The sequence below is a fragment of the Levilactobacillus sp. FUA 3915 genome (genome assembly GCF_044053135.1).
Lineage (GTDB): Bacteria > Bacillota > Bacilli > Lactobacillales > Lactobacillaceae > Levilactobacillus > Levilactobacillus lanxiensis.
Window position 1 is genome coordinate 634,387 of sequence record NZ_CP168704.1, and the last position, 115,343, is coordinate 749,729.

A 115,343-nucleotide genomic window follows, 5' to 3' on the forward strand; every position below is an offset into this window, starting at 1 on the left:
CTTCAGCATTCTTCCCCATCAGTGGGGACAACAACGTCGTCAACGCTGAGGGCTTAGGCGTTTCCGCTTTAGTCGCGGTGGCTTGCTTATTGCCAGCCTTGCCGGCAACCTTGGTTGACTGATTATCCTTGTGACCGGTCCTAGAGTTGGCTTGCTGGCCACAACCAGTACCTACGACGGCAAGTGCCACCAGCAAACTTAGCCATAAAATTCTTCTTTTCATACTATTCATTAGCTCCCTATGTCCGCTTCAACTGAGTATGCTAAAAGATAATGACCCATTTCATGCATCCCGCTACCACCAAGTCTGACTATTCTTAGGTGCGTGCTTAAATCTCGTCATCGTAGTTAGCTTGCCAGTCTTACCACTTGCCATTTTTATTTTTTTACTAGTGAGTTTTTGAACCCGATAATAGTAAGTGTGCAGGCCTTTTCCAATGCGGGGGTCGTGATACTTACCTTTGATTAAATAGACCTTTCCCATTTTCTTATACTTAGTATGGCTGATGGCTGGCAATTGTTCACCCTGCGTCTGCTTCATGAACACCGTAGTCTTAGTTGCTTTAGACCACACGCCAATCTCATTTTTGATTTTACTCTTGAATTTTTTGTTCTGAATAAATGTCGGTAAGCCTTTATGCCAGGTCGCAGCCTCACCGGTTATCGCTGAACCACCAACACTGATAGCGACAACTAGGGCAGATACCCCCGCCTTGATAAATTTGTTCATCTTGTTATTTCTCCTCTTCCGTACGCGTACGCGCGACTTATTTTCAAAAATCACCTATGTACGAAAACGAGGCAAATCGACTTGTCACCTGTGCCATAACAATTCTGATTGGCCGGCGTCAGATCACAACCATTCACCTCGTTAAGTATCTCATTTACGCTAAAGCGGCACAAATTGACTTACATTTATAACCTACTTTTTGACCTGCCCATTTATCCGGGGGAAGTGGTAAAAGCGCTGCATTGTGACATACTTCCCCTCATACTTAGTAGTTTTCTTACCATCAGCAATCTTGATTTTCTTATTGCTTAATTTACGGACTCGAACGTAACCATAGACCTTGCCAAACTTTTTATTTCCAACAGTCATTTTGTTTCTAGCAGTACTGAGCTTGTCATAACCATGAATGATGTAAGTTTTGCCAACCTTTTTATACTTTGTCTTAGAAAGTTTATATGGCGCACCACTTTGCGTAGCGCGCTCCATTAACGTCGTTTTAGTCCCTTTGTACCAAGTGTATTGCGGATCATTTGGATAAGTCATATCAAATTTAGTCCGGTACATCTTGTTCCGAATAATCTTGGGTAACCCTTTGTGCCAGGTCGCTGCGTCCGCCGTCGTAACTGTTAATCCGCCAAAGCTCACAGCAACTAACGCTGCAACGCCTAATTTCACTAATTTTTTCATTTAAAAATTCTCCTTTTGTCAAAAAATATAGCATCCACACAAAAGCTGCACAGTTTGTTGTCTAGAAACTCCCGAAGAATGCCTTCCGACTAGCCATCGTCGGCAATTTCGTATACTCATCAGCCCTTTTCCCATTCGGATAGTTGCTCCACTTCAACGTCTTACCTTTGACTTTAAAGTAATACTTATTGGTAAAACTATCACCCTTACTTTTTGAGTGAACATACACATAACCATGTTTATTCTTCTTACTGATTGTAAATGTCTTGTTCACCTTAACCTTCTTATCTAGCTTCAAGTGTTGGTAAACACCAGGTGTTTTCTGCATCACCCAATTTTTATTCTTGGTTCGTGTGACGTTGGAGAACAAAAAACTATTCTTAGTAAAAGTCACCATATAAAAATTTTCACCTAACGTGCCCCAGGTTCCCCGTAAATTTTTAGGAACGGCTGACAACTTAGCGGCATGGGCCGTCGTTGTCGAAACACCGGTTGCACCAACAATCCCCAGTCCTAACAATGACAGGGTAAGGGCCATTCTTGATACTGACTTTTTCATCTTAGAATTACTCCCTTAATCAATTTTACTAATAGCTAAGCGTTATAACCGGCGAGCGGTCCCAGCTTTATACACTTCATTCAAATATTTTTCCGGGTGAGCTAGCTTGCTATACTTAAATACCCCACTCAAATAAACGTTTTTAGCGTCACTATCATCCTTGCTCCATTGTTGATAGAGATGCCCCTTCTTCATCGAATAGGTATACGTGACCAGTCCCCAATCTGCCATCTTAGTCTTCAGTATTAGTTTCTTACCCTGCTTACTGGTCGTAAATGTCTTATTAACGGTCAATTGGTTAGCCAGCTTCAAAGGTTGCTTGTTATTCCACTTCTTAACAAACTTTCCATGACTGAACGTCCCAAAAGCTATATCGTAAGTCTTGGCCTTCAGAACAACCCGCGTGAGTCCTGGATCTTCATCGCCATTAGAGAAAAACCAAGTCCCCCGCATATTCTGTGGAATTGTCGTTGCGGCATCCGCAGATGTTGGCAGACTCATGCCTAACCCGAGAGCCCCCAATAACAGGCTCACACTAATTAATACGCCACGTTTCATTTCTTTCACCTCTCCTACTTCAGACTACCAATGCCAAATTCATCGTAAAAGTGCTTGGCCGGATTGGTATATTGCGCCAACTCAGATGGATACGTATCACTCATTGTAGGGGTATGTTTATTGGTGTAGGTCATTGCTCTATGGCCCAAAACGACCTGCTTGAAATACTTAGAGGTCGTCCGTTTATACTGGGACTTCACGTAGGAATAACTGTTATGTCGTGCCGTAATCGTTCGGTAACCCTTCTTATTGTTCTTGGCCGTAATCGTGAATGTCTTACGCAACTTGACCTTTTTCCCTAGCCGATACGTCTTGCCACCATTCCAGTTAGGCGTCCATTTGCCTTTAATAAAGAACCCCTTGGAAATACTGTAGGTCTTAGCTGTCAGCTTGACCCGCATGATTCCCGACTGGCTGTTCAACTCATACCAGGTTCCCCACAAGGACTTCGGCACAGAATTGCCCAGCTTTGTCGCCGCGTTAGCCGTTGTCCCAGCTAATCCCACGCTAGTCAGTGTCACCAACGCTAAGCTAGCGCGCAACATCTGCTTATGTAATCTTGTCATTTTCAATCCTCCATGATGCATCTACACTCAGCGGACACATCTTTATTTGGTGTTTACGTCATATTCTGTCATTGAAGCGCTTCACAAACACCGTATAAAGCCTAGCAAACTAGAACGGTCGATAATACTATTTCCGACCTGTAAGAATACATGAAACTCTACATTTCGTGTCTCGCACAAAAGTGCCTGCAACTATCTCAAGGCAACTTATCCTAATTCATATCCGTGTTAATGATTTTCTTAGTAACTGGGAAGAACATATTCGTTGCCTTAGAGTTGCCAGAAAATTTGATGACCATTTTTAACTTGGTTTTGTTGTGAACTTTGACGCGCTTAACCTTCATCACAGTCTTCCCCATCTGATCTGAAAGGTTGGTCGTCAACGTCCGGTAACCATTCTTGTCCGCCTTTTTGCTCAATGTAAAGGTCTTATTCTTCTTTACCTTCTTGCCTAGTTTCAGCGTATACTTCGTGCCATTCACAATCCATTTGCCATGCCTATACCACCCAAACGTGTTGGTATACGTCTTGGCCGTAATCTTAATTTTATGAGCACCGGCCTCGCCACCCCAGGCAAACCAGGTATTTCTCAAGGACTGAGGCACTGTCCGCGTTGCGGCATTAGCCGTCGTTCCAGGGATTGCGGCCCCAACCGTTGCTACCGTCATCAAGGCCAGGCCAGCATGTAGTAACTGCTTATGTAATCTTGTCATCTATGATATCCTCCACGATGTGTCAGCTCAATCACTGAACATCTCTTTATTAGACGCCTGAGAATCTCGTCCAAGGTTCAAGCGATTCACAAGCACCGCAACAATCGTAGCAAAACCCAACGGCCGATAACACTATTTCCGACCAGTAGAGTTGCCTGCAACTCTGCATGCTGTTATTGCAAAAAAAGGCCCAACCCGCAATTAAGCAGGTTGGACCTCATAAACACTTTATAAATAATCACACAGACGATGCAAACCATGTGTTGGCAACGATCAACGTCAGCCGTGAGTGGCGCCAGCATTGGGAGCCTAGCCGTGTCGTTATGCTTAGCGGTTTACCGCTTAGCATAAGGGTGCTTCTGGAGACCGACTTTCAGGCTTCAGAACGCCCCATGGCTTGTGCTCCCTGGGCTGGCAGAACGGTAAGGCGATTGATCTTGCCAGCAGCAAATGGTTTATGAATCGAGATCGAAGGCCAAGGCACGCGTCCACAACCCATTACTCATTTGGTAATAAGTCGTGACCTTGCCGTCAGAATCGGTCCGCTTAACTCGGTGGGTAATCGTCACGCGCCGCTCGGAGATGTCTGCCGTGGTGCCTTTTTGCTTGGCTAACATCGGATCGTTAAATGGCAGCGTGTAAACTGGGTAAATCTTCATCAGCGTTAAGTCTCGACTGTATTCTTCGTTTGAGAAGGTATCGAATTGCAAGGCGCCCTTGCGAATCCAGTACTTGGTCGTAGACTTCTTGCTGAAGCGGATCCGGTACCAGTCGCCGGTGTCGGCCGTGGCCCGCATATCCACGTAAACGCGCATCTTCTTTTGCTTCTTCCAGTTGTACTTCATGATATTCCAGTTCTTGTGACCGCGAATATGGTTGTACAGGGAGTAAGTATCGAAGTTGGCCTTGAGTTCAGCGTGTTGGGTGTCTAACCCGCCCACGTACTTTTCACTCTTGTTGGTTTGCTTACGCTTCTTCAGCTTTTGCTTGTCTTTGTTGGGCTTGCTGGTTGAGTTGGAACCAGATGGCTTGTTGACCGTCGTGTCGGTGATGGTCTGTTGCGAGGTCACATTGGTGTCGACCACGCTGCCCTTGGTAATCTTGTTGTCATTGATGTCAATGCCGGCGCTAGTCAATGGGAAGTTTCCCTTCACAAACGTGGCACCCAATTTCTGGGTGATGGCATTGTTCCCGGTAATGGTGACGTCCGTCATCGGGTTATCATCGGACGTGCTATCCAAGTAAACGTACTGCTTGGTAGGGTTAACGTTGGTGAACGTGTTGTCCGTGATATTCAGATTGGTCATCGTGTAATCGGGTTCGGAGTTCAACAGGTAAATGTAGTTCCCAGAACCTAACACGTGTTGATTGATAAATTTGTTACCGGTGATCCACAGGTTAGAAATGCCCTTAAAGTGAATCGTGGCAACGCCATCGTCCATCAGTGGCTTAGGATCAACGACCGTGTTGTTGGTGAAGTGGACGTCATGAATGATGCCCGCCTTCCCATGGCCATAGATGGCGTGTTCACCGATCGGGTTAGGCGCGTATGAAGAGACTTGCCCGGACTTCTTGGAAACTGGCAAGAACTGGTTGTTGTCGACCGTCACGTCATAACTAGGTAAGTTATCGTATTGGTCGCCCTTGTTCTTGTAGGACATGGCCTTCTTGTTGGAGTAGTCCACTTGAATGGCTTCCTTGAAATCTTGTGAGCCATTGAATCCGGTGAAAACTGAATTCGTAATATTTACGTTGTGGCTCCCATCGATATCGATGTAGTGGCCAGTCGGTGATTCGGCGTTGTCAAAGACACACTTGTCAAAGTTAACGTTCGTGGCGTGATGGATACTTTGGGTGAAGACACTTTGCCCGTCAGACGTGTTGTCGCCTTGGAACGTAGCGCCTTGCCAAGTCACGTTGCTGATACCGCCGTCGTAACCGGCTTCCGGACTAGGATAAACAAAGTTCACCCGGTTGCCTTCAGTAATCCGGAAAACGGCACCCTTATCAAACTTAAACGTGATGTTCGAATGTAACTTAATGTTCCCGGCGTCAAAGAGGTAAGTCCCCTTTGGCACATGGATGGTGACACTCCCGCTCCACTTGTCGATCATGTTCTGCAAAGCGTCATTGTTCGCCGTCTTGGCGTCCGCAACCATCCCCTGGTGCTTTGCATTAATCGTTGTCGCTGCGTAGGCAACTGACTCGTTCGCGCTCAGACTCGGTAATACATTGACCGAGCTTAGACCTACTAATGTTGCTCCCGCGGCAACCGTAACCAATAGGCCGAGCTTTTTCCTCAAATTCAAAAAATCCCCTCCAGTTCCAAATTCTTTCTACATGTTCCATTATAGCTAAGACAAGAAAGCGTTGGGCCATCTTAACCAAATTGTCACACGATTGAAAGATTCCGGTCGTAAAGGGGACTTATTTTTTACATGAAAATTAACGTACTTTGTTTACATTTCGCCAACGAACCCCGCCTGGTCAATCCAGAAACGGTCTCGTTTTCACGGCTGCCTACATTAATTGTGAAATGTCATCGTGCAAGCCGTTGAGGCGTTCGACAACTTGACCGCGAACTTGGGTGTAAACTTTTACACCGTCTGGCGTCAACTTTAAGTTGTGTTGACGACGGTCAACTTGTGAGGCGATGCTTTCGATTAAACCAGCGCGCAGTAACCGAGAGATTTGACCGGAGATCATTGACTTGGAAACGCCAATTTGCCCAGCAAATTTGGTTGGCGTGAATTCTTCCTTTTGGTCAGTGATGGCGTGCAACAAGTTAAATTGTTCCAACGAAATCGTGATATCCTCCGTTTTAATCGTGGTTACTGGCCGCATGATCTTTTGGAGTTGTGAGAACCATTCCAAGGATTGGTTTAAATCGTTCGTTTGCGTCATTAATCTTTCTTCCTTTCTACATTGCGTTAGCGTGGCTTCTACTATCTGACCCGCTAACCATTTATTATAACCCTTATTTTCAGTCTTTATGTTACCGATTTATTAATAGTTTATAGCATATTGATTAAAAACACTAGTAATTAGAACCGTTATTTTCATTCTCTCGTTAACCTACACCATTGAATTCCTAACCGGAAGTCTTTATCATTAACATTAGAAATTCTTAAACACATGAAGGAGACCAACATGACACGTATTAAACTGATTGCCACCGACGTTGACGGGACTTTCCTGAATTCACAACGGCAATACAATCACACCCGCTTTGACCAACAACTCACGCGCCTGACAGCCGCTGGCATCCACTTTGTCGTGGCCAGTGGGAACCACTTAGGCCATTTAGAGAAAGTGTTTGCCCCCACGCCCCGCGTCCAAACATTCGTCGCGGAGAATGGTAGCCTGATCGTTGACCAGGGCCAGACCTTGTTAGAAACACCGGTCGATGACACGGTCGTCAAACAAGTCGTAACCGCCATTCTCGCCGACGAAACGCTCCGGCCGCAAGTACTCCGCCTGTCCGGTGCCCATGGCACCTACATCAACCAGACGGACCAGCCCACCGATGCAAAATCGCAGGCCTACTTCTTCAATAACGTGGTTCGCGTGCCCGACCTGACGCAGGTCCACGACACCATCTACAAAATCAACGGTGAGTGGCCCAACGAATCCATCCAGCAACTGGCCGCTAAGCTCAACGCCCGCTTCCCTGGACAGATCAACGCCATGGCCAGTGGCTTCGGCAGTATCGACATCGTTGCCGCCCACATGAACAAGGCCATTGGCCTGACCGAACTCGCCAAGACGTGGCACATCGACCCCAGTGAAATTGCTGCCTTTGGGGACAACGACAACGACCGCGAGATGCTGTCCCACGTGGGTCTTGGCGTCGCGATGCAGAACGGAACCGATTCCGTGAAACAGGTCGCCAACCTAATTACCCCGGCCGACAATGATCACGATGGCGTACTAGACGTCATTGAGGCCATTTTAGCCGACGAAGTTTAAAAGTAACTAAACCATTCAAACGGTTAGTTGCTGGTAGCCTGTCTCATTCATCTGCCCACAATAACCGGGCAATCAGTCGCCACATCCGTGGTGAGCTGTGTAGCCGGCCGTGCCCAACGCCGGGAACATGGTGTTCTTGATACCCAAGCGCACTGTCCGCTAGTAGCGGGCGCAGTGGGGTAATCTGAGACACCGGTACGGACCCGTCCGTGAGTCGGCCAGAAAGCGTGCCGTAGACATTGTGAATCATTCCCGTCCCCAGAGCCGACCAGTCGACTGGCGTGGCCCGTAGCCGCTGAAAAGTGGCATCAACGGGGTGATCCGCATCATGTTCGTCAACGGGGGCTCCCAAGAGGACTAACCGGTTCAGCCGGGGAACATCCCCCGCCGCACCGTACAATAACAAACTATTAACTGCAGCACTGCCACCCCACGAGTGAGCCACGAGATTATAGGCTTGCACGTGGTAGTGGCTTTTTAAATGCCGCAAAATCGCGGTGATCCAGCCAATCTGCTGTTGATAGTCGGCCGTAAACGTGTGGTCAAATATCACTTGAATCAGTGGATTATCGGCTTGGCCGGTCCATTTTCCAGTGACATGTAACTCCCCGTGACGGTCGACGCGCACCGTTAACACTTTGTGACCAAATCCGGCTCGGGCCAGCCACCGCAATAACCCATTATAGGTCCACGCGTTGCCACCCCAACCAGGAATAAAGAGTGTCGGCGTTGTCGTGTAAGTGAACCGTGGTCGCCGTCGTCGCAAGGGCTCTGCCGGGGTCGTCTGCCGACTTGCCCAGTGAAACCCCAACCAACTTGCACCCAAAACCATTGGCAACCAACGTAATTTACGCCACATACCGCAACCCTCCTTAAACTAATCCATTATGCCAGTTCTCTCAATTGTACACAAGTGAAATTTCGTTCACAAAACATTTGTCACCGTTAACATTTTTACGCGAAAATTCATCCGCATAAGTTATGGCCTATCTTGGTCAAACAAACGTTGCTTCACGACTGTCTTGTGATTAACCGCACCAATTATTGGTTTTTGTTAGAAATTCATTTGACAATTGTCCGGACAAAAATATATGATAGACTTAAATGAAACCGCTTTAGACAAATAGAAAACGAGGACTTGCTATGCAAACTGCTACGAACCACTGGGATACTTACCAAAATGAAGCCGTCACTGAATACACCATTGAAAATGACAATGGTGTGAAGCTTGCCATCCTGAGCTGGGGAGCCACGTTGCACCAGTTAATGGTGCCGACTGCCAAGGGTGATAAGAATCTGGTGCTATCTTACCACAAGATGGCCGATTACCTAGACAATCCGTTCTACGTTTGCATGGGCATTGGCCGAACTGCTGGCCGGATTACCCGGGGCACTTTCGACTTAGACGGTCAAACCGTTCACGTTGATCCTAATGAAGGAAAGAATACCCTGCATGGTGGTCCCCACGGCTTCAACACGGTCAACTGGGCCGGTAACCTGGACACCACGGACCCCGACAAGGCACGGATCATTTTGACTCACACCTTCAAGAGCACCGACGACTCCTTCCCTGGTGACCTGACCGCTAAAATGATCTACAGTCTGGACAACCATGACCGTGTGACCCTGGCCTTCGAGGCGACTAGTACGGCGCTCACCCTCTTCAACCCCACGCTGCACGTCTACTTTAACGTCGGCGATGACCAGTTGATTTCTGGGCAGACGTTGCAGATCAACAGTCAAGAACACCTCGACCTGGATGGCGAAAAATTACCAACCGGGAAGATGGTCGCTAACGCTGGCACCCCTTACGACTTCGCCGACGGTCAAAACTTAGGCAAGGCCATCCGTGGACTCCAAGACATCCCCGAAAAGGGCTTCGATGACGTGTACCACGTGGTTCCCGGTGCCGACGACATGGTTGCTAAATTATCCGATCCACAATCCAACCGGGCCGTCACCATCAAGTCTAAGCGTAACGGTCTTGTGGTCTTCACCGCGAACTCCTTCACGTCCGACATGAAGTTGACGACCGGCGCTGGCCAGCCTTACATGGGCGTTGCGTTGGAAGCACAAGGACTTCCCGACTCCCAGAACTTCCCTGAATTTGGGGACGTTAAGCTGGCGCCAGGCGAGACCAAGCGCGACGAAATCATCTACGACATCACTTACTAAGCCTTTGATTTTGGTGGGCTAAACGGTCGTTGCCCTCGCTACAGACCTGGTGAAAAGTACGCTTGTCTGCGGTAACTTTCCGTTCCCGACGGTGGGTTCAAAACGCCCTGCTATGGGGTCGGTTCCAGCCTGAGAAGCGGGCTTCCACCTCGACTTTGAGCCGAAGTGCGGTCTCAAAGGTCGTCCCGTGGGCTAGGCTGAGAAAAAACCTCAGCCAAGACCACCGACACAGCTGGGCATTTTGACCCACCTCTGGTCACTGATACTTACCGCGCTGGCGCATTTTCATCAGGTCTGTGACTGACACTTGTTTAGCCCACCATCACGGGCTTACTTGCGGTGGTCGTCTTATCTTATTGCGAACATTAGCAGAAAGTTTTTCTGCATGCGTTTTTCTAAATATCGTTGAAAAAAATCTGACTTTCCACTTGATGTGGGCGGTCAGATTTTTTTCGCAACGTTAAGTGATTACGCCTACTAGGAATTCTCGAGTCGCTTTGTTTGACAGTTAAATGGCCACTATGATAAGTTAGTAAAACGTAATTATTACTATTTATAAAGGAGCGACATCTATTCATGGCAAAGAAGTCAAAGATTGCAAAAGCAAAACGGATTGAAAAAACCGTTGAAAAGTACGCGGAACGCCGCGCTGAATTAAAGGCAGCGGGCGATTACGAAGCACTCGCCCTGTTACCGCGGGATGCCTCCCCAACCCGGATGCACCACCGAGACCACCTCGATGGCCGGCCACACGCCTACATGCGCAAGTTCGGGTTGTCCCGGTTAAACTTCCGCCAATTAGCCCATCAGGGACAGATTCCCGGGGTCCGGAAGGCTAGCTGGTAGACAGAGTGCGGAGCGAGCCGCTTAGACTCTGAGCATTAACGTGGCTAAGGGAATATCCCCGAACTTGGGATATTTTCTTAGCCGGGTTAAGCGCAGGAGTCTGGCTCGCGGAGCACGTTTCAGAAGCTGCCAGATACGGGATAGAGCCGTGTAGAACCAGTCAAACGACCTAAAGCCGTTTCCTGGTCAACGCACAAGTCTCTCACTAAACCAGTAGTTAAGATTACAGGGACCTGCCCCGCGTAGCACGTTTCAAAGGGATTCAGCACCAAAAAATAAAATGGAATTAGCCAATCAAACGTTTCAAACTGACTCAACTTTTTCCATCGACTACCCCCGCACCACCCAAATCCCATGCAAAAAATTTCAAAATCCAACCCACGTCAAACCCTGCCCGCGGCTCCGTTTGACGTGGGTTTTTCCATGCCGTAAACTTGAGTTAACATTGTTCCTAAAAAGGAGAAAATCACATGACAGAAATCTTAACGGTCATTCGCGACTTTACCGTTTATGGCAACCGGGATGAGGATCAGGTTCCCTACGGCCTCGACTTACCTAAAATCAGCGCCCAATTCGTTGGCGTGAGTCCCGCCATGGCGTTTGACGTCCACAACCAACCGAAGTTAGCCCGCGACAAGGAACGGCAGCTTCGTAAAATTGAAACCGCTATCCGCACGGAATTTGAAACGGATATTGCCAACCTGGGTAGCGACGACTTGAATGCCAACCTCGCGACCATGCAACACCTCCTCACGACTTTCAAAGAGCGGCTCGAACAAGACTTTTTGGTTAAGGACCAACTCGACCTGGAAAGCCTGACCACGCATGGTGAATGGCTGGCCTACTGGCAAGAAGATGCGCCCATGGTCAAGGCCAAGGAACAGCAACAGGAAAATATGCCGAACGACTTTTAATGTAAATGATATAGCAAAGGAGCTGTGACCCAATCGTCACGGCTCCTTTTCAATTTCTATGCAGGAATTCCTGCGCTGATTCGGTCAACAATTGTTTGTACGGCATCAATCGTGTGAATGTTTGAAATCCCTAAACCAAATGAGGCGTACCCCTTACTGAGGTCCCCGACCAGCATCCCCTGGCGCATACCATCATACGCATTAGAGGCCTTGAAGATTTCCTGACCGGTTGCGCCAGCTTGGTTCATCTCCATTAAGTGGTTCGGCAGTTCGCCCGGCAAGGACCGGTAGTAGGCTGGCTCTGACCGGTACATCAACATGTCATCGGCATTAGTCGTAACACCTTGTTGTTTGATGTTCTCGGCCATCCGCGATTCTTGACTCATCAGAAAGGCCGTACCACAGTACACGCCTTCCGCACCAAGGGCAAAAGCGGCCTTCGCCGTCCGCGCATCCGTAATGCCGCCGGCGGCCATGATTGGGGTATGATCAACCGCATCGACCAGTAATGGCACGATGGACAGGGTCCCCACCGTTCTTTCGGGCACGGTACCCCCCTCGTCAAAACCGGTGGCCACAATGACGTCGGCACCATTGGCTTCGGCTTCTTGGGCGTTCTCAACGGACGGTGTGATGTACCGGTAGACGATTTTGACCCCGTGTTCGTGTAATTCCTTGAACAGCGCTGGAACGATTGGCCCCACGTAGGCCACGACCGGAATCTTTTCGGCGTAGATCAGATCTAGTGTTGGCCGCGTAAAGGTATCGGTCTTAGGATCGCCGGTCGGTCCGAAATTCAATCCAAACGGCTTGTCCGTCAATGCCTTGGTCTTGTGGATTTCTGCGCGCATCCGGTCAATCGTCTCATCTAAGGACTTGGTGCCCGTGGTTTGGCCCGCGTTGAACCCCAACATCCCTAAACCACCGGCATTACTAACGGCGGCCACTAATTTAGCATCCGTCAACCACAGTAGTGGCCCCTGAATAATGGGCTTCTCAATTCCTAAAATATCACAAATTCGATTGGTCATGACTATTACCTCCTGGGTTATTTTTGATTATTTTTAATTTGTAAATCTATTCACAAGTGCTATTATATTAGCAAAGAACGTGTTTGACCAATACGGATTCATTTCCAAAATATAACCAAAGTGTAATAACCTATGTTCAAAGGAGTCTAATCTCATGAATCGTCAACGAACCTTGTTAAGTATTCTGCAATCAGTCGAATTTTCCGCCACCATCTCAGAAATTGCCGACCGTCTTTACCTGAGTCAGCCCTACGTGAGCCGCATTTTAAAGGACGAGGAAACCAAATTCGGCGTCGTCCTGATCAACCGCCGTGACAAGCCAATCGAACTCACCAAATTTGGCGTTTTTATCCTTAACAGCCTGAAAAAAATTGCCAGTGCCGAGGACAGCTTGAATGCCGGCATTGAAAACCTCAAGGCCCAACAGTCTCGCCCCATCCGCATCAGCAACGGGAATCCCTTTCTGACCGAAGATATTATCGACGCCATTACGCGCTACCTGGACGCCCATCCTCAGGCCAACATCGAGCTCGCCCAATCGCAGACCCGCCACGTGGCCAGCGACTTGGCCGAGGGCGCCATCGATATTACCATTGGTCAGCGCTGGAACGCCGCGGACATTGAGATCACCGACCTCCCCTCGCCCGTTTTTTATCTGCCAATTGCCGACTCCTGTCAGCCGTTCGATCCCAGCACGCTTTATCTGCCATTGGAGGACGACACGCTGACCAGAATGGCGGAGTGCCGCTACGTCGGGCTTTCTGGCCATTCTGAATTTCAAGCCTACGTCGATAATCTCTTCAAGCGGGTCGGCATTCACCCCCGCAACCAACTCTTCTTGCCAACGCCGGCCAGTGCTCTGGAGACTGTTTTTCAAATGGCAAACGCCACGACCATCACGACCCGTAAATTAGCCGAACGCCACTTGCCTGCAGGCCGCTACAACCTAATGCCCCTGCCGACTAACTTTATCCGCACCGACACGTCCATCATGCACTTGACCACAGCAGATCCGATCATTCAGCAGCTAACGTGTTTCTTAGCGGACGAGTTAACGCGGGCAATTCGCTAAACCTAACTGAACAATAGCGCCCACCTTTTGCGGTGAGCGCTATTGTTCTACCTACCTATCTGTCAGCTTTTGCCAGCCAAGTATCCCCAACACCCCGACTAAAACTAGTGGCGCCAACACGACACCCAAGAAATCAATCAACCGGCGAGTCACATAATCAAAATCACCAGTGTGACTGTTCGTTCGTTTAACACGCATGGACCCACCTATCAAGAACGGCCCACCCATGTGCACATAGATATGTTGATTCTGAAGTGCGGTCGAGGCGTCACCAACCTGTGGCACCCTGCTTCGGTAATGGCGGACAATCACTTTTTCACCGACAATGCAGACCACCGGAAAGAGTACCACTAGGTTAAACGTCAGGTACCAGGAAACACCGTCCCACACCGGCACAAATTGGCCGAAAACCAAGCGACAATTAACCAAAAGTCCCAGCAGGTAAGTAACCAGGCCCAGTGCGTAAGCCAGCCAATAGTTCCGCAGTCGTTTGAAGTTGGCATCAATGATGAAGTCTTGCTTTTTCACCGCCATCATCCCCTTAAATCGGATTGAAATTTGCGTAAATTATACCTGGCGATGTCTTCAAGGCGTTAGCGCAACACACGGAGATACGCGCTGAACTTCCTAACCTAGCGCAACAGCAAAAGCAGCGCCCACAACTAACGTGAGCGCTGCCTTTTTAACTATTTTTGTGTGATTAACAATCAACCAAGCTTGATGAATCCGACCACCTACGGGCTAAACCCGTGTCAGCCGCAGGTATGGTGAAAATGAGCTCAGCCGTGGGAGTTTTCTTAGCGGTTTACCGCTTAGAAAACTGCTATCTTTGAGACTCGGTTTAGGAGGCTCAAAGTAAGCCTGGAGACCGCCTTTTGGCTCCAGACGGGCGCCCACAGCGAACCAGTCTCATTTTCACCATGCCGGAGGCGCTGGCCAGAACCGTTTAGCCCACGACCCCACAGCAGGGCCGCTTGAGCCCGCCGCCGGGAACGAACGCATGGACACTCCCAACCATTTTTACTCAGTGACTGCGGCGCTTAAGTTGACCTTTTCACCAGCCACGTCAATCGTCAATGGTTCCCCACTGATCAACTTGAAGTGTGGGCCATCAGCGTGAACGCTGACTTCGATCAGGCGACCACGGAAGACTTGACGGAAGCTGTAGCTCTTCCATTGCTTAGGCAGGAATGGCGCAAAGTGTAATTGGCCATCGCGAACCCGCATGCCAGCGAATCCTTGAACCACAGCAATCCAACCACCGGTCATGGCCGTGATGTGTAAGCCATCAACCGTATCGTTGTTGTAGTTGTCCAAGTCCAAACGTGCCGTCCGGTTGTACAATTCAACGGCCTTGTCTTCGTAGTGCAAGTCAGCGGCTAAGACTGAGTGAATTGCGGGAGACAGACTTGATTCGTGAACCGTCAGTGGCTCGTAGAAATCAAAGTTTGACTTCTTTTGTTCCGGCGTAAAGTCGTCGATGAAGTCCCAGATACCTTGGAGCACGTCCCCTTGCTTGATGTAAGGTGAACGCAAGATCTTGTCCCACGACCAGTTTTGGTTGATTGGGCGTTGTCCGTCTGGAATGGCACTGACGGGTTCGATGTCCTTGTCCAGGAAGCCATCGTGTTGGACGAAGATGTTCAAGTCCTTGTCGTAAGGCAGGTACATCCGGTCAACAATATCTTGCCACTTGGCCTTTTGGTCGGCAGAAATGTTCAGCTTCTTAGCCGTTTCCTTGTCAACCTTGCCCAAGATTTCCAACGTGTACTTCAACGTCCACTGGGCCAAAATGTTGGTGTACCAGTTGTTGTCAACGTTGTTTTCGTATTCGTCAGGACCCGTGACCCCATGGATCATGTACTTGTTGTTACGCTTGCTAAAGTGTACCCGGTCGGCCCAGAACTTAGAAATTTCGGTCAAGACCTTGGCCCCTTCATGCAGGACGTAGCTGGTATCGCCCGTGTAACGGGTGTAGTTGTAAATGGCGAAGGCAATGTCACCGTTCCGGTGAATTTCTTCGAAGGTGATTTCCCATTCGTTATGGCATTCGATCCCGTCGAACGTCACCATTGGGAAGAGGGCACCGTCTAAGCCTTGTTCCTTGGCGTTGATGTAGGCACCGTCCAACTGCTTGTAACGGTACATCAACAGGTTGCGGGTCACTTCAGGGTTCGTGATTCCCAGGTAAACGGGAACGGCGAAGGCTTCAGTATCCCAGTAAGTAGCACCACCATATTTCTCACCAGTGAACCCTTTAGGCCCAATGTTCAAGCGAGAATCTTCACCGTAGTAAGTGGAGAACAGCTGGAACAGGTTGAAACGAATCCCTTGTTGCGATTCGTCGTCGCCGTTGATGACCACGTCGGACTTTTCCCAACGCTTGCCCCAGATACTGGTGTGGGCGTCGAACAACTCTTCATAGGAAGACTTGGCAACCTTGTCGCTGAGTTCATGCATCGCGGCCGTTAATTTTTCTTGGCTGTCGTAGTCACGAGAAGTTACCACGATAACCCGCTTTTCCAATTCAGTCGTTGCTTGTGGGGCTAAACTCCCGGTATAGGCGTTGACTACTTCTTTGTCGTTCGGTTGGGTAACGGCGACGTTCTTAAGATCAGTCACGGTCCGCATTTCCATCCCGGAAGTGAATTGTGGCGTACCAAATGGGTTAGGCGTCGTCTTGGCAACCACGCTACCGCTGTCTTGGCCTTGTTCTGCGGCTAAGACGTCCCAGAATCGTTCGTCATAGTTGGCTTCTTCGTTCTTCACATCGGCATCGATGCTTGGCTTGATGGTGACGTCAACGCTGGCGTCGCTCAAGTTCTTGACCGTGACCTTTTGAACGGAGAGTTCTTGTTGGGCCACACTCAGGAAGCGTTGGAAGGTCAAGGCAACCTTGACGTCCCCGCGTTCAACCGTGAATGACCGGTTCAAGACCCCCTGTTGTAGGTTAAGGTCCAAGGTGAAGTCGCTAAACTTATCCTTGGCTAAATCAACGGCTTGACCATTGATTTCGATAGGTAATTTGATGAAGTTAACGGCATTGACCACTTTACCGAAGTACTTGGGATAACCGTTCTTCCACCAGCCGACCCGGGTCTTATCTGGATACCAGACACCACCTAAGTAAATGCCTTGCAAAGAGTCGCCAGAATAACCTTCTTCAAAGTCACCCCGCATCCCCATGTAGCCGTTACCTAAGCTAGTCATGGATTCTTGAAGACGCTTGTCTTGGGGGTCAAAAGTATGGGTAATGACGTTCCAAGGTTGTACCTCAAAAATACGTTTCATGGTAAACATGTCTCCTTTTTAAGTGTGTTATTTTCGTTTAATGAAAAACGACCCAAGCGCTCAGCCAAAATGGTTAAACCCTCAGGCCGCCCCAGCCAAAGTTTATTTGACCAGTCTATTACAATGTTATAAATGGTTCCGCCTCCGGGAGCCTGTAAATGGGACCGAAGGCTAAGCTACATCATACCGGAAAGCTTCAATTAAATCGAAGCAATCTATAAGGAAAAGAACTGACCGGTTTAAACCGATGTTAGCCGTGAGGGTGAGAAAAATGAGCTCAGCCGGGGGATTTACTGAGCGCACTGCTCAGTAAATGGCGACTTTGAGACTCGGTCTAAGAGGCTCAAAGCGAGCCCGAAGACCGCCCTTCGGCTTCGGGCGTCCTGTCCCCAGCGTTCCAGTCTCATTTTTCTCACCCGGTAAGGCGAATTGAACATCCGTTTAAGCCTTGTAAGTTTCCTTGATGGCGCCGACGGAGAAGGCACCGATAGCCATGATGACACCAGCTAACAAGAACATGTTGGCTTGGGCACCACCGAGCAGTGGGAACAAGGCGAAACTAGCTAAGGAAGCAACGATTTGTGGCAAGCAAATTGAACCGTTGAACAACCCCAGGTAAGTCCCCATGTGGGCACCAGACAAAGCGTTGGTAACCATAGTCAATGGGTAAGTGTTCATCGCAGCCCAAGCAATCCCAACTAAGATAAATGACACGATCAAAGCGTATTGGTTGTGCAGGAAGAAGACGGAGATAAACCCAAGGGCACCTAAACCTAAGCTCCCGGCGTAACCCAATTTGTGCACGTTGTTTGGTAACTTAGCCAAAACATATGACCAAACCACAGCGGCGATAGATTGAACGGCGGCTAAGACCCCGTACCAGTTACCAGCAGCCTGGTAGCCAGCGGATGCAGCGTTCGTCGTGTGCCAAACGTTGGCAGCGATAGCACCGGCGGAGTAAGTCCACAGGTATTGGAAGGCAACCCAGCAGAAGAATTGAACTAAGGTAACGGTCCAGAAGACCTTAGGCGCAGACTTCAGTAACGTCCACCAGTTCCCACCTTCAGCGTTATCTTCCTTGGTAATGCCATGGTATTTTGCATAAGTATCTGGATCATATTCGTGAACCCGGAAAATCGTGAATAAACTCGTGATGACCAACAGGATAGCCCCAACATAGAAGGCAACCTTAACCGTTGCGGGCACAACCCCTTTAGAAGCGGTGTTGGCAATCCCAATTGCGGCGAACAGGAATGGCAGGATGGCGGCTAAAACGGCACCCGTGTTGGATAAGAAACTTTGAATCCCGTAAGCGTAACTCTTCTGGTCATCGTTGACCATGTCCCCAACCATCATTTTGAACGGTTGCATGGCAACGTTAGAAGACAAGTCCAGGAAGGCCACGGTAATGGCACCGAACAGTAAGGCAGCTAGTGACGCGTACCCGAAGCCCATACTCCCTGAGTTAGGCAACAGGCACATGACAATGACCGCGACAATCGTCCCAAGTAACAGGTAAGGTAACCGGCGGCCACCCCACTTTGGTGCCCAAGTTCTGTCGGAATAGTACCCGACAATCGGTTGCACAATCAAGCCGGCCAATGGTGGCAAAATGAAGAACCACCCTAAGCTGTTAGGATCGGCCCCAATGGTTTGGAAGATCCGACTCATTTGAGAACTTTGTAACGTGAAGGCCGTTTGAACCCCCAAGAAACCAAAGTTGATCATCCAAATTGTGCTGGCAGGCAGTTTAGGCAGGCCACTTTTGGGCTTGGCTTCAGCTGTTGGTGCCTTTTCAGAAGCAACATCTGACATGTGAAAAACCTCCTCAAATCTCATTTAAATAATTGCTGAAAACGATTACATGAATCATTATTGCACCGGATTGAAATTAATGCAACCGTTTGCGCAACTTTTTTTGGAACTTTTTTAAAGCGCTTTTATACCGCTGACAATTAAAAAAGGCCTGCCGACTGGATTTATCGCCAGTCGTGCAGGCCCTCACAATCTATTTAATTTCGTACGGAATTCTGATCTGTCCAGGGGTCGGTGTGTCTAACGGTTCCCGGTCACTAAACAGCAAAGCCACCGTTGCCGAACCCATTTTTTCCGGGAACAAGTTCACCGAATGCAAATCTGCATCCGTCAAACCCGTTGGTAGCGAGTGGTTGAAGCTGACCACCGGAAAGTTACGGATGCTGGACTGTTCGCGAACCAAACGATAAAATTCAATCGCGTTAAAGTCATCGGTCGCCATGATCCCATCAATTTCTGGATGTTGCTTAATGAACAAGCGGGCCCGATTGACCTCACCTAACTTGCAGGTCAACGGCTCCACGTTGAAACTGGCGGCGACACGTTCGTACCCCTGACGCCGTTGTTGTTCGTAGGCCCAGTCATGTGCCGACTCCACGAAGACGGGATGCTTGACCGCCAGCTGGTTCAACAGGTACGTGGCCCCGCCGATTCCGGCCTGCAGGTTATCGTTGTCCACGAAGTAATCGTTGGCGTTGTCATCCGGCTGACCAATCGTCACGAACCGTAAATGGTGCTGACGCAGGAAAGCCGCAATCGGGTCATCGTGGTGGGCATACATCAGGACAAACCGTTTGATTTTCCCCTGGACGACCATTGATTTAACATTCTCCAACAAGTCCTCGGACGTCTTACTGATGGCCACGGACAACACGTAATGTCGTTGCGTGAGCTGCCCGTTGATTCCCCGTAACAGGTCAATGTAGAACGGGTTCTCGGGATGGCTGTGATCCGCGGTCGGAAAGACCACCCCCACGGCATTGGCTTCCCCCGCCGTTAAATTTTTCGCATTATAATTTGGTAAATACCCCTCCGCCTCGGCCAGCGCCTGGATGCGTTCCCGGGTCGCCTGGCTAATACGCGGATTATTATTTAAAGCCCGTGAGGCGGTCGACACTGAGACCCCGGCCTTCGCGGCAATATCGCGGATAGTTAACATCTTTTTGACATACTCCTTATTCATCAGTTGATCCGAACCGGTCGGCTTGGTTCGTCACCTCACCAGCGGAAAAATGTGTGCCCTGGTCGTTCCCGGCGGCGGGCTCAAAACGCCCTGCTATGGGGTCGGTTCCAGCCTGAGAAGCGGGCTTTCACCTCGACTTTGAGCCAAAGACCGGTCTCAAAGGTCGTCCCGTGGGCCAGGCTGGGAAAGGACCCCAGCCAAGGCCACCGACACAGCTGGGCACTTTGGCCCACCTCTGGTCACTGACACCGATTCACTCATTTTACCGTGGCGATAACTCACCTCAGCCACCATTTCGAATCAAACTGTTTTGACATTATGTTTATTTCTAACGATTTCAATCATATTTATTATTAATATAGCTAATTACAGTAATCATATCGACTGACATATCCATCAAATTCGACAATGACCAGCTTACTGATGGACCAAGCTGCTGTCCGCCGCAGGGCTGGTGAAAATGGGCTCAGCCGTGGGAGTTGCCTTAGCGGGTTCCCCGCTTAGACAACTGCTATCTTTGAGACTCGTTTCTCAGAGGCTCAAAGTAAGTCTGGAGACCGCCTTTCGGCTCCAGACGTGCGCCCACAGCGTCACGGCCCATATTCACCGGCCCGGAGGCACTGACAAAGACCACCAAGCTGGCTGTCTTGATGAAACAACCTTACCATAGAACTGGTGCCATTGAAACTTTTTCCGGGTTGAATGGTTACGCATTGCCCAGGGTAAACAAAAGGTTCCAGCCGCAGATAACTAGCTGGAACCTGATTGACGACCACTTGGTTAAGTCGCCTTACTTTTTCTTGGGTTTCTTTTCGTGCCGACTGGTCAGACCATTTTCTGGATTGAGCGGCAACGTGGCCACAAACTGACTCCCGTGCGGCTGATTATCCCTGACTGCAATGGTGCCGTGATGCAGGCTGACAATCCACTGCGCAATCGACAAGCCCAGCCCATTACCACCGGTTTGGCGGCTCCGGGACGTATCGACGCGGTAAAACCGGTCAAAAATTCGTTTGCGGTCAGCTAGCTGAATGCCGATGCCTTGGTCGGCGACAATCAGTTGCCATTTACGGTTGACCAATTTGGCCGTCACCGTGATGGTACTGCCCTTAGGCGAATACTTCATGGCGTTATCAATCAGGATATTCATCAATTGATGGATTAAGTTCTGATCCAATGTTGCCTTGAAATCTGCCACGGGTTCCATGACCAACTTTTTCCCTTGGCTAGCAGCGATTTCCGTGTACGGTTCCACGGTCCGGTCCAAAAATTGGGCAACGTGGGTCGTTTCAAAGTTCGTTTGTAACGTATTGGAATCCGACCGTGCTAGTGCCAACAGATCCTGGGTCAGCTTCTGAAGTCGTTGACTCTCGCTGCTGGCAATCGCAATATTTTCCGCCTGATCAATAATTTTATCGTTCGGTTTCGTCAGGAGGAGTTCCAGTTTATTTTGGATGATGGTCAGTGGCGTCCGCAACTCGTGCGCGGCGTTACCCACGAACTCGGTCTGCCGGCCCCACGACCGGAGAATCGGCCGCATGGTCAAGCGTGACATCCACATACTCATCAAGATCGATAACAGCCAGAAAACCCCCATGGTGATCAACATGACCTTGGTAAACGTATGCATGGCGGCCTTTTGCGGGTCAATATTTTCCATGATGAGTAGGTATCTGCCCGCCACCGTCTTGTCCGTATTACTCTGCGGCACCTTCACCAGTAACGTTCGGAAATTATACTTGCCGTTGATGACAATCGAATGGAGTTGGCCCTGCTGTGAGGTGTCCAAGACCACATTTTTCAACGTCTCGTAGCGCGATCCCAACTGCGTTTTGTTTAAGATTTTCCCGTTCGTGTTAAAAACCACCGTCGTGGTCATGAACGGATGAATGGCGGTTCGGTGCAGGGCCTGTTGAGCGTCCTGCTTATCCTTTTGAAAGGGTTGTGCCGTCTTCTGTTGTGGCGGTCCTGCCAGCCGGGCACTGCGTTCGACGCGCAGTGTCTGATCCGTCGTGGTCAGAATCGTTCGCCGAAACAGCACGAACACGATGACGCCCAGCAACACGAAAATCAGGGTAAAGCCGATAAAACTGCTCCAAAAGAGCCGCCACTGTTGGGCGCGATTAACTTTATTGCTCATCTGGGGCCTCCACGATGTACCCCGCATTCCGGATGGTCCGCAACGACAGGTCACTGCCGGCATTCTTCAGCTCTTTACGCAGGTTACTCATATAAACTTCGACCACAGACAGACTGGTCTCGGAGTCAAAGCCCCACAGCCGATTGAAAATTTGTTCCTTGGTAATGATCGTCCCCGGATTGGCCACCAAATAGGCCAGCAAATCAAATTCGCGACCCTTCAACGTCAAGGGTTCCCCGTTAAAGGTAGCTAAATGCTTGCTGGTGTTGATTGACAATTGGCCGAGGGTAATCACGTCCGAGCTATTCAGATGGCCTGTCCGTTTCAATAAGGCCTTCATGCGGGCGAGTAATTCCTCCCGGTGGAATGGCTTGGTGACATAGTCATCGGCCCCATCATTGAAGCCCCGCAACTTATCGGCAATCGTATCCTTTGCAGTCAAAATCAGTACGGGGGTCTTGATACCCTTATTTCGGATGTGTAAAAGCAGATCCAGCCCACTTTCGCCAGGGAGCATCAGGTCCAAAATGATGGCATCAAAGACATCCTGGCTGGCTAAAAACTCTCCTTGTTCGCCATCAAAGGCGGTTTCGGTTTCACAAATTGGCGAAATTAATTCGACAATGTCCGCGGATAATTCCTTTTCATCTTCGACAACTAATACCTTCGCAGTAGTACTCAACGGGCATTCCTCCTAGTAATTTTATCTTGGTTTGGTTTGATTCATTTTAAATTGGTCGTTGTCCGCGCCTCCGGGCTGGTGAAAACTGGGCCGTGACGCTGTGGGCGCACGTCTGGAGCCAAAGGGCGGTCTCCAGACTTACTTTGAGCCGAAAGTCACGTCTCAAAGATAGCAGTTACCTAAGCGGGAAACCCACCCACTAAGGTAACTCCCACGGCTGAGCCCATTTTCACCAGCCCTGCGGCTCACACGGATTTAACCCGCACCAATCCCAACCGTTATTTTCGTATACATGCCAGCGTGCTGGTTGATACATCTGATCACTAACGGCGTAATCCATTAAAGCGGCGTGAATGGCCTGAAACATTTGTCTCAAACCGGCAGTTCTTTAATTTACAGTTCACTTTACTCAGCAATAATCTGATTATATTAACCACTAGATTCAAGTAGTCAATCAGCTAAATTTTACCACAACTGGTTGCGTATCCGGAGTGGTTACCCGGTCCGATCGTTTCAGACCAGGGCAATTAAGGTTATAGCCTACACCATTAACAATAACGTAACCTTAAGTTGTCGGGTTACGCCTATTTACCTTGCTTAAATTTTCTGGCGCATTCGCCCATTCTAGCCACCCGAAACCGGCAACAAATCCCGGAGCTGACCACGAGCTTAAGTCGTTCCCCTAACTAAACGCTAAGTTTTTACGAAGTTTAGCGCGTCCCTGGTAGAGCTCCCCCATTTTTGCGGTAGACTTTTAACCAAAGAGTCTGCATGGTATTCTATTATAGTCAGACATATTTGGTACTGGTTGGTTTGATTCCCGCTGAAGTTTACGCGGGATTACGACCAATCGCTTTGCAACTAGCTACAAATTAGTCAGTGGCCATTGTCGATAAAGAAAAACGACGTACCATGAAATAATAACAGCAAACCATCCACGACGGTTGATGCGGGTTAAATTCCGTGTCAGCCGCAGGGCTGGGGAAAATGGGCCAGTTGTGGGAGTGACCAGAGGCGAGCCAAGGTGACCAGCTGTGTCGGTGGTCTTGGCTGGAGTTTTGTTCCAGCCTAGCCCACGGGACAACCTTTGAGACCGCACCTCAGGCTCAAAGTTGAGGTGGAAGCCCGCTCTATGGCTGGAACCAGCCCCACAGCAGGGCACCTTGAGCGCGCCGCCGGGAACGGACGCGACACAACCCATTTTCACAACATCAAAAAAGCAGACAGTCCACGATGGTTGACGCGGGTTAAATGCCGTGTCGGCCGCAGGGCTGGGGAAAATGGGCCAGTTGTGGGAGTGACCAGAGGCGAGCCAAGGTGACCAGCTGTGTCGGTGGTCTTGGCTGGAGTTTTGTTCCAGCCTAGCCCACGGGACAACCTTTGAGACCGCACCTCAGGCTCAAAGTTGAGGTGGAAGCCCGCTCTATGGCTGGAACCGGCCCCACAGCAGGGCTCCTTGAGCTCGCCGCCGGGAACGGACACAACGCAGCCCATTTTCACCAGCCCGGAGGCGCTGCCAAGACCACGGACAATTTAACCAGGATCAATAACGGAGGGGTATTCATGAAGCAACAACGGCACACCCTAGCGGCCCTAAGAGTTAGCCGCTGGGTGTATGGGGGAGCATTTCTAATTCCATTCGCCATTCTGTGTTTAATCTTTTGGCGTTTACAGATTACACCGTTTGGCCCACGAAACTTACTATTTAGCGATATCGGGACTCAGTACATCCCCATTCTAGAAAATCTACGGTCAACCGTCCTGCATGGGCAGTTTCACCTATTTTCCTTTTCACTTGGGTCTGGGAGCGGCATTATTCCCCTCCTGACCTACTACGTCATCAGTCCGTTCAATCTCCTGGTCTTCCTCTTCTCGGCGACCAAATTGCCGGTGGCGATGACCTGGATCATTATTTTAAAAATTAGTACGATTGGCCTGACCATGGCTGTTTTCATCCGGCACGCCTTTTTAAAGAGCGGCTGGTCCATGTTACTGTTCACCACGGCCTTTAGCCTGTGCGGGTTCGTTAGCATGTACTTCTATGACATGATGTGGCTGGACTCCCTGATTTGGTTGCCACTGGTCGCCCTGGGGCTGCACCGTATCGTCAGCCTGCACCGCTATGGCCTGTACACGGTTAGCCTGACCGCCACCATTATTAGCAATTACTATATGGGTTATATGACTTGCCTGTTTTCAGTTATGTACTTTATCTACTTAATCATTGAACATCAACCTAACGCCACGCCATTCAAGGACGTTTGGCACATGCACTGGCCGGCCATTCGCCAATTCACGATTGGCTCCCTGGTTGCCGGTGGGATGTCAATGATTGTCCTGATTCCCACAGCGATGGGGATGCTGCTGACCGGGAAAAGTAATTTCTTCATCAATAATTACCTACCCACACCGATGTTTGGGCCGGAAGTGCTTGCCCAGTTTGCGCCGGGAACCAGCACCTACGTCTCCCATTTATACCATGCACCGTCGTTATTCATGGGCACACTGATGTTTCTCCTGCTCATCGTCTACTTCGTCTCCCCCCAGGTTCACGCGGTGGAAAAGAAGCGAACGATGTGGCTCTTAATTGTCATGGGACTGGGCCTATTCGTCACGGTATTAAACACCACATGGCACATGTTCCAACAACCCGCTGGCTTCCCGTACCGGAACGTCTACTTCTTTACGTTTCTGGCGTTGACGACGGCCTACCGGGCTTGGCAAACACACCCGTCCCAGTCGATGAACGACCCGCAAAAAGTCCTCGCTCTGGTCTGGGCCGCGGGTCTACTAGTCATCGGCTTTCTGAGTGCCCAGGTGATTCCGACCGTTTGGGACCACCTGCTGCCCAGCTACAACCACGACCTGTACGTCATGAGCCAGCCGGCCTTTCACCTACTGTGGCCGGCACTGGGCCTGTTGTTGCTCAACACGATGCTGCTCTTCATCACCGAGTGGCGCCCGATTCGCTTAGGCCTAATGGGCGTCCTGATTTCATTTGAACTGGGCGGCACCTTCCTAATGGCCACTCAGGGCATGGAATGGGGATCTCAGCCGAAGTTTGAAAAATACTATCAAAAGGACGCCGCCAACCTCAACCGGGTGACGGCTGCCAAATCGAAACCCAACCTGCACCGCATCGACTTCAGCCATTCCCAAATTGGACGGGCCTACAGCGGCGTTTATAACCACTACAACGATGCCATCATGTTCAATTATCCTGGCGTCAGTTACTACAGTTCCACGCTGAACGAGCAGGCCCGGGTCTTCCAACACGACCTCGGCTACTTCAGTCCCAACGTGCGGCGAATCAGTTCACAAGGCTATTCCAGTCTGACCGACACGCTGATGGGCGTTAAATATCGGCTGAATGCCAAGCACAAAGACCCTGTCTCATTGCTGGACACGTACGCCGGTTTCGGCTTCGCGGTGCCTCAGAAATTTGGTAAGCTCCAGCTGGACGACCAAGCGGCGCTGATCAACCAGCAACGTATCCTGGCGGCCTTAGATGCCCCTAAGAATACGTTGGCGCCCGTGAAGGTCTTGAGCGTCACAACGCATCGCGCTCACGAGGATGACCTGAAACGGGTTGCTGGTTCAACGGATATGCCGAGCCAACGTTTTGTCCAAACCTTTAAGGTGCGAGTCAACGCGACCGGCCTGTTGCACGGCTACTCACCGGCTAACGCGATTATCTACTCGAGTTTGGCGGTCAACGGCCGTTCCGTCAGACCCATGATCAAGGCCGATGGCTACCGGTATTTGGCCAAATTGGGTTGGTTCACCAAGGGTGACGTGCTGAAAATCAGTTACATCACCCAGGAACCACTGGCCGGCTACACCAACCAGTTTGCTTCCATGAACGAGCGGAAATTCGTCAAAATGGTCGATAGCTTAAAGCAACAACGGTTCAAGCTGCGGGCCAACAGTGGCGTTTCCTGGTTATCCGGGGACGTCACGGGGACCACGGACCGCAACCTGCTCTACGTTGCGATTCCGAAGACACCGGGCTGGTCGGCCACGGTTAACGGCAAACCGGTCGCCATCCAATCGGCCATGCATGCGCAATCGCTGCTTCCCGTGCGCCACAACTATCCGGGCATGATTGGCGTGCCACTCAAGCCGGGCAAGAATCACGTCGTCCTGCACTACACTACGCCAGGACTGAAGTTGGGCATGACCATTAGTTTGGCCAGTTTCGTCGTCTTCATCCTCCTGTGGTTCACGGTGGAATGGCAACGGCCCCTTAAGAAACGCGAAGAAGATTTAGCAAATCAACATCATTTCTAACCAAAATAAGCTGACGTTAACCCTTCACAGGTTAGTGCCAGCTTTTCGTTTACAAAAATTTAAGTAACTGTTGAATCGTGCCGTTTTCCAAAATAATAAAGAGTCCCAGGCCAATATAGATGGCCGAAATGACCCAGCGATTGTAGCGTTCGATGAACTCGCCGACCCCCGGCAGACAGGAGATTTTCTGTGCCGTGAACACCAGCAAGTAGATCATGATCAGGAAGACGATGAGCGTCACGATGAGCTGTTGGCGGGTCAGCGTCACAAAGTACGGCACGAACAGCCCGAGGTTGTCCGCCCCACAACTCCCGATGGTCACAATGGCTACGGTCTCGGTCAACTTACTGAGGCCCTTGCTGTGCAGGCGTTCCTTCGCCTTGGCCTCCCCGGAGTCTTCAACGAACCAGACCCGAATCCCAAAGTAGATGGGAATCAATCCCAATAAGCCCAACAACCATTTTTCGGGCACATAGTGCAGTACGAAAGCAAAAAAGAGGCTCATCAAAATCAACGCCACGGATCCCAGGTATTGGCCCAGGTAAATATCCAGGTACTGGCGTTTGTCTTTGACGTGGGCAAAATAAATCAAGAGGATGACAAGCAGGTCAACGGCGGTGGCGGTATACAACATCACGGCCGTCAGAATGGTCTGGAACATGACGGGCACTCCAATCTGTAGTGAAAGCTCTTACAATTGCAGTGTATCACATTTTCCGCTACCGACAAGTAGGCAATTCCCTAACGACGGGAAATGGTGAAAATTGGAAACAAAAAATGAGCCAACCACCAAGTTTGTTTGTGGCTGACTCATTCGATTGCATTGTTTCTTATTGATTAAGTGTCGCGTCGCCAAACAATGTTTGTTAGACACACGAAAGCCGACTACAGCCGACCACGAATCAAACGAGTCTCAGCCGCAGGGCTGGTGAAAATGGGCCAGTCGTGGCAGTGACCAGAGGCGCGCCAAGGTACCCGGCTGTGTCGGTGGACCACCCTCTCAATTAATTAAAGGCAGCACAATCACTACACAAATGCTAACAAAAACAACTACAAGCGACCACGAATCAAACCAGTCTCAGCCGCAGGGCTGGTGAAAATGGGCTCAGCCGTGGGAGTTGCCTTAGCGGGTTTCCCGCTTAGGTAACTGCTATCTTTGAGACGCGCTCTTCGGCTCAAAGTAAGTCTGGAGACCGCCCTTCGGCTCCAGACGTGCGCCCACAGCGCCACGGCCCATTTTCACCAGTCCGGAGGCGTCGCCAAAGATCATAGTTTTATTCGGACGGACGGACCTTGGAGCGGTCGACTTCCCCATGGTGCACGCGGTCCATCGTCCACCGCAACAGGAACGGTGCCAACAGCGTCGCGATAATGATGGCCGCCACGATTGCTGAGTAGCGGACCGGTGACATCAGCTTAGCGGCGTACCCAATTTGCGCGATGATCAAGGCCATTTCGCCCCGAGAGACCATTCCGGCGCCCACTGCAGCGGAACTGCCCCAGGAGAAGCCGGCCATTTTGGCCCCACTCCCGGCACCAATCAACTTGGACAGAACGGCCACGGCCGTCAAGACTAGGATGAACCCAATCTGTTTGCCCAACCCATTGAAGTCCATGTTCAACCCAATGCTGACAAAGAACACGGGGATGAACAGCGCGTAGCCGACGGGCTCAATGTGCCGGTCGACCGTGGAGCGCGCCGTCGTTTGGGAAATAGCGATACCGGCAAAGAAGGCCCCGACCACGTCGCTTAAGCCAACGAGTTCGGCTACGTAAGCCATCCCGAAACACAGAATGATGGCCATCAGCGTTGGCCCCATTGGAATCAATAGGCGTTCACCAATTTTGGCCATGTAAGGCGCTAACCAGCGAACCACAAAGTAAATGGCCGCAAAGTAAATCACTTGTTCAATCGTGGTCAGTAAGAGGCTGCTAGACTGCGCGGCACTCTCACCAACGGCGGTCCCGGTCGTGCTGACCAGCACACTTAAAATCACAACGGCCAACACGTCATCAACCACGGCGGCCCCCAGAATCGTGGTCCCCTCGCGGCTATTTAACGCGTTCATTTCCTTTAAGACTTCCACGGAAATTGAAACGGAGGTCGCGGCAAAAATCACACTGATGAATAAACTTTCCGTGACGCCCAGGTTGTAAAACATCCCCACGGCGTACGTCCCCAAAACGGGAATCAGCACCCCCATGAGGGCGACCAACACGCTGGGTTTCAGGTAGCGTTTCAACAGTTGTAAATCACTTTCGAGTCCGGCGATGAACATCAGGATGATGACCCCGATTTCCGCAAAGCCTTCCAGTGAATGGCTGAGTGAGATCCAGCCCAACATGGCCGGTCCCACTAGGACCCCCACTAACAGTTGACCGATGACGGCCGGAATCCCGATACGGGTACAGTAGTGTCCCACCACGGTTGTTGCCAATAAGATTAACGTTAAGTCTTTTAATAGTTCCACAAGTTTCCTCCCTCGCACGAAAAAAGCGACCGCCATAAAACGGTCCCCCCAACCCAAGGAGGACGCCGTTCTTGAAAGCAATCGCTTCAACCATCTCTAATTCATATTTCATACAGTATACTAGAAAACGCCACCAATCGCAACACAGACGACCACGCTCTGTCAGGCTACGCAATATATTGGTGATAAAATTGCCTGCGAGCGCAAACTTAATTACCCGTTGAAGGACTAATCGTGGTAAACTAATAACGATTGTGAGGTGACACGTGTGAAGTGGCTTGAATCTAATTTAGTCGTGATCTTTTGGTCCGTTATCTTCGGCGAAGTTATGGGTTACATCGGTGGTACGTTGGAACAAATGACTTGGGAACCCATGAAAATTGGGATCTGGATGGCAGTAGTCGCTGTGATTGCGGTCAACGGAATCACGCTACTTAGCCGTGATAACCAAGCTTCCAGTGATAAAAAGTCACGTTAAGCTTGATCGATAAACGGAGCCTTGGCTGATGCTGAGGCTTTTTTGGCGTCAAAAATAGCGGCAATCATCCGGTTATGCTGGGTGGTTGCCGCTTTGTCGTTCTAAGTATCAACTGGCTTACCGCGCCCGAACATAGGTCATCGATTGACCGTTAAACGACCACTTCAAGGCAGGCTGTTGCTGGTAGTGCGTGCGTTGCAGGGTGTTGTACGCCCCCACCTGCATGCCCCCGGCAATCTTAAAGACCGAGATGCTGTGCTTGCCTTGATAGACCCCCAGTTCCTTGCCCGCGTAAGATCCAAACTGGCTCTTAAACGAACGCGCGGTAATTTTTAATTTGAGATTCTTTTTCGCTGACCAAGTGGCATGCTTTAATTTCCAAGTCCCCCGATAAGCCTGTGGCACCGACTGATAAACGCTCTGCGCAGCGGCCGGCTGGGGTGCCTCTAATAGCGTAGTGGCCCCCAAGCCCAAAGTGGTCGCAGCAATTGTCGTCATGAATAATTGTTTCAGCATAGCTATCCACTCCCCTCACCATTTAGCGTATCACTAGATGAGCAGAGTTTGGGCACTAGGAAACCGTTTGGCAAGGTAACTTAACAAAGAAACTTGGCGTGACGTGCAGAGAACAATGGCACGTTGGAGCAGGTACGCGTTCCACTATTAGGACACAAACGGCGTGAGCGTCCCGGCCAGCACCAACCACCTCAAGACCTAACCGAGCAACGGGTCAAACCCGTGTCAGCCACGGGGCTGGGAAAACTGGGCCGGTCGTGGGAGTGACCAGAGGCGCGCCAAGGTGACCAGCTGTGTCGGTGGTCTTGGCTGGAGTTTTGTTCCAGCCTAGCCCACGGGGCAACCTTTGAGACCGCCCCTCAGGCTCAAAGTTGAGGTGGAAGCCCGCCCTTTGGCTGGAACCGACCCCACAGCAGGGCACCTTGAGCGCGCCGCCGGGAACGGACGCGACCAGGCCCAGTTTTCACCAGCCCGGTAGCAACGACAAGGTTAACCCGTTACTTGGCTTTGACGTAGTAGGCGGTTGAGGTGTTGAACGTCCACTTCAGCGCGACCTGGTTCTTATAGTGCGTCCGGCGCAAAACGTTGTACTCGCCAACCTGCTTCCCATTGGCGATTTGGAAGACGGACACATACTTCTTGCCAACCTTCTTACCAATGTGAACACCCAGTTGTTTGTCCTTGTATGTACCGAAATCACTCTTAAAGACCCGCGCCTTAATCTTCAGCTGACTGCCCTTTTTCACGCGACCGGTCGAATGTTTGAGCTTCCAAGTCCCCCGGTAACGCTTGGGAATCTTCTGGTAAACGCTCTGCTTAGCGGCTGCCGGTTGTGGTGCCTGGATGAGGCCTTCAAACCCCAGTCCCAAGGCGCTAACGGCTAAAACAGTCATCACTTTATTTCGTAACATATGATCCGCTCCCTTCATAGGTTTAGTTTATCACGAAAACGGTTACTTTAGCAGGTAAATGCAACGCTCTCTGACGTAAAAAAGCGCGTTCGACTGGCTGTCGACCACGCTTAAAATCACGCTAAATATTTTCTTCCGCTCGAATCTGATTCTTAATGCCATTCATGTCCTGGTCCAATTGATGCACCAGCTCGGCCTTGGCAATCAACTCACGCCGCAACTCATCTTGGTGGCGCACATTCTTCTTATAACTTAATTCATGCTCGAGTGAGGCCCAGAAATTCATGGCAATCGTGCGAATCTGGACCTCGACCGTGACCTCCTGAACGCCAGCCGCCAAAAAGACGGGCACCGCTAGAATCAGGTGGAGGCTCCGATAGCCGTTGGGTTTCGGCTTTGAGACATAATCCTTGCGATTTAAAATTTTAATATCCGGTTGTTTCTCCAAGCGCCGTTCCATGGACAAAATATCATCCTCGAAGCGCACGATGACGCGGATACCAGCAATGTCATGCATCTGATCCGGTAACGTCTGCAGGTTCAGTGCCAAGTGTTTGCGCTGCACCTTTTCGATGATACTCTCCGGCGACTTGATGCGTGACTGCAGGCTATCGACCAGCGTGTGGCCATTTTGAATTTGATATTCCTGGTCGAGGTAGTGAATCTTGGTTTCAACCACCTGGACTGCACTCCGATAATTTAACATCAACGCGCGAAACTGATCGATGGCTTTCAGTGAAGTCGGGTCGTTGGGAAACTGCGCGGGTAAGTTCTCGTTAGCCATTAATTTACACTCCTTTTAGCGGGTCGCTTGTGCCATTGCCGCATTTCGGGCACCAGCCACGCTAGTAATAAGAAATTTAATAACAGCGTCAAGGCGGTAAACATAAAGACGCCGTTGTAATTGAACCAGTTGGCGACCACCCCACCCAACATGGCGCCCAGCATACTGCCGAGGGCCTGGAAGGATTGGTTCCAGCTAAAGACCGTCCCGGTCAAGGATTGTGGCGCATTCTTCGTCAACATCGTCTGCACAGCCGGGAACAGGGCCCCGTCCGAGATGCCAATCATGAACCGGAAAATGCCGAGTAGCCAAACGCTGGTCACAAAGCCTTGAGGGAAGTACATCAGGACGGCAAAGACGTAGCCGAACACCAACACGCGCTGCGTTCCGTGGCGGTCACCATACTCACCTAATTTCGGGGCCGCCAACAACGTCGAAATTCCTGGTAAGGCCGCGATGATTCCGGCAACCAGCGTGATGGGTCCGGTATGATGCATCAACTGCCGGACGTATAGACTAATGATTGGGGTAATGGAATTATTGCCCATTTGAATAAACATGGTCGAGATCAATAACACCACGATGAGGGTCGGATTCTTCACCTGTTTCAGGAAAAAGCCGGCCTGAGCCTGGCGCGCCTTACTGATGGGCGTAAAGTGTTCGTGGACCAGCGTTGCGCTCAGGAAGAACACGATAATCAGGAAAATCCCGGTTAGGATAAACGTCCAGCGAATCGAAAACACTTGGGCCAGGATACCACCCAACACCGGGCCAATCAAATTACCGCTCACATAACCAGTCGTCAGGATGCCCAGGGCGTTGCCACTCTTCTCCTTCGGTGTTTCCGACGCAATCAGTGCACTGGCATTGGGGATGTACCCCGCAAAGAAGCCTTGTAAGAAACGCAGGCCAATCAGCTGCCACACGTTGGTCACAAACCCCATCAAGCCAATGACGGCGGCCATCCCCAGCGAGGACCGTAGCAGCATGAGTTTCCGGCCTTTCCGATCCGCCAGTTTGCCCCATAACGGTGACACCACGGCAATCACAAAGAAGGTCGCCGCGTAGGTCAGCCCACTATACATAGTCAGCTGGCCTTTGGTGAATGTCCCCAGATCATCGACGTATAACGAAATAAATGGCATGATTTCACTGAATCCCATGCCAGCAATAAATGTCCCTAACCATAAGACGGCTAAATTTCGCCGCCATTGCTCGGTCTTGCGTGTTCCCACGGTGAGTCGCCTCTCGTTTCTGAAAATCTACTTACCTTTTAGTTTAGCATAACCGCGCCAACTGTCACTTGATTTTGCTAACCCATTTCCCCGCAAAAAAAGCCCGAGAGTCGCCCCTCGAGCTTCACACATTCTTCTATTCTGTGGCTTATCCTTTAACCCCAATCGCTAATGCGATGAGTAAGATAATTAACACTAACGTGGTGATGGCCACGTACAGGTGATCCTTTTCTTTATAAAAAGCGTAGATGGAAACGACGACCCGCAAGACGGGCGTTAAAATCAGGCAGTACACCCCAAGCATCATGATGGCGAAGGGCTTTAATTGCCACGTTCCAGCCAGAATCATCCCCATTTGCCGGGGTACGAAATTCCCATCGTAGCCGGAGTAACCGGTAATCAGGAATAAAGCTAAGCCAATCAACATGACAATGGCGGAGAAAATAACCCCAACCTGAAGAATTCGCCCAATAATGGTTTCGACCTGTGCCATTTCTCTGGCGGTCGTTGCTGGTTTTTGTGCCATTAGAAGTGAACCCCCAATCCTTTAAATAACATTTCAAATCCAATGTACAAAATAATTGGAATAAAGACGATGCGAATCCACCGTGCTGGCAGAACTTGCATGATCCGTGAGCCAATCACGGCACCACCCAAGATCCCTAAGGCCATCGGAACGGCGATTCCTGGTAAAATCGCGCCGTTAAAGAAGTACACCGTGGCACTCGCTGCTGCCGTAACCCCCATCATCAAGTTGGACGTTGAACTGGAAGGTTTCAGCGGCATCTTCATAAAGGTATCCAATGCCATCACCTTGAAGGCACCGGACCCAATGCCCAGCAACCCACTAGCGACCCCGGCCCCAAACATCACGGAAAAACCGGCTGGCACGTTTTCAACCTGGTAATCAATATCTTTCATTTCGGCCTTATCAAAGTAAGTCCCGTTTAATTTCAACTTCGCCGCTATCTTATCCGGTTCGACCCGTTGTAAGACTTCGGACCCGCGCCGCAACTTGCGGTACATGTTCCACCCGGAGAAAACGAGCAGGCATCCGAATAAGAGGTACAAGTATTTGGGATCCAAGACCCCGGTTAACAAGGCCCCCACGATGGCCCCAATGGTCGTCGCAATTTCCAAGAACATAGCGACCCGCAGATTTAACACGTTATCGCGCAGGTAAGCGATGGTTGATCCTGAACTAGTGGCGATAACGGCAATGATACTAGCCCCAATCGCGTATTTAATGTTTAACCCCATCCCGAGGGTTAAGATTGGCGTGATAATCATCCCACCACCGATACCTAAAATGGCCCCGGCGATTCCGGCGAAGATACCCACGGCCAACATAATAATGGCTGTATGAATCATAAGTGACTAATGCCTCCTTCATCAATTTACTTAACCGATTATCAACCTTTGCGGGGATGGCGGCAAGTTTGCCAGAGAATAATTCGTCGCTTGTTTGTTAAATGTTTCACATTTACAATTGGCTTAATACCAGCGTTTTTAAAATTGTTTGTTCTATTTTGTGTATCTATAAATATAATGTTTTTCTTAACCCCAATGTTTTTCAGCCAATTTCCACCCTTAACTAATGGGAAACGTTCAGGCTTACAATCGCTTTCATAAGCAAAAGAAGTTGCCATACAAAAATCATATGGCAACTTCTTTTATTTTGTATTTAACATATGCCAGACTGCCGCCTGCAACCGCGACTTTAGCCTCAGTAGCTGTCGATAAACCGCTGAAGGAGCGGGCTAGGCGTGATTTGTTCCGGCCAAACCAACTTCAGGGTGGTGCGCCATGGTTGATACCGAATTTGTCGGACACTGGTTTGCAGACCACTCGTCTGTTCCGCCACCGACTGTGGCACGACCGCCACCCCCATCCGGGATTCGGCCCATTGGACCGCCGTTCGGGCATCATCACAGGTACAGGCAATGAATGGCGCCATTTGCTTTTCAGCGAAAGTCGCCTGGAACAGGTGCTCGAACCGCCGATAAATAATCAGGGGAACGGTTGCTAAGTCCTCAACCTTTAACGTAGCCGCTGGAAAGTGATCATACTTCTTGGGCACCACGGCCACCATCGACTCCGAAGCGAGGTCCTTGCTGGCCAATCCCGGTGCCGTAAAGGGCGTCCGCACGATGGCCACATCAATTAGATGTTTTTCTAACCGATCAATCAAACCATACGTGTTGTCCTCAAACAAGCGAATCTGGACCTTGGGGTAATGGCGCGTGAGGGTGCGGAGCTTGGCGTTCGGCGTCGCCCCAATCGACGATGAAATCACGCCGACCGACAACACGCCCGCTAACCCTTGTCCTAGCGACCGCACCTGGCTGTCCGCCCGGTCTCTGAGATCGACCAGTTGTTGCGCATAGTCCCGCAGAAGCTGTCCCGCGGGCGTTAACGTTGTCCCACTAGCGGAGCGGTTCAAGAGGGTCACGCCCATTTCCGTTTCTAACTGTTTTAACTGATAACTCAATGGCGGTTGCGCCATATGCAGCTGTTGCGCCGCTGCCGTAATCTGACCGGCATTGGCCACCGCCAAAAAATATTCTAGTTGTCGAAAATTCACCGAGAAGACCCCCACCGTTTTTTTCCATTATACCAAACCTTTAAGGCAGACCGGTCTCCCCGGTAATGGAACGCTGCTGGTTCTTGTTGGGCCGTTGATACCGATCCTTGGCCGGTAAGTTTTCTTTCAAGAGATATTGCCGGATCAACAAGACAATCTGCTTGTTTTGCGGCAGGTCCGAGTGGGTCGTATCGTCCCCGGTAACCGTGATTTGGGTGTAGTGCGCCACCTGATTTTGGAAGACATATTTCCCCTGGTTAACGCTGTTCGCTGGCACCGTACCGTCGCTTGAATAATTTTCCGTTCCGGCTACGGAGTACACGGTCAGTTTCTTTGGCAGTTTGCTCCGGCCCGCGACCAACTCTTTGAGAATGGCCGTCCGGGTCGTTGTACTATCGGATTCCATATTATACGGTGTCGCGATGGTCATCAGTTTATCAATGGCCACGTGCTTGATCTGCGGGAAGTCCTTCTCTAGAAATAGGCTGAGAATCAACCCACCATTGGAATGACCCAGCGCCGAAAAATGATTGAAGTGATAGGTCTTTACGAGGTCCTTAATTGCTAGGGACAACCACTTCGCCTGCTTGTTGATATTTTCATAGCCGTCACGATTATTTTCAAAAGCTATCACAATAAACGGCTGATTATCTCCCTGCCGAATCGATCCGGTATAGGAAATTTGGCCGTTCTCAGCCACTTTGACCTTTAACACGCTATGACTAGCCTTGGTTTCTTTACGCAACTGCGTAATCAACGTATCAAAGCGATTTTGACTCGCACTCGACCCCGGGACCATGATGGTCGGGTTCAAGGGCGTTTTATAGTTTGTTTTATATTGGGTGATACGCTGCTGCATCCAGCCCACGCTTGGGAGAAAGATCACCAGCACGACAATCACCCCGATAAGCCACCGCCACCAACTATGCCGCATGGTCCTCGCCCCCTTCGTGATTCAGTAGCCGAACAAATGGGACATAGATCAAGACCGAAATAGTTAAACACACCAAACTAAGCAGTAAGGCGCGCCAGTCGCCACCGGTACCCAGAAAGGCAATCAGTGGTCCTGGCGTCGTCCGCGGTACCGGATACACGATTGGCGGGACCAGCTTCCAGGTAATGGCAAACCAGGCCAACACGATGTTCACTGCGGGCGCTACCAGAAATGGAATCAGCAGGATTGGATTGTACAAAACAGGCAACCCCAGTAACGTAGGTTCATTCAAATTAACCAAGTTGGGCAAGAAAGTCTGGCTCGCTACCCGCCGGTAACTGGCCTGTTTGGAAACCAATCCAATCGCTAACAGTAGGGCCAACGTCATGCCGGCACCCCAACCAGACCCATGCTGAACAGCGTAGGCCAGATTTTGCAAAGAGGTCACCGAGCTGTTCCCAGCCAACGAAATGGGACCGATAAAGCCCAACCACCACAGAACGTTGCTCAGCGTCGTCACACCTAAAATCACGAACCCCCGGTGGCCGGGGTTCGCCACGGTCGCGCTCAACGCCTGGTAGACCAAATCATTCATGCCACCGTCCGTGAACCAACTGAAGCCATAACCCAATGCCACCGTTATAATCAGCACAAAAATGGTCGGCCACGCGACCCGGCTGGCCCAGGACATCTGCCCGAAACGGGGATGGCGTTGCTGCCAATTTGTTAGGCTCGCCATTAAATGACTTCCCAGCCACCCCACTGCCAGACCAACCACAATGGCCAAGAAAATGCCTTGCGGGCCTAAATTATTCTCAACAAATAACGACATGCCGTCACTCTCAGAGTTAGGCATTCCCAGCATATCGTAATTCACGTTGAGCGCCAGAAATGCCAGCGCACTCATCACACCAACGGCTAAGGCATCCCCACGATAGGTTCGCGCCAGATAATGTCCCACGGTAAACGCCACAATCACAGCTGTTACGCCACTGATCACCAGGCTGATTGCCTGAAAGAACTGTTGCCACAAGTCGATACCGGGCAGCCAACTCCCAATATGATAAATTTGGTAAAAAAAGCCACTGGAAGCTAAAAAGCTCTGACCGACAACGTCTACTAAAGTCATCACTAAAATAAAGGGGTACGCTACTCGTAACGCCTCTTTAATCGCCCGCATGGCTCGCCACTGTTCCATTCGCTGATTAATCCGCCACAATCCCCGTAGCGGTTGCCATCTTCCCATCATTCATCGACCCCTTATCCCTTTAACTGTTTTCATTATACGGCCTTTCCGTAAAAATTGGCGGCCCAGGTCTTATAAATTTACTAATGTTAAAGGGATGCTGGTTTTCGGTAGAACTTAATGAACCCCGTCACGCCGTTTCACCGCCCGCCACACCGTGCTGGTACTGAGGCCGAAGCGGTCGGCAATCTCGCGATAGGTCTGCCCAGCTGCTCGCAACTGTTGTAAGGTCGTCGCTGCTGGTTGGGCGGCTGGCTGGGATGCGATGGGCACGGGAACCACCGTTGGCAATTGCAGAATGGGTGGCGCTAGTGGCCGCGGTTCCTGGATAACCACCGGATCAGCCTGTTTGATACGGGCCAACTCATCGATCACAAAATGGGTCGTCTGCGCATCCCATAAGGCATTGTGTTGCTTGGGGTTGAAAATGTTCAGCAGGCCCGCAATCCCATTTAACGGCAGAAAATGATGGGTATCCTTTTGATGATTACTGCGATTAATGACCTGATTGGTGTACAGGCTCCCGTCAAACACGCAGAGTGGCGCCATTAATGCCGCCCGGTCTTCTTCTGCCAAATACGGCAGATTCACCGCCAGCGTGTGGCGGAGTAAGCGCAGATCATTGCCCTGGTCCCAGAAAACAAGCGGTAACTGCCGCCGTAAGACTTGCTGGATAAAGTCCTTCAATACGGTCAGTGGCCGGGCTTGTTCCTCATAGTCAGCCAAGGACGTGCCCGTTTCCTTGAGCCCACGCAGTTTCATTTCCGCGGCAAAGGCAGGCTGATCAAAATAACGATTGAAATAGATATCCAGGGGCTGGTTCCCCCGATACCCCAACGCGGCTAGCTGAAAGATTCCGGCCTTCTCGCCATCAATGGTCGTTCGATCCATGGCGATGTGGTCGCCCGTTCGTTGCGTCCGAAAGAGAATTCCAAACTCGCAGTCAATGACGACGTATTCGCGTGGAATCTCCTGCAACACCCGAATGTTGGGAAAGACCGAGCGCAATTGCGCGCTGGACTGGGCAACTAGCGTGGGGTGTTCCGAGGCAAACTGGTAGCCGTGGCTGTGAATCCGCGACACCGAATCCAAGCCATCCGCATCCGTATCGTAAGCCATAATTTTTTTGCTCCCTAAGACAAAGGTCCGTCCCGATGTGAAGAAAATTTTAAACCGGTCTTTCTTGTCAATCATGATGGAGAGTACCTTGCCCCACGTGCTTAACACCGGCGTTAATTGGCCATTGGCTTCGACCTGATAAACGGGATAGTCTAACATAAATAGATTGTGTTCTTGCGTGGTAGTATTATCCGGAACAGTCTGTTCCAAATACACGATTTTGGCGGTCATATTCATCCCCCATTTCCACTTTCCTCCGTTAAGACAAGAACACCCTCTTCCCAGATGACTCGGTGAAGAGGGCGTTCTTGTCCTATGACGGTTCGACTTCAGCCGGTTCCGTCACCATTTCTTGGCTCACGACGGCAGCAGCTTCCTTTTGCTCAGCGGTCGCCTGTAACCAAGCGCGGCTTTCTAGGTGACTCAAAATAAACTGATTTTCCAGCAGATTACTGTACTCCTCCACGGAAATCAGTACAACGTTATGCTTGTTCTTACGGGTAATCATCAAGGGTTCTTGATTATTGGTCACTCGCTTCATGTAGTGCTTTAACTTCTTCCGGAAAAACGCGTAACTCGTTGCGTCCATAATGTCCCTCCCCAGGTTCATTGCTGCTGGTCTAAGTCACTCAGTTCTGGCACCACGTTCGTCTGGCAATCATTGTCAGATCCACACACGTCATCAGTTGCTGGTCATCCCCTGAACGCTCAGCAAACCCGGTTCCGGCCGAAGGACCTGCCGGGTTGCGTTTTCCAGGGGAATGATTGCGCCCCCTCACCAATGATTACCCCAATGTTAACGGATAAAGTCCCCGGCGTATAGCCTATTTACACAACATTTACATACAAATTTCACAATAATGAAAGCACAACAATCCTTGTATAACAGCATTTATACGACCGCAAAAAAAGCCGAGAGCTTTCACTCCCGACCAGTCATTACCGATGTTGATTCAAATAGGTGACCGTGTCTCGGCCCAAGCGGTTCATGGCGCGATACTGCTGATACTGATTGCCCTGTTGCGCCATCACCACGACCGTGTAGGTGCCGTGAGACGTCTTAAAGAGACTCGCATCGTTCTGGACACCCTTGGCTGGAAACTCGCCAGTCTTGTTGTACACGGCGGCGTGCGTCACCAACTTGGGTAGCTTGCTATGATTCTTGCAATGATGTAACAGGTTCATCATTTGCTTATCCCGAGTTTTCCCTAACAACTTATGTTGCGAGACTAACGTTAAGAACCTGGTCAAATCATGCACCGATGTGTAGTTATCATGCCCGCGACTAATTGCCCGCGTGTCCATCATGTACCGCTTTAAATGCGTGTGCTTAAAGCCATACTGTTTGGCGGTTTTATTGACCAATTTGAACCCACCTAGCCGATGAATCAAGGCGTTGGTGGCCGTGTTGTCGGAATTATAAATCATCCGTTTCAAATTAGTCTTCACCGTCTTGGTCAGTTTCAAATGGTGATCCTGGGCCCGTTTGAAAATCGTCAGCATCACGTACACCTTAATGGTACTGGCCGACCGCTGTGCCTGCACCTTGTGATTGCCCGTGGTCACGCTTAGCGGCCGCTGACCCAAGCGCGTGACCTGGACCGACCACCGGCCGTGAACCGGTGCCATGTCCCGTTTGATAACCTTCTTAATGGCCGTTTTTTCGTGCGGAACCGTCGTTGCCTGGGCCGGTACCGTGGACCCCAACAACCCTAACGCTAAGGCACCCACAATGCCGAATCTAAGCCATTTTTTACCTACCATACTTATTCATTCCTCCAAGGCCGGCCCGCCAAATTTCGTGTGAGTCCGCGCGATTTATTTGCCATATTCCGTGGCAATAACTTTATTGTCACCCGTCGTGTTGTCGGTCAATTCACCTTTCGAATTGATGCCGTACCACCCCACTGTTGGGTCCACAATCTCCGTGACCCCTTGTTTCTTCATGTTCTCTGTGCTGTGATTTTCCTTGACCCGAATCGTCAGTGTGCCATCATCATTCGTGGTTTGCGTGAAGAACATATCTTGAATGGTGACGTGCTTGCCCGCGTAATCCTGCTTCAAGTGTAACCAGATCCACTGGTTGACCTGATCCGTCGTTAAGTTATGCGTGTCCACCGAACTGGTCGCGGCCGAACTACTGCTAGTGCTGGTCGTGGCGGAACTCGCACTCCGCTCACTAGAACTTGCCATCGTGGTATCCGCTTCTTTAGTCGCAGCCTCAGCCCCATAGGTCCGGTCGGCCTTGGCCTGTGCGGTCGTCAACTTGGTCATCGCTGGGATATTACCAAACACCCCGATTAACTTCAACCGGTCATTTGCCAGTTGCACCCGATAAACGTTTAAGCCCGTTTTATCCCCAACGATATACGACTTCAACCAATAATTATTATGTTCCAATTTCTTATAGGAAGCCTGGTGATTAGCACCCCAACCGGCACCCTCAGAAACTAACTCCTTATGCTGATTGTAGGTATCATTGCGGCCATCTAACCTGTCTGCACTCACATAGAAGGTCGTCCGCATAAACGCGGCACTAGACGATTCATAGGCCCCAGCCGGTTCAACGAGACCACCCGGGTGATAGCGTTTGGCCGCATATAGATCCGTTTGCCAGGTGCCCTTTAATTCCGCGGGCACGCCCGTCGTCCATCCCTTGCCGTTATCGCCTACGATAAAATTACGGTTCAGTTTTGGTGACGTACTCTTCAAATTATAAGACTGCTTGGCGTCATCCCGCCAACTAAAGGTAACCGTGGCCGTCTGCTTCTTGGGCAACTTGACCGTTAACTTTTTAAGGCCATCCTGTGACTTGACGCCGGTGATAATGCCCTTGATCACGGTGCGTTTGTTAGTCGTCAACGCCCACCGCCAATGGTTCTGGTGATACGTGAATCGCGAGTAAGTCACCTGCTGATTGGTACGGGTTCCCGCATCCTCTGCCGAACGCTTTCGCACTGGCTGCAACAACGTCGTCAATTTTGATGGTTGTGGCTGATCGGCCAGTTTCTGCTGCGTGGTGGATTTCGCACGGCAACCGCTTACAAGTACAACCGCCACTAAGGCGAGGCCGAGTAACTTCGCTTTCGTTTGCATGATTAGTTCCCCTATCTTTTCGTCCGTTTGCCAAACAGTGCCGACACTCGTCGTCCAAGTCTCAGCACTGTCGTTGTTCCCTATCACTTCTGTATGTACTAGTTCTTGTTCTCGCTGATGACCCGCTTGACCCACCGTTGTGAATAACCATACTTATCGGCCAGTTGCTTCTCCGACATCTGTGGATACTTTTCTTGGATAGCCGCAACTGTCCCATTCCGGTCGTAAAGCTTCATTGGCAGGTTCAATTGAGTCCCGCGAAATTCCTGATAAAATTTGAGCATTTCGTCGGTTCCTAGCAATTCATTGAGCTTTTTATAAACGCCTTGCAGCGCATCTGTATCAATATCCATAGTTTTTTCAAGCCTTCCCAGTTGTTTAAAGATTCTTAAACAAAGGTTAGCAAATTTTAGTGGCAAATAGTAATAGCTTCGACACCTATAATAGCATACACAGTTATTTGCTGGATTGATTGTATAGTTGCACGTCAAATACCGTCGTTTTTATTTTCGTGTTGGAGGTATTTGCGCACGGTGCGCTCAGCTAACTGGTACTGGGCACTCAACTCATGCACCGAAGCGCCAGCGGAATAGTCCCCCTGAATGCGCTCCTGCAAGGCCTCGCGTCGCATCAACCGCATTGGGAAGTTGACCGTACTTCCCCGAAAATCCTTAAAGACTTTAAGCGTATTCTCCTCACCAATTAATTCCGCCAAGTCTTGGTAAATCGCCTGCCAATCATCTTTTGCCATGTCGTCCAGCCTCCCTTCTCCTAAAATTTTTGCTTACCTACAGTCTAAACTATTCTGGGGCTTGGGTGTCCACTTATTTTCGCAAGGCGCGTACTTTTTGTGAAATAAAAAGAATCCGTCACTTATTGGCGAATTCTCTTTATGAAATAACTTAGAACGCTAAATGCTTTTGAATCGACAGTGGGGCAAAATACTGGTGTTTCGTTTTGAAGTGCGTAAAGACCATCGGCTTCAAGCTGGGATCCTGTTGGGGTGAGGCAATCACAGTCCGCTTCTTGCCACGAATCTTCATCGTCATGGTAAAGTAACTACCGGTATCACCGGGATGCGTTTTACTATTGAAATTGTACATGCTGCGCTTACCCTTTTGCATCGTCTTAGTAATCGTCAAGCTCGGCAATTTGTACAGCTTACCAAAGCCCCAGCTGACCTGATGCTTCTTGATAACCATTTTGTACATGCCATTTTTCTTGCCCATGTAATGGTACCAGGTTCCCCGCATCTTTTTCGGTGTCACCTTTACCGTCCGATACTTAGTAGCTGCCTGTGCAGTGGTGGTGCCTACGTTAACGGCACTACCACCAATCAGTGTTGCCAGTACAATAACGAGACTAATTAAAAATTTCTTCATCATTAACGACCTTCCTACTGAGTAATTGAATCAGGGCGCTTGTTCAATACTTTCTGAGAAACAGTATAAGTTCGCTTAGGCTTAGTCTTCGTGAAGACGTTTGGATTAATACCAGCACCTTGAGGAAGTTCGACTAAGACATGCCGCTTCTTCCCATTAATCTTCTTTGTATAATTAAAAAGAACTGTTCCGCCACTCGGAGCCGTTTTACTATCAAATCCATACAAAGCAAGTTTCCCTTTTTGATAATCCTTCGTCACATCTAGCTTTTTGATTAAGGAATTCTGATCATCATATTTGTAATTGAACGAATGCTTCTTAATAACAATCTTAAACATACCGCGCTTAGCATCCTTATGGTACCAAGTTCCACGCATCTTTTTAGGGGTAGCTTTCAAGTGCGTAAATTTGGTTTTAGCTGCCTGCGCCGTCGTCCCCGACATCACCGCACTGCCGCCAACAACTGCGGCCAAAACGACCATCAAGCTGATCAACAATTTTTTCATGCCCAACATCTCCCATTTATTATGTACGGCAATGATTTCACCAACAATTGGTTCAACCACCACCCCATAAGGATACACCTGGAGCCGCAAAAAACGTAGTCCCAATTTTCCCACTAAAAATGGCGCTCACTCCCCTCGGACCGGCGCCATTTTGGCTAATCATTACCAATTTAAAGAATTGCTGGTTAATATTTCTGGATTGTGGTTACTCATCAGATAGGCCTGGCCGTTGTCGCCAAAAGTCAGCCCCTCGAACTCCCGCGTCGAGTCAAAGCCCGTCCAGGTCACGTCATCGCTGGTCAACTGGCCCAGCTTGGAAACCGGCAAACTGGCGATTGAATCGTCGGCTACCAGGTATAACCGGTCGTTGTGCGGGTTGTACGCCATGCTTTGCACGCAGGTGCCCGGGCCGTGTTCCAGAATCTGCTTGGTCAATTGGAAATGCACGCGATTATTTTGAATCGTTCCCTGATAAAGGTAAACGTTCACGGGGTCGGGGCGCGTCCAGAAATAGGCGTGGCCGGCCTGGTCAAAGGCCAAAACGTGCCCACCAGGAACGTTGAGCGTCTTGGACTTCAGCCGAAACTGAATCTTGTGGACCGGCGTCAACGTGCTGGCACTGATCTGTTGAAGCACGCCGTACTTACTGAGGTTGACCCGTGGCGCCGACTCCTTGTCGCACCACATGTAAAACTTCTGTGTGGCCCAATCGTAGGCCAGAGATTGGCCGTGCCCAGTCGCAAACGCGGGGCCCACCTTGATGGCCGCCCGAATCTGCTGTTCCTGGGCGGAATGATTGGCAGCGGTCGTGTAGACCATCTGAATCTGCCGCGGTGTCGCGTTCAGCTGGGCCAAAGCCGACATATCGAACCGTACGATGCGGCCACGATTCTGCCAAGCCGTAGGACAGTAGACCACGTAGAGGTATTGCCCGACCACGGCGGAACTCTGCGGGTCGCCCCACGCCTGATGTTGGTACCCCGGAATCGGCAGCAGGTATTTCGTGGTAAAGGTGACCGCACTGCCCTGATCACTGGCAATCGTGTTCACCCCATGTGGATTGGTGGCATTGGCGTAGGCCGTGGGTACCGTGACGAAATGCACCTGCGCATCATCTAACGACGTCAAATTTTTCGGTGTGGCCAGGGCCGCGACCGACTGCTTCACCAACGTGTCTGCTTGTACGGGAACCGCCATCCCCATCAATCCCAAACTGAGGATTAACGCCCCGAGTAAATGAATTCTTCGCATAATCCCTCACCCCTCAATGTTTTCAGCCAGTATACTGCACCGGCCGCCAACTAGCGGAGATAAGGATTTTTTCAACTTGCTAAACTTACCAACTGACGCGATTGCCCCGAAGAATTTCCGGATTGTGATTGGTCAACAGGTAGGCGTGACCGCCCTTGGTAAACGTCAGGCCCTCAAATTCACGCTTAGACGAGAACTTGGTCCAGTGCACATTGTTCTTGGTCAGGTGGCCCTTGCCGGAGAGCTTGCTGACGGGCACACTGGCGATGGAATCGTCGGCCACCAGGTAGACCCGGTTGGTGTGTGGATTGTACCCCATACTCTGCACGTGGGTGCCCGGACCGTGTTTCAAAATCTGCCGCGTCAGCCGGAATTTCACGTGATGCTTGGAAATGCTTCCCTGATAAATGTAGGCCTGGTGCGTCGTTGGTCGACTCCAGAAGTAAGCGTGCCCCTTTTTATCAAACGTTAACACGTGGCCACCCGGAACCGCAAACCGCTTGTGCTTCAGACGGAACCGAATTTGATAACGGGGCGTCAACGTGTTGGCCTTGATTTGCTTGATGTACCCGTACTGATTGACGGGTGTGGCCGCCGACTTCTCCTTGTCACACCACATATAAAGATGATGATTTTTCCAGTTATAAGCCAACGACTGACCGTGCCCAGTTTCAAAGGGCTTCCCAATCTTGACAGCCGCATGACTGGCAAGTTGCGCCTTGGCGTTGCTGGTGTAGGCCGTCTGTAATTGTTGCGGCGTCAGGCCTAATTTATTCAGCTTTTTCATATCGTAACGCACGATGCGTCCGCGATTGTGCCAAGCCGTGGGGCAGTACAAAACGTAGAGATAACGGCCGTTGGTGGTCAGACCCTGCGGATTGCCCCAGGCCTGATTGTGGTAACCGGGCAGCGGCAACAAATATTTCGTTTTAAAAGTGATTGCTGTCCCCCGACTACGTTTGATGGTGTTGATGCCATGCGTATTCTTGGCGTGCTGATAATTTTTGGGTGCTTTAACGTAGTGCACGCGAGAATTGTTCACGTGCCGCATCCGCCCCACGCTTAAAGCGGATGACTTCTGGTGATACGTCCCGTAGGCCTGTGCGGTCGTACTGCCGCCTAGCCCCAAGCTGACGGCCACCAATAACATTAAACCCCAATGTAGCTTCTTCATGATCAAATCCCCTCAACATTTTTTCGTTTTACAAACCTTCACACTGTTTGGCGCCAACCGTTCGTCCACAGCGTTCCGACTCATTTTCACCAGCCCGGAGACACTGACAACGACAGTTTAACCAATCCCAAAAGCATTTATTATATTAATTATATCGCAAGCATTCCTGGCAAACAAAGATTCTGCTAATGTCATGCATTCAACATTACTAACTGGATAGGACAAACTAAAAGGAACCCGGCAGCCTGCCAGATTCCTTTGGGGTTTGCGTTTAACTTAATCTAGATGACTTCGCGCTTGAAAGGATCCTTAGAAATCCCTTTGTCCAGGATATCCTTGCTCCATTCCTTTGCGGAGAACAGACTGTGGTCGCGGTAGTTCCCACAGCTGTATTTGTCAGTGCCTTGAACATCTTTCCATTCCGTATCAAAGGCAATCCGGTGCAGAGAAGCCTTCAAAGCCTTGGCAACTTCTTCAGTGGATTGTTCGCCCCAGGTGATCAAATGGAAACCGGTCCGGCAACCAAATGGTGAGCAGTCAATGACGCCAGACATTTCATCACGCAGGTAACCGGCTAGTAAATGTTCAATCGTATGTAACCCGGCCGTTGGAATTGCGTTTTCGTTAGGTTGAACTAATCGTAAATCAAAGTTAGAAATGACGTCGCCCTTGGTCCCTGTTTCCCGAGTAATCAACCGAACGTAAGGTGCTTTAACAGCTGTGTGATCCAAAGTAAAACTTTCAACTTTTGCCATTATTTGCCAACTCCCTTTTCATTATATATGTTAATAACCAGTTTGGTGCGGGTTAGCGTGTTCAATTTGCCTCCGGCATGGTGAAAATGGGCCGGAACACGGTGACGTCCGTTCCCGACGGCGAATTCAAGGTGCCCTGCTGTGGGGCACGCTTCCAGCCTGAGAAACGGTCTTCCAGCTCGGCTTGAAACCTCGCTAAGGAACACGAGTTTCCAAGGCCGTCCCATGCTCTAGGTCGGGAAAGAACCCCGACCAAGACCATCGACACAGCCGGTCACCTTGATCCGCCTCTGGTCACTAACCGCAACCTAGTTGGCCATTTTCACCATACCTACGATTAACACTGGCTTAACCCACACAAAACTCGTTAACGATACTTCCTTTACTGTACACCAAAGTAACCGCTACCGGCCACTAATTTCTTTTAGTGAATTATAACCATTTTTGTAAACGCCGGCCTGCCAGTAACTTGGCTACATTCAGATAGGATTCCTTAGGTCATAGGCGCCATTTTTACTGGGGAGTTGAATGCCAGCCACCAACCAATTTTTCCTGTGGGCTAAGTCGACATGAGCCGCAGGGCTGGTGAAAATGGGTACGCAAACGTCAGTGACCAGAGGCGGATCAAGGTGACCAGCTGTGTCGATGGCGTTAGCTGAGGTCTCTCACTCAGCTTAGGCCATGGGGCGACCTTTGAGACCGTTTCTCAGGCTCAAAGTCGAGGTGGAAGACCGCTCCTCGGTCTGGAACCGACCCCACAGCAGGGCACCTTGAATCCGCCGCCGGGAACGGCTGGCTGTTGCCGCTCCCATTTTCACCCGCCCGGAGGCGATGCCAGAGACCTAACCCGCCAGATAAGATTTGGTTAAAAGACTACCTAATTAGGTAAAGGTCGCCGCCATTTGCCACGTAAATGACTATACTTGTCAGCGTATAAGGGGGAGGAATCATCATGCAAAATGCACCATTGCCGCCACGGGGACGGCATTTTACCAGTCGGCGTCACCGGGGACGCCACATTTTTTTGACCCTGCTCGCGCTCTTCCTGGTGGGCGGCGGACTTTACGGGTGGCGCGCTTGGCACACGGCTCAGCAGACATTTTCAGCAACCTATCACGCCGTGGGCAAGCCCAGCGATACCACCATTACCAGCGGCAAGCCATTTGCCATTCTCCTGTTGGGCACCGATACCGGCGCGCTTGGGCGGACGCAGGTCGGTCGGACTGACACCATGATTGTCGCCACGATTAATCCGCAGAAACAGACGGCCAAGCTGACCAGCATTCCCCGGGACACGCTGGTCAATATTTATGGTAGCCAAAACGACGAGGAAAAGATCAACGCGGCCTATCCACTCTACGGCGCCAAAACCACGATTCAGACCGTGGAGCACCTGGTCAACATCCCTATCCACTACTATGTGCTCTTGAACATGGGCGGTCTGGAAAAAATGATCAACGCGGTCGGCGGCGTCACGATTGATCCGCTGCTGACCTTCCACTATCAACAGGCCAACGTCACCAAGGGCGTCAAGATTCATCTAAACGGCGCCAGCGCCCTGGCCTACTCCCGGATGCGTGACCAGGACCCACTCGGCGATTACGGCCGCCAAGCCCGCCAACGTCAAATCATCAAGGCACTGGTGTTAAAGGAAGCCAGCTTGAGCTCGGTTCTGCGCTACCAAACGGTTTTGAAGTCGCTCAACAGTAACCTGCAAACGAATCTGACCTTCGACGACCTGATGTGGCTACGTACCAAGGACGGCCACACCAGCCGCCACATCGAATCCCAAACGCTACAAGGCCAACCGGCCACCATCAACGGCATCGACTACCAAATCGCACCACAAAGTGAAATCACCAAGGTCTCAACGGGCCTCCGCCAAGCGCTAGGCTTAGCCACTACCAGCACATTTCAAACGGACGCGTTGGACCCGATGGGATTTTAAAGGTCCTTAAAGGCAAATAAAAAATGCAGACTGGCAATTCCCCTGGAATTATCGGTCTGCATTTACTTTATTTACATTTAATTGTTATTCAAATATTACCGCAAATATTACAGCTAATGATGAGCTGACTGTCTGGATAACTAAATTAGAGACAACCAAGAGCGACCAGAAGCGGGTCAAGGTTCCCCGCTGTGTCGATGGCCTTAGCTGAGGTTTTTCACTCAGCTTAGACCATGGGACAAGCTTTGAGACTGTGCTTTTCAGGCTCAAAGTTGAGGTGGAAGACCGCTTCTCAGGCTGGAACCGGCCCCACAGCAGGGAATCTTGAACCCGCTGGCGGGAGCGGACTATGGTCGTTACTCTGATTTATTTTGGCGGAGTTGCCAGATGTGCCAGCCGATGATTAAGATACTAGCATCCGCCAGCACCGTCCCCAGCGCAATCAACAGGTTACCCGCGGACGTCACCATCAACCCGGAGGTCAACGGGAACCGCGCCAGTAAGCCCAGCAGTGTCGTGATCCACAAGCTCCCGAGGATTGCTGGGAACCAGGAATCCGCGTGCCGCCGGTGATGCCACCAGGTCAGTCCGGTGACGGCCAGCGCAAAGACCAGCAGGAACACACTACCGCCAACCCGGGTCAGGTAGATGAGCCCCCGCGCCGGGACGATTCGTGCGGCCAACCACGTCGCGAGAAACAGCGCCACAACGATGACCAACCAGCCGACTAGCTGCATTTGCGAGGTCACCCGCCCGGCCAACCAGATGCCGAGTATCATAGCAATCACGAAGATGCCAAATTGTACCGTGATCAGTAAGCCCTGTAACGGCACGGCTGGTAGAATCGCTGCGGGTAAAACAACCCCTAAGATAAAGATTAAAACGGGCACCAGCAAGTCCCAGGTCAACCACGTGGGTTTCGTCGAAGCCGCCCCCACTTGTGCCGCGACGGTCTGCGGGTCTGCGCCAAAAAAGTCTTGGGCGGATTGCTCTTTTGACTGCGCCACTAATAAATTGGGCAATATTTCCCGTAACTTTCGCTGGAGGGTATCTTCGTTAGCGTACTTGGGCTGTTGCCGCAAGGCCGCCACCAGGTCATCCCAGTAAGCCTGATTTTCCGGCGAAAGTTGCTCGCGTAATGCTTGATTTTGTTCCGCAATCGATAAGCGTTCTGCCAAAATTGCCACTCCTCTCGTTTCACTCAATAGTCCCATGATAGGGAAGTTTCTCCTGAAATACCACTGATTTATCGCTGCCTAGCGAAAGAGCCAACCGAGCCAACCACCACCGGCCGCCAATACCAGGCCACCGACGATACTGAGTAAGAGATACAGCGTCATGGCGCCATACCGGCGTTGGTCTGCCAGCATGATGACCTCGTGACTGAACGTCGAATAGGTCGTGAAGCCCCCCAGGACACCCGTTCCCAATAAAACCGCGGTCAAATTGGTTGCCTGCCAACCGGTTAAAAAGCCTAACAATAGGCATCCCAACCAGTTGATTAATAACGTGGCGAGCGGCCACCGATTGCCATGATAGGACTGCACCAATCGCGTCATTCCGTAGCGGCCCAAAGCCCCCACGGTCGCGCCCAGGCCAGCCACCGCGGCCATCACTTTTCCTCCAAGTGGAATGTCCACCAGCGCCGGGCAATCCAAACGCCCAGGGCGCTGCAAATCATCCCACCAATAACGGTGATCAGCACATAACTAATGGCCGCTAGCCACCGTTGTTCACTCACCAACCGCACGGCGTCGACACTAAATGTCGAGAAGGTCGTAAACGCCCCGACGCCACCGACACCTAAGCCCACGGTCACGGCTTCCGGCCACTGGGCTGTCAGGCGTTTGGCATGTGACAGCCAAGCCAACAGCCCACTGCCGACCAAGTTAATCAAAATCGTCGCCCAGGGAAATCCGGCTGTCGCGGGCAACGATTGCCCCACCAAGTAACGCCCACTGCCCCCAAGAAAGGCAAAAACAATAATTGCAAACACGTTAGCCATTTGCTGGCCTCCTCCAAAAGTATCTTTCCATTGTACCAAAAAAGCCGCCATCAAGGCGACTTCTGGTGAAACTAGTTTGGTTGGTCCGAATTGACCACTGACATTGAAGTCAGCTAGATCCATCCCCAACACAAATTACAAATTACAAATTACAAATTACAAATTACAAATTACAAATTACAAACCAATTGTCAATTCAGCGACAATCACTGTCAAATAACGACGACATTGTCACGGGTTAAACCCACGTCAGCCGCAGGGCTGGTGAAAATGGGCTCAGCCGTGGGAGTTCCCTTAGCGGGGGGGACCCGCTTAGGGAACTGCTATCTTTGAGACGCGTTTCTCAGCGGCTCAAAGTAAGTCTGGAGACCGCTTCTCAGGCTCCAGACGGGCGCCCACAGCGTCACGGCCCATTTTCACCGGCCCGGAGGCGCTGACAACAATTTATTTAGTGCGTTTTGACAACCAGGTCGAGCGCCGTTTGTAATTCACGTTGCTGGTCGTCGCTGAGCTGGTCATCCGCGATGCACTGCTTGACGTTTTCAGCGACGACGACCCCAATCATGCGTTCCACGCCGGAACGAACGGCAGCGAGTTGGGTCAGGATGTCCTGACATTCCCGACCGTCGTCGACCATCTTCAGGATGCCTTGCAGCTGGCCATCCGCCCGCCGAAGCCGATTCTTTAATTGACTGGACGTTGTTTGGACCATTAAGCGCTCACCTCAGTTAATTTTTCGTCGATGTACTTCTTGAGTGCGGCCTTGGGGTGGAAGCCCACAACCTTTTCCGTTGGCATGCCGTTCTTAAAGATGACCAATGACGGAATGCTCATAATGCCCAGAGATTGGGCCAGGTCTTGGTTCTTATCGACGTCAAGGGATGCAAACTTCACTTGGTCGCCGTATGCTTCGTCTAAACTTTCCAAGACGGGCGTCTGCATTTTACATGGCCCACACCAGTCAGCCCAAAAGTCCACGACCGTGACCGCGGTATCATCACCAATGTGTTCAAAATCCTTGCTTGTAATTGCTTGCATGTTCATTCATCCTCCTCGGTTTCTTAATCAGTGTCATCAGTATACCCCAAGGGGTATGACGACGCCAGCTTTTTGTTTTCACCCTAGACAAAAAAGGCGTGACACCCGCAGGCACCACGTCTCATTTACCAATTCGTTAATCTTTCGTCAATTCTGGATCTTCGTCCATGCCGGCCGTCAAACGGGGATGGTTGTTTCCGCGCTTGGTTTCCTTTTCCACAGCCTGTTGAGCGACCAGGTTCAAGTAGTTGAATGGGTCGTCGAAGTTGGGATTGAACAGCATGTCTACAAAGGCCAAATCGTCAATCGTGTTACGGTTTTGAATCGCAATCGAAATGGCGTTAGCGGATTGGGCCACTTCATGTTTGCTGAAGAATTGTGCCCCTAAGATCCGCCGGTTTTGCCGGTTGTAGACCAAGTTGATGGTCAGGTCATCCGTTGATGGCATGTACGTTGGCCGCCAAGTGCCTTCAAACGTCACCATATCAGCATCAAAGCCCGCGTTCAACGCGTGGTCGATGGTCAACCCGGTTGAAGCCAACGTCCGCCCAAAGATTTGCATTGCGGAAGTGGCTTGCGTCCCCATGTACTTTTGAATGTTGCCGAAGATATTGATTCCGGCTAACATCCCTTGCCGGACAGCGTTCGTTGCCAGTGGCGTGTAAGCTGGCTTACCAGTTGGGTTAAAGTTAACCACACTGGCGTCCCCACAAGCAAAGATGTCGGGATCAGATGATTGCACGTAGTCGTTGATGATGATGGCGCCGTGCCGATCCATGTCGACTTGGCCCCGCAACAATTCTGTATTGGGCACAAAGCCCGTGCAGACAACGGCTAAGTCAGCGGTGAAGTCCCCGTTCGTGGTTTCGATAACTAATTCGCCGTCATCGTTCCCCGTAAATGAAGTCACTCGCCGATTCAATAACACGTTAACCCCTTTGTCTTCAAGGATGCTGACGATATGGTCAGACAAGCCCTTGTCAACGTAGTGATTCAAGATGATGTCTCGTGATTGTAACAGCTGAACTTCGTGGCCAGTCCGCGCATAACTTTCAGCTAATTCGGTTCCGATATAACCGGCACCAACGATTGCAATCCGTTTAACACCCTTAGCAGCTTCGTTAATCGCAACTGCTTGTTCATAATTCTTGCAAAGCATGACCTTATCTTCATCGATACCAAAAATAGGTGGTACCGTTACGGTTGACCCCGTCGCCATGATCAGCTTGTCGTAAGTGTCTGTGGTCACATCCCCAGACTCCATATCAACGACTTCGACCGACTTCGTTGCTGCGTCGATCTTAATCACGTTGTGTCGGGTCAAAACCTTTGCCCCGGCTTCCGCAAGTTGTTCAGGTGAAGAATAGAACATGTCCTCAAGATGCTTGACTTGCCCATCAAGGAATAATGAGATCCCACATGAAAGGAAAGAGACGTTCGTATGCCGTTCGTAAATGGTCACATCTGTGTCCGGATGATCACGCAAAATTTGTAGCGCTGCATTAGTTCCAGCGTGTGTACTACCAACAATGATGACTTTCATGTTTACCCTCCTACATGAAAAACGATTCTAAAGCTAGTCTACTTGAAAGTTAGCGAAAGATAAATGACTTCGTCTCGGAAAACCCGGTAAATCAGGCGTTTTCCTCACACTTTCATTAAAATTGTGAAAGTGTGTGCGTTTTGCACGAAAATAATTCGCGGTTAATTTATTATTCAATAAGTAAAAAGCGTAAAAAGAATAGCGTCAAAATAACGAATAGGCTTATAAAAGCCGGTAGTCCGCGGTTTGTCTCATTTGTGGATTTTTAGGCCTACCGTCGATACCGTAACCCGTCTACTCCGCAAGCGATTTTCATTTATTTTGACGATTGGCAATCCATTGTCCGCAACCGTTAACAACGCAATCCTTATGGGGACTGGCCTGGTTTTATCTCGGCATTTCCCGTCAGTTATCGTTAAGTCGCTTACCCCATAGACTTTCTAACCATTTTTTTCGAACAGTTACAATTCGCTTGCGAATAATGACGAGACTCGGTATTATACCCGTAGTTGGTTCGTGATACGTTCTGACCTTAAGCACTGTGATAGATGATAGGAATCACTGTCTATAGATGCACTCCCCCCAAAACAAGTGATTTATTAACAGATTCCTAAATAGAGGCCCTGAGTAATCCGCATGTTGCTCAGGGCCCTTTCTATGCCCAAATTTCTCTGGGTTGCGCTGGCATGACGCCTCCAGGCCGGTGAAAATTGAGCCGTGACGCTGTGGGCGCACGCCTGGAGCCAAGGACCGGTCTCCAGGCTTACTTTGAGCCGAAGAACACGTCTCAAAGATAGCAGTTGCCTAAGCGTTAAACCGCTAAGGCAACTCCCACGGCTGAGCTCATTTTCACCGGCCCTACGGCTCATACTGGCTTAGCCCATTTCATCTGGGCACCTTTTCCTATTCCAATTTTTTTGAATTTACGTAACTAAGCCTGAGGACCGGGCTTCCACCTCGACTTTGAGCCAAAGAACGGTCTCAAAGATCGTCCCATGCTCTAAGCTGAGTGAAAAACCTCAGCTAAGACCATCGACACAGCTGGTCACCTTGATCCGCCTCTGGTCACTAACATCTACCTAGCCCGCCCATTTTCACCAGCCCTACGGCTTAGACTAGCTTAGCCCGTTTCATTTGGGCATTACTTCTAATCTCAACTATTCCTACTACCTAAACAACAAGACCCCTCACGCATTTTTTACGTAAGGGGCCTCTTTTACATCCTATTAATATTTGTTTTACTATTAAACCTAGCGGCTGGTCTTTGCCGTCCGCGCTTCGCGGTAATATTGCCAGCCTTGGCGCACCAAGAACGGAATCGCCAGGAGACCGATGAATAGCCACGTGAAATTCTGACGGATGAATGGTGTGTTGCCGAAGAAGTAGCCGACCGCCGAACAGCTGAAGACCCAGATGAAGCTGCCCGCCAGGTTATAGAGGCGGAACTGACGCCATTTCATATCTGTGGTGCCCGCAATGATTGGCACAAATAGCCCAACGAAGGGAATGAACCGGCCAATCAGCAGCGTTTGATCCTCGTTACGGGTAAAGACTGCCGTCGCCTGTTTGACCTTGTCTTCTGGCAGGCGCTTAATCAGTTTTTCCTGATGCTCGCCCCATTTCAAGGTCGTCACATACTTGACCGCTGAGCCGGCCGTCGCTGCCATCGTGAACATGAGGACCAGCAGCCAAATATTTAGCTGTGAATGTGGGTTGGCCGCAATCGACCCCACCATAAACAACAAGGATTGTCCTGGAATGAAGGAAAAAATCAACATACCAGATTCCAAAAAGATTAAAAAGAATAAGACCGGATAGATGCCCGTCCCTAATTGGTTCGTCAGGGGCACCAACACGGTTAGCGGATGCCAAATGATCTCCCAAATCAACGCTACTAAACTCATCCTATGTCTCCCTCCGTCGTGGCCGCCGAGCCGCCATCATTCACCTTATTTTAACGATAAGTGAATTTACTTTGAATTGGCGCCACGCTTTGGCCTAGATGGCCAATTTCCTATAAAGTTGTTGCGGTTTTCTAATTAGGTGACGGGACGCTTCACCATCGAACCCATTAAATTCCTTATTAGCTATCGTTTTCATTAATAAAACCATTATAAATGATTAACGGGTGATAAGTCTTTATTTTCCCATTTTTTCTTAATCTACTGATAATTGAATCAGCAATTGGTCTACGTCGCTGCTTGCTAATCGGCGACCAGGCACCGGTTTACCAAGTGACTTGGCCCAACCAAGCAAATGTGTCGTCAATAATCGATCAATCCAACGCTTGTTTCCTATTATACGTCTAAACTACCAGTTGTCAGTACTGCCTTAAATGTTAATCGTCGGGTAGCCTAAAAACGCGGCCACATCGCCGTCATACCGGGATGTTGCCGCATTGATTTTATTTGTAATTAGTGGTGGGCACCCAGCTTATCAGCTGGAAACAGCCATTAAGTTAACCAACGATTGACAGCCAACGCCATTATTAGTAAATTTATGAAACCAATCAATTGCACCTAATTTGATTAGGGGTTACACTACAATCAAGTTAGTAACAAAGACTGTTGCTAACGGAGTCGTACCAAATTCTTAATACTCTTTTACGAGCAGCACTTAGCACTCCCCCAAAGTATCTAACCCTGCTCGTATCCCCCCTCAAGCCACGACGCGAATCGTGGCTTTTTTAGTGGAAAAATTTTGCGCATTTAGATTGTAAGGATGACTAAGTTTCTAGCCGAGTTTGTTGGTAATTTCCGAATACTTCTTGGCTCTTAAAAATTGTTTGATAGCGTATCTAGTTCAAATATTACGACTAACCTTTACGCCAATTAAATCCAGCAATGACACGATACAAGACCAGCTCAATTAGCGCGAAGTCTAGCTCGGTATCACCCACCACAGTTAAAATCCACTTGGACTACACGCGGGCTTAACCTGTGTCAGCCGCAGGGTCGGTGAAAATGAGCCAGCGTGCACAGTATCAGTGACCAGAGGCGGATCAAGGCGCCCAGCTGTGTCGATGGTCTTAGCTGAGGTTTCCACTATTTGACCCTATCGACCACCATTAGTTAAAACCCACTTGGACTACACGCGGGTTACACCAGTGTCAGCCGCAGGGGCGGTGAAAATGAGCTCAGCCGTGGGAGTTGCCTTAGCGGTTTACCGCTTAGACAACTGCTATCTTTGAGACGTGGTCTTCGGCTCAAAGTAAGCTGGAAGACCGCTTCTTGGCTTCCAGCGTGCGCCCACAGCGTCACGGCTCATTTTCACCGACCCGGAGGCGAAAGCCAAAGATCAAGCCCGTTAGTCCAAGACCTGGACGCCGACGCCGATGAGGCCCGGCCCCGTATGCACGCCCAAAGCCGGCGAGACATCCCCGGCATACCAATCGGTGACGTTCGGATGAGCCGCCTTCAACTGGTCCAAGACCTGTTGTCGCAGGTCCGGGTCGGCCCCATCACATACGGCCACGTTGACCTTGGTGGCATCACCAATGGCCCCATCAACCAAGTCTAGTAGTTTGCCAATCGTCCGCTTGGCGCCTCGTACCTTAGCAATCGGGTAGTAGACGCCCTCTGGATCACAGGAAATGATCGGTTTGACGTTTAAGAGGGTTCCGGCCATGCCGGCCACCTTGCCAATACGGCCCCCGGCTTGCAGGTATTTCAGACTAGGCACGTAAAAGAAGACTTTCGTCTGTGCCGTTACGCGTTCAACTTCCTTAATGATGTCGGCAAACGTTAATCCCTGGTCCCGTAACTGGGCTGCGTAGATGGCCGAAAAACCACTACCAATGCCGACACTGCGGGTATTGATCACGTGGACCGTCAACGGTGAATCTTCCGCCAACAGCTGGGTCTCCTGGAAAGTCCCAGAGAGTGCAGCAGAAATGCAGACGGCAATCACGTGGGTGTAGCCGGACGCCTGAATGCGCTCCAGGGCGTCCAAGATTCGTTTACCAGTCGGACTCGCCGTGGTCGCTTTCTCGGTCGCCTGGCGTCGATAAAATTCAGTTGGGGTAATGGTTAACCGGTCTTCGTAGACCCGGTCACGGAAGACCACATTCATTGGCATCAATGCCATGTCAGCGGCGGCTAACACTTCAGCCGGCACATCCGAACATGAATCGACTAAAATGGCAATTTTTTCTGGTTGCATGACGGTTACCTCGTTTCTCCTAGTTTCGCTCTTCAATAATAACTAAGATTATAACGCAATCATCTGGTTTTGGAAACTAGGTTATCTATACTTTGTTTTAAATCTAACGTAACGAACCGTTTCAGTTGCCCTTTGAGTCACCAGCGTTCTCATTAATGGTGGGACACAACCATGCAATCAAAAAATATTTTTCGTCTTTAAATTTTAGTCCATTCTAATCCTGTAATTAGCCGCTTCCTCTAGTTATCACTGAACAGCCACCCGGCCACCGACTTATCGGTTTTTTCACACGGCAAGGCGGGGCAACCATGAAACCGTCACCACGTTCTTTTTTGCTCATGGTCCCCCACCCGTAGTTAATATAAAAATTATAGTTACAAACATATAAAAACTTTTTTGGTCCACCAAAAATTAATCCCAACACGGTTGACATTACGGCTAAATGGCCTATACTTACGAATGGAATTGAAGCGCGTCACAAGAGTTAGCTTCGTTAATTTTGCCATTATTCGCACCATTTACGCCACGCTGACGCTGACTCGCGTTCACCAGGAAAGGCAGAAGTCAATCGACTACCTGAATTTCTAAGCCAATAGAAAAGAGGGATTTTATGAATAATCATGAAACCGACGAGAAGAAGCACCATATGATTCAGTCAACCGGGGGCAACCAAAAGAGCCTGGATGAAGTTAACGGGACCGTTGAAGTCCCGCAAAATGCGGGCTTCTGGCGAACCCTGATGGCCTACACCGGCCCTGGGGCCTTAATTGCCGTGGGGTATATGGACCCCGGGAACTGGATCACGTCGATCGCCGGTGGTGCCCAGTACAAGTACACGTTACTTGCCGTGGTTTTACTTTCTAGTTTAGTCGCCATGCTGTTACAGGCCATGTCGGCGCGACTGGGAATCGTCACGGGAAAGGATTTGGCCCAGCTGACCCGGGAACATACCGGTAAGCGGACCGGCTTCTTCCTGTGGATTGTCACTGAATTAGCTATTATGGCGACTGATATCGCCGAAATTATTGGGTCCGCGATTGCGTTGAAGCTGTTATTCGGCTTCCCGCTGATTGTCGGGATCATCATCACCGCCATGGACGTTCTGGTCCTGTTGGTCCTGATGAAGTTAGGGTTCCGGAAGATTGAAGCCATTGTGGCGACCTTGGTTGCCGTGATTCTCTTCGTCTTCCTGTACGAAGTTATCCTCGCCCAACCCCACATGAGCCAAGTGTTAGAGGGTTATCTGCCTTCTAGCAGCATCATCACCAACCACGGGATGTTGTACCTGTCCTTAGGGATTGTCGGTGCGACGGTGATGCCCCATGATTTGTACCTGGGGTCCTCAATCTCGCAAACCCGGAGCTTTGATCGTAAGGACCGCAAGAGTGTGGCCCAAGCCATCAAGTTCACCACGATTGATTCCAACATCCAATTGACGCTGGCCTTCGTGGTCAACAGTCTGTTACTGATTTTGGGAGCTGCCCTCTTCTTCGGCACCAACAGTGACCTCGGCCGGTTCGTTGACTTGTTCAACGCCCTGTCTGACAGTCAAATTGTTGGGGCCATCGCCAGTCCAATCCTGAGTATGCTGTTCGCTTTAGCCCTGTTATCTTCCGGGCAAAGCTCAACCATTACCGGGACGCTGGCCGGGCAGATCATCATGGAAGGGTTCATCAACTTAAAGATGCCACTTTGGGCACAACGGTTGATTACCCGGTTACTTTCCGTAACGCCAGTAATCATCTTCGCCATTATCTACCATGGTAACGAAGCGAAGATTGAAAATCTCCTGACGCTGTCGCAAGTCTTCCTGAGTATCGCGTTACCATTTGCCATGATTCCGCTGGTCATGTTCACTAGCAGCAAGAAGCTGATGGGTGAATTCGCCAACCGGACCTGGAGCCGAATTCTCGGTTGGATCATCGCGGTCATCCTCATTATCTTAAACATTTACCTGATTCTTAATACCGTCGGCCTGGTGAAGTAACCTCGCTGATATCCCCGTTCGCTGGCAGTCATTGTCAACGAACGGGGATTTTTTTAGGCTTTGACATTCGCCGAAGACACGCGTATACCTAAAGAAAAAAGTTAACGAGGTGGTTAAATGTGTACGCCAAATATTCAGTTAAAGGACCCCAAAATCGCGGACGCCGCAGCGTTATATGCTTTGATTGACCAGGACCGCGACAATCTTTCCCGCTGGTTACCCTGGGCCGCCACAACCACTTCGACAGCGGACGAGCGCATTTTCCTACGCTACTGTCAGGGACGCATCGCCGACAAACAGCTGTGGCTCGCAGTTATCTGGGTCGACCAGCAACCTGCTGGCATGATCGACCTCCACGAATTCAAGGACGGCCACGCTGATATTGGTTACTGGCTGGGTCGCAACTTCCGCGGTCAGGGCATCATCTCGCGTAGCCTCGCCATGGCCGAAAATATTGGTTTCACCCGCCTAAAGTGCCACAAGCTAGAGCTCCTAGCAGCGACAGACAATCAGCCCAGTCGTCATGTCGCCGAGCGTAACCATTACCACCAAGATGGTATTCTGCGTCAACACATTTCCACCCGAGATGGGTACAGCGACGCAGTTGTTTACTCCAAACTCAAATCTGAATTTCACCCGAATTAAAAGACGTTACCACCTCTGCGAATTAACAGAACGGGTAACGCCTTTCTTATGTCGTAAATTTTATTCGGCTGTAGGCGAGGTAACCCTCACTAAGCAAAGAGCGCCCCCACTAACCATCTAAAGTTAGTAAGGACGCCGGTTTACAATTAAATTAAGAAGAACCACTAACTTGGGTTAAGCCAACGTCAGTGACCAGAGGCGGATCAAGGTGACCAGCTGTGTCGATGAACTTAGCTGAGGTTTCCCACTCAGCTTAGCTCATGGGACGACCTTTGAGACCGACCTTTGGCTCAAAGTCGAGGCGGAAGCCCGACCCTCAGGCTGGAACCGGCCCCACAGCAGGGCACCTTGAATCCGCCGTCGGGAACGGCAACTGCCTTAAACCAAATTAAGCGCGTTGACCACCGTCGACGGTGAATTCGGCCCCGTTAGCGAACTTAGATTCGTCGCTACCTAGGTAAACACAAACTTCACCAATGTCTTCGGGCTTGCCCATGTGGCCCACAGGAATACCAGCAATGATTTGTTGCTTAGCAGCTTCTGGGACAATGGCCGTGTCGATCCAGCCAGGGTGAACAGAGTTAACGCGAATGTCGATCTTCCGTTGTGCCAAGTTCAAAGCTGTGGCGTGAGTCAACAGGCGTGAACCACCCTTGCTAGCAGAGTAGGCTGGGGCAAATGGCAACCCAACCAAGCCGGCAACGGAGGACACGTTGATGATAGAACCCTTGGCATCAGCCGTTTCCTTCATGGCGTTGATGGCAGCCTTTTCGCCCAAGAAGTTAGCGGTCAAGTTGACGTCAATCACCTTTTGCCAATCTTCTAAGGATAAGTCTTCGATAGCGCCGTTAACGCCACCGATACCGGCATTGTTGACTAAGATATCCACGCGGCCAAATTTTTCAACCGTGGCATCGATCACTTTTTGCCAGTCGGCTTCTTTAGAAACATCTTGTTGGACAAACAAGCTCACCGCATCACCAAATTTGGCAACGGCCGCATGCCCGCCGTCCACGTTATGGTTGGCAGTCAGGACAACTTTCGCCCCTTCACGAACGTAGCATTCCGCAACGCCCAGGCCGATTCCGGCGACCCCACCAGTGATAATAGCAACTTTTCCTTTTAAACGATCTGACATAAATACGCACCCCTTTTGATTTTTAGTTCTCGTTCATAATATCACATAATGTCGCCCGTAAAAAATAATTCACTCAAATCGTGTGGGGGGTCAGCTGACTATCTACATTGAAGGGACTGACACCTGCAAATCGCCTAATCGAATAGAAAGAAAAATCAGCTTAATCCGAACTGAACCTTTTTTAATTTCTACTATTATATGGACATATCCGGCCATCTAAGCCGTCTTAGCCCATTTCCGGCGTAGTTACCCTTTAGACAGTTTAATCTGCGTCACAGACGGAATATTCACCATTTATATAGCATGCTATTTGAAACAGTAAATCGATAATTAGTTATTCTTACAAACCAGTTGTCGATAACCACCCTTACTGGGTAAAACGGGCGTACGCAAAAAGGCGCGCACCACCTGGCACGCACCTTAAGCTCACTTAATTTTTAAAATTTGTGTGGCAGAATCAAACCACCAGTTTCGTCATCGTTTGGACGATCACGCTTAACCACTAACTCTTGGTTAATGAAGCTAGAAATCCCGTTTTGGCCTAATTCACGACCGAAGCCGGAACCCTTGACCCCACCGAATTCAAGCTCTGGTAAGGAACTGAAGAAGGTGTTGACGAAGACCATCCCAGTTTCGATACGAGAAGCCAATTTAGCACCAGCCTCTTGGCTCCCAGCAAAGACGATACCGCCTAAACCGTAGTCCGCGTCGTTAGCCAAGGCAACGGCTGCGTCGTCATCGGCAACCTTGTAGACCTGGGCAACGGGACCAAACATTTCCTTGCCGTAAGCCGGATTGCTCTTATCGATGTCGGTCAAAATCGTTGGCATGAAGAATTGTCCCTCATCATCAATAGGTTCGTGCACGTAGTATGGCGTTGCGCCACCGGCAATGGCTTCTGCCACTTGGGCTTGGAGTTTTTCCTTGGCCTTCTTGGAGTTCATTGGCGCCAGCGTCGTCTCAGGGTCCATGGGATCGCCCATTTTAACGGATGAGAACGCCGCCTTCAAAGACTCCAGGAATTCATCATAGTGGTTCGCCGTGACGATGAACCGCTTGGATGAGGTGCAGACTTGCCCGGCGTTGTATAACCGTGCCCGTGGTGCAATGGCCTTCACGTCAGCCATGTTGGCGTCGTGCGCGACGATAAAAGCATCGACCCCACCTAATTCCATCGTGTTCTTCTTGAGGTACTTGCCGGCCACTTCGGCAACGGCAGTGCCGCCTCGTTCGGAACCGGTCAAAGCGACCCCTTGAATTCGCTTGTCCGCAACCACGTCAGAAACTTGATCGTAGGACAGGAAGAGGTTGGTTAAGGCCCCTTCTGGCGCGCCAGCTCGGCGAACAGCATCCTCAAAAGCCAAGGCTGAGGCTGGTGTAATCGCAGCGTGCTTGTAAACGATGGGATCACCGGCCGCAAAGTTTGGCGCAAAGATCCGCATCATTTGATAGTAAGGGAAGTTCCAGGGTTCAACGGCTAATAAGACACCGAGAGGATGGTTTTCCAGTTGGGCTTCACCCGCAATCGACTCGATCTTCCGTGGTGCCAAGAACTCGCCAGCGTGGTCGGCATAGTAATCGGCAATCATAGCACAGAGAATCACTTCACCCTTGGCTTCGGTGTAGAGCTTCCCCATTTCAGTCGTCAAGACTTTGGCAAGACTATCCGTTTCGTCCCGGAAGATTTGGGCCAGCTTGTGCAAAACTGGGGTCCGCGTGAACACGGGGTCATTCCGCCACTCTTTGTATAACTTTTGTGCTTTGGCTAAACTTTCTTCAACATATTCTGGTGTTGCGTTTTCATAAGTTTTAACAACTTCATTGGTATAGGGATTGGTAGTTTGGTAGGCCATTCTAATTTCCTCCTTATGGGGTCATCCTGAATTCACAATGTAACCCCTTACGAGAGTTACTATACCTTTTAAAATAGCGCAATACCAGTGCTTTGTTTGTGACGTTTTAAGCAAATTATTAGTGAAACGGGCAAGCTAAACCGCTTTCAACCGGTTGCATTTTTCGTAATTGGTCTAGTAAGTTTTTATCTATTTTGGCCCGCAACCAATCGTTTGATTTGACAATTAGTCGGTAAATTTTTCGCAAAAAAAGAGTCACTGGCTGACAGTGACCCGCGGTGACGCTTATATAGGCGTTAACTCAACTTCCAACGATCCAAAATCCCGTTGAACAGTCGGTTAGCCGTCGTAATTTGGTCCAAAACCGTTCGCGGACTTGCCGTGAAGTTATCATTGGCCCATTTGTTAATGATGCCTAACGCTCCGGCAGCGATAAATTCCGCTGAAGTGTCAATGACATCTTCTTTTAAGTAACGGTACTCAGGCATTGCGTGGAGCAAAATTGACAGTCGTGACGCCACAAATTCATTCGTGGATTGCCGCCAAACACCATCGTCATACGGATAAGCGTTCAGGAAAATCTTTGAATGGTCTGCGATCCGTTCCAGTAATTGAATTACTGCTGGTCGCCAGTTCTCTAAGGTCAACGTCATTGGTTGTTCGCGACGTGGCGCTTCCACAATGAAGTGCTCGTAGACAAACGCTAATAACTCGTACTTGTCTGCGAAATAATAGTAAAACGTCTTCCGGTGAACTTCCGCCTCGTCCGCAATTTCACGGACCGTAATCTTATCGAACGTGTTGTGGTTCAACAACGAAGCCAAGGCCTCCGCAATGAGCTCCTTAGTTTCCGATGCAGCCATCGTGATACCTCCAATCATTTACACACCATTTAAGTTTAAGTATTAATCGTCGCTGATTTATCCCCCCGGCAGTCAGTAACTTTAACTAACGTCCTAAGCTGATTAAAATTATACGCGTTCTTCGGTGAGAAGAAACCCCTTTCGCGTAATTTTATCAACCGATTATGTCTATTAATAATCGTACTCTTCAGTATTTGAACACGATTGATTATAGCATAACTAGGGGCCTATTGTGCGATAGATTTGCGCGCAATAGGTAATAATTCCGTAGATTTCGGGAAAAATAATCAGTTTTCTTCGAAATTCACCTTAATTTCGTTTGATTTTAACGACCCTTCTAGCCGAAGCAAGGTCTGTTTCCGTGGCAAGCCACCAGCGTATCCGGTCAAATCACCGTCACCCGCAACGACCCGATGACACGGAACAACCAGACTAATGGGATTGTGCCCTACAGCGCCGCCAATCGCCTGGGCGCCAACGAAATGGCCCAGCTGCTCGCCCACGTCGGCAGCTAGTTCACCGTACGTGCGCACCTGCCCATAGGGAATCCGTTGGAGCTGTTGCCAGACAGCTTGACGGAAGGGCGTCCCTTGCGGCCGAACCGGGAAATTAACGGTTGGCTGTTTCCCAGCAAAATAAGCCGTCAGCCACGTCTCAACTTTCGCAAAGATAGGACGTTCCGCAACTAAAGTCAGTTTAGGTAATGTACTCCCATAATACTTTTGGTCCGTAAACCATAGCCCGGTTAAGGACAGGCCATCCGACATCACCGTAACCGGTCCCAAGGGCGTCTCCAAGCGTTTTTGTAGCATTGTCATTCCCCTTTTTGTTTTAATTTTACCATTAAAAAAGCGCGTCGGCTAACTTGCCCACTCGTCTAGGCCAATCTGTTACCAATTTGTCACATTTCTCCTGAGGATTGACGAATAATGTCGTCTGCGGCTGCCAGGAGCTCCGCCTGCTGTGGGGTCGGTTCCAGCCTAAGAAGCGGGCTTCCACCTCGACTTTGAGCCACAAAGCCCGCGTCTCAAAGCTCGCCCCGCGCTGTAGGCCGGGAAAGAACCCCGACCAACACCGCCGACACAGCTGGCTCCGTCCTGGCCTCCTCCGGCTAAAATTATCCGTCCATGCCATCAGAGACTGAGACAAAGGCGTCCTCTGTCCACTTGTATCAACTCACATCAACATCCGACATAGCAAAAAGGTGCAGACATCGTCTGATTGCCAGACAATGCCTACACCTCTAATAAGCTATTTAATTCACACGCAAATCGTTACTGGTCTCATTCACATCAGCCGTGGGAGTTGTCTTAGCGGTTTACCGCTTAGACAACTGGTATCTTTGAGACGCGCTTTTCGGCTCAAAGTAAGCCGGAAGACCGCTCTATGGCTTCCGGCGTCCGCCCACAACGTCACGGCCTATTTTCACTGCCCGGTAAGGCGGCCGACAACGACCATGTACCCGTTTAGTGGTAAAGGTCGAACCGACCCTTGGCTAAGGTGGTGCTCAAGTGGGCGCTTTCCATCAAGGAACGGTCGGTAATGATCTTCTTCATAGCTGAGGCAATGTAGCCGTGAATCTTCTTGTTGCTGCTGAAGATTTCACCGATACCATCGCGGTCGCTCAATGACGCAACGGTCCCGCTAGACTTATAAACGAATGGCCGCGTCTCATGACCCCGCAACGCCAAGCCAATGTTCTTGGCCGCGTGCGAGCCACAAGCCAAGGCAATTTGTGCCGTCGTTGGGTATGGCCGGTTGCTTTCTGGATCCATCACCGCGGAGACATCCCCGATAATGTAAACTTCGGGATGGCCGTCCAAAGTCAAATCATCCTTCACCACGACCCGGTTCCGCCGTTGGTCAAAACCAGAGTCGGCAATGACTTGCGACCCACTGACCCCCACGGTCCAAACGATCGTGTTGGCAGCGACTTCGTGTGGCGTTTCGTCGTCCGTATTCTTATCCTGGTAAACCACCGCTCCCGGCTTGATTTCGGTAATGGCGGCGCCCAGTTTCATTTCAATATTGTGCTTGTCCATGAAGGCCAGCGCGTAGTCAGCCAGAGACTTGTCAAACATTGGCAAAATGCTCTTGCCCATTTCTAAACAAGTCACCTTAAAGGCTGGCGTATTGTAGCGCGTCTGAAGTTTTGGCAACGACTGGCTCAGTTCACCCAGCAATTCAATTCCGGTAAACCCGGCCCCACAAACGGCGATGGATAAGTCGTTCGGGTCCTGCGTTTCGGCATAATGCTTGGCCTTGGCCTCAATGTGTTGGTAAACAGCTTCAGACGTTTCCAGGTCATCCATGGGCAAGGCATTTTCTGCGGCGCCCTTTAACCCGAACGTTTCGGACTGGAAGCCTAACGCTAAGACCAGGTAATCGTAGGTCAAAGGTTCGTGCTCCGTCAACGTGACCTGCTTCTGGTCGATATCGACGTTGGTGACCGTGTCGCAAATAAATTCGACCCGGCTGCCAATCACATCGTTGATCTCGTAAGTAATCCGGTCAGGCGCAATGGTCCCAGCCGCAACCTCATGTAAATTGGTTTTCTCGGTATGAGTCCCCGTCTTATCCACTAAAACAATCTTGTCTTCACTGGGAACCTCACGTTGTAAGAACTTGATGGCCCGCATACCGGCGTACCCGCCACCTAGAACTAAAATCGTTGCCATAATTAAACGACCCCTTTTCTATTTAAATAAGTTCTCCCTAAGTACAGTCAGTTAACAATGTTCAGGCCAACTAAAACGGTTACATTTTAGTTAACACTCACTGCTCCCCCCATTTGGAACCAGCAGGTGACCTAACTCGTCAGGGATATTTGTCTCTATTATACGGCTTATCAGGTGAAAAACCAGCTCGGAACTATCGTAATCTATTTCACAAATCAACCGTGCACAATTGAATCGTTGCGAGACCAGTCTTCACGGGTAATTATCCCGTAAAAATCGTCAAAACATTTGGGTTATTTTTCCCATTTCTGCCAAGGATGTCACCCTTTGCCAACGCGATTCTGAGTCACAATAGCTGAAATTAGCCCCCAAAACCGTTACAGTGGAAGTTAGTAAATTAACCTGCGTATAGGAGGAATTTTCATGACAACCTTAATTATTGGTGCTCACGGCCAAGTTGGCCAGCACATTGTTCAGCAGCTCGCCGCAACCGGTGAAACCGTCTACGGGGCCATCCGGAACGCGGAACAGGCTGAAACTATCACCAAGCTGGGCGGCCAAGCCCGCATGTTTGACCTGATGGGGACGGCAGATGCCATGGTACCCGCCATGAACGGGGTCGACACCGTCGTCTTCTCCGCTGGTTCTGGTGGCAGTACCGGGGACGATATGACCCTGAATATTGATTTAGATGGGGCCATCAAGTCGATGATTGCAACAGAAAAGGCCGGTATCAAGCGGTTCATCATCGTGAGTGCCCTGGGTACCGACGACCGTAGCTTCTGGGAAAAGTCTGGGATTCGTCCCTACTACGTGGCTAAATACTACGCTGACCAGTGGCTCCAGAACCGCACTAACCTGGACTACACGATTGTCCGTCCCGGCATTCTAACGAACGACGACCCAACGGGCAAGATTTCCGTGGATCCCGCTAACGCCGATTCTTCTAAGATTACGCGTAGCGACGTGGCAGCAGCCGTTGTGGCCGTCGTTAAGCATCCCCAATCCAAGCAGATTATTTCTATTGTTAATGGTGATGTGGCTGTTGCTGACGCGATTAAGTAAGATTTTTATGCCACCATTAAATTAGATTTTTTCAAAAAGTAGTAGATAACCCTTGGGTACAACGAGGACTATCTACTACTTTTTTGAACGGTGCCAATTCACCTAATCAATTGAAATCGTCAATTGTTTGTTTAGCGCAAGTGCTAGCCTAGTCAACATTTCGACACTTGTGTTATCTCCTCGCTCAATTCGGGCAATCGTGGATTGTGGAACCGAAGCCTTTTCTGCCAGCCCTCGCTGAGTTAGCCCCGCCTTTTCGCGCGCCTGCATCAGGGCAACGGCAACCTCTAATTTCACACAGCTTTGTTCAAATCCAATCTTGAATTCAGAATCTGCCATTTGTGCCTGCAATAGGTCTTGAAACTTAACGGTCTGCATATCTGATATCCCCCTTCATTTAAGTCTCTAAGCAGGAACCACTTCTTGTGTCCGATTCTACCCGTTCGCAACCAAAAAATCAGCAACGGTCCCGCCGCTGCTGGTCTTTTTGGCTAACTTTAAGCTGCTGCCGGTATGCTTACTTCAGCTGACTATCTGTGTGTTGCCGGTCGAGGTTGAGCGCACTGGCGTCAACGGCCGTCTGAACCTGATTTGAAATTTGCTTGGTCGTCGTGGGCTTGTGCAACTTAATCTTCACCACCTGGACCGTCGTATCAGGCTGCGGGTTAAACTGAATCGTCGTCCGTTCAATGCGAGGAGCGGTCGCCGTGGCTGTCGCGGTCGTCGCAGCGGAAGCCCCAGCAGACGTTCCCAACAGCGTTGCCACCGTCATCGCCCCCAACATTACTTTCGTCATCATTGCTTTTACTTTAGTCATTACAACCACTCCTCCATTGATTTTCGTTCGTTGTTAAGCATGTATTAGTTATACCATGCGTTTACCCGCTAAATCTTGAAGGCACGCTAAGGTTAATCTGTGAATTTCTTAGGTTCCGGTTATTTTCAATTGATCATCTGTTTAAGCACAAACAGACTTGGGACAAAAACTAGCAAGTCCGGTTTTGTTGGTTAAATCCCTGTAAGCCGTGAGGATGGCGTAAACAAGCACGCAATTTAACCAGCAATAAATGCGTTTACATGCTACACTAATCGTAACTCACTGCGCTATTGAAGGAGCCCACTACAAAATGAAAAATACAATTCTACTCGTTGAAGACGAAGAGGGTCTGGCCAGTTATGTGGCTAAGGAACTCACCTTTGAAGATTTTAACGTCCTGACCGCCGCCGATGGCGAAGCCGCCTGGGAGACCTACCAACAGGAAAAAGATAACCTGTTGCTGGTCCTGCTAGACTGGATGCTACCCAAGATGGACGGCATGGAAGTCCTGCGGCGGATTCGCAAGCACGATGACTTACCCGTCATTATGATGACCGCCCGCGATTACCTGGGCGACAAGGTCACTGGCCTGGACAACGGGGCCGACGACTACATCACGAAACCCTTTGAAATTGAAGAACTCCTCGCCCGCATCCGGGTCATCCAACGCCGCACGGCCCATCAAAGCGGCTTGGATCAAACCTATACACTGGGCGACCTGACGCTGGTCACCAAGACCCGCCAAGTCGACCGGGCCGGTGAGACCATTCAGCTGACCCAACGCGAATACGATTTACTCCTCTTTCTCCTGCAACATCCCGGCCAAGTCTTCACCCGTGACGAACTGCTCGACAACGTCTGGGGCGTGGACTTTCTCGGTCAACAGAACGTGGTCGACGTTTATATCGGCTACCTCCGGAACAAAATTGACGTTGCTGGTGCCCCCCATTTGTTCCACACGATTCGGGGCGTCGGCTACAGCTTGAAGGAAGATGACGCCGATGAGCACTAAACGCGCCCCCCGAACCTACACAGATATCATTCGTCACTCGGTCACCAGTCTGTTGCTGACCATTGGCCTCATTATCGTGCTCACCGTCAGCATCACGCTAACGGTCGACCAACTCTTTCGGGCTCAGGATCAGGCGGAAAAACTCAGCACCAGCCTGCAAACCACACAAGTCAGTAATTTTAAAGACTGGCTCGCGGTCAATCAGGGGAGTGGTCTGAACTCCCACAACACGTTTGTCCTGATTAAACAATCGGATGGCACGACCACCTCGCTCTTGCCGCACACGAGTCAGCTTGCCAGCGCCAGCACAGTCTCTGTCCCGTTCACCCACTTGGTCTACATTAAAAAAAGCGGGCTGTACTTCTCGGAAACGCTACGAACCGGCACGCGAACTTACTATCTTTATATTGGCATGCACGTCCTGGTTGGAAATTTACACGTCCTCATCGCCGTTCTAATCATCGCCATCGGCCTGAGTCTCCTGATTGGCCTGCTTTACGTGCGGCGACTAGCCAAGAGTTTAAGCGCCCCGACGCTGGCCCTAGCAAATGCGGCCCAACAAGCCGCGGCGAACCCGGAAAACACTCAGGCCGAGCTGCCACAACCCGAGGAACCCGTGGAAGTTGCGCAATTAGCGCGCGACTTTAACCAATTGCTGGCCGCCCAGAACGGCCGCCTGGAACGCGAGCGCCAATTTATTTCCGACGCCTCCCATGAATTACGGACCCCCATCGCCACGATTCGCGGCAATCTGAAATTAATCGAACGCCGCGGCGAACAGCATCCAGAGGTCATCCCCGAGTCCCTCGGCTTTATCGACCAGGAATCCCTGCGGATGCAACACTTAATTGAAAACTTACTCCACCTGTCCCGTGCCGACCGCGCCGACGTCAGCCTGCAACCGCTAAATTTGCGTGAACTGGCTCAGGCCGTGGTTGCCCATTACCAACCACTGGTCAGTCAACCCGTGACCTTTGAGAGTCCCGATACCCCCGTCATGGCGCTTGCCGACACGGACATGCTTCACCAAATTTTGACGGCATTGCTAGATAACGCGCATAAATATTCACCTGAAGAGCAACCCATCAACGTGACCGTCGCTCAAACCAAGGACGCCGTCACGCTGACCGTGGCTGACCACGGTGCCGGCATTCCAGCGGCGGACCGCGAACACATTTTTGAACGCTTCTACCGCGTTGACGCCTCCCGTTCCACTAAAATCGAGGGCAGTGGGCTCGGCCTATCCATCGTTTCCCGGCTAGTGCAACTCAACGAGGGCCACATTGCCGTGACGGATAATGACCCCCACGGTGCTCGTTTCACCGTCACCCTTCAGCCAGCACCCCCAAAGAAAAACTAAGAAATTCTCAGACAATCCTTAATCAAACTTGGTGGTTGCCGTAACCTTTGCTTGGTATACTGATTTCAACAAGTGAAAGGAAGCGTTCATATGCTGATTGATGACAACCCGCAAATTAAAACCATTACGCCCGCGCAGATTACGAAGGTGTTCTACCCATTCGTGATTGCTAAAACGGAAGCTGGAAGTTATGTCAACATTAACTTAAGCGACCAAGAGCGTCAGGACCCGCTGTTCTGGGAATCCATTACTAACATCGCCAAGGCCAAGCTTTGGGTGCCGGTTGGCGAGCGGTTCCACCAGCTGCTGTCGTATGACTGGACTTACGCCGCCGAGTAAACAACGGTGGTTTTGCCCCGTGCCTCCAGGCTGGTGAAAATAGATCGGAACGCGGTGGGCGGCCGGCTGAAGCCAAAAAGCGGTCTTCAACCTTACTTTGAGCCTCAAGCGCGAGTCTCAAAGATACCAATTTCCTAAGTGTCACCAAAAGCGTGCCACTAAGGAAGTTCCCACGGCTGAGTCTATTTTCACCAACCTTGCGGCTTACACGGTGTTAACCACCGTTGCCAACTGTGTTCCAGTTAAAAACTAAATATGCTAACTTAGCCTCAACTGCCATTTCGGCAGTTGAGGCTTTTCTGTGTTCCAGAAAATTTCACCCATGCCATTGGGAACACAAAAAGACGGCCTCACAGCCGCCTAAAACTTTGATTATTTACTTGTCTACCTAATGACATTCGGCCTCTTTTCGTGTTGAGCAGGAGTAGAAAAAAGATTATACTTTATCTTAAGAAAACCTTAAGGAGAGAATTTCATGAAGAAAAAAATATTTTCCATGATGGCAGTCGCGCTACTTTCAGTCGCAGGAGCCTCGGCACTGACTGGGGCTACACCAGCAAACGCCTCTATCGGTCATACTACTCCCGCAAAAATGCGTGGGACTTGGTATAGCTATGATACTTACTCCAAAAAATTCACAAAGATAAAGATCACCAAGCACACTTTCACCTACGCTGGCCAAAAAATCAAAAAATTGGAAGTCCAAAAATTTAAGGTTGGCGGAAAGATGGCTTACAACTTTAAACAGCGTAAAAGCACTTCTGCCTCATCTTTTTACCAGCTGGGAAAAGCAAAGGTTAAAGGGAAGTACAAAAAGTGTCTGGTCGCAGACAGTAGCCGGGACTCAGTCTTTTTCAAAAGTAAAGTAAAGCACTTCTCTTCTCTAAAATACTAAGAATTGACGGTTGAAAGTAAGCATCTAACAGCCGACCGTATCGATATACAGGCTCAAAAAACATACTAAAATTAGCTCTGCAAGGTCTCCCAAATCGGCTTTACAGAGTTAATTTTAGTATGTTTACCGTGAATTTACCGCCAATCATAGACGGTCAGTTATTTGGTGCTTACAAAAAGACGGCCTCACAGCCGCCTTCTAATCAATTCAATTCTTTTTTCTACAATCGGGAAGAGTTCTTCAAAATTTCAGCTTTCTTGCGTAGGTCACCCCGCGTTTGATCCGCTAAAATCTTGGTTGGCTGGGCTAAATACCCATCGATGATGCCACCGAAACCCGCGAGCCAGAAACTGATGAACCCCCAGATGTTTGCCGACCATTCTTGCTTAAAGGCTAGCGTGAACGCCGCAATAATTGCGAATAAACCTAAATTAATCAACGCCGTCACGCCTTGGCGCCCTAACCGATTAAAGTAAGGATACTGCCACGTTAAGAGCGCATCCACAATCAAGAATCCTAAAATAACGCCTAATGCAATCCGAACGCCGTGGAAGTTATCAACCGCTGTCGTTAAGCTCAGAAACACCATTAGGGTCATCAGAAACCAGAAGGAATGAAATGCATATCGCCAATCGAATTTCATGCCAATCGCCTCACTTTCCGCAGCCAGCTTGGGCTTTATTGGAAGTGAATTGTAGCACCTGGTAGCTTAAATAAACATAACGCCACCTCCCATAGTTAGGAAAGTAGCGCTACCAACGTGAGTCTCTAGCGACCGTTAATTTTTCGTAAAGGCACTAGATTCTATTCTTTTTAAATGCAACCACCATACTGAGGAATGCCCCTGTTCCACCAATCACCAGAATCAGCAAGGCCAGCTGTGATCCGGCAGCCGTTTTAACCGCCGTGCTACCAACGTTTCCAGCCTGACTGGCCGCAATCACGGCCGAAACAATCGCCGTTCCCATCGCCCCAGCAAATTGTTGCATTGCATTCATTAAGGCGTTCCCGTCTGCCTTCAGCTCAGCCGGCAACTGTTTCAAACCGTCCGTCATAATGTTCCCAAAGGCCGATCCGATGCCGACCATGTAGCCCACGTAGAGACCAAGAATAGCCCAAGCAGATAATCCACGAGCCGTTCCAGTCATCACCACTAACATGATGACGACTAATCCCAAGCCCAGTAGGATTGGCCGCTTAGCCCCGAACCGGTCCAAAATGTTTCCCCCAATTGGCGAAAACGCCGCCCCAATCACGGCCCCTGGCAAGACCACTAACCCAGCCACAAAGGCGGATTGTTGGTCGACCAACTGGAGGTAATTTGGCAGGACGAAGGAGAGTCCCAGCGCCGTAATCTGAACCAGGAAAAACGCCAATAAATGCCAAGCAAACGCCGGATTAGTCACTGCCTGAAGATGGATCAACGGGTGCGCACTGTGGCGCGTCCGTTGGACAAAGTAGACCAATCCTAAAATTCCTAACAGAAGGGCACCACCAACGGACCAACTCAAGAATGGCTGGTCACTCAGCGAACTGAACCCAAAAATCAAGCCGCCAAACGTCACGATAACGCCCAACATACTCAGAAAATCAAAGCGTTCCGGTTGCGTGGTGGACACTTGCTTAATGGTCTTGATTCCGACGAAAAATGAGACAATCAGGAACGGCAAAAGAATCCAGAAAATGTACCGCCAGTCCAGACTGGTGACTAGGATACCGCCATACGTGGGGCCAATCGCTGGTCCGATTGCGGTGACCAGCGTTCCCACCCCAGTCATCATGCCGATGCGACTGAGCGGCACCTGTTCCAAGATGATATTAAACATCAACGGTAAGGCAATCCCCGTGCCAAACCCTTGAATGGCCCGACCCAGTAACAGCCAGGTAAAGCTCCCCGCGCAGGCATCGATGACGAGTCCCGTAATAAAGAGCAGATTGGCCACAATAAATAACTGTTTCAACTTGAAGCGGCGTTTCAAATACGATGAGATTGGCACGATGCAGGCCACGATTAAGAGGTACAGGGTAGTCATCCACTGCACCGTTCCAGTGGTCACGTTAAACTGTTTCATTAACGTGGGGAACGTAATGTTCATCGCTGTCTCAACGATAACCCCACTCAAAGACATCAGGCCGGTCGCCAGGACCGCACCAACGACCCGTGGGTCAATTTTTTCTTTACTCATAATCTACTCCTTCGTTGTTTGCCAGTGGCTCACATTCGCTAACGCACGCCGGAACGCCACGGCTTCGGCGGGCGTCAGGTCAGCCACCATCTTGGCATCTTGTTGTTCCAAGTGTTCATGAACAATCGGTACCAGTCGCTGGCCCTTCGCGGTTAATTGTAGTTGCCGCTTGCGACTGTCACTGGCCGCCACGACGCGCGTCACCAAGTCCCGTTCCACCATGCGTTTCACTAATAAGGACGCCGTGGACCGTTGCACATGAAATTCACGTTCCAGATCAACTTGGAACACATCAGATGTCTGTTCCCGGCTTAAGAAATCAATCACAGATAATTGCATTCCTGTTACGCCATAAGACCGCGCAAAGTCGTTCATTTCAAGATTCATCTGGTGCTCGGCATCACGCAGCCAAGCGCCTAATCGTCGTTCGGGCACGAGTCATCACTCCTTTTGTTAGTCAGCTAACAATTTTAACGGGTTATTTCAACAATTTCAAGGGTAAATTTGGCTGGAACGCGATTTTCTTCAATAATTAACCCCACAGAAAAAGGCCTGGAATAAACTTCCAAGCCCAAATTACTGTATATTTATACGCTTACGTTGACTACTCAACTGACAGTCGGCCAACTAATATCAATTTGTCGCTCATAAGTGAGGTAAACCTGCGTCAACCGTAGGACTGGAGAAAATAAACCGATTGTGTTAGTGACCAGAGGCGAGCCAAGGTGACCAGCTGTGTCGGTGGCCTTGGCTGAGGTTCTTTCTCAGCCTAGCCCACGGGGCAACCTTTGAGACCGCTCCTCAGGCTCAAAGTTGAGGTGGAAGCCCGCCCTACAGGCTGGAACCGACCCCACAGCAGGGCACCTTGAGCTCGCCGGCGGGAACGGAAACAACCTGGCTTATTTTTTCCAGTCCGGAGGCGCAAACGCCGGGTTACCAGAAATGCCGGTGGCGGAGCATGAGCGCCACCACGCCCATGATGCCGACCATCATCAGCACCGTGAAAATCCAGGAAATGGCGTCGTTAGCAAATGGCAATTTCACGTTCATCCCATAAAATCCGGTGATGATTGTCGGAATGGTCAAGACCAACGACCAAATCGTTAAGAATTTCATCGTGTCGTTCAGGTTATTGTTCAGCACATTGTTAAATGTATTCGAGATCCGATCGACAACGTCCGCCTCAATCGCGGTCATTTCAGACGTTTGTCGGGCTTCAATAACGGCATCCATCAGATGTTCGTTGTTCTTGTCCGACAACTGTTTACCAAACGGGGTGCTGTTCAGGTTGACCACCATCATCGCATTGTTGCGGGTGGCACTAACGAAATAGGCCAGACTCTGTTGCAGGTTGGACAGCGCGATTAAATCCTTGTTGTCCGGTGCCTGATTCAATTGCTTATCCAGTCGATTTTGTTCCGCGTTAATTTTACGAATCGGTGGAATAAATTGGTCGAACAAAATGAACAGGCCAATTAACATGAACTCATTGGTGTCTGAAATTTGGTCCAACTTCATTCGCTCACTCAGGGTCTGATTTACCCATTGCGTGCGCTTCGTTGTGATGGAAAAAACTTGATTACCCTTCAATAAAAAAGTCACGGGCCGGGTGATATAGCGTTGGGAAACTTGGTCGACCACCACCGGCACGTGCAGGACAAATAATTGCGTATTCAAGTATTCGTCACGGTCATAGTGAGAGCGTTCGTTCACGTCGGTCACGTAGGTTAAAATTTCATCGGTCAGACCATACGTTACCTGCAACGATTCCTTGTCAGAATCGTCTTCGATCATGGCCATCACCCAGACGAGGTTCTGCTCCCCCGTCCCAATCTTTCGCTCAACAATCATGGGAATTCCTCTTCTCTGCCGTCGTTAACTTAAGTGTACCACGTCCCCTAACAAATTTTGTTAAAAATTGGCGAGACCGAAATAACCAAATGTTGTGAACGTTTTGGTTATCCGACTTTATTCGCACACATTCGGCTGAGTGGATAAGAAAAGGGATTAGTCGCGTTCGACTAATCCCTTCTATTAACATATTTTGGGGTTATTTTTCTGATTCTTCGACGTCTTCCTTGGCGGTCAGCGCACCCAACATCTTGGTCAATTGGCCCACAGTAAATTGGCTGCCACTGTCATCCAAATCGACTTGACTCATGGTATCGGCTGCCACCTTAAGTGCTTCGTGACAAGTAATTTCTAATTGCTCCCCACTAGCAGTTAAAGAAAGTGGCCGTACCCGGCGGTCTGAACTTTGATAACTTTGCACGACATAGCCGCGCCGAATCAATTGCGAAATTCCGCGAGAAACAGCGTCCCGAGAAATGCCGCGACTATCGGCAACCGTTGCCGACGTCAGCTTCCCTGGATTCTCTAAAATATGGTGCAGAATCGCATATTGATCCACTGAAATCCCCATGGTTCGTTGGAATCGGGTTGCTGCTTTCTCTAGTTCTCGCTTCAGCTCCATGAAAGATTCAAAGAAACTCTCCGCATGAACGACCTTACTCTTCATAGTATTATCATATCCTTATCTTCACTTTGCTAACCCGTGATATAGTTAACACAACTAGCAATACGCAAAATGGTTGACCCCATAGAAATATCTATATATTTAATAATAAAGAACAAGCTACCGAATTGCAAGCATTCGACCACAATTTATTAAAAAAGTTTACGGTATAAAAAAGGAACCGAAGATTCGTTTTTCGGCTCCCGCCATTTCATTCTAGTTTCCGCAAATGATACAGTCGGGCTTCCCACGGTTGAATCTGTGGGTCGTCGGAGTCTGCATCGACTTCCGTATTCGTAAAAATTAACTCGCTGGTATTTAAATCAAATTCTTGCGTGGTCGCAACCTGATTGCTCATGTTCACCACGACCAGCCAGTTGTCTCCGTTTAGCGTTCGGCGGTAAACAAACAGTTGGTCATCCCGCGTATCAATCAACTCATACCGCCCCCGTTCCAAGGCTGGAACGGATTTTTTCAGGCGAATGAGTTGCTGGTAAAACGTTAAGACGGAGTGCGGATCGTGACTTTCACGTTCCACGTTTATCTGCTCTGTTTCAGGCGTCATATCGATCCAGGGCTGCTGGTCCGAGAAGCCGCCAAACTGCTGATGGGTCCACGGCATCGGTGTCCGGGCATTGTCGCGACTCTTCATGGCTAATTGACCAAGAACCTGCGACTCCGGCACACCAGCTGCCCGCTGTTGCTGGTAATACAGCCGGCTATCTAGGTCGCGGTACTCGCTGATTTGGGTGAAATTGGCGTTCGGTAACCCCAATTCCTGCCCTTGATAGACAAACGGCGTCCCCTTCATCAGCAGGTACCACAGCCCCAAGGCCTTCGCGGAACGCCGGCGATAGTCGCTGGCGTTCCCGTAATACGAAACGGCACGAGGCAAATCATGATTTTCAATGAACAAGGCGTTCCAGCCGACCTTTTCTAAGCCCAGTTGCCATTTCGAAAGCGTGGCCCGCAACGCGGCAACCGGCAGTTTAGGTTCGGCTCTTTCCCAAAAATGTACGTGGTCAAATTCCAAAAGGAGGTTAAAGAATCCCCGTTCCGGGTCCAGCCAACGCTGGGCAGTCTGTTGGTCAATGGTCCCCGCTTCGCCAATCACAAAGAGCTGATTCCGTTGCAGAACGGGCTTCAAATCAGCCAGAAACGCATCCGTTCCAGTCACGTCCTGGTAGTAATCCGTCCGCGGATGGGCAACGTTCGCAAAGTCCTGACGCTTCTTGAGGTGGGTCACGCCATCGAGGCGGAAGCCATCCACCCCACGGTCAGCCCACCACTGAATCGTCTCGGCCATCGCCTGACGAACGGCTGGGTTTTCCCAGTTCAGATCCGGTTGGGCTTCCGCAAAGGTGTGTAGGTAGGCTGAATCCAGCTCTGGCACATAGGTCCACGCCGACCCGCCAAAGATGGATTCCCAATTATTGGGCACTTGATCCACTGTGGCCGACCGCCAAACATAGTAATCGTGGTAGGGACTGGTGGCATCAGCCAGTGCCGCTTGGAACCACGGATGTTGATCGGACGTATGGTTCAACGCCAAGTCGATAACCACCTTAATATCGGCTGCGTGGAACGCCGCAACCAACTGCATAAAGTCGTCAAGGGTCCCGTATTGCGGGTCCACGTTGCGATAATCGATCACGTCATACCCACTGTCCACTTGACTGGAGGGGTAAAAGGCCGACAACCAAACGAAGTCGATGCCGAGGGATTGTAAGTAAGAGATTTTCGCTTGGATGCCGGGCAAGTCGCCCACACCGTCATGGTTCGTATCAAAGAAACTCTTCGGGTAAATCTCATACCCGACCGCGTGTTGCCACCACTGTGCGTCAGCCATTGCTGTCTTCCTTTCGTTGCTAAACTGCAACCGGTTGTAATTGTTGTATTCCGGGGATTGTATTCGCCTCCAATTGTAACAATAATTATCTAATTTGTCGGCTGATTTAGCAAACTTTATGCTCAGTCGTTAATTTTTGCGGGTTGAACATTTGTTAACGCCTCCGGGCGGGTGAAAATGAGCGCCGACTGTCGTTCCCGCCGGCGAACTCAAAGTGCCCTGCTAGGGGGCCGGTTCCAGCCGAGTAGCGGGCTTCCACCTCGACTTTAAGCCCCAAAACCGGTCTTGAAGATCGTCCCGTGGACTAGGCTGAGTGAACCCCTCAGCCAAGACCACCGACACAGCTGGGCACTTTGGTCCGCCTCTGGTCACTAACACAGTCGCTTCATTTTCACCCACCCTGCGGTTTACACGAGTTCAGCCCACTCCTAAATGATTCCTGGTTATCTTTTTACTTACGTTTTTCAACGACCAATTTTTCTGCATATTTATGCAGTGTACGTCCCCCCAAAAAATCCAAAAGCAGCTCCACCACCAGAATAGCTGATGGCGAAGCTGCTCGTGTGCTAATTAATTTTCAGGTTTAATCAATCTTCCGCTTAGGATTCAACAGGTTCATTGGATCGAACAGCGTCTTGATTTGGTGTTGTAATTGGTCCACTGTTTCGCCTAATTCTGGGTTGTTCCATTGATTCTTCATCATGCCCACGGCGTGTTCCCCGGAGATAGTGCCACCGAGTTCCAGCGTCTTCCAGAAGGTCTTCCGTAAGGCTTCGATGATGACTTCTGGGACTTCATCCTCATCTTCGGACCACGTGTAGGTTGGGTGCACGTTGCCATCACCAGCATGGCCGGCCGTGTAGATCTTAATGCCCAGCTCCTTACCCAGATCCTGCAGGAAGTCCATCATTGGTGCTAACTTAGACAGCGGCATCGCCATGTCTTCCATCAAATGGTTATTCCCGGAGAAGACGGCTGGCAACATGTCCTGCCGCAACTTTTCCAAGGCCTTTTGTTCGTCGGGGTCCGTGGTGACCTGAACGTTTTGGGCATCGTGCTTCGCTAGCAGGTCGTTCAAAACGCCCACGCTTTCGTCACTGCTCCCGTCCAACCGGAAAATCAGCATGGACCCGCTGTTGTCCGCGTAGTGTGTCCCTTCAAACCGGTCCAATGCCTTGACCGTGTTGCCATCCAGCGCTTCCAACATGGTTGGGTAAACGCCTGACATCCGAACCGCCGTGACGCCAGCTGCCAACGCGCTCATGTCCTTGAAGAAGGCCACGCCCATGACGGACTTGCCTAGCGGAATCGGCATTAATTTGACCGTAATTTCAAAGATAATCCCTAACGTCCCCTCGGACCCCACGAAGAGTTGCGTCAGGTCATAGCCAAACGCCTGCTTCAGCGTCCGGCCACCAAGCTTGACCACGCGGCCATCAGCCAACACGGCCTTCAAGCCCAAGACGTTGTCCTTGGTCGCACCGAAACGGACGGTACTCATCCCACCGGCGTTGGTCGACACGTTCCCACCAACGGATGAAAATGGCTTGGAACCAGGATCTGGCGCGTAGAACAAGCCTTGTTTCCGGGCAGCTTGGTCCAAGTCCCCGTTGACGACCCCGGGTTGAACAACGGCCACGGAATCTTCTTTACTAATTTCCAAAATTTGATTCATTTTCCGCATCGAAATAATAATGGCGCCATCGATACCGTCGGAACCAATCACGGTACTGCTAAAGGTGGTTTGGGGAACGACGGCAATATGAAATTTCCGTGCCGTCCGCAAAACACCTTGAATATCCTCGACACTGGCAGCCTCAACGAATGCCCGTGCCAAGCCGGTCTCACCGCCAGAAGCGTTGGGATTGAATGACTGTTTCTTTAACGTCTTCTCGTCCGTGTAGATCGTCCCATCCTTGACTTGGTCTTGGAGGTAGGTCGAAATTTCTTCATCAGAATAAGCACTAAAAACTGTCACACTGAAGACCTTCTTTACTAGAATTAATTTCGCGTGCCGGCTAGCCCCAACCGTCAATAACACTGAAAAAATGGCCACAAGGGCCACCAGCACGGGTTCATTATCAGTGATCATTCTAACACGTAATTAATAAAAGTACAGGTTTAATGACTTGAATTACCTAACAATCGTCAAATAACTAACGTGCTCCCTAAAAAAGATGCCGAAATCTACCCAAATGGCTAGACGTCGACATCCTATTTCGTGGAAAATTAATTCTCTACTTACTGAAACAAACTGGCTAGTTGCAAAGGCTCTTTAACATAGCCATTGCGCGACACCTCACCCAATTCATCCTCGCCTAAACTGACGACTAGTCAGCCTAGCCGAAAGCTGCCAGACCTGCCGACCTGTGTCGGTGGCGTTAGCTGACGTTCTTTGTCGGCTTACGCCACGGGCCGAGCTTTGAAACTCGTGGTCTTCGAGGTTCAAAGTCGAGCCTGAAGACCGCTCTTTGGCTTCAGGCGGGCCCCATAGGTCGGCAGGTCTGGCAGCTGTAGGCGGTTAGCGCTATCTATGCCGCCGCAGGTGCCGCACCGCGGTTCGCCTGTTTAGGCGAGCTGGGTGAATTGCTTGTTTTCGAGGCGATACTGGTGGTCGCATTGCGCCGCCACGTCTGGCTCATGCGTCACAATGATCACGCATTTCTGCCGGTCGTGGGCAATCTTTTGAAACTGCGCGATGACCTCTTTGGTGTTGTCCTCATCAAGGTTCCCGGTCGGTTCGTCGGCCACCACTAACTGGGCATCGCAAGCCATCGTCCGGGCAATCGCCACGCGTTGTTGTTGGCCTCCAGACAGGTGTTGGACGTTACGGGTCGCCAGGTCCTCGTTGATCCCTAGGTCATTTAGCGTCCGTAAGGCAAAATGTTTATCACCCGCATGTTCCGCCTCCGTAATCGCCATGGCCGTTAACAAATTGTTCAACGGGGACATGTAGGTAAACAGGTTGTAGGCTTGAAACACGATGGACACATCATGCCGCCGATAGGTCGTTAGGCCAATCTTTTTCAGTGATCGGTCATCCAGCAAAATATCGCCTGCTTTCGGCTTATCCAGGCCGGCAATCAATGACAGAAACGTTGTCTTCCCGGTCCCGGAATGGCCTAGAATCGCGTACGACTGGCCGACCTCAAACGTCAGATTAATATCTTGAAACAACGGTTCACTTTTATCCTGGTACCAATACCCCAGGCCTTCTGTTTTCAGCATGCGCGTTCCTCCTTAGGAAATTAAGACTTTCTTCGGCTCCAGTCGCAGGATGCCACCGGAGGCAATCATGATCGACAGGAACGTGATGGCTAACCCAAAGCCACCGAGTTCCGCCAGGTCTACCGCACTCACACTAATATCCAGGTCGGTATCGGCCGCCTTGGCGCTCGTGGTCGAGTTAGTTGAACCAGGACCCCCGGCACCGCCACGGGTACCACCAGGTTGACCGCTGCCCCCGGGTTGTCCGGTTGAACTGGTCGCGGTCGTCTGTGTGGTCGTGCTTTGCGAGACGAGTTGTGAGCCCAGTTGGTCACCGACAAATTTACCACCGGCCCCTGCAATCGCCACGGCGACGACAATGACCATCAACATCTCGGTAAAGAATTGCGCCATAATCTTCCAGCGTGCTTCCCCTAAAGAGAGTAGAACGCCAATTTCAAAACGACGTTCGCGAATCATCAAGATGACGATCAACGCCAGAATAATCGTGCCGGCAATGGCGACCAGCCACACAATTTTATTGGCAAAACTCTTCACGTTTGCCATTGAGGCCTTCACCGTTTGGTAACTGGCATCGTCCGTGCTCAGCGCGTACTTACTGGTATTGATCAGTTGTTTACCGGCCTTCTTCACGCTGCTGACCTTGGCGGGGTTACTGATGTTGAAAGTCACGGAATCCGCGGTGTTCGCGTACTTGCTGCCCTTAAAGGTGTTGGCCAGCGTGTACGAGGTGTACATCGTATTGGCCGGGTCGGCACTCATGGGGCTAGCACTGGTGCTGGTCGAACTAGCCTTGTAAATCCCGACAATCTTCAGCTTGACCTTAGCCTTATCACCCGCGGTCTCCTTGACGGTAATCGTGTCGCCAACGGTCAGGTCATTCTGGCTCGCCAGGTCCTTTTCGATGACCACGTTGTTGGTATTCTTGTCGGCGGCGGTGATGCCGCGACCTTTGGTGATTTTACTTTGACTGTTGCTAAACGCCGTCGTCAAACTCGTGGCCGTGACCCCATCGATCTGCGTGTCACCGGTGCTAGCACTGGATTTCATGCCCCCGGGACCACCGCTACTGCTGCCCATCCCCGTGCTGGTTGAAACCACGTCGTAGGATTTGGCATTGACGGTCGTACTGCTAGTCACGTTGGTGCTCTTAACGTTGCTGAGCTGAGAAATCTTGGTCGCATCGCTCAGCTTCACCGGCGTCAGCGTCATCTTCGGCCGACTGCTCTTGCTGGTGGAACTGCTACTGCTTTGCATCTTCTTAAACGCCGCCTGCCGGTTCGCCGACAACGTCACGGTCGCACCAACATCGGCCTTCGCTTGGTCGGTCGCCTTAACCGCGGCGCTTCGAATCAGCAAGCCCGCTAACACAAACATCAGGATGGCGGACGAGACCAGAATCAGTAAGACTGACCGGCCCTTCTTCGCCCACACATTTAACCAGGCCCGTTTGAAAAAGTTCATTAGGGTCGCCTCCATTTCTTATCATGCTTTCGAGTATGCCAAAGTCGGCTTTGTGGAAACTTAAATTCCGGCGTTTCCGGTTTTCATTTGCAAAACCGCGGGGACGCAAAAACGGCGGCACCCCTTGAGGCACCGCCGTTTCGTTAAACTTTCTGTCATGATACCTGTGTTAATAAAGCGTTAAGGCTCGAGCTCGTCCGGCGGTAACACATCCGGGTAGAGTGCCGAATATTCTTGATACCACTGAAACGTCGTGGTGGCCAGGACTTTCAGGACTGCGAAACCCGGCACCCCAAAAATAACGCCCAGTAGCCCAAACATTTTGCCCCCAGCCAACAGGACGAAGACAATCGTAATCGGGTGCATGGCGAGGCTGTTGCCCATGATCAGTGGCGACAGGACCTGTGTTTCCAGGACCCATTCGATCAGGTAAACGATGACCACGCCCAATAGCATGGACGGACTGGTCACGACCCCGATGATCAGGGCGGGCACCAGTGCGATGGCTGACCCGAAATACGGAATCAGGTTCAGTGGTCCGGCCAAGAAACCAATCAGTAGCGCGTAACGTAGGCCAATGATGGAATACCCAGTCGTGAAAATAATCATCACGCACAGCGCGACCAACAACTGCCCACGCACGTAGGAGCTGACTTTGACGTTCATCTGATCCAGCATAACGATGAATCGACTCCGGTACGCGGTTGGGACGACCTGACTGATGTAATGGGGAAAGCGTGACCCATCCTTCAACATGAAAAATAAAACCAGCGGCGCCGTGATAATCGTGATGACCCAGTCGCTCACGGTCGTCACCACGTTGCCCAGCGAACTCAATGTTCCGGTCAACAGGTTCAGCCCCCGTTTAGAAAAGTAGGTCGACACGCGTTCGTTGATATCCGCCAAATTACTGCTGGACACCCAGTGATGCTCCTGGTTCAGGTGATTAATGTTGTGGAGCACATCGTTAGTAAACTGAGGTAAGGCGCCAATGATACCGGTCGTCTGCTTGGTCAGAAACGGAATCAGGTTGAGGAAAATCAACACAATAATGCCCGCCGTCACGAGCATGGCCACGGCAATCGCCAGGCCGGTGCGCATGTGGAGTCGGCGTTCCATGAAATGGACGAACGGATCCAACACGTAAAACAGAATGCCTGCGACCACAATCGCTGGCATGGTAATCCCAATAAACTTCCAAACCGGCGTGAGAATCCAAGCGTTTTGCATGAGTTCATTGAGCACCAAGAGCAACAGAAAGATATTTAATAGCAGAATTGTAATGTGATTATTTAAAAATCGTTGGTAGAACCAGGAGAATCCCGATTCTGGTTGACGCAAATTTTTCAATGCGACCCCTCCCGTAAATGTGCATAGCTCTAGTTTAAGGCTCACGAACCCGGGTGACTAGCTCTTTTTACCGGAAAGCAAAAAATAATTTCCCTGGGTCTAGGCGCTTGCCGCCTCCGCTGGTCAGACCCACCCCCTATGGGGACCGCTGGCGGCCTAAGAATCGGTCCGCCAGCTCGACTTGAAACCTCGCTAAAGTTCGCGAGTTTCCAAGCTCGTCCCGTGCTGTAAGACCGGACAAAAACACCGGCCTAACACCACCGACACAAGGGGCGGGTCTGACCAGCTCCGGCTATCGCTAACCTAGCGGAAAATTATTTTCTTAGTAGCTTTCCAGTAAAAAGCTTATCACCAAGCTTCTAACTTAAAGATTGCCCCACAATAAAAATGGTAGCCATCACTAATTTAACGTCAGTGACAACTACCATTTATCACACATATGAATACCACAGACTAATTAACTATTAGTCACAGTCCAATCGCCCAACAGGCAACTCTCAGTTGCTAGTTACGCCAGTGTTAGCCGTGAGGGCAGCGAAAATGGGCTCAGCCGTGGGATTTTCTGAGGGTTCACCTCAAATGGTGGCTTTGAGACTCGCTCTATGAGGCTCAAAGCAAGTCTGGAGACCGCTCTATGGCTCCAGACGTCCTCCCCACCGCGTTCCGGCTCATTTTCGTTGTCCGGTAAGGCGCGGGAAAGGTCTATCTAATCACCAACCCTAGTTATCCGCGTTTTGGGCGACTTTGACGGTGGCGTCGGCGGTGGTGCCAGTGACGGCGTACACCTGCTTGCCATCCTGCCAAGTCACCTCATTGGCCTCGTCGTCATCGGTCTGACTGTAGACGGTCACGGCGCCCGTGTCTGCGCTGGTTGGCAAGCTGGATTTGGTAATTCGTCGGTTGACCTGCTTGGCAAATTGCGTTGGCGTCCCACTCTCATCGGCATTGCTGGTGACGGCCGTGACCGACCAATCGCCCTTGTTCCAGTGAACATAGGTATGGCCCATGGTACCTTGAACCACCGCCGTCGTCTGCTTGTTCAGTTTAACGGTCGTCCCCGTCGTGTTGCCACCCACGTAGTCGACTTGTTTCGCTGCCGTGTTGGGGCTCCCGTACGTCGTTTTCTTATAGGTCGCGGATTGGTTATCGCTGGCAGAATAGTCCACTTGATAATTCTGCTTCGTTCCGCTGGCGCTATTGGCCGTCAGCTTAGTGCCAGCCGCCGTTGCCGTGGTTGGCGCCGTCGTTTGACTCACGGAACTGACATCATTGGCGGCATGAATTTGTAAAGCCGTTCCTGACCCCAACGCTAGCAATGCGAGGGTTGCCGTGACGGTCGTGATTATTTTCGTCTTTCGTTGCATATCTATTCAACTTCTTTCACTAATTTTTGGTGACGTAAGCCGTTTGGGCCGTCACGTATTTGCCATTACTTAAGACCAAGTACCGTGAACCCGTCGACCGCTTCTTGATACCAGTGACCTTCAGCGTGGTTCCCTTCTTAACGGCAGTCGACCGGTTGGCCTTCTTAAAGGAAGACTTGGTGTATTCATAGACTTTCTTCTTCGTCTTCACGCTCGTGCTCGATCCCAGCGATTCATAGTAAGCGTGATCCGAATAGGCTGTGCTAGCAGACAAGTATCCCAGCTTTGTCTTGATGCGATACGACTTACCGCTTGGGGCCTTGACGACCTGACCAGCCACCGTGTCACCAGCGACGTAATAGCCGCCAGTTTTGGTTTTTAAACTCGAATCAGAATAAATATTCAGTTTGTGATTCAGCTTAAACGACCCATGTTGCCCAACCCAGTAACCCGTGGCATCCTGTGACAAGACCCATTTGCCCAGCGAATCAATGTAGAGTTCCTGCTTAGATTTGTCACTCGTCACACTCTTCACCTTAGAAATCGCATAGAATTTCTGCCGGTCTGAGGCCGCAATGGCCGTGCCATCAGCATACTTGGTCGCACCATTATGTAAGTAGATGTGTTGCCCCTTTTTATAACTACTGTAAGCATAATTCGTGGTCGTGGCGGTATTGGCCAGCGACGTCGCAATTCCATTAGTCCACCATGAAATTGGGTGCACGGACGTCACAGCCTTGCTGTTGTCGGTGTATTCACCCAACGCAGATAAATAATTATGGTCCGTGTACTGCCACAACGCGTAAGAAATTGTCGGCGTCGTGGAGTAGTTCGCAATCCATTGGGCGTCAAAATTTTGACGAGCGGTGTTGGCATAACTTGTGGCAAATGATTGGTAAGAATAGAAAACGAGTTTTTTATTGGTCAGCGCACTCATTTCCTCGTACCAGGCCTTAACGGCGGCGTTCGTGGTCCCGGACGTCACGTCATTTTCTTCAAAGTCTAAAACATAAAATTTCGCGTTTTTATTCGACCGGTTATAAAAATCCTTGGCCTCCTGCTTGGCACTCGCCGCGCTAGTGAACCTGGCGTAATCGTACTCGCCAAATGGAATCCCGTACTTCACGTAAAGCGCGGTGTTATTGGTGGCATACAGGTCTGTGTACGAGGACCCATACTGCCGCCGGTTGATGACAAAGGAGACCTGACTCTTCAAATTGGCAACTTGACTCGCCGTTAACTTTCCTTGCCATTCAGAAATATCTGGAATGGCTAAGGTGCTCGCTTGGGCAACGGTCTGGCCGCCCGCCACCGCGATACCGGCCAAGGCACTCGCCGCAACGATGGCTTGTGTCAGCCGCTTGGCCCATTGATGTTTGCTCGACATATTGTTGACACTTCCCTATCTAAAAAATGATTTTCTGTTCGCACAATGTGAGTCCCTTTTGGCGTTGCGCCACCTCCTCGTTTCACAGTCCTTTTCCACAATAACCGATTAAAGTGTGCATGCCATAACAAGGTGATTGCAGTTCAGTTACCATATTTTACGATTATATTTATTACAGGAAGGCCGCTAAATCAACGATAGTCGTGATAATCCGGACAGATAACGGTTCGTTCCTTGCCCCGATAAAATGCAGAATTCCCCCATTTTGTGTAGCGCTATTCAACTACCAGGCGGGCGGACCACGAGATAAAAACAATTTTGTTGATTAAAGCAAGCATTGTTCCGTTATTAATGAAATTATATTTGTTAACTGTCCTTTCTAAATTCTTAATAGACTAATATACGAATATTTATAATTTATTCTTGTTGATTGTTCAGATGAAATCACGTATGATGGGGTTACTTCAAAAAAACTATTAGGAGGCCCCTTATGCGCCGTGCTTTGTTAAGTGTTTCTGATAAAACTGGATTAGTTGAATTTGCGCAAACGCTGATTGCTCATGACTTTGAAATTGTCTCAACTGGTGGCACCCAGTCCGTCCTTGCCCAGGCTGGCATTCCCGTTCTACCTATTGAAGACGTCACCCATTTTCCAGAAATGTTGGACGGCCGCGTCAAGACCCTGAATCCGTTGGTATTCGGTGGCATTCTGGCCAAACGGGATAACCCCGAACATCAGCAAACATTGCGTGATCATGACATCACGCCCATCGACTTGGTCTGTGTGAACCTCTACCCCTTTGCCGCAACCATTGCCCAACCTGGTGTCGCCCTAGCCGCGGCCGTTGAACAAATTGACATTGGGGGGCCTTCTTTGATTCGGGCCGCCGCAAAGAACTACGCGGATGTGCTGGTTGTTTGTGACCCTGCCGATTACGATCAAGTTGGCCACGCCCTTGCCGAGGAACACGTTGACCTCCGCTTGCGCAAACACTTGGCAGCCAAGGTATTCCACCACACTGCGCACTATGACGCCCTAATTGCCAATTACTTAACGGATGAAGCAAAACCTGATACCTTAACCCTGACTTACGAACGCAAGCAAGCCCTGCGTTACGGGGAAAATCCACAACAAACAGCGACCTTCTACCAAAATTGTGAACCAATTCCTTTCTCCATCGCAGCCGCCGTTCAGTTACATGGGAAACCGTTGTCCTTCAACAACATCAAGGACGCCGACGCTGCGTTAGGCTTGATTCGCGAATTCGACGACCCGACCGTTGTCGCCTTGAAACACATGAATCCTTGTGGCATTGGCTCTGCCGTTGATCTCTCGACAGCCTGGGATAAGTGCTACGAAGCTGATTCCATGTCTATTTTTGGTGGCATCATCGTCTTAAACCGGCCCGTAGATTTAGCAACGGCGACTAAGATGCACAAGCTATTCTTGGAAATCATCATCGCCCCAGCCTTTGATGACGATGCCTACGACGTGCTGGCTAAGAAGAAAAATCTGCGCTTGTTAACGGTTGATTTCAGCACGGCCAAGGATCCAGAAGAAGATGAACTAGTCAGTGTCCGTGGCGGACTTTTACGTCAAGAACGCGACAACGTTTACGATGACCCAGCCAAATTCCAAGTCGTCAGCCATGCACAGCCAACCGCTGATCAATTGGCTGCCATTACCTTTGGTCTTAAGGCCATCAAGTTCGTCAAGAGTAACGCCATCCTGATCAATACAGCTGATCAAACCTTAGGCGTCGGTCCCGGCCAAATGAACCGAATCGATGCGGTAAATATTGCGGTCGGTAAAGCCGAAGTGAAACCTAACTACGACCAAGCCGTTTTGGTCTCCGATGCTTTCTTCCCCATGGAAGACTGCGTTGAATATGCTGCGCAACACGGCATCACGGTCATTGCCGAACCCGGTGGGAGTATCCGTGACCAAGATTCCATTGCCATGGCAGACAAGCTCGGTATCGCCCTAGTCTTCACGGGCAACCGCCACTTCCGCCACTAAATTGACGCCACAAGAAAAGGCCGTCGCGACCCAATTAAAGGTTACGCGACGGCCTTTTGTGACCAGAATATTTGAATTTTAATTATTGCGCAGACATCCCGCCGTCGACAACGAACTCAGAGCCCGTTGCGTAACTAGCATCGTCTGAAGCCACAAACAGTACTAACTTAGAAACTTCTTCTGGCTTAGCGATTCGACGTAGCGGGATGGCCTTAGCAAATTGCTTAACGGCTTCTTCCGTTCCGGGTTGCGAAATCATTGGCGTTTCAATGACCCCTGGATGGACGGAGTTGACCCGGACGCCAGATGGGGCCAATTCCAGGGCGGCCGCCTTGGTCATCCCCCGGACGGCAAACTTCGTGTCCGTGTAACCCACGGCACCACCGACTAATCCATTCAGCGATGAAATATTCACAATGGAGCCAGAATGTTGTGCCACCATTTCCTTGGCAACAGCCTTCAGGCCCAAGAAAGTACCCAATTGGTTGATCTGGAAAATCTTCAGGTAGTCATCTTCGCTGATGTCTTGCAGGCGCTTCGCAAAAGTAATGCCGGCGTTATTCACTAAGATATCAATGCGGCCGAACTTCGCTTTGGTCTGGGCAACCACGTTATCCCAGTCGGCAGCGCTCGCCACATTGTGCTTGATGAAGAGGGTATTCTCGCCGAGTGACTTAGCCAGTGCTTCACCTTCAGCTTCTTTAATGTCAGTAATAACGACCTTGGCCCCTTCACTAACAAATAGCTTCGCGTGTGCGGCTCCCATTCCTTGAGCGGCACCTGTAATGATTGCAACCTTGCCATCTAATTTACCCATCTTGGAAAACCTCCATTTTGTGATTTTATGTACAATAACAATTATACCGGATTTACTTATCGGCCGCTAATCAAATGCAACACGCAAAGTTAATCACCCTTAAAAATCACCCAATTCTAAGTCCCTGACACCCCAAAACACTGTGCTTAGCTTATCATTGGGACACGTAGGGGATTACACGCTTAGATTTTTCGGGGGAGACGATTTAAAATGACATTGAAGCAACTGCCACGACTGGCTATAGTGGTCCCATGTTATAACGAAGAACCCGTTTTACCAACCACGGCACCCATTCTCGCAGATATTTTGACCCAATTGATTCATGACCGTCTGGTAACCGCAGACAGCCGCATTTTATTTGTCGATGACGGTAGTCAGGACCGGACCTGGCAACTGATTGAACACTTGCGCACCCAAAATTCCCATTTCACCGGACTGAAACTCAGTCGCAACTATGGGCAAGAGGCGGCCCTCATGGCCGGCATGGAAACCGCCGCCCGACAAGCCGACTATGTCATTACCATTGATGCCGACCTCCAGGATGACCCCACGCTCATCCCCGCCATGGTGACGCAGGCCCATGCCGGATACGACGTGGTTTACGGTGTCCGTAACGACCGGTCCACAGATTCCTGGTTCAAACGGACGACTGCCAACGGCTTTTACTGGGTCATGGGTAAACTCGGTGTTAATCTGATTCCCAATCATTCTGACTTCCGCCTGCTGACTCATCCCGTTCTGGTTGCCCTCATGCGTTGCCACGAGACCCGGCCGTTCATTCGCGGCATCATTCCCCAGTTAGGCTTTCCAGCCACTAAGCTCTACTACAAGCGGCAACCCCGCCAGGCGGGAGTCTCCAAGTACCCGCTGCGAAAAATGTTGCGTTTCGCCTTAGATGGCATTCTTTCCTTCTCAGTCGCCCCGATTCGGGCGTTACTGGTCGCCGGACTAACGATCTGTGGCGGCGCCCTCCTCATGATTCTTTGGATCCTCATCCAGCACTTCCGGGGAACCGTGGTTACCGGTTGGAGCTCCATTATGGCTTCACTTTGGTTCCTAGGTGGCTTTCAACTGGTTGCCATCAGTATCATTGGTGAATACGTAGGTCGAACCTTCACGGAGGTCAAGCACCGGCCACGGTTCATCATCCAAACGGACACCTATACCCCGAGTTTTACAGCGGCTTACCGGGAACCGAGCAATTCTGCGGCCGTTACGTTACACTTAAGTCAACTCAGAACTAAATCAGGAGAACGCTCATGAAAATCCGTCATTATCTCACCGTAACCCTGGGCGGCCTAATCAGCTGCCTGCTTTTATTAACTTTTCTATTGGCCCTCTGGCCCGTCACGATTCGGGTGGACCACGATTGGCTCAAGCCACTGGCTTTGTTGATGGCTAGTGCCCTGTACTTAGGCGGTGTCGGCCTGCTCTTTCGCTACCTACACCGCATTAAACCGCGAACGGGCAAGTGGCTGAGTGGGGGCCTCTGGCTGGCCTTCTTAGTGATTCAGCTATGGGTCGCAACCACCTGGGTGGCGGCTCCCCGTGCCGACTTGTACTTTGTCCATCAACAGGCCCTAAATCTCTTAAATGGTCATTGGGACTGGTCATCCTACTTCTACGTGTACCCGAATAACGTGACCTTTACGTTACTCCTCAGTGGCATCATGCGGGTGGGCCACCTTCTAACCGGGAGTTATTCTGGTGTCTGGCTAAATATTATCCAATTTGCCTGGCTGGATGCCGGTCTCCTGGCCATCTGGCGGCAGTTACGGCGCCACAATCCAGCGCGCGCCAATCTATTTTTGCTCATCATCATGACCACGGTACCGCTCTACGCCTACGCACTAAATACGTATAGCGATACCTACGTCCTCCCACTAGGGCTCCTAGCCATTGCGGCCTTTCGTCATTTACAACGGGCGCAGAGCTGGGAACAGATTACCTGGCGGAGCATTCTGTTAAGCTGCTTACTGGTTGCGGCCTACCTATTAAAAGCCAACTTTATTGTGCTGGTGATTGCGGTCCTCGTGGCCATCTGGTTACGTCCTAACCAATCCCCGCACCAAAGCTTTACCCGTTGTTTGTTGACGCTAGTTCTCCTAGCCACGCTAGTTGTCGGTGGTGGTCTCACCACCAAATGGCAAAAAGCAAACGGCTATACCGTTGACGCCAATCAATCACTGCCAGCAACGAGTTGGGTGGCAATGAGTTGGAATCCGCACACCTACGGCCAATATAAACGGGCAGACGTCAATGCCATTCGCCAACAACCAACCAAGACGGCCAAGCAAAAACTGGCTAGCCAAACGCTCACGACCCGGCTCCACGACCTGGGCTGGCAAGGGATTCTCCAACACCTCTTTCGCAAAGCCCGCCTGTTCCTTTCCAGTGGGACCTTCGACAGTTTTCAAATCAATCCCGCCTTTGACCGCGCGCCTAACTGGTATCGTCAGCACCGCGCCACCAGCGACTGGTTTCTCGCCAACTGGTGTCAGATCAGCTATTTGGCACTGATTTTGGTCAATTTAGGTTGGGGCGTCCAACAGATTCGTCGTTACCATCTGACCTCAGCTTATTTATTAGGCGGTCTCTTCTTCATGGGCTTGATCTGTTTTCACGTCATCTTCTGGGAAACGGAAGAACGCTATGCGCTCCCGGTTCTCTTCCTATTGATTGCGGGCACGGCCGCGGGTTATCGTCAACCCCTCAATATTTTGCGCTATTCACAGCGTTCACGTTGGCTGCCTTTGGGGATGGCCCTGGCCTTCACTACGTTGCTGGGCTTCGCTGCTTGGCAAAATACCAACCTGATGGTCCGCTCTAACAGCGACCCGGTCAGCGTTGTCAGCCAAAACGAGGGCCAATACTTCCAAAATCATCAGCTAACGCTCAAATCAAATCGTTCGCTGACCCAGCCCTTCACGGCGACGCTACCCTTTGACCAGATTACGGTCAACAATGGCGAACGACTGACTGGACGGCTAGCTTTGAAGAACGTCTCAGGCAAAACAGTCTGGCAGTCTCATGGCCGCCACCTCCGGCTCAACCAAGCGCTGCCCCTTCAACCCGCAGGTCGTTACCGCCTGACCGTCACCAATCGCAGTCCTAAAGACATCACGCTGACCACGGCCCCAGCCACGTACCGACTCCTACCACAAGCGCTCACGACCCATCCTGACCAGTATTTGCGGTTCGCCGTGACCCAACAAAGTGTGGCTCCCGTGCTCTCTAACGGAAAATTCTGGCTCCTCTTTGGCGCCATGTGGTTGAGCGGACTCTTAGTCATCGACCGTTTCTACTGGTATCGCCGGCGGATTTAAACTTTTTTGTTAAAATCACTTGCCTTAAGGCCACTCGAAGGTACTAGAATAATCTTCATAGGGTCGCAGACTGACCCCGAATTCTAGTCCCTCATCGGTAAAAAAGGAGTCGAAACAACAATTGACAACAGAAATTAATCAACAAACCTTAACGGGAGAACGGGCCCTCTTTCAAGGACACGACCTCCACATTACAAATAGCACCTTCGTTGATGGTGAATCACCATTAAAGCACAGTCAAAACGTGGCCATCGACCACACTATTTTCAAGTGGAAATATCCGCTGTGGTACACCCATCACGCCCAACTAGATCACACCACCTGGCAACCGGACGCCCACGCAGGTATCTGGTACACAGACGACCTAACCATGCGTCACAGCCTGGTTAGGTCCACCAAGACATTCCGTCATGCCAGCAACATCAAGCTGGATGACGTGACCTTCGCCAACGCCGGAGAAACCCTTTGGTGGTGCCAAGATGTTCAGCTCGACAACGTCACGGCGACCGGTGATTACTTTGGGATGAACAGCGAGAACGTCGTTGCCCATAACCTCAAGATTACCGGGAACTATGCCTTTGACGGCAGTAAAAATGTTGAAGTCCACAACTCCACGTTTATCACGCATGATGCCTTCTGGAACTGTGATAACGTGACCGTGTACGACTCCACCATCATCGGCGAATACCTGGCCTGGAACACCAAGAACATTACCTTCGTCAATTGTTGGCTCGAAAGTGATCAAGGTCTCTGTTACGTGGACCACCTGACGCTGAAGAACTGTTCTCTGATCAACACCGACCTCTCTTTTGAGTACTGCACGGACATCGACGCCACTATCAACACGGCCATCGATAGCGTGAAGAACCCCGTTAATGGTAAAATTACAGCACCGGCCATTGGCCAAGTCATCTTTGATGATCCCGCCATTGACCCGCAGAAAACGACCATTACCACGACCAAGGAGGCCTTGAATCAATGAGTTATGACTTTTCAGAAATGATTGACCGACGGCACACCAACTCCGTCAAGTGGGATGTTAAGGACAACGAGCTCCCTATGTGGGTAGCCGATATGGACTTTCGGACGGCACCGGCGATTGTCGATGCCATCAAGAACAAGGCGGACGCCGGCATCTTCGGTTACGAAGAAGTCCCCGATGCTTATTTTGAAGCCGTTCAACACTGGTACGCCACGGAACACAACTGGGCACCCAACACCGATTGGATGCGCTTCGTGACCGGTGTCGTTCCCGCCATCTCCTCTGCCGTTCGGCGCGTGAGTCACCTAGGCGACAACGTGTTGGTTCAGGCGCCCGTCTACAACATCTTCTATAATTCCATCGTCAACAATGGCCGGCACGTTTTAGCCAACGACCTGCACTTTCACGACAGCAACTATGAGGTAGATTGGGCTGACCTTGAAGCTAAGCTAGCCGATCCACTGACCACGCTGATGATTCTCTGCAACCCCCACAATCCTGTGGGGAAGGTTTGGCAACCAGACGAGTTACGGCGCTTAGCCGACCTGGCCCTGGCCAACCACGTCACGGTCTTCTCCGACGAAATCCACGGCGATATTACGGATGCCGGTCACGGCTATTACCCGTTTGCCTCCGTTAGCGATGCCGCTGCCAACAACAGTATCACCGCCGTTTCTCCCAGCAAGACCTTTAACGTGGCAGCCCTGCATGCCGCCACGCTGATCATCCCGAATAAGTTCTTGCGAGACAGCGTTGACCGTGGTATCAACAGTGAAGAACTGGCTGAACCCAACGCCTTCGCTATTCCTGGGACCATTGCGGCCTACACGCAAGGCGCCGAATGGGTCCACGAGTTAAACGCAACGATTACCGCGAACAAGCAAACCCTCACGGCCTTCATTGAAAAGAACTTGCCAGACCTGCACGTCATCAAGGGCCATGCTACTTACCTGGTCTGGATTGACTGCCGCGACGTGACCCATGATACCCAAGCGTTATGCGATGTCATTCGCCAAACGACCGGACTGTTCATTACCGCCGGTGCCGTTTACGGTGGCGATGGTCACGACTTTGTGCGGATCAACGTAGCTTGCCCCGCCGAACGCCTGCAAGATGGCTTGAACCGCTTAGCCCAGGGCATTCACACCTTTGAACAAAAATAATTTCAGCGTCCGAATGTTAGCTAACCTAACGTCCGGGCGTTTTTTCTTTGCCAACAGGTTATCATTTGATAACTTAATAAGTGAGTCCTGACGATACCCGTGCTATACTGAATTTGATATCGTTTTCACGACCTTAAAGGAGGATGCTTATTATGCCAATCAACCCAGCTGATGCCCAAGATGTTTACCGTGACGCCGGCGACAATATTATGTTTACCACCTACGTCATCGACCGTGATCACCTCGAGGCTGACCGCGAAGCCATCGCCGAATTTGCCGACCGCCTGGCCGCTATTGAACGGAGCATGGACATTCGTTATCCCGATGCCAATCTCCGCGTGGCCTTTGGCTTTGGTGCCAGCGCTTGGAAAGACCTCTTCCCGAACGCCAACGTACCCAAGGAACTCGTCGATTTTCAGGAAGTCAAAGGACCCAAATACACGGCGCCCGCAACCCCTGGCGACTTGTTCATGCACGTCCGTGCCAAGGACACAGCGGTCGTCTACGAAGTCATGGATCAGGCCCGCGAATTTCTGCGCGACTGGACGACTGTCGTGGATGAGACTCCTGGCTTCCGCTACTTCGAAGGCCGTGCCATCATCGGCTTTATCGATGGCACCGAAAATCCAGCCGGCCCAGACGCCACCCAGTACGCGTTGATTGGCGACGAAGACCCCGAATTTATTAACGGGTCCTACGCCTTCGCTCAAAAATACGAGCATAACATGGATGCCTGGAACGCCTTGAAGACTGAGGGCCAAGAAAAATCCATCGGTCGGCATAAATTTAGCGACCGCGAACTTGAGGACGACGAAAAACTTCCTAACGCGCACAACATTGCCTCGCAAGACAACGAGGGCGGCATCGAACACAAAATTGTGCGGATGAACGTGCCCTATGCGCTACCGGGTCAAGGCATCGTCGGCACCTACTTCATCGGCTATGCCCGTCACTTTACTGTGACCCAACGGATGTTGAATAACATGTTCAGTCAGAGTGACCGGTTGTTAGACTTTAGCACGCCGATTACGGGAGCGGCATTCTTTATCCCATCCCGTCGCCTCCTCGAAGCCATCGCGGACGGCAACTACGGGGCTTAAACTAGCCTCTGATTCGCCTTACCGGGAGAAGAAAATAGCTTGGAACGCTGGGGGCAGGACGGCCGAAGCCAAAATACGGTCTTCGTCCTTGCTTTGAACCGCTTAAAACCGCGTTTCAAAGTCACCATTTTATGAGCAACCCACTCATAAAATCCCCCAGCTGAAGCTATTTTCTTCTCCCTCACGGCTGACGCCAGTTTAACCCCGTGTAGCCGCGCTAACTCTTTACTAACTTGATCCTATTTCTCAGAACCCCAAACAGGTCGCCATTCACGTGTTTTTCCCTCACGTGGATGGCGGACTGTTTTCTTTCACCCCGTTAACGGACCCAAATCGAAACTTTTCAATTGCCGTAATCCCTTATTTCAAACCAATTGCGAGCGCATACAATCAAGTCGCTAACGTTGACGTTCCGGCATTATGGGCGTATCTTAGTAGAGTTACCATTACGGATAATTCACGATTGGTTTGCGTTACTTTGGGTAATCTCACCAATCAATTCAATCAATAGGGAGTTGAACTATTTTGGACGAGTCTGAAAGAGAATCCGGCCCATGGCGGCGGAATTTGCGGGTTCTCTGGTTCTGTACGTTCGTTGCCGGCATGGCTTTTAGTGAAATCATGCCATTTTTATCGTTATATATTAGTAGTTTAGGCGATTACACCAAATCACAGGTGACCATGTATAGTGGTTTGGTCTACGCCGCGGACTTCTTCGTGAGTGCGATTGCTTCCCCACTTTGGGGCATGGTCGCCGATCGGAAGGGTCGAAAATTAATGCTGATGCGGGCCTCACTTGGAACGGCCGGCGCCATGGCACTGATGGGTTTTGCCACCAGCGTTTGGCAGTTAGTGGCCTTGCGAGCTTTACAAGGGGTCTTCGCCGGATTCATTTCCAACGCGCAGGCCTTAGTCGCCTCGCAAACCCCGCGGAAACACAGTGGGGCGTCACTCAGCACCTTGATGACCGGGGTGACCAGCGGGATGTTGCTGGGACCCGTCATCGGTGGGATACTGGCGCAAGTCTTCTCGATTCGGCTGACCTTCTTCATCACGGCCGCCCTGTTGTTCATCACGTTCATCATGAGTTGGGTGATGGTTGAAGAAAAATTCAAGCCCGTCACCAAGCAGCCGGATGCGCCTAAGAGCCACAATCCATTGGCCGCCTTCCCCAATCCCAAATTAATTTTGGTCCTGTTATCTTCAACCATGATTGTTCAATTCGGGAACATTTCAATTTCACCAATCATTAGTTTGTACGTGAAAGAGTTAATGCACAACGTCGGCCCAATCACCGTGGTCGCCGGAATCATCGCGGCTTTACCAGGGATTTCAAACATCTTTGCTTCCCCGCGCCTCGGACGTTACGGGGATGAGCACGGCTCTGGTAAGGTCTTGATCTTCGGTTACGTGTTTGCCTTTCTCATGTACCTCCCACAAGGATTCGTCACCAGCGTCTGGATGCTCGGGATTTTACGGTTCATGATCGGTATTTCCGACGGGGCCCTGTTCCCAGAAATTCAAACCCTCCTGACGAAAAACTCGCCGGTCGAATTGACCTCCACCGTCTTCAGCTGGAACCAATCCTTCCAAGCTATCGGCAATATGATGGGCTCGCTCCTCGGTGGCTGGATTGCCGGGGTCTTCGACTACAACGCGGTCTTCTTCTCCACGGCCTTGTTAATGCTGGTCAACCTCGCATTAATCTGGTGGTTAGTCCCAGAGATTCGTAAGGCACGAGTTAAAACAGCTTAAGTTAAAATAAATTAAACGGACACGACAATTTTCTAATGTCGTGTCCGTTTTCTCTTTTCACTATGTTTATAATTGCCGAGCTACAACAAAACCTTCATGAACTGCATCGTAAATCTGACGAACACGTTCGGAGTCCCCAATATTATAAATATCCATATCCGTTTGTTCTTCAAGTTTATCTGCCAATGAAGTTTGTGGGACGAAACCAGCTGCCGTCACAACCGCCGTCGCTGGCAAAGTCGTTACATTGCCAAACCGATCCACTAATTTAACCCCCTTGGTCGTTACTTCTTGCAATCTCAGACCTGTCAGTACTTTGACTTGTGCTTGTTTGATTGCAATTTTATAAACTAGGGAGGACTGTGCGGGACTTGCTAAAAACTCATCCATCATTTCAACAATTGTGACTTGTTTACCAGCAGCTTTCAATTCCAAAGCTGTTTCGGCTCCCGTCACACCGCCACCAATAACGACAACATCATCCCCAGGTACATCCTGACGACCACCTAAGTAATCCATTGCGGAAATCACTTTATCTTGATTAATTCCTGGTACGTCAAGTTTACGTTCGGCACCCCCTACTGCAACAATCACAGCTTGATAACCTTGATTCACTAAATCCGCATAAGTTGCTGTTTTCTTTTCTAATTTAATATTTTTACTCCGCGTCACATGCTCTTCATAGTAAGTTGTAAGTCTACGAATATTGGCTTTGCTCTCTGGTGCCGCGGCTTCAACCATGGCTCCACCAAATGAACGTCGCTCATAGAGTGTGACCTGATGACCACGACTTGCCGCGACCAAGGCAGCTTCACATCCAGCAGGCCCAGCACCAATCACTGCAATATTTTTGCTAACGCTTGCTGGTTCATAAGGATTTGATTCATATTTATAAAGTGTTGGATTAACCGTACAATGAATCGGCGTATTTGCCAACAAGCCGCGATCCATACAGCCAATTAGACAATTGATACAAGGATTAATATCTTGTGCCTGATTTCTCTGAGCCTTTTTTGCCCATGCAGGATCTGCTAAGAATGCTCGACCCAAAGCAACAAAATCTCCGGCATTTTCCTCTAAAAGCTGCTCAGCAATCTCTGGCGTAAAAACATTATGACCCGCAAATACGGGAATGTGAACGGCTTCCTTAATTTTCTGTGTATCTCCTGCATTGAAGGCATTAGGTTTTAACATTTCCATTGAAGCCGTAGCGTGGGTGCCACCCATCAAATTCAAATGGGAAACCCCTTCCCGTTCAAGCGCCTGGCAAACCTTAATTGTTTCTGACAATCGAATGCCATCTGGCTCCCAATCGTCCGTTGACAATTTCACGCCAACCGGAAAATCAGAGCCACACTTTTGTTTAACATCTCTAATAATCTCTAGCAAAAGACGCATCCGATTTTCAAGTGAGCCACCATACATGTCTGTTCGTTGATTATCGTGTGGCGACAAAAAATTTGTTGGAATACAACCCGCTGCCCCATGAATCTCGAGGACTTCAAATCCCGCACGCTTGCATCGCAATGCAGCATCACCAAACTTATGTACCAAATCATGAATTTCATCAACACTCAAAGCCCGTGGTAATTTTGCTCCAGCTTGATACCAGGGTTCGTAAGTGATTGGTGAAGCCCCAATCACATCTGCACTTCCTACGAAACCTGCATCCCGGCCTGGGTGGGCCAGTTGCATGGCAGGCACAGCACCATGTTCTTTCAAGGCATCCGCCAACAATGATAGCCCAGCAATAAATTCGTCTTTATCTGCTCGCAAACCACAGGATGTCATTGGAACTGGTGTCGCATTATCCATGAAAATTAACCCAGCACCCCCATCTGCTGCTTCGGCATAGGCTTTAATTTGTCTATCCGTGACTGTCCCATTAGGATTTCCTAAGTAAGTCCCCATTGAGTTACGCACAATTCTATTTTTGATAACGACATTACCAATTTTGCCTTTTGTAAATAATTTTGGATAATGGCTACTTTTCATCAGTCAGATCTCCTTATCAATCGCTTATTTGAATACGCTTTCATTGTGCTATAATTCACTTGTTGCCACAATCACAAGAACTACCTAAAAAGTTGCTTAAGCAACGAAAAAATAGAGAAGGTTGCTTAAAGGAGGAGAATTCATGGCTACGGACATTCGAATCGTTAAAACTAGACGTAATATTGAATCCCACTTTATTCAGCTACTCAGTCAATTCGATTTTAATGACATCACCATAAAGTTGCTGACAACGACTTGCCAAATTAATAAGACGACCTTCTACAGAAACTATGCTGATAAGTACGATTTACTAAACAAAATTTCAACGGATCTGCTTGGACATTACATCCAAGTAGTTGACCGCGAGCCAACGATTTTGACTGGCGACCCTTCCTACTTGATACCCATTATTGATTACTTTGAACAAAATCAAGAAGCCCTACTCATCTTGCTCCACCGACCATTGCCCATCACCTTATTTGATGACATGCTCACCGTTTTTCAGTCAGTTCTACTGACCGCATTTAACGTCAAAGAACCTGATGCTTCTGAAAAACAGGTTCAAGTTATGTCTTTTTATGCCCGCTTAATTGCTGGCAATATCTTAACAACAATTAGGTGGCAGCATACTGAAAAACCACTGTTACGTAAAGATGAGCTCATTTCATTAATTATGGAAAGCTTCGAAGACGGTGTCTTACCTAGCATTCACGAAAAATTCCCTAATCTTTAGACACATAAAAAATCGACAGCCTTCAAGCAATTTTCAGCTTGTAGATTGTCGATTTTTGACATTTTAATTTACATGGCAAATCACATTGCGCTTTTAAAACAACTTAGAAGGCGCTGGTGAAAATCATCAGCTGGCTTGTGGATAAATTTCATGGTAGCCTAGAAAGACCTTCAACGGCTATTTACCCGGCAAAACGTTCAAGGGGAACCTCTTCACCCGGCCCAAAAACCGTTGCCGACGTCGCGCTGACGCCGAGTAAACTGCTGATGCCGCCAAAGCCGTCGACCATGTCGAACGCCACACCGGCCGCTGCTAAGGTTTGCCGCGCATGACGTTCTTCCAGCGGCAACTCTTCGATGTCATCCGTGCGGCTGATGATCAGTTGTGGGTTGCCTGCGGCCTGGACCGCCGTTGCCAGCGTACTCGCCGTCTTGGCCAAGCGAATCGTTGGCACCAAGGCCACGACCAGGTCTTGATCCAACATGGCCGCGCTCAGACCACCTTCGTCCAACACTTCTTCGGTCAGCGCCATCACGGATTCGGGCAAACTCACCGCGCTGGAGGTGTAAACGGTCAGGTCCAACTGACTATTTTGGCTTAATTGACGGACAAAATTTTGACTGGCAGCGTCGAGGGCACCAGCGAGTAAGATTCGTTTCAAGGTCGTAACTTCCTTTCGTTCATGTATCAGTTAACGCACTGGCCATTTTCTTTACGTTTCAGATGACCAGCGAATATGTGTGTCTTCAAGTGATTGGCAGTGGTTAAAATCCCACAGTGACGCCCGTTATCAGCTCCTTTTGACTAGCAAATAACGCGGTGTCCCTAACCCAATGTAAATGATTATAAAGGGTTACAGTAGGTCGAAGGCAACCCCTATTTTAAAAAAATTCTGAGGAAATAAATAAGTAATTACTTATTAAAAACTCATATAAATATGTTAACGTAACGAAATACCCTGCAGGCCTGGCAGAGCAACGATACGGTTGCGTCCCGAATCCGTTTACACTAGAAGATTATCAACAGAAGGAATAGTTATCTTTTGGTAAATGTAACTGTTTCATGTACAATAGACGTAACTGCGAAACAAAAAAACCAAATACGACCGGTCTCCAGGCTGCCCGTCTTGACGTGTGCTCCCGGCACACCGATCGTTATTTTTGTACGCGGGCTAAACTGCGCGTTGTCAGTGCCTCCGGGCGAGGGAAAACGAGACTGGTCCGCTGTGGGCACCCGCCCGGAGCCAAAGAACGGTCTCCGGGCTTAGTTTGAGCCTCACAAACCGAGTCTCGAACTAGCAGTTCCCTAAGTGGCCGAGCCACCAAGGGAACTCCCACGGCTAAGCTCATTTTCCCTCGCCCTGCGGCCAACACGGATTTAGACCGCAGAACAACAGCACTGGCTTACTCGTTACAGTTCAATGTTACCTACAAGTACCATCACGCCCACACTAGTTTAACCGCCGACACATTCGTTGGCGTATTAAACTAGTGTGAGCCGCAGGGAGAATGAAAATAGGCTCAGCCGTGGGAATTATCTTAGCGGCGGTTTTTGCTGCTTAGATAATTGCTATCTTTGAGACGCGTTCTTAGCGGCTCAAAGTAAGTCTGAAGACCGCCCTTTGGCTCCAGACGGGCGCCCACAGCGTCACGGCCTATTTTCATTCTCCCGGAGGCACTGACAACGTACCATTTAATATGCAACACCATCATACAGGAGGTTAATCTATGCTACTTTCAATGGAACATCTACGTAAGGAATATCCCAATGGCAAGATTGCCGTCGACGACTTCAATTTGCAAGTCGGCCGCGGTGAATTTATTGCGTTCATCGGGACGTCCGGCTCGGGGAAGACCACGACCATGCGGATGATTAACCGCATGCTGAAACAAACATCTGGCACCATCAAGATCAACGACAAGGATATTTCTAAAATGGACCCGGTCAAGCTCCGGCGGTCCATCGGCTATGTCATCCAAAACATTGGCCTGATGCCCCACATGACCATCCAGGAAAATATCGAAATGGTTCCTAAGCTCCTCGGCTGGTCCAAGGAAAAGCGGGCCGAACAAGCGCACAAGATGATTGAGCTGGCCCAACTGCCCGACGACATGCTGAAACGCTATCCCGGCGAGCTTTCCGGTGGGCAACAGCAACGAATCGGCGTTGTGCGGGCCCTGGCTGCCGACCAAGAGATCATTTTAATGGATGAACCCTTCGGTGCCTTGGACCCCATCACGCGGGAATCGCTACAGGATCTGGTCAAGCATTTACAAGAAGACCTGGGCAAGACCTTCATCTTCGTGACCCACGACATGGACGAAGCGCTACACCTGGCCACCAAGGTCGTCATCATGAGCCAAGGCAAGCAGGTCCAAGTCGACACACCCGAAAATATCTTACGTCACCCGGCCAACGACTTCGTGACCAATCTGATTGGTGAGGAACGACTGATCCGGGCCCAACCCAACATTTTATCCGTTAGTCAAATCATGTTAAAGAACCCCGTTTCCATCACGCCCGACAAGACCGTCGACGATGCCATCGAGCTGATGCATGACCGGCGAGTTGATACGCTGCTGGTTACCGACGACGCCGGCGTGCTCCAGGGTTACGTTGACCTGGAAGATATCAACCGAATCACCGACCCCCACACGGCCGTAGGTGATTTCACCAACCGGCAAGTCTTCTTCGTGAAGGCTGACTCACTGATTGGCGATACCGTCGACCGGATTCTGAAACAGGGGGTTAAAAACGTCCCCGTTGTCGACAAAGACAAGCACCTGGTCGGCATCGTGACCCGGACGGCCCTAGTCGACATCGTCTACGATGCCCTGCGTGGCGCACCGGAAGCCAATGAAGAACCCGCTTCCCCAATCAACGCGGACATCCATGCCGCTGCGACCCACGATGAAGGGGGCGAAATCCCACAATGATGCATTTTCTAGCAACTTATGGGACCCAACTGATCGCCAAGACCGGCCAACACCTGTACATTTCGGCGGCCGCCCTGGCCCTCGGGGTCATCGTGGCCGTGCCGCTGGGCATCCTGTTGACGCGGATGAAACACGGCGCCAACTTTGTCATCACGCTGGCCGGCGTGCTCCAAACGATTCCGGCCATGGCGCTGCTAGCCATGATGATTCCCATCTTCGGGATTGGCTCAACGCCCGCCATCGTCGCCCTGTTCATCTACTCCCTGTTGCCCATTTTGCGCAACACCTATTTGGGCATGCAAGGCGTCTCCCCGACCGTGCGTGACGCGGCCAAAGGCATGGGCATGACCTGGTGGCAAATGATGATTCAGGCCGAGATTCCCTTAGCCGCACCGGTCATCATGGCCGGCATCCGGCTGTCCGCGACCTACGTGATTGCGTGGGCCACCCTGGCGTCCTACATCGGTGCCGGTGGTCTGGGGGATTTCATTTTCAACGGACTGAACCTGTACCGCTCTGACCTGATTCTTGGCGGCTCGATTCCCGTTATCCTGTTGGCGCTTCTCGTCGACTATTTATTGGGTAAAGTGGAAGTGGCCGTCACGCCACGCCAATTACGATAGGAGGCCGCTATGCGAAAACATTTACGTCAATGGCTCGCTGCCTTTCTGGTTGCGGTCGTCCTCCTGCCTTTGGGCGGGTGCGCGCTGCCGGGACTGTCTGGCTCGGGCAATAACACCGTACGAATCGCGTCACAGAATACCACGGAACAACAGATCATGGCCTACGTCATTGCGGGTATGATTGGTCACTATACGAACTTAAACACGACGATCATTAATAACCTGGGGTCCGGCAACGTCAGCTTCAACGCCCTGAAGAACAAGCAGGCGGACATCTCGTCCATCCGCTTCAACGGGACCGACCTGACGACCATCTTGAATGAAAAATTTGAGCGGGACCCCGCTAAGGTCAACACGACCGTCACCCGTGAATTTCAGCAACGTTACCAGATGACTTATTTCAAATCATACGGTTTCGCCGATACCTACGCCTGGATGGTCAAGCCGGCCTTCGCGAAAAAACACCACCTGAAGACCGTCAGTGACCTAAAGAAGCTGGCCCCCACTATGAAAGTCGGGATTGACCAAATTTGGCAAAACCGTCAAGGCGACGGTTACCCCGCCTTCCAGAAGATGTACGGCTACAGCTTTGGCACGGTGCTGCCGATGCAGACCGGGCTGCTCTACGACGCCTTATCCGCCGACAAGATGGACGCCATTCTGGGCTACTCCACCGACGGCCGGGTCAACAGTTACCATTTGAAATTGTTAAAGGACGATAAAAACTTCTTCCCACCCTATGATGGGAGCGCCGTTGCCACCGATGCCATTTTGAAACAACATCCGGAACTACGCAGCGTGTTGAACCGCTTGGTCGGCAAGATTTCACTGAAGACCATGCAACAATTGAATTACCAAGTCGACGACCAACTGGAAGAACCCCAGACGGTTGCCAACAATTTCTTGAAAGAACACCACTACTTTGAAGGGGGGAACGACTAGTTATGAAAGACATGGGTTTATTCAGTCAGCTGGTTTACTACTTTAGCCACAACGGGATGTACGTCCTCAGTCAATTTAACCAAACGTTCCTCGTTTCCATCTACGGCGTGCTACTGGGCGCCATCGTCGGGATTCCGCTGGGCATTTGGATTTCTCAGTACCGGCGCCTCTCGCCCGTCATCATTGGGATTGCCAACGTGATCCAAACGATTCCGTCACTGGCGATGCTGTCCATTTTGATGCTGGGTTTAGGCTTGGGGCAGACCACGGTCATCGTGACCGTCTTCCTCTACTCCCTGCTGCCAATCATCAAAAACACCTACACCGGCATGCTGAGCGTCGACGCCGACGTGCTGGATGCCGGGAAAGGCATGGGGATGACCCGCTTTCAGGTCATGATGACCATCCGGATTCCCCTGTCGCTATCGGTGATCATTGCCGGGATTCGAAACGCCTTAGTCATTGGTATCGGAATCACCGTTATCGGCTCGTTCATCGGTTCCGGTGGGCTCGGGGACATCATCGTCCGCGGGACCAACGCCACGGATGGCGGGGCGATCATCCTAGCCGGGGCGTTGCCAACGGCTTTGATGGCGATTATCACGGACCTGGTCCTCTCCTTCATCGAAAAGCGCCTGACGCCTAAGACTTCTTCTGAACGGTAGTATTGGTTTGGGGATTAAGGTCAAGTGCGTTACCGCTGGCCGCCTGCGGCTTCCAGGACTACGCCTGCTGTGGGGCCCGGTTCCGGCCTGAGGGGCGGTCCTCCACCTCGCTTTGAAACCTCGCTAAGAATCGCGAGTTTCCAAAGTCGTCCCGTGCTGTAAGGCCGAGAAGATGAAGTGCAAGTAAAATGTTAGACACTTTTCTGACCTATGCAACTTGCATCTTCTGGCAATACTTGGCAGGGGTTAACCCACCATGAATCAAAGTAATGCGCTCCGTATTAAACCATTTGACGTAGCGTGAGACGAGTCTTCTCAAAGACGTTAGGCTCTTTAAACTATGGCGATAAAGACATTCTCGCTTTAGTAGGTTGAACCAGCTTTCAATCGGCGCATTGTCATGACAGTTACCTTTTCGCGACATGCTTTGAATAATATGCATTTTGTGCAGTTTGTGACGATAACTCTTGATCTGATACTGCCAGCCTTGGTCGGAATGAAGAATTGGAAAAGTATCATCTGGTAGCTTGGGCTTAAGTGAATTTAGTGTCGCCTTAATAAGCTTTTTATCTGGGTGAGCACTGATCTTAACGGCCAAAACGCTTCGACTAGCTTCATCAATAATCGCTGAAATATAAGCCCATTTTTGATTAGCCAATCGTACCTGAGTGACGTCCGTGTGGAGCACTGAAAGGGGCTGAGTCGCGTTGAAGTGCTGGTTAAGGATGTTGGGAGCTATTTTCCCAACCTGGCCCTTATATGACCGATACTTGGACGTATGCCGAGAATACATGTTAGGTCGAATACCAATTTCATTCATGAGCTTGAGAATGGTATCTGGGCTAGCTTTGAAGCCATCACGTTCTGTACACAGCTGAATGCGCCGATAGCCATAAGTTTGTTTGGATTGAACGAAGATTTTCTTAATCTCAGTCTTCAATTGTGCATACTTATCCGGCTTCTCATTGCGTTTCAGTCGATCGTAGTAGGTCGCACGTTTCAAGTGTAATACCTTGAGAAGTTGACGAACTGGATACTTTTCCCGTAGCTCATAGACTACTTCTGTTTTGTCCCCATTGGATGGTTTTTGCGAGTTACGGCTAACAATTTTTTTAAAGCATCACGGTCCATCTTGACTTGATATAGTTCATGTTCTAACCGTTGTTCTGCTTGGAGATGACGTTCCTTTTCAGTCGTTGGTCTTGGTTGTTTTTTCATCGATTGATACCTGTCCTTATCCTTGGGCTCAAGGCCATCGATGCCCTTTTCTTGATAGTTGCGAACCCATTTACTAATGGTAGGATTATCAACTTCAAAATACCGAGCTGTAGCACTTAAACTCACATGATTGTTCAGGTAATAGTCTACCACTTCCATTTTGAACTCTAGGGGGTATCGAATCCAACCATGATTATGGAGAGCCTTAAATCCTCCTGATCTAACCTGATTAACCCAACGGGCCACAAGACTTGCGGTAGCCATTCTATGCTTAGCAGCCAAGTCTAAAGCACTACCCTGACCATCTAAGTATTCTTTGACCACTCGTCTTTTGAACTCAAACGTATATTTCTTCATGGAACCACCTCAAAATTATTAGTCTTTCTGTCTAATAATTTTACGGCACTTCAAGAACGCTCGGTCTTACACCACCGACACAGCCGTCTCCGTCCTGGCTTCCTCCGGCTCAGATTGTGACATCAATCCGATGTTGGTTTGGCGAAGTCTTAGACGGCAGCCGTGGTCGTGGTCAATTTGCTAGTGTGCTTGGCTAGACGGCTGTCACGCTGGTTGTTAACTTTCGATAATTTAAGCGTCACCCGCTTCGGTTGAACGAGGCTGGTGGCGCTTTTCTATTGCCCGTAAATTGGCCTAGCTCCCCAGCCACCTTTACGGGCAATCAATGCTATACTGTGTAAAGTAATATTCGTAGGCGTTAACTACTACGACACTGAAGTTTAGGTATGTCGCCTGAACAACCACACCCGGCCAAGCCAACAATCCTCCCCTGAATTTCTTTTTGGGGTTGGTGCACAACTCTTAGCCGGAGTCAGCTAGGTGCGAAGTCCCGTGTCGGTGGTTGTTAGGGCGAGTGGTCTTCTCGGCCTTACAGCACGGGCTGTGGGCAAGACTTACGGGCTTGGTAAGGCTTGACCACAAGTCCGAAGACCGCCCTTTGGCTTCGGACGTGCCTCATGGGACGAGAGCACCTAGCTGACGCAGGCGGCAAAGTTAAAACCAACCAAAAACAGAAAATCAAGGAGATGATCGGGTGGAGCGGTTACGGCAAGCGGGTATCGACTTTTCCGTCGGCACCCTAAACTTTCTAGCAAATATCGGCCTCATGTTGCCCTACATTTTAATGCTGTTGAAGTACCAGGAAACGCAGAGCGAGACGTATTTGATTGCCCTGGTGGCCTTCTACATTTCGCGGGCAGCCAGCATTTTTTATACCAAACGCTTAAATCTGCGGTCGAGCACCTACCTCATCGTGAGCCTGGTGCTGGGCGCGCTGGGGAGCTTTATCTTTGCCCTGACGAACGCCGTGGGCTGGCTCGTCGTCGGTAGCTTGTTGTGGGGGTACAGTGCCGCCACGATTTGGCCGTACTTTTTGACCCTCAAGTTGCATCTCAGTCAGTCGAGTGAGTTTAAAATGAAGCGGTTGTACTGGCTCATCTTCCTGGGCCTTGGCGTCATGCTGGCCATCGATCTGGCGGCTGGGTGGAGCTATACGCTGACCTTTAGCGTGCTGGCGCTGCTGTACTTGGGTGCGCTGCCCGGCGGCATTTTGCTGGACAACTTTACCAACGACTTCTACCAGAACCGACCAACGCATCCCCATGGCCTCCAACAGGGGTGGCGCTGGGCGTTGTCCCTGATTGGCTTTGCGGCCATCGCCTTACTGACGACGTTGCGGAAGGCCGCGCTGAACCTGCCAAATGGACTGGTGCTCGCTATTATTGGCGTGGCGCTGGTGATTCTCGCCATCGAGCTGTACGGCGACCGCCACGTGCTGCCCAATTACAAGATTCGCCTGTTAAACCGGGGCTTCTTGATGAGTCTGGTGCTGCTGTTCAGCGGGTTCTTCGCCTACTTCTACTTTGGGCATGCGGGGATGTACGTGGTCTTTGCGCTGTACCTCGTCGGGTTTGAGACCGGCTATCCCCTCTTTAATAAACTGGGACGCGGGTCGACCAAACGGGCGCTACGGCTCAGTCAGGGGAGTTTGCTGGCGGGGCACGTGCTCCTGCTGATTCCGTGGCGCTGGACCTACGTGGTGGGGATTCTGCTGATTACGCTGTACGTCGGTTACGACAACCCGACCATCAACGCCACGCTGTACGGGGCGCCGGAGATTGACCACGATATGGCCATCGTTCACAAATACCGGTTCTCCACGTATGGCGGCCTGTTGTGCCAGCTGGTCATGTTTGGCCTGCTGGTGGCTGTGAGTGCGGGCGCCCATTTATCAATTCTGTCATTCTTCAAACCCAGTGATGCCAGTCATTTCTGGCTGTATACCCTGACCATGAGCTGGCCGTTAACACTGGCCTCGTTGGGCATTTCGCTGGGAAATATTTTGCACGAACCTAAGGGGTAGCCGGTTGGCTGGCCCTTTTAATTTCGAATAAGCTCGTTTAAACGTGCGAATGGTGATATGCTTAATTCGAAAGCGATAACATCTCAAGGAGGATTGTCATTATGCATTGGTACAAAAAATACATAGATTTACTAATTATCAGTCTAGTCTTAGGTCTAGTCATGGTAGGTAATACACAGGCCTCTGCCCAATCAACTTCTGCTGCCGACCAAGTCTCTTCAACCGACCCCGATAATACCAAAAAAATCAGTGACGTCATCACCGATAAATATTTACAAAATGATATTATCAATTCACTTCATAACAACACAATAACCAGTGAGGTAACAGCTGAATCTCCGGCCAGTGAGTTGGTAACTTTTGCAAGGTCTCAAACTTTCCTTTACTTAGGAAGCAATAAAATTCAAGATTTTAAACAGCTAAAAGGCCTTCGTTATCTGCCGTCGAATATTGTGATTTATAATCAAGACCTTTCTGATAATAACGCGAATTTAACTGACTTATTAGACACTCTTAAGAGCCTAGATACCTACTATGCTTCCCCCCTGACCTTAGCCCTCTTTAATGATAAAATATCAAATTCTGGTCTGACTAAAATCGTTTCTTTTATCAAAGGACTGAATGGAGAAATGTTTGATCCTTTCTCAATTTCGCTACTCAACTTAAGTGAAAACGAAATCACCGATTTTTCTTCCTTACAGAATCTCTATGCACCAAGTGACCCCCAAGAAGCTAAAATTTATGAATTTGTGGCTTGGGGCCAACACCACGATGAATCAGAAAAAGGCCTATCGCAATTATCTCCTCAAACCGTGGTTGGGAACAAAATCAGTATTGATTATAAAAAACTGTTGCCTCTGGCGATGTATCAAAATAAGATGTCTAGCTTTTTTCAATCCAATAACACCCAAAGCGCTTACTTCCGCTTACATCCCGAAGCTAATCAAGATGGGCTTGATAGTCTAGTTACTAGTGGCGATAACTTGATTAACCGGCAAGCAAACGGAGAACCACTTGCTGAACCCAGCATTGCACAACCCGCCCCTAGTATTTCTACCGGCCTTTCTAATTTCAATACTTATGATTATCAAATGAATGCAACAACGCAATATCGTCAATGGTTAGCCCAGTCTGAACGAGACTCACTAATTTCTAGCATGGCCCTAACTAACAACCAGCCAAACGAAAGTATTCCTGTAGATCCGCAGATTACGAACATTCCTTCCGGTACCAAATCAATCCAAGTCCGAGCTGCCTTTTATCGAACTGCCAGCGGCTATTATGACGGCCTCACACAGGATTACAATATTCCTCTAAAATGGCCAAGCTCATCATCAACAGAAACTAGCACGTCAACTCCAGCATCCGCAACCAGTACCACTAGTGCCAACACCACAGCCACCACCGAAGTTTCTAAGCAAACCGTCGTCTACGCTACCAAGAAAATTGGCCTCTACGGTGACGCCACCTTTACTAAAAAGGTCCGACAACATTGGTACCCCAAACAGCGCCGAATTTATCGTCCCATGTTTAAGGTTACCGGCTATGCGAAATCTACAGCCGGTAGAGCACGCTACCTAGTTAAGGACGTGAATCACCATTCCAAGACTTATGGCGACACTGGCTATATCACCACGCGAGCAGCCTATGTCCAGCCAGTTTACTACCAGCAAGCATCTAAAAAGATTACGGTGATCAATCCCCAAGGGGTTAACGCCTACCGGCAGAAATCGCTCACTGGTAAGGCCCATCATTACCGCCAGGGTCAGGTCCTAACCGTTAAGAAATTAGTTCGTCACAACTTGACCACGCGTTACGTCCTTAAAAATGGGGAATACCTCACTGCTAATAAGAAATTAGTCCAAAATGGCCGCATCAAATCGGCCAAATCGATTAAAACTAAAACACCCATCAACCGTTACCGAGACGTGAATTTCACTAAACGACAACGGCATTACCGGAAACACGCAACCATAGCCATCAAGGGATGGGACTATAGTGCTGCGGGCACAAAACGCTACCGAGTAGCCGGTGGTTATATCACTGCTAATTCTCGCTTCATTCACGTCGTTAAGTAAGCAAGTTCACCGAACGATTTAGTGCAGTTAACTAGCCATCGTTTTAGCCGACAAATCCTATCCTATCAAGCTTTCATAATCACCCATCGTGAGTCATTACGATGGGTGATTTTTCATACCGCCAATCGATTACTGCCCAACTAACTAGGTGCTATGCTTAGCTTGTAGATTATCGCACTTGAAAAGGAGTGACTTCTGATGAAAGGAAAAGTCTTTAGAACATTTTGTCTCAGTATACTTAGTTTCGTTGCCTTGCTGACTGGCCTATTGCTAGTTAATGTGCGTTCTGTTCATGCGGAAACGACGCCGGTGGTGACAACTGATTTGTCGAAAACAATCGATGAAACCTTTCCTGACGCCGACACTAATAGCGATGCCGCTGTCGTCAAGGACGCCATGCTAGACCATCAAAACTATCACACTGAGGGTTACGGCATCTCTGGCGATAGCACCTTAGCCGAGGTCCAAGCTGAGTACCCCGCCATTACAATTGATCACCCACTAACTAATTATGAGCCCCTCACCCGAATCACGCCCGTACTTCATGAATTATCGCTAACCCATCAAACTAGCCAAATTGAAGCCAGTCTTCCTGCTATCATGTCTACCTTACTAGCCACCCGCCCCGACAAATATAAGAACGTGAACTCTTTAGATTTGAGCAATGATCAGTTAACAAATACTGATCTCACGACCTTGCTAACCGCTGCCGAACGCGTTCACTCAACCACGGTGCTTTCAAATCTTTATCTCAATCAAAATGACATTAGCGACTTTTCTCCCTGGATGGCCTACAAAAATGCGCAAGGCGCTACTAGTCCGATTACCCACTTGTATGCCCCAAGTTCAATCTCTTCGGACGCTCCCCTGCTCACAGATGTCGTGCTCAATGGAACCACCGCGAAAATTCCTTTCACTAAATTTGATGAACTCACAACACCTTTTTCCCCAGACCTAATTGGCGACCCCATTTTACGTCAGGGTCACATTGCCTTTAAAGTGGTTAACAGTCCCGACTTCTTTGATGATCCGACCAACTTCCTGCCAAATGGTGCTCTTGGCGCTGGGAAAGTTATCCCATTAAGGACGTACCGTGAACAGTTTAGCGATTTTCCAACGACGATTGATTTCAGACAGACTGATCGGATTGATGCGCAAAGTAGCACCTATTACGAGCCCCTGCCGCAGAAACAAATAGATTCCGTTAGCGCATACTTCCCCGCCCCAACCTACACAGTTCTTCCACCAAACGACCCAGATTACCTGACCATCACCAACGTCCCAGCCCATAGCACCGCCCTTCACCTCCGCGTCCTAGTTAATCCATTCAAGACAGTTACCTACATTCAAAACTACACGATCAAGCTCCATCCGGCTCCGAAAGCCGCTGTGCCCACCAATAATTCAGGCTCTTCGTCTAACACGTCCAGCAGCTCTAATACCGTTGTCTCACAGGAAGACAAAGCTAAAACAGAAAGCAAAATCGTGTACGCCACCAAGAAAATCGGCCTCTATAAGTCTCCAACCTTCACCAACCAGGCCCGCATTCGCTGGTACAGCAAGGCTAAACGGACCAACCGGCCGATGTTCAAAGTCACTGGTTACGCCCGCTCCAAGAACGGTGTGCTCCGCTACAAGGTCAAAGACATCACCCCTAATGCCAAGACGAACGGTCAAATCGGCTACATCACAGCCAAGGACAGTTTTGTCAGCCACGCCTACTACCAAACTCAGACGAAGAAAATCAAGGTGCTCCGCGGCCTCAACAGCTATAAAACCAGAGCCCTCACTGGCAAGAAAGTCCACTACCACAAACACCAAGTCATTCGGGTAAAAAAACTAGTCACTCACAACCTGACCACGCGGTATCAGTTGCCCAATGGCCGCTATGTTTCAGCCAACAAGCGCCTTGTCATGCAGGTTAAATAAGTAATTTCACCTAACCAACCGAGTTACCTAAATTGCTTTGTCTGAACAGCAACAAGTCCTTATGACATCAAGCTTTCATAATCACTTACCACGCATCATTTTGGTGGGTGATTTTTCATGCCCGCAATCCATTCACTAGTCTCACTATCCCTCACGCTTACCTGGTATGCTTAGCTTGTAGTTAACTGCACATGATAAGGAGTGAATCCAAATGAAAGGAAAACTGTTTAAAACACTTTGCTTCAGTATACTTAGCACTATCGTCCTGTTAACCAGCCTGGTGTTGGTTAACCCTGCCTCGGCACAAGCCGCAACACCCCCGACCGAT

At 50.2% G+C, this 115,343-nt stretch carries 103 protein-coding genes (1 of these 103 running past the window's edge); 32 read left to right on the plus strand and 71 right to left on the minus strand.

The features are described from left to right. Positions 1 to 295: 295 nt before the first annotated feature. The 8 genes from ACEPST_RS03240 to ACEPST_RS03275 form a co-directional block, all read right to left on the minus strand. Positions 296 to 730, minus strand: a complete 435-nt coding sequence (locus tag ACEPST_RS03240) for a hypothetical protein (RefSeq protein ID WP_204122158.1) — start codon at positions 728 to 730, stop codon at positions 296 to 298. 192 nt (positions 731 to 922) lie between these two features. After that, positions 923 to 1,417, minus strand: a complete 495-nt coding sequence (locus ACEPST_RS03245; protein WP_204122159.1) for a hypothetical protein — start codon at positions 1,415 to 1,417, stop codon at positions 923 to 925. Positions 1,418 to 1,478: 61 nt separating this feature from the next. Further along, positions 1,479 to 1,976, minus strand: a complete 498-nt coding sequence (locus ACEPST_RS03250; protein ID WP_204122160.1) for a hypothetical protein — start codon at positions 1,974 to 1,976, stop codon at positions 1,479 to 1,481. 42 nt (positions 1,977 to 2,018) lie between these two features. After that, a complete protein-coding gene (locus ACEPST_RS03255) occupies positions 2,019 to 2,534 on the minus strand; it encodes a hypothetical protein (RefSeq protein WP_204122161.1) in 516 nt (171 codons plus the stop codon). A gap of 14 nt (positions 2,535 to 2,548) precedes the next feature. Continuing rightward, positions 2,549 to 3,100, minus strand: a complete 552-nt coding sequence (locus ACEPST_RS03260; RefSeq protein WP_204122162.1) for a hypothetical protein — start codon at positions 3,098 to 3,100, stop codon at positions 2,549 to 2,551. 212 nt (positions 3,101 to 3,312) lie between these two features. Continuing rightward, the gene (locus ACEPST_RS03265; RefSeq protein WP_204122163.1) at positions 3,313 to 3,813 is read right to left on the minus strand and encodes a hypothetical protein; all 501 of its coding nucleotides are present in this window, start codon (positions 3,811 to 3,813) and stop codon (positions 3,313 to 3,315) included. 455 nt (positions 3,814 to 4,268) lie between these two features. After that, complete coding sequence (locus ACEPST_RS03270; RefSeq protein ID WP_204122164.1) at positions 4,269 to 6,122, minus strand: N-acetylmuramoyl-L-alanine amidase; 1,854 nt, start codon at positions 6,120 to 6,122, stop codon at positions 4,269 to 4,271. Between the two features lie 211 nt (positions 6,123 to 6,333). Next, positions 6,334 to 6,717, minus strand: a complete 384-nt coding sequence (locus tag ACEPST_RS03275; protein WP_125764646.1) for a MarR family winged helix-turn-helix transcriptional regulator — start codon at positions 6,715 to 6,717, stop codon at positions 6,334 to 6,336. Between the two features lie 246 nt (positions 6,718 to 6,963). Between ACEPST_RS03275 and ACEPST_RS03280 the strand changes: the two genes are divergently transcribed. Next, positions 6,964 to 7,782 (plus strand): Cof-type HAD-IIB family hydrolase, encoded by an 819-nt coding sequence (locus ACEPST_RS03280; protein WP_204122165.1) that lies wholly within the window; start codon positions 6,964 to 6,966, stop codon positions 7,780 to 7,782. Between the two features lie 43 nt (positions 7,783 to 7,825). Here ACEPST_RS03280 and ACEPST_RS03285 read toward each other — a convergent pair whose 3' ends face one another. Next, on the minus strand, positions 7,826 to 8,641 hold the full coding sequence (locus ACEPST_RS03285; RefSeq protein WP_204122166.1) for an alpha/beta hydrolase: 816 nt from the start codon (positions 8,639 to 8,641) through the stop codon (positions 7,826 to 7,828). A 284-nt stretch (positions 8,642 to 8,925) separates the two neighbouring features. Between ACEPST_RS03285 and ACEPST_RS03290 the strand changes: the two genes are divergently transcribed. From ACEPST_RS03290 to ACEPST_RS03300, 3 genes are all read left to right on the plus strand, one after another. Then, on the plus strand, positions 8,926 to 9,957 hold the full coding sequence (locus ACEPST_RS03290; protein WP_125764640.1) for an aldose epimerase family protein: 1,032 nt from the start codon (positions 8,926 to 8,928) through the stop codon (positions 9,955 to 9,957). 576 nt (positions 9,958 to 10,533) lie between these two features. Further along, entirely contained in the window at positions 10,534 to 10,803 is a 270-nt protein-coding gene (gene rpsN, locus ACEPST_RS03295) for a 30S ribosomal protein S14 (RefSeq protein ID WP_125764638.1), read from the plus strand. 470 nt (positions 10,804 to 11,273) lie between these two features. Then, positions 11,274 to 11,717 (plus strand): hypothetical protein, encoded by a 444-nt coding sequence (locus ACEPST_RS03300; RefSeq protein WP_204122167.1) that lies wholly within the window; start codon positions 11,274 to 11,276, stop codon positions 11,715 to 11,717. A 56-nt stretch (positions 11,718 to 11,773) separates the two neighbouring features. On the opposite strand, the gene ACEPST_RS03305 is transcribed toward ACEPST_RS03300, so the two are convergent. Further along, a complete protein-coding gene (locus tag ACEPST_RS03305; RefSeq protein ID WP_204122168.1) occupies positions 11,774 to 12,748 on the minus strand; it encodes an NAD(P)H-dependent flavin oxidoreductase in 975 nt (324 codons plus the stop codon). A gap of 154 nt (positions 12,749 to 12,902) precedes the next feature. On the opposite strand from ACEPST_RS03305, the gene ACEPST_RS03310 reads away from it, so the two are divergent. Next, a complete protein-coding gene (locus ACEPST_RS03310; protein ID WP_204122169.1) occupies positions 12,903 to 13,820 on the plus strand; it encodes a LysR family transcriptional regulator in 918 nt (305 codons plus the stop codon). A gap of 51 nt (positions 13,821 to 13,871) precedes the next feature. On the opposite strand, the gene ACEPST_RS03315 is transcribed toward ACEPST_RS03310, so the two are convergent. The 6 genes from ACEPST_RS03315 to ACEPST_RS03340 form a co-directional block, all read right to left on the minus strand. Next, positions 13,872 to 14,348, minus strand: a complete 477-nt coding sequence (locus ACEPST_RS03315; RefSeq protein WP_204122170.1) for a hypothetical protein — start codon at positions 14,346 to 14,348, stop codon at positions 13,872 to 13,874. A gap of 492 nt (positions 14,349 to 14,840) precedes the next feature. Beyond that, on the minus strand, positions 14,841 to 17,111 hold the full coding sequence (locus tag ACEPST_RS03320) for a glycoside hydrolase family 65 protein (RefSeq protein WP_395390498.1): 2,271 nt from the start codon (positions 17,109 to 17,111) through the stop codon (positions 14,841 to 14,843). Positions 17,112 to 17,552: 441 nt separating this feature from the next. Beyond that, positions 17,553 to 18,926, minus strand: a complete 1,374-nt coding sequence (locus ACEPST_RS03325) for an SLC45 family MFS transporter (RefSeq protein WP_204122172.1) — start codon at positions 18,924 to 18,926, stop codon at positions 17,553 to 17,555. A 193-nt stretch (positions 18,927 to 19,119) separates the two neighbouring features. Further along, positions 19,120 to 20,085: a LacI family DNA-binding transcriptional regulator gene (locus tag ACEPST_RS03330; protein ID WP_204122173.1), complete on the minus strand. Its 966-nt coding sequence runs from the start codon at positions 20,083 to 20,085 to the stop codon at positions 19,120 to 19,122. An 814-nt stretch (positions 20,086 to 20,899) separates the two neighbouring features. After that, the gene (locus ACEPST_RS03335; RefSeq protein WP_204122174.1) at positions 20,900 to 22,249 is read right to left on the minus strand and encodes a sensor histidine kinase; all 1,350 of its coding nucleotides are present in this window, start codon (positions 22,247 to 22,249) and stop codon (positions 20,900 to 20,902) included. Continuing rightward, the gene (locus ACEPST_RS03340; RefSeq protein ID WP_203639177.1) at positions 22,239 to 22,931 is read right to left on the minus strand and encodes a response regulator transcription factor; all 693 of its coding nucleotides are present in this window, start codon (positions 22,929 to 22,931) and stop codon (positions 22,239 to 22,241) included. Before ACEPST_RS03340 ends, ACEPST_RS03335 begins: the two co-directional genes overlap by 11 nt. A 1,563-nt stretch (positions 22,932 to 24,494) precedes the next feature. On the opposite strand from ACEPST_RS03340, the gene ACEPST_RS03345 reads away from it, so the two are divergent. After that, on the plus strand, positions 24,495 to 27,221 hold the full coding sequence (locus tag ACEPST_RS03345) for a YfhO family protein (RefSeq protein WP_395390500.1): 2,727 nt from the start codon (positions 24,495 to 24,497) through the stop codon (positions 27,219 to 27,221). A gap of 49 nt (positions 27,222 to 27,270) precedes the next feature. On the opposite strand, the gene ACEPST_RS03350 is transcribed toward ACEPST_RS03345, so the two are convergent. Beyond that, positions 27,271 to 27,882, minus strand: coding sequence for a CadD family cadmium resistance transporter (locus tag ACEPST_RS03350; RefSeq protein ID WP_204121717.1), 612 nt, complete (start codon positions 27,880 to 27,882; stop codon positions 27,271 to 27,273). Positions 27,883 to 28,495: 613 nt separating this feature from the next. Beyond that, positions 28,496 to 29,692, minus strand: coding sequence for a cation:proton antiporter (locus ACEPST_RS03355; RefSeq protein ID WP_203642307.1), 1,197 nt, complete (start codon positions 29,690 to 29,692; stop codon positions 28,496 to 28,498). A gap of 268 nt (positions 29,693 to 29,960) precedes the next feature. On the opposite strand from ACEPST_RS03355, the gene ACEPST_RS03360 reads away from it, so the two are divergent. Beyond that, positions 29,961 to 30,170: a YjzD family protein gene (locus ACEPST_RS03360; RefSeq protein ID WP_125764614.1), complete on the plus strand. Its 210-nt coding sequence runs from the start codon at positions 29,961 to 29,963 to the stop codon at positions 30,168 to 30,170. 117 nt (positions 30,171 to 30,287) lie between these two features. On the opposite strand, the gene ACEPST_RS03365 is transcribed toward ACEPST_RS03360, so the two are convergent. From ACEPST_RS03365 to ACEPST_RS03465, 21 genes are all read right to left on the minus strand, one after another. Beyond that, on the minus strand, positions 30,288 to 30,686 hold the full coding sequence (locus ACEPST_RS03365; RefSeq protein ID WP_204121718.1) for a hypothetical protein: 399 nt from the start codon (positions 30,684 to 30,686) through the stop codon (positions 30,288 to 30,290). Between the two features lie 497 nt (positions 30,687 to 31,183). Beyond that, entirely contained in the window at positions 31,184 to 31,597 is a 414-nt protein-coding gene (locus tag ACEPST_RS03370; protein WP_125764610.1) for a hypothetical protein, read from the minus strand. 121 nt (positions 31,598 to 31,718) lie between these two features. Beyond that, positions 31,719 to 32,381, minus strand: a complete 663-nt coding sequence (locus tag ACEPST_RS03375; RefSeq protein ID WP_204121719.1) for a GTP pyrophosphokinase — start codon at positions 32,379 to 32,381, stop codon at positions 31,719 to 31,721. Continuing rightward, positions 32,381 to 33,616, minus strand: a complete 1,236-nt coding sequence (locus ACEPST_RS03380) for a multidrug efflux MFS transporter (protein WP_204121720.1) — start codon at positions 33,614 to 33,616, stop codon at positions 32,381 to 32,383. Before ACEPST_RS03380 ends, ACEPST_RS03375 begins: the two co-directional genes overlap by 1 nt. Positions 33,617 to 33,764: 148 nt before the next feature. Further along, positions 33,765 to 34,142 (minus strand): DUF1634 domain-containing protein, encoded by a 378-nt coding sequence (locus ACEPST_RS03385; RefSeq protein WP_204121721.1) that lies wholly within the window; start codon positions 34,140 to 34,142, stop codon positions 33,765 to 33,767. Then, positions 34,142 to 34,987: a sulfite exporter TauE/SafE family protein gene (locus tag ACEPST_RS03390; protein ID WP_203639194.1), complete on the minus strand. Its 846-nt coding sequence runs from the start codon at positions 34,985 to 34,987 to the stop codon at positions 34,142 to 34,144. The genes ACEPST_RS03385 and ACEPST_RS03390 overlap by 1 nt, the downstream gene beginning before the upstream one ends. Positions 34,988 to 35,028: 41 nt before the next feature. Continuing rightward, positions 35,029 to 35,265, minus strand: a complete 237-nt coding sequence (locus tag ACEPST_RS03395; RefSeq protein ID WP_204121722.1) for a hypothetical protein — start codon at positions 35,263 to 35,265, stop codon at positions 35,029 to 35,031. A gap of 77 nt (positions 35,266 to 35,342) precedes the next feature. Then, positions 35,343 to 36,200, minus strand: a complete 858-nt coding sequence (locus tag ACEPST_RS03400) for a LysR family transcriptional regulator (RefSeq protein WP_204121723.1) — start codon at positions 36,198 to 36,200, stop codon at positions 35,343 to 35,345. 40 nt (positions 36,201 to 36,240) lie between these two features. Further along, positions 36,241 to 37,134: an alpha/beta hydrolase gene (locus ACEPST_RS03405; RefSeq protein ID WP_204121724.1), complete on the minus strand. Its 894-nt coding sequence runs from the start codon at positions 37,132 to 37,134 to the stop codon at positions 36,241 to 36,243. Beyond that, positions 37,124 to 38,383 (minus strand): PTS transporter subunit EIIC, encoded by a 1,260-nt coding sequence (locus ACEPST_RS03410; RefSeq protein WP_395390502.1) that lies wholly within the window; start codon positions 38,381 to 38,383, stop codon positions 37,124 to 37,126. Before ACEPST_RS03410 ends, ACEPST_RS03405 begins: the two co-directional genes overlap by 11 nt. A 114-nt stretch (positions 38,384 to 38,497) precedes the next feature. After that, a complete protein-coding gene (locus ACEPST_RS03415) occupies positions 38,498 to 39,730 on the minus strand; it encodes a helix-turn-helix domain-containing protein (RefSeq protein ID WP_204121726.1) in 1,233 nt (410 codons plus the stop codon). Between the two features lie 82 nt (positions 39,731 to 39,812). Continuing rightward, a complete protein-coding gene (locus ACEPST_RS03420; protein WP_164511328.1) occupies positions 39,813 to 40,088 on the minus strand; it encodes a type II toxin-antitoxin system Phd/YefM family antitoxin in 276 nt (91 codons plus the stop codon). 350 nt (positions 40,089 to 40,438) lie between these two features. Continuing rightward, entirely contained in the window at positions 40,439 to 41,263 is an 825-nt protein-coding gene (locus ACEPST_RS03425) for a serine hydrolase (protein ID WP_204121727.1), read from the minus strand. A 54-nt stretch (positions 41,264 to 41,317) separates the two neighbouring features. After that, positions 41,318 to 42,595 carry a hypothetical protein gene (locus ACEPST_RS03430; RefSeq protein WP_204121728.1) on the minus strand — a complete coding sequence of 426 codons (1,278 nt, stop codon included), beginning with the start codon at positions 42,593 to 42,595 and terminating at the stop codon, positions 41,318 to 41,320. Positions 42,596 to 42,693: 98 nt separating this feature from the next. Then, positions 42,694 to 42,948, minus strand: a complete 255-nt coding sequence (locus ACEPST_RS03435) for a hypothetical protein (protein WP_203637545.1) — start codon at positions 42,946 to 42,948, stop codon at positions 42,694 to 42,696. A gap of 134 nt (positions 42,949 to 43,082) precedes the next feature. Then, positions 43,083 to 43,346 (minus strand): Mor transcription activator family protein, encoded by a 264-nt coding sequence (locus tag ACEPST_RS03440; protein ID WP_203642325.1) that lies wholly within the window; start codon positions 43,344 to 43,346, stop codon positions 43,083 to 43,085. A 151-nt stretch (positions 43,347 to 43,497) separates the two neighbouring features. Then, complete coding sequence (locus tag ACEPST_RS03445; RefSeq protein WP_204121729.1) at positions 43,498 to 43,980, minus strand: hypothetical protein; 483 nt, start codon at positions 43,978 to 43,980, stop codon at positions 43,498 to 43,500. A gap of 11 nt (positions 43,981 to 43,991) precedes the next feature. After that, positions 43,992 to 44,597: a hypothetical protein gene (locus tag ACEPST_RS03450; RefSeq protein WP_395390503.1), complete on the minus strand. Its 606-nt coding sequence runs from the start codon at positions 44,595 to 44,597 to the stop codon at positions 43,992 to 43,994. A gap of 48 nt (positions 44,598 to 44,645) precedes the next feature. Continuing rightward, complete coding sequence (locus ACEPST_RS03455) at positions 44,646 to 45,734, minus strand: SdiA-regulated domain-containing protein (RefSeq protein WP_395390504.1); 1,089 nt, start codon at positions 45,732 to 45,734, stop codon at positions 44,646 to 44,648. A gap of 85 nt (positions 45,735 to 45,819) precedes the next feature. Beyond that, on the minus strand, positions 45,820 to 46,908 hold the full coding sequence (locus tag ACEPST_RS03460; protein WP_204121732.1) for a hypothetical protein: 1,089 nt from the start codon (positions 46,906 to 46,908) through the stop codon (positions 45,820 to 45,822). Between the two features lie 281 nt (positions 46,909 to 47,189). Continuing rightward, on the minus strand, positions 47,190 to 47,663 hold the full coding sequence (locus ACEPST_RS03465) for an S-ribosylhomocysteine lyase (RefSeq protein WP_125764574.1): 474 nt from the start codon (positions 47,661 to 47,663) through the stop codon (positions 47,190 to 47,192). Positions 47,664 to 48,615: 952 nt separating this feature from the next. Between ACEPST_RS03465 and ACEPST_RS03470 the strand changes: the two genes are divergently transcribed. Beyond that, positions 48,616 to 49,611, plus strand: a complete 996-nt coding sequence (locus tag ACEPST_RS03470) for an LCP family protein (protein ID WP_204121733.1) — start codon at positions 48,616 to 48,618, stop codon at positions 49,609 to 49,611. Between the two features lie 356 nt (positions 49,612 to 49,967). Here the strand turns inward: ACEPST_RS03470 and ACEPST_RS03475 are convergent, their stop codons facing one another. The 8 genes from ACEPST_RS03475 to ACEPST_RS03510 all read right to left on the minus strand — a co-directional run bounded on the left by ACEPST_RS03475 (position 49,968) and on the right by ACEPST_RS03510 (position 58,358). After that, a complete protein-coding gene (locus ACEPST_RS03475; protein ID WP_239064534.1) occupies positions 49,968 to 50,798 on the minus strand; it encodes a hypothetical protein in 831 nt (276 codons plus the stop codon). A 69-nt stretch (positions 50,799 to 50,867) separates the two neighbouring features. Further along, a complete protein-coding gene (locus tag ACEPST_RS03480) occupies positions 50,868 to 51,224 on the minus strand; it encodes a fluoride efflux transporter FluC (RefSeq protein WP_204121735.1) in 357 nt (118 codons plus the stop codon). Beyond that, the gene (locus tag ACEPST_RS03485; protein WP_204121736.1) at positions 51,224 to 51,616 is read right to left on the minus strand and encodes a fluoride efflux transporter FluC; all 393 of its coding nucleotides are present in this window, start codon (positions 51,614 to 51,616) and stop codon (positions 51,224 to 51,226) included. The genes ACEPST_RS03480 and ACEPST_RS03485 overlap by 1 nt, the downstream gene beginning before the upstream one ends. 448 nt (positions 51,617 to 52,064) lie before the next feature. Then, positions 52,065 to 52,328 (minus strand): metal-sensitive transcriptional regulator, encoded by a 264-nt coding sequence (locus ACEPST_RS03490; RefSeq protein ID WP_204121737.1) that lies wholly within the window; start codon positions 52,326 to 52,328, stop codon positions 52,065 to 52,067. Further along, on the minus strand, positions 52,328 to 52,654 hold the full coding sequence (gene trxA / locus ACEPST_RS03495) for a thioredoxin (protein ID WP_204121738.1): 327 nt from the start codon (positions 52,652 to 52,654) through the stop codon (positions 52,328 to 52,330). Before trxA ends, ACEPST_RS03490 begins: the two co-directional genes overlap by 1 nt. Positions 52,655 to 52,790: 136 nt before the next feature. Next, positions 52,791 to 54,197, minus strand: a complete 1,407-nt coding sequence (locus ACEPST_RS03500; protein ID WP_204121739.1) for an FAD-dependent oxidoreductase — start codon at positions 54,195 to 54,197, stop codon at positions 52,791 to 52,793. Positions 54,198 to 55,447: 1,250 nt separating this feature from the next. After that, positions 55,448 to 56,101: a VTT domain-containing protein gene (locus ACEPST_RS03505; RefSeq protein ID WP_204121740.1), complete on the minus strand. Its 654-nt coding sequence runs from the start codon at positions 56,099 to 56,101 to the stop codon at positions 55,448 to 55,450. A 1,402-nt stretch (positions 56,102 to 57,503) separates the two neighbouring features. Further along, the gene (locus ACEPST_RS03510) at positions 57,504 to 58,358 is read right to left on the minus strand and encodes a DegV family protein (RefSeq protein WP_204121741.1); all 855 of its coding nucleotides are present in this window, start codon (positions 58,356 to 58,358) and stop codon (positions 57,504 to 57,506) included. Between the two features lie 459 nt (positions 58,359 to 58,817). On the opposite strand from ACEPST_RS03510, the gene ACEPST_RS03515 reads away from it, so the two are divergent. From ACEPST_RS03515 to ACEPST_RS03525, 3 genes are all read left to right on the plus strand, one after another. Next, entirely contained in the window at positions 58,818 to 58,946 is a 129-nt protein-coding gene (locus ACEPST_RS03515) for a hypothetical protein (RefSeq protein WP_263972785.1), read from the plus strand. Between the two features lie 22 nt (positions 58,947 to 58,968). Next, a complete protein-coding gene (locus tag ACEPST_RS03520) occupies positions 58,969 to 60,345 on the plus strand; it encodes an Nramp family divalent metal transporter (protein WP_203642349.1) in 1,377 nt (458 codons plus the stop codon). A gap of 117 nt (positions 60,346 to 60,462) precedes the next feature. Beyond that, positions 60,463 to 60,990: a GNAT family N-acetyltransferase gene (locus tag ACEPST_RS03525; protein WP_204121742.1), complete on the plus strand. Its 528-nt coding sequence runs from the start codon at positions 60,463 to 60,465 to the stop codon at positions 60,988 to 60,990. Positions 60,991 to 61,378: 388 nt separating this feature from the next. On the opposite strand, the gene ACEPST_RS03530 is transcribed toward ACEPST_RS03525, so the two are convergent. From ACEPST_RS03530 to ACEPST_RS03550, 5 genes are all read right to left on the minus strand, one after another. Beyond that, the gene (locus ACEPST_RS03530) at positions 61,379 to 62,128 is read right to left on the minus strand and encodes a glucose 1-dehydrogenase (RefSeq protein ID WP_203642353.1); all 750 of its coding nucleotides are present in this window, start codon (positions 62,126 to 62,128) and stop codon (positions 61,379 to 61,381) included. A 437-nt stretch (positions 62,129 to 62,565) separates the two neighbouring features. Beyond that, the gene (locus tag ACEPST_RS03535; protein WP_203642355.1) at positions 62,566 to 63,981 is read right to left on the minus strand and encodes an NAD-dependent succinate-semialdehyde dehydrogenase; all 1,416 of its coding nucleotides are present in this window, start codon (positions 63,979 to 63,981) and stop codon (positions 62,566 to 62,568) included. Between the two features lie 296 nt (positions 63,982 to 64,277). Next, a complete protein-coding gene (locus ACEPST_RS03540; protein ID WP_395390505.1) occupies positions 64,278 to 64,844 on the minus strand; it encodes a TetR/AcrR family transcriptional regulator in 567 nt (188 codons plus the stop codon). Between the two features lie 287 nt (positions 64,845 to 65,131). Further along, complete coding sequence (locus ACEPST_RS03545; protein ID WP_204121743.1) at positions 65,132 to 65,656, minus strand: methylated-DNA--[protein]-cysteine S-methyltransferase; 525 nt, start codon at positions 65,654 to 65,656, stop codon at positions 65,132 to 65,134. A gap of 654 nt (positions 65,657 to 66,310) precedes the next feature. After that, positions 66,311 to 67,522: an NAD(P)/FAD-dependent oxidoreductase gene (locus ACEPST_RS03550; RefSeq protein WP_204121744.1), complete on the minus strand. Its 1,212-nt coding sequence runs from the start codon at positions 67,520 to 67,522 to the stop codon at positions 66,311 to 66,313. Between the two features lie 423 nt (positions 67,523 to 67,945). Here ACEPST_RS03550 and ACEPST_RS03555 point away from each other — a divergent pair, with 423 nt between their 5' ends. Continuing rightward, a complete protein-coding gene (locus ACEPST_RS03555; protein ID WP_204121745.1) occupies positions 67,946 to 68,587 on the plus strand; it encodes an SDR family oxidoreductase in 642 nt (213 codons plus the stop codon). 102 nt (positions 68,588 to 68,689) lie between these two features. Here the strand turns inward: ACEPST_RS03555 and ACEPST_RS03560 are convergent, their stop codons facing one another. Then, entirely contained in the window at positions 68,690 to 68,965 is a 276-nt protein-coding gene (locus tag ACEPST_RS03560) for a helix-turn-helix domain-containing protein (RefSeq protein ID WP_204121746.1), read from the minus strand. 139 nt (positions 68,966 to 69,104) lie between these two features. After that, positions 69,105 to 69,404 carry a hypothetical protein gene (locus ACEPST_RS03565; protein ID WP_204121747.1) on the minus strand — a complete coding sequence of 100 codons (300 nt, stop codon included), beginning with the start codon at positions 69,402 to 69,404 and terminating at the stop codon, positions 69,105 to 69,107. 310 nt (positions 69,405 to 69,714) lie between these two features. Here ACEPST_RS03565 and ACEPST_RS03570 point away from each other — a divergent pair, with 310 nt between their 5' ends. From ACEPST_RS03570 to ACEPST_RS03585, 4 genes are all read left to right on the plus strand, one after another. Then, entirely contained in the window at positions 69,715 to 70,416 is a 702-nt protein-coding gene (locus ACEPST_RS03570) for a response regulator transcription factor (RefSeq protein ID WP_204121748.1), read from the plus strand. Then, positions 70,406 to 71,776: a sensor histidine kinase gene (locus ACEPST_RS03575; protein WP_204121749.1), complete on the plus strand. Its 1,371-nt coding sequence runs from the start codon at positions 70,406 to 70,408 to the stop codon at positions 71,774 to 71,776. The genes ACEPST_RS03570 and ACEPST_RS03575 overlap by 11 nt, the downstream gene beginning before the upstream one ends. A gap of 90 nt (positions 71,777 to 71,866) precedes the next feature. After that, positions 71,867 to 72,115: a hypothetical protein gene (locus ACEPST_RS03580; RefSeq protein WP_125764518.1), complete on the plus strand. Its 249-nt coding sequence runs from the start codon at positions 71,867 to 71,869 to the stop codon at positions 72,113 to 72,115. A 475-nt stretch (positions 72,116 to 72,590) separates the two neighbouring features. Further along, positions 72,591 to 73,010, plus strand: coding sequence for a hypothetical protein (locus ACEPST_RS03585; RefSeq protein ID WP_204121750.1), 420 nt, complete (start codon positions 72,591 to 72,593; stop codon positions 73,008 to 73,010). A 220-nt stretch (positions 73,011 to 73,230) separates the two neighbouring features. Here the strand turns inward: ACEPST_RS03585 and ACEPST_RS03590 are convergent, their stop codons facing one another. The 12 genes from ACEPST_RS03590 to ACEPST_RS03645 form a co-directional block, all read right to left on the minus strand. Continuing rightward, complete coding sequence (locus ACEPST_RS03590) at positions 73,231 to 73,653, minus strand: hypothetical protein (protein WP_125764516.1); 423 nt, start codon at positions 73,651 to 73,653, stop codon at positions 73,231 to 73,233. Between the two features lie 154 nt (positions 73,654 to 73,807). Continuing rightward, positions 73,808 to 75,196, minus strand: a complete 1,389-nt coding sequence (locus tag ACEPST_RS03595) for an MFS transporter (RefSeq protein WP_395390506.1) — start codon at positions 75,194 to 75,196, stop codon at positions 73,808 to 73,810. 3 nt (positions 75,197 to 75,199) lie between these two features. Then, the gene (locus ACEPST_RS03600) at positions 75,200 to 75,631 is read right to left on the minus strand and encodes a MarR family winged helix-turn-helix transcriptional regulator (protein WP_204121752.1); all 432 of its coding nucleotides are present in this window, start codon (positions 75,629 to 75,631) and stop codon (positions 75,200 to 75,202) included. A 498-nt stretch (positions 75,632 to 76,129) separates the two neighbouring features. Further along, entirely contained in the window at positions 76,130 to 77,047 is a 918-nt protein-coding gene (locus tag ACEPST_RS03605; RefSeq protein WP_204121753.1) for a magnesium transporter CorA family protein, read from the minus strand. A 199-nt stretch (positions 77,048 to 77,246) separates the two neighbouring features. Then, positions 77,247 to 77,714: a MarR family winged helix-turn-helix transcriptional regulator gene (locus ACEPST_RS03610; protein ID WP_395390507.1), complete on the minus strand. Its 468-nt coding sequence runs from the start codon at positions 77,712 to 77,714 to the stop codon at positions 77,247 to 77,249. Positions 77,715 to 77,922: 208 nt separating this feature from the next. Continuing rightward, positions 77,923 to 79,560: an alpha-glucosidase gene (locus tag ACEPST_RS03615; protein WP_204121754.1), complete on the minus strand. Its 1,638-nt coding sequence runs from the start codon at positions 79,558 to 79,560 to the stop codon at positions 77,923 to 77,925. A 583-nt stretch (positions 79,561 to 80,143) separates the two neighbouring features. Further along, a complete protein-coding gene (locus ACEPST_RS03620; protein ID WP_204121755.1) occupies positions 80,144 to 81,538 on the minus strand; it encodes an FAD-binding oxidoreductase in 1,395 nt (464 codons plus the stop codon). 590 nt (positions 81,539 to 82,128) lie between these two features. Next, entirely contained in the window at positions 82,129 to 82,788 is a 660-nt protein-coding gene (locus tag ACEPST_RS03625) for an ATP-binding cassette domain-containing protein (protein WP_204121756.1), read from the minus strand. Positions 82,789 to 82,800: 12 nt separating this feature from the next. Further along, complete coding sequence (locus tag ACEPST_RS03630) at positions 82,801 to 84,252, minus strand: ABC transporter permease (RefSeq protein WP_204121757.1); 1,452 nt, start codon at positions 84,250 to 84,252, stop codon at positions 82,801 to 82,803. A gap of 180 nt (positions 84,253 to 84,432) precedes the next feature. Beyond that, positions 84,433 to 85,602, minus strand: coding sequence for an AI-2E family transporter (locus ACEPST_RS03635; protein WP_204121758.1), 1,170 nt, complete (start codon positions 85,600 to 85,602; stop codon positions 84,433 to 84,435). 719 nt (positions 85,603 to 86,321) lie between these two features. Continuing rightward, complete coding sequence (locus ACEPST_RS03640) at positions 86,322 to 86,966, minus strand: hypothetical protein (RefSeq protein ID WP_204121759.1); 645 nt, start codon at positions 86,964 to 86,966, stop codon at positions 86,322 to 86,324. Between the two features lie 19 nt (positions 86,967 to 86,985). After that, positions 86,986 to 88,353, minus strand: a complete 1,368-nt coding sequence (locus tag ACEPST_RS03645; protein WP_204121760.1) for a GH25 family lysozyme — start codon at positions 88,351 to 88,353, stop codon at positions 86,986 to 86,988. Positions 88,354 to 88,843: 490 nt separating this feature from the next. Between ACEPST_RS03645 and purH the strand changes: the two genes are divergently transcribed. Then, positions 88,844 to 90,373, plus strand: a complete 1,530-nt coding sequence (gene purH / locus ACEPST_RS03650) for a bifunctional phosphoribosylaminoimidazolecarboxamide formyltransferase/IMP cyclohydrolase (RefSeq protein ID WP_395390508.1) — start codon at positions 88,844 to 88,846, stop codon at positions 90,371 to 90,373. An 82-nt stretch (positions 90,374 to 90,455) separates the two neighbouring features. On the opposite strand, the gene ACEPST_RS03655 is transcribed toward purH, so the two are convergent. Next, entirely contained in the window at positions 90,456 to 91,190 is a 735-nt protein-coding gene (locus ACEPST_RS03655) for an SDR family NAD(P)-dependent oxidoreductase (RefSeq protein WP_204121762.1), read from the minus strand. A gap of 210 nt (positions 91,191 to 91,400) precedes the next feature. Here ACEPST_RS03655 and ACEPST_RS03660 point away from each other — a divergent pair, with 210 nt between their 5' ends. From ACEPST_RS03660 to ACEPST_RS03685, 6 genes are all read left to right on the plus strand, one after another. Next, positions 91,401 to 92,453, plus strand: a complete 1,053-nt coding sequence (locus tag ACEPST_RS03660; protein WP_204121763.1) for a glycosyltransferase family 2 protein — start codon at positions 91,401 to 91,403, stop codon at positions 92,451 to 92,453. Then, the gene (locus tag ACEPST_RS03665) at positions 92,450 to 94,516 is read left to right on the plus strand and encodes a hypothetical protein (protein WP_395390509.1); all 2,067 of its coding nucleotides are present in this window, start codon (positions 92,450 to 92,452) and stop codon (positions 94,514 to 94,516) included. Before ACEPST_RS03660 ends, ACEPST_RS03665 begins: the two co-directional genes overlap by 4 nt. 121 nt (positions 94,517 to 94,637) lie before the next feature. Then, on the plus strand, positions 94,638 to 95,498 hold the full coding sequence (locus ACEPST_RS03670; RefSeq protein WP_204121765.1) for a DUF3737 family protein: 861 nt from the start codon (positions 94,638 to 94,640) through the stop codon (positions 95,496 to 95,498). Beyond that, the gene (locus tag ACEPST_RS03675; protein ID WP_204121766.1) at positions 95,495 to 96,661 is read left to right on the plus strand and encodes a MalY/PatB family protein; all 1,167 of its coding nucleotides are present in this window, start codon (positions 95,495 to 95,497) and stop codon (positions 96,659 to 96,661) included. The genes ACEPST_RS03670 and ACEPST_RS03675 overlap by 4 nt, the downstream gene beginning before the upstream one ends. 152 nt (positions 96,662 to 96,813) lie before the next feature. Next, positions 96,814 to 97,761 (plus strand): Dyp-type peroxidase, encoded by a 948-nt coding sequence (locus ACEPST_RS03680; RefSeq protein ID WP_395390510.1) that lies wholly within the window; start codon positions 96,814 to 96,816, stop codon positions 97,759 to 97,761. A gap of 525 nt (positions 97,762 to 98,286) precedes the next feature. Then, positions 98,287 to 99,516, plus strand: coding sequence for an MFS transporter (locus ACEPST_RS03685; RefSeq protein ID WP_204121768.1), 1,230 nt, complete (start codon positions 98,287 to 98,289; stop codon positions 99,514 to 99,516). 66 nt (positions 99,517 to 99,582) lie between these two features. Here ACEPST_RS03685 and ACEPST_RS03690 read toward each other — a convergent pair whose 3' ends face one another. After that, a complete protein-coding gene (locus ACEPST_RS03690) occupies positions 99,583 to 101,511 on the minus strand; it encodes an FAD-dependent oxidoreductase (protein WP_204121769.1) in 1,929 nt (642 codons plus the stop codon). Positions 101,512 to 101,653: 142 nt separating this feature from the next. Between ACEPST_RS03690 and ACEPST_RS03695 the strand changes: the two genes are divergently transcribed. Further along, positions 101,654 to 102,244, plus strand: coding sequence for a TetR/AcrR family transcriptional regulator (locus ACEPST_RS03695; RefSeq protein ID WP_204121770.1), 591 nt, complete (start codon positions 101,654 to 101,656; stop codon positions 102,242 to 102,244). A gap of 181 nt (positions 102,245 to 102,425) precedes the next feature. Here ACEPST_RS03695 and ACEPST_RS03700 read toward each other — a convergent pair whose 3' ends face one another. Then, the gene (locus ACEPST_RS03700; protein WP_204121771.1) at positions 102,426 to 102,905 is read right to left on the minus strand and encodes a hypothetical protein; all 480 of its coding nucleotides are present in this window, start codon (positions 102,903 to 102,905) and stop codon (positions 102,426 to 102,428) included. Between the two features lie 1,066 nt (positions 102,906 to 103,971). On the opposite strand from ACEPST_RS03700, the gene ACEPST_RS03705 reads away from it, so the two are divergent. From ACEPST_RS03705 to ACEPST_RS03720, 4 genes are read left to right on the plus strand one after another with little or no spacing between them, the layout of a single operon-like run. Further along, positions 103,972 to 105,180, plus strand: coding sequence for a betaine/proline/choline family ABC transporter ATP-binding protein (locus tag ACEPST_RS03705; protein ID WP_203637587.1), 1,209 nt, complete (start codon positions 103,972 to 103,974; stop codon positions 105,178 to 105,180). Beyond that, the gene (locus ACEPST_RS03710) at positions 105,177 to 105,803 is read left to right on the plus strand and encodes an ABC transporter permease (protein ID WP_203642401.1); all 627 of its coding nucleotides are present in this window, start codon (positions 105,177 to 105,179) and stop codon (positions 105,801 to 105,803) included. The genes ACEPST_RS03705 and ACEPST_RS03710 overlap by 4 nt, the downstream gene beginning before the upstream one ends. A gap of 9 nt (positions 105,804 to 105,812) precedes the next feature. After that, positions 105,813 to 106,745 (plus strand): osmoprotectant ABC transporter substrate-binding protein, encoded by a 933-nt coding sequence (locus ACEPST_RS03715; protein WP_203642402.1) that lies wholly within the window; start codon positions 105,813 to 105,815, stop codon positions 106,743 to 106,745. A gap of 2 nt (positions 106,746 to 106,747) precedes the next feature. Beyond that, complete coding sequence (locus ACEPST_RS03720) at positions 106,748 to 107,410, plus strand: ABC transporter permease (protein WP_275404338.1); 663 nt, start codon at positions 106,748 to 106,750, stop codon at positions 107,408 to 107,410. Positions 107,411 to 107,618: 208 nt separating this feature from the next. On the opposite strand, the gene ACEPST_RS03725 is transcribed toward ACEPST_RS03720, so the two are convergent. Together ACEPST_RS03725 and ACEPST_RS03730 are read right to left on the minus strand one after the other, a co-directional pair. After that, a complete protein-coding gene (locus ACEPST_RS03725) occupies positions 107,619 to 108,518 on the minus strand; it encodes an IS3 family transposase (RefSeq protein ID WP_204122298.1) in 900 nt (299 codons plus the stop codon). Then, entirely contained in the window at positions 108,467 to 108,985 is a 519-nt protein-coding gene (locus ACEPST_RS03730; RefSeq protein ID WP_204122297.1) for a helix-turn-helix domain-containing protein, read from the minus strand. Before ACEPST_RS03730 ends, ACEPST_RS03725 begins: the two co-directional genes overlap by 52 nt. 694 nt (positions 108,986 to 109,679) lie before the next feature. Here ACEPST_RS03730 and ACEPST_RS03735 point away from each other — a divergent pair. From ACEPST_RS03735 to ACEPST_RS03750, 4 genes are all read left to right on the plus strand, one after another. Further along, positions 109,680 to 111,008, plus strand: a complete 1,329-nt coding sequence (locus ACEPST_RS03735; protein ID WP_204121772.1) for a hypothetical protein — start codon at positions 109,680 to 109,682, stop codon at positions 111,006 to 111,008. Between the two features lie 101 nt (positions 111,009 to 111,109). Continuing rightward, positions 111,110 to 113,086 (plus strand): DUF5776 domain-containing protein, encoded by a 1,977-nt coding sequence (locus ACEPST_RS03740; RefSeq protein ID WP_395390512.1) that lies wholly within the window; start codon positions 111,110 to 111,112, stop codon positions 113,084 to 113,086. Positions 113,087 to 113,284: 198 nt separating this feature from the next. Continuing rightward, on the plus strand, positions 113,285 to 115,015 hold the full coding sequence (locus tag ACEPST_RS03745; RefSeq protein ID WP_395390513.1) for a DUF5776 domain-containing protein: 1,731 nt from the start codon (positions 113,285 to 113,287) through the stop codon (positions 115,013 to 115,015). Between the two features lie 211 nt (positions 115,016 to 115,226). Next, positions 115,227 to 115,343 carry the beginning of a DUF5776 domain-containing protein gene (locus tag ACEPST_RS03750; protein WP_204120340.1) on the plus strand. 1,614 nt of this gene lie beyond the right edge of the window, so only the first 117 of its 1,731 coding nucleotides appear in the window; the start codon lies at positions 115,227 to 115,229; its stop codon lies off the right edge, out of view.

What these genes read in the sequence shown, in the direction of transcription:
- ACEPST_RS03240 (WP_204122158.1), bottom strand. Translation starts at nt 730, where the DNA reads ATGAACAAATTTATCAAGGCGGGGGTATCTGCCCTAGTTGTCGCTATC.
- ACEPST_RS03245 (WP_204122159.1), bottom strand. Translation starts at nt 1,417, where the DNA reads ATGAAAAAATTAGTGAAATTAGGCGTTGCAGCGTTAGTTGCTGTGAGC.
- ACEPST_RS03250 (WP_204122160.1), bottom strand. Translation starts at nt 1,976, where the DNA reads ATGAAAAAGTCAGTATCAAGAATGGCCCTTACCCTGTCATTGTTAGGA.
- ACEPST_RS03255 (WP_204122161.1), bottom strand. Translation starts at nt 2,534, where the DNA reads ATGAAACGTGGCGTATTAATTAGTGTGAGCCTGTTATTGGGGGCTCTC.
- ACEPST_RS03260 (WP_204122162.1), bottom strand. Translation starts at nt 3,100, where the DNA reads ATGACAAGATTACATAAGCAGATGTTGCGCGCTAGCTTAGCGTTGGTG.
- ACEPST_RS03265 (WP_204122163.1), bottom strand. Translation starts at nt 3,813, where the DNA reads ATGACAAGATTACATAAGCAGTTACTACATGCTGGCCTGGCCTTGATG.
- ACEPST_RS03275 (WP_125764646.1), bottom strand. Translation starts at nt 6,717, where the DNA reads ATGACGCAAACGAACGATTTAAACCAATCCTTGGAATGGTTCTCACAA.
- ACEPST_RS03280 (WP_204122165.1), top strand. Translation starts at nt 6,964, where the DNA reads ATGACACGTATTAAACTGATTGCCACCGACGTTGACGGGACTTTCCTG.
- ACEPST_RS03285 (WP_204122166.1), bottom strand. Translation starts at nt 8,641, where the DNA reads ATGTGGCGTAAATTACGTTGGTTGCCAATGGTTTTGGGTGCAAGTTGG.
- ACEPST_RS03290 (WP_125764640.1), top strand. Translation starts at nt 8,926, where the DNA reads ATGCAAACTGCTACGAACCACTGGGATACTTACCAAAATGAAGCCGTC.
- rpsN (WP_125764638.1), top strand. Translation starts at nt 10,534, where the DNA reads ATGGCAAAGAAGTCAAAGATTGCAAAAGCAAAACGGATTGAAAAAACC.
- ACEPST_RS03300 (WP_204122167.1), top strand. Translation starts at nt 11,274, where the DNA reads ATGACAGAAATCTTAACGGTCATTCGCGACTTTACCGTTTATGGCAAC.
- ACEPST_RS03305 (WP_204122168.1), bottom strand. Translation starts at nt 12,748, where the DNA reads ATGACCAATCGAATTTGTGATATTTTAGGAATTGAGAAGCCCATTATT.
- ACEPST_RS03310 (WP_204122169.1), top strand. Translation starts at nt 12,903, where the DNA reads ATGAATCGTCAACGAACCTTGTTAAGTATTCTGCAATCAGTCGAATTT.
- ACEPST_RS03320 (WP_395390498.1), bottom strand. Translation starts at nt 17,111, where the DNA reads ATGAAACGTATTTTTGAGGTACAACCTTGGAACGTCATTACCCATACT.
- ACEPST_RS03325 (WP_204122172.1), bottom strand. Translation starts at nt 18,926, where the DNA reads ATGTCAGATGTTGCTTCTGAAAAGGCACCAACAGCTGAAGCCAAGCCC.
- ACEPST_RS03330 (WP_204122173.1), bottom strand. Translation starts at nt 20,085, where the DNA reads ATGTTAACTATCCGCGATATTGCCGCGAAGGCCGGGGTCTCAGTGTCG.
- ACEPST_RS03335 (WP_204122174.1), bottom strand. Translation starts at nt 22,249, where the DNA reads ATGAGCAATAAAGTTAATCGCGCCCAACAGTGGCGGCTCTTTTGGAGC.
- ACEPST_RS03345 (WP_395390500.1), top strand. Translation starts at nt 24,495, where the DNA reads ATGAAGCAACAACGGCACACCCTAGCGGCCCTAAGAGTTAGCCGCTGG.
- ACEPST_RS03350 (WP_204121717.1), bottom strand. Translation starts at nt 27,882, where the DNA reads ATGTTCCAGACCATTCTGACGGCCGTGATGTTGTATACCGCCACCGCC.
- ACEPST_RS03365 (WP_204121718.1), bottom strand. Translation starts at nt 30,686, where the DNA reads ATGCTGAAACAATTATTCATGACGACAATTGCTGCGACCACTTTGGGC.
- ACEPST_RS03370 (WP_125764610.1), bottom strand. Translation starts at nt 31,597, where the DNA reads ATGTTACGAAATAAAGTGATGACTGTTTTAGCCGTTAGCGCCTTGGGA.
- ACEPST_RS03375 (WP_204121719.1), bottom strand. Translation starts at nt 32,381, where the DNA reads ATGGCTAACGAGAACTTACCCGCGCAGTTTCCCAACGACCCGACTTCA.
- ACEPST_RS03385 (WP_204121721.1), bottom strand. Translation starts at nt 34,142, where the DNA reads ATGGCACAAAAACCAGCAACGACCGCCAGAGAAATGGCACAGGTCGAA.
- ACEPST_RS03390 (WP_203639194.1), bottom strand. Translation starts at nt 34,987, where the DNA reads ATGATTCATACAGCCATTATTATGTTGGCCGTGGGTATCTTCGCCGGA.
- ACEPST_RS03395 (WP_204121722.1), bottom strand. Translation starts at nt 35,265, where the DNA reads ATGGCAACTTCTTTTGCTTATGAAAGCGATTGTAAGCCTGAACGTTTC.
- ACEPST_RS03405 (WP_204121724.1), bottom strand. Translation starts at nt 37,134, where the DNA reads ATGCGGCATAGTTGGTGGCGGTGGCTTATCGGGGTGATTGTCGTGCTG.
- ACEPST_RS03410 (WP_395390502.1), bottom strand. Translation starts at nt 38,383, where the DNA reads ATGATGGGAAGATGGCAACCGCTACGGGGATTGTGGCGGATTAATCAG.
- ACEPST_RS03415 (WP_204121726.1), bottom strand. Translation starts at nt 39,730, where the DNA reads ATGACCGCCAAAATCGTGTATTTGGAACAGACTGTTCCGGATAATACT.
- ACEPST_RS03420 (WP_164511328.1), bottom strand. Translation starts at nt 40,088, where the DNA reads ATGGACGCAACGAGTTACGCGTTTTTCCGGAAGAAGTTAAAGCACTAC.
- ACEPST_RS03425 (WP_204121727.1), bottom strand. Translation starts at nt 41,263, where the DNA reads ATGGTAGGTAAAAAATGGCTTAGATTCGGCATTGTGGGTGCCTTAGCG.
- ACEPST_RS03430 (WP_204121728.1), bottom strand. Translation starts at nt 42,595, where the DNA reads ATGCAAACGAAAGCGAAGTTACTCGGCCTCGCCTTAGTGGCGGTTGTA.
- ACEPST_RS03435 (WP_203637545.1), bottom strand. Translation starts at nt 42,948, where the DNA reads ATGGATATTGATACAGATGCGCTGCAAGGCGTTTATAAAAAGCTCAAT.
- ACEPST_RS03440 (WP_203642325.1), bottom strand. Translation starts at nt 43,346, where the DNA reads ATGGCAAAAGATGATTGGCAGGCGATTTACCAAGACTTGGCGGAATTA.
- ACEPST_RS03445 (WP_204121729.1), bottom strand. Translation starts at nt 43,980, where the DNA reads ATGATGAAGAAATTTTTAATTAGTCTCGTTATTGTACTGGCAACACTG.
- ACEPST_RS03455 (WP_395390504.1), bottom strand. Translation starts at nt 45,734, where the DNA reads ATGCGAAGAATTCATTTACTCGGGGCGTTAATCCTCAGTTTGGGATTG.
- ACEPST_RS03460 (WP_204121732.1), bottom strand. Translation starts at nt 46,908, where the DNA reads ATGAAGAAGCTACATTGGGGTTTAATGTTATTGGTGGCCGTCAGCTTG.
- ACEPST_RS03465 (WP_125764574.1), bottom strand. Translation starts at nt 47,663, where the DNA reads ATGGCAAAAGTTGAAAGTTTTACTTTGGATCACACAGCTGTTAAAGCA.
- ACEPST_RS03470 (WP_204121733.1), top strand. Translation starts at nt 48,616, where the DNA reads ATGCAAAATGCACCATTGCCGCCACGGGGACGGCATTTTACCAGTCGG.
- ACEPST_RS03480 (WP_204121735.1), bottom strand. Translation starts at nt 51,224, where the DNA reads ATGGCCGCGGTGGCTGGCCTGGGCGCGACCGTGGGGGCTTTGGGCCGC.
- ACEPST_RS03485 (WP_204121736.1), bottom strand. Translation starts at nt 51,616, where the DNA reads ATGGCTAACGTGTTTGCAATTATTGTTTTTGCCTTTCTTGGGGGCAGT.
- ACEPST_RS03490 (WP_204121737.1), bottom strand. Translation starts at nt 52,328, where the DNA reads ATGGTCCAAACAACGTCCAGTCAATTAAAGAATCGGCTTCGGCGGGCG.
- trxA (WP_204121738.1), bottom strand. Translation starts at nt 52,654, where the DNA reads ATGCAAGCAATTACAAGCAAGGATTTTGAACACATTGGTGATGATACC.
- ACEPST_RS03500 (WP_204121739.1), bottom strand. Translation starts at nt 54,197, where the DNA reads ATGAAAGTCATCATTGTTGGTAGTACACACGCTGGAACTAATGCAGCG.
- ACEPST_RS03505 (WP_204121740.1), bottom strand. Translation starts at nt 56,101, where the DNA reads ATGAGTTTAGTAGCGTTGATTTGGGAGATCATTTGGCATCCGCTAACC.
- ACEPST_RS03510 (WP_204121741.1), bottom strand. Translation starts at nt 58,358, where the DNA reads ATGCAACCAGAAAAAATTGCCATTTTAGTCGATTCATGTTCGGATGTG.
- ACEPST_RS03515 (WP_263972785.1), top strand. Translation starts at nt 58,818, where the DNA reads ATGGAATTGAAGCGCGTCACAAGAGTTAGCTTCGTTAATTTTGCCATT.
- ACEPST_RS03520 (WP_203642349.1), top strand. Translation starts at nt 58,969, where the DNA reads ATGAATAATCATGAAACCGACGAGAAGAAGCACCATATGATTCAGTCA.
- ACEPST_RS03525 (WP_204121742.1), top strand. Translation starts at nt 60,463, where the DNA reads ATGTGTACGCCAAATATTCAGTTAAAGGACCCCAAAATCGCGGACGCC.
- ACEPST_RS03530 (WP_203642353.1), bottom strand. Translation starts at nt 62,128, where the DNA reads ATGTCAGATCGTTTAAAAGGAAAAGTTGCTATTATCACTGGTGGGGTC.
- ACEPST_RS03535 (WP_203642355.1), bottom strand. Translation starts at nt 63,981, where the DNA reads ATGGCCTACCAAACTACCAATCCCTATACCAATGAAGTTGTTAAAACT.
- ACEPST_RS03540 (WP_395390505.1), bottom strand. Translation starts at nt 64,844, where the DNA reads ATGGCTGCATCGGAAACTAAGGAGCTCATTGCGGAGGCCTTGGCTTCG.
- ACEPST_RS03545 (WP_204121743.1), bottom strand. Translation starts at nt 65,656, where the DNA reads ATGCTACAAAAACGCTTGGAGACGCCCTTGGGACCGGTTACGGTGATG.
- ACEPST_RS03550 (WP_204121744.1), bottom strand. Translation starts at nt 67,522, where the DNA reads ATGGCAACGATTTTAGTTCTAGGTGGCGGGTACGCCGGTATGCGGGCC.
- ACEPST_RS03555 (WP_204121745.1), top strand. Translation starts at nt 67,946, where the DNA reads ATGACAACCTTAATTATTGGTGCTCACGGCCAAGTTGGCCAGCACATT.
- ACEPST_RS03560 (WP_204121746.1), bottom strand. Translation starts at nt 68,965, where the DNA reads ATGCAGACCGTTAAGTTTCAAGACCTATTGCAGGCACAAATGGCAGAT.
- ACEPST_RS03565 (WP_204121747.1), bottom strand. Translation starts at nt 69,404, where the DNA reads ATGACTAAAGTAAAAGCAATGATGACGAAAGTAATGTTGGGGGCGATG.
- ACEPST_RS03570 (WP_204121748.1), top strand. Translation starts at nt 69,715, where the DNA reads ATGAAAAATACAATTCTACTCGTTGAAGACGAAGAGGGTCTGGCCAGT.
- ACEPST_RS03575 (WP_204121749.1), top strand. Translation starts at nt 70,406, where the DNA reads ATGAGCACTAAACGCGCCCCCCGAACCTACACAGATATCATTCGTCAC.
- ACEPST_RS03580 (WP_125764518.1), top strand. Translation starts at nt 71,867, where the DNA reads ATGCTGATTGATGACAACCCGCAAATTAAAACCATTACGCCCGCGCAG.
- ACEPST_RS03585 (WP_204121750.1), top strand. Translation starts at nt 72,591, where the DNA reads ATGAAGAAAAAAATATTTTCCATGATGGCAGTCGCGCTACTTTCAGTC.
- ACEPST_RS03590 (WP_125764516.1), bottom strand. Translation starts at nt 73,653, where the DNA reads ATGAAATTCGATTGGCGATATGCATTTCATTCCTTCTGGTTTCTGATG.
- ACEPST_RS03595 (WP_395390506.1), bottom strand. Translation starts at nt 75,196, where the DNA reads ATGAGTAAAGAAAAAATTGACCCACGGGTCGTTGGTGCGGTCCTGGCG.
- ACEPST_RS03605 (WP_204121753.1), bottom strand. Translation starts at nt 77,047, where the DNA reads ATGATTGTTGAGCGAAAGATTGGGACGGGGGAGCAGAACCTCGTCTGG.
- ACEPST_RS03610 (WP_395390507.1), bottom strand. Translation starts at nt 77,714, where the DNA reads ATGAAGAGTAAGGTCGTTCATGCGGAGAGTTTCTTTGAATCTTTCATG.
- ACEPST_RS03615 (WP_204121754.1), bottom strand. Translation starts at nt 79,560, where the DNA reads ATGGCTGACGCACAGTGGTGGCAACACGCGGTCGGGTATGAGATTTAC.
- ACEPST_RS03625 (WP_204121756.1), bottom strand. Translation starts at nt 82,788, where the DNA reads ATGCTGAAAACAGAAGGCCTGGGGTATTGGTACCAGGATAAAAGTGAA.
- ACEPST_RS03630 (WP_204121757.1), bottom strand. Translation starts at nt 84,252, where the DNA reads ATGAACTTTTTCAAACGGGCCTGGTTAAATGTGTGGGCGAAGAAGGGC.
- ACEPST_RS03640 (WP_204121759.1), bottom strand. Translation starts at nt 86,966, where the DNA reads ATGCAACGAAAGACGAAAATAATCACGACCGTCACGGCAACCCTCGCA.
- ACEPST_RS03645 (WP_204121760.1), bottom strand. Translation starts at nt 88,353, where the DNA reads ATGTCGAGCAAACATCAATGGGCCAAGCGGCTGACACAAGCCATCGTT.
- purH (WP_395390508.1), top strand. Translation starts at nt 88,844, where the DNA reads ATGCGCCGTGCTTTGTTAAGTGTTTCTGATAAAACTGGATTAGTTGAA.
- ACEPST_RS03655 (WP_204121762.1), bottom strand. Translation starts at nt 91,190, where the DNA reads ATGGGTAAATTAGATGGCAAGGTTGCAATCATTACAGGTGCCGCTCAA.
- ACEPST_RS03660 (WP_204121763.1), top strand. Translation starts at nt 91,401, where the DNA reads ATGACATTGAAGCAACTGCCACGACTGGCTATAGTGGTCCCATGTTAT.
- ACEPST_RS03665 (WP_395390509.1), top strand. Translation starts at nt 92,450, where the DNA reads ATGAAAATCCGTCATTATCTCACCGTAACCCTGGGCGGCCTAATCAGC.
- ACEPST_RS03675 (WP_204121766.1), top strand. Translation starts at nt 95,495, where the DNA reads ATGAGTTATGACTTTTCAGAAATGATTGACCGACGGCACACCAACTCC.
- ACEPST_RS03680 (WP_395390510.1), top strand. Translation starts at nt 96,814, where the DNA reads ATGCCAATCAACCCAGCTGATGCCCAAGATGTTTACCGTGACGCCGGC.
- ACEPST_RS03690 (WP_204121769.1), bottom strand. Translation starts at nt 101,511, where the DNA reads ATGAAAAGTAGCCATTATCCAAAATTATTTACAAAAGGCAAAATTGGT.
- ACEPST_RS03695 (WP_204121770.1), top strand. Translation starts at nt 101,654, where the DNA reads ATGGCTACGGACATTCGAATCGTTAAAACTAGACGTAATATTGAATCC.
- ACEPST_RS03705 (WP_203637587.1), top strand. Translation starts at nt 103,972, where the DNA reads ATGCTACTTTCAATGGAACATCTACGTAAGGAATATCCCAATGGCAAG.
- ACEPST_RS03710 (WP_203642401.1), top strand. Translation starts at nt 105,177, where the DNA reads ATGATGCATTTTCTAGCAACTTATGGGACCCAACTGATCGCCAAGACC.
- ACEPST_RS03715 (WP_203642402.1), top strand. Translation starts at nt 105,813, where the DNA reads ATGCGAAAACATTTACGTCAATGGCTCGCTGCCTTTCTGGTTGCGGTC.
- ACEPST_RS03720 (WP_275404338.1), top strand. Translation starts at nt 106,748, where the DNA reads ATGAAAGACATGGGTTTATTCAGTCAGCTGGTTTACTACTTTAGCCAC.
- ACEPST_RS03730 (WP_204122297.1), bottom strand. Translation starts at nt 108,985, where the DNA reads ATGAAGAAATATACGTTTGAGTTCAAAAGACGAGTGGTCAAAGAATAC.
- ACEPST_RS03740 (WP_395390512.1), top strand. Translation starts at nt 111,110, where the DNA reads ATGCATTGGTACAAAAAATACATAGATTTACTAATTATCAGTCTAGTC.
- ACEPST_RS03745 (WP_395390513.1), top strand. Translation starts at nt 113,285, where the DNA reads ATGAAAGGAAAAGTCTTTAGAACATTTTGTCTCAGTATACTTAGTTTC.